Here is a 108111-nt window from a genome sequence, read left to right on the forward strand (position 1 = left end):
GCGGGCCGCCGCGATAATAGCCGCCGCGGCGGTAATACTGCGAATAATCGGTCTGCAGCTGACCGTTCTTCAGCGCCGAGACCACGTCGCTCACCGGAGCAGCCTGGGTCTGGGCGGAGGCGGGCGCGGCCATGAGGCCGACGGACCCGAACGCGGCGGACGCAACAACAGCCATCAACATCTTACGCATGAAATGCTCCTTTGACGTTGCGGGTCGAACGCGCCGGGGGCAGGGTCGTTCCCTCGATAGGATTATTCAGCCGTCAGCACTCACCGAAACGTGAGCCGCCTCAGGGGCGCACGGATGCGGCATTTTCGGAAGCGCCCTCGGCCTCTACGGCCTCGCCGCCGTGCAGGATCCCCTGCCCGGTCGGGCAGAGATCCAGGATCGCGCAGCGGCGGCAGGCGGGGCTCCGATAAAAGCAGCAGCGCTGGCCGTGCAGCATCATGACCTCGTGGTTGTCGTAGATCTGCTGCGCGTCCCAGTCGGCCGGCAGCTGGGCCGCGAGCGCCACGTGCGACGGGCCGACGCTCATGGAGCGCGGGATGAGCCCGGTGCGCTGCGCGACCCGGTGATGATGGCTGTCGACGGGCAGCGCCGCCTGCCGCAGGGTCGAGAAGGACAGGACCGCCGCGCTGGTCTTCGGCCCGACCCCTGGAATGCCCTCGAGCCAGGCTCGCGCCTCCGCCACGGGCATGCCGGCCAGGAAATCGAGGGTCAGGCTCCCGTGCCGCTCGGTGATCGCCGCGAGCACCGCCTTCAGGCGCGGCGCCTTCTGCTCCGGCCAGGTCACCCCCTGGATCGTCTCCTCCACCTCCGCGACCGGCGCGTCGCGCAACAGGGCCCAGTCGGCGTAGCGCGCCCGCAGGGCCTTGAAGGCGCGGCCCGAATCGGCGTTGCGGGTGCGATGGGACAGGAGCGACGAGATCAGCTCGCTCAACGGATCGAGGCTGTGGAAATAGGCAATCGGGCAGCCATAGACGGCGCAGAGCCGCTCGTGGATCGCGAGCGCCTTTCGCCTGAGATCGTCCTGGTCCGTCGCCATGGGCCGGGAATCCGCGAATCGGGTCCCGGGTTCCCGCATTTCGCGACGCGCACCCCCGATCGCGCTCCGGGACGCTTCCCTCGCGAAAAAATCTGTCGTAGCCCAGAGGCGTCCGGCCGAAGGGAACCTGCCCCGTGAATCTCACCATCTCCACCTGGAACATCAACTCCGTCCGCCTGCGCATCGAGCAGGTGCAGCGCTTCCTGAAGGAGCGGCGGCCGGACGTGCTGTGCCTGCAGGAGACCAAGTGCCCGAACGACAAGTTTCCGCTCAAAGAGCTGCAATCCTTCGGCTATCCGTTCGTGGTCCATATGGGCCAGAAGGGCTACAACGGCGTCGCGATCCTGTCCCGCTTCCCCTTCTCGGAGACGAGCGTGATGGAGATGTGCGGTCGTCAGGATGCCCGCCACATCACCGTGACCCTGGCGCCCCAGGCCAAGGCGGCCTCGGGCGTCGTGATCCATAACTTCTACGTGCCGGCCGGCGGCGACATCCCGGATCCGGACGTGAACGAGAAGTTCCGCCACAAGCTCCAGTTCATGGAGGAGCTGCGGGCCTGGGGCGGACGGGCGAAGCCTACGGCCACGCCGGCCATTCTGGTCGGCGACCTGAACGTCGCCCCGCTGGAGCACGACGTGTGGAGCCACAAGCAACTCCTCGACGTGGTGAGCCATACGCCCGTCGAGACGGCGGCGCTCGAGGAGCTGCGGCAGGAGGCGGGCTGGACCGACGCCATGCGCCACCTGCGGCCGGAGCCGGAAAAGATCTATTCCTGGTGGAGCTATCGCTCGCCCGATTGGGCCGCCGCCGACAAGGGCCGCCGCCTCGACCACATCTGGGTCTCCGACGACATCAAGAATGCCGTCCGCTCCATCGACGTGACCCGCGAGACCCGCGGTTGGGAGCGCCCCTCCGACCACGTGCCGGTGACGGCCGTGCTGGAGCTGTGAGCCCGCCGTTTCGGCTGGAGGCTCGGGACGCCCTAGTCAGGGTGCGGAGGCGTGGGTGACGGAGACCGGCTCGACCACCGGCAGGCGCAGGGGCGGCGGGTTGAAGCTCAGGCGCGCCAGGAGCTCGTGCGCGGAGGCGAGGCTGCATTCGACCTGGCCCCGGGTGCAGGCCTCGAAATAGCTCACGTACTCGTCGCAGCGCACGGTCCGCTCGAGCTTCGGCACTGCCGTGCAGCGCTCGTAGATGCTCCGCATGAGCTCGGCGGTCCGGGGGTCGTAGGGCCGGGAAGGCTCGAGATTCTTGGAGACCGCATGGACGCCGAGGATCAGGGCGGCGGGTCCTGCCAGGATGGCGATGGCTTTGAGGCCCGGATGTATCTTGAACATCGCCCTTCCTCGAATCGTTGCCATTGCGGCCAAGTTACCCGATCCGCGCCTCTCGTGAACCCTGAATTTCCGCAAGGTAATTACGTCTGAGCCAGCGGGCGAAGGGCGGGCCTGCGGCGGCTTCAGCCCTGGTCCTCGTCGGGCTTCGCGGGCGTCTCGCCGTCGATGGCGATGAGCTGCTGGCGGACCTTTTCGAGGCCTTCCGTCAGCCGGTCCAGCTCCTCGGCCATGGCGTCGTGCATGGCGGCGGCGGCGTCCGGAAACTCCTCCAGCACGCGGCGCATGAGGCTGGGCGTCACGCGGATTACTGTGGACGGTTCCTGCGCGATGGCGGTGGCCGGGCGCACCACCCGGGTGAACAGGGCCGCCTGGCCGATGAGGGAGCCGGGGCCGGCCACGAAGGCGGCGGGCGACCCGTCGTCATTGGCGTCGAGCCCGATGGCGCCGCGGCTCACCACGTAGCCCCCGTCCGAACGGTCGCCCTTGCGGAACAGCATGTCGCCCGCGCGCAGGATCCGGGTTTCGGACGCGAAGGCGACCAGCCGCAGGGCGTCCCGGTCGAGCAGGCTGAACAGGGGCGCCCTCGACAGGATCGCGATATCGTCTTCGAGCGCCATGACGGGTCAGGGGATCAGCTTGTAGCCGCCGGGCTCGGTGACCAGGATGCGGGCGTTCGACGGGTCGGCCTCAATCTTCTGCCGCAGCCGGTAGATATGCGTCTCGAGCGTATGGGTCGTGACGTTGGAGTTGTAGCCCCAGACCTCGGTCAGCAGGGTGTCGCGCCCCACCACGGCCTGGCCGGCCCGGTAGAGATAACGCAGGATCGCGGTCTCCTTCTCGGTGAGCTTGAGCTTGGAGCCCTTCTCGGTGGTCAGCAGCTTCGATCCCGGCCGGAACGTGTAGGGGCCGATCTGGAAGACCGCGTCCTCGCTGGCCTCGTATTGGCGCAGCTGCGCCCGGATGCGGGCGAGCAGCACCGCGAACTTGAACGGCTTGACCACGTAGTCGTTGGCGCCCGCCTCCAGGCCCATTACCGTGTCGGTGTCGGACCCTTGCGCCGTCAGCATGATGATGGGGCTGCGGAAGCCGCCCTGGCGCATGACCTTGACCGCGTCGCGCCCGTCCATGTCGGGGAGGCCCACATCCATAATGGCGAGGTCGATCCGGTCGCCCTTGACGGCCTCGATGGCGCCCGTTGCCGTTTCCGCGGTCGAGACGCGGAACTCGTCGTACAGGCCGAGCTGTTCGGCGAGAGTGTCGCGCAGGTCCTGATCGTCGTCGACGACAAGGAGGCGGCTGGCATTCGACATCGGAAACCCTTCAACGCAGTGGATCGGGCAGGCGGCGGAACGGCTTGGGACCGATTGATATCGGCAAGGCCGCCCCGTCGGTCAACAACGGCGCCCTTGCCGGACAACCGGATCTCGCCGGTGGCGGATACGAGACGTGCCGTTCAGGATCTTGCCTTAGAGTAGTCATTCCCAGCTTGACAACAAGGGGCGGGCCCTGGCCTTCCACTGCCATGAAACGTGCTTACGTCGCCGTCGTCCGAGTCCATCGCTCCCCGCTCGACCACCGCCGTGGGCGGCTGGAGGCCGGCAATCTCGTGCTGCCCTGCGCGCTCGGCCGCTCCGGAACGCGCCCGGGCAAGCGCGAGGGCGACGGCGCCTCGCCGGTCGGACGCTTCCGCCTGCTCCAGGCCTTCTACCGGGCCGATCACGGGCCCCGGCCCCGCACGGGCCTCGCGCTTCGCCGCATCCGGCCGCGGGACGGCTGGTCGGACGACCCCGCCGACCGGCGCTACAACCGCCTCGTCCCCCTGCCCTGCCCCACGAGCCACGAGAAGATGTGGCGCGACGATCACCTCTACGACGTGGTGCTCGACATCGGCTGGAACCGCGGTCCTATCGTGCGGGGCCGCGGCAGCGCCATCTTCCTCCACCTCGCCCGCTCAGGGTTCACGCCGACCGAGGGCTGCGTCGCCGTCGACCGGCGCATGATCCGCCGCCTGCTCGAGCGGATCGGCCCGAAGACCCGGATCGAGATCGTCGGGTGATGGCGTTTCCGCGACTTCACTGAGCGTGGGAACACCGCTCAACCGCGCATGGTCTCGTAAAACACCTCCGGCCCGTCGATCTCCCGGATCCGTCCCCGGTCGATGAGCAGGAAGCGGGTCCCGATGCTGTTCACGAAGCTCCTGTCGTGCGAGGCCACGATGCAGGTCGCGTCCGAATCCAGGATCTCCGCTTCGAGCTGCTCGCGGCCCGGAATGTCCACGTGGTTCGTGGGCTCGTCCAGGAGATAGACGTTCGGGTACGACAGCCGCAGGGCCAGGAGGCCGAGGCGGGCTTTCTGGCCCAGCGAGAGTTTGCCGATGGGAAGCCCCTGGCGCTCGATGGAGAATCCCGCCTCCGCCAGGACGGCGCGGCTGCGCTGATCGCCGAGGCGGAAGCGCGACAGGATGAAGTCGTGCGCCGTGGTCCGCTCGGGCAGTTGCGACATGTCCTGGTCCACGTAGCCCGGCGCGAGGCTCGGGCTGACCCGGATGCCGGGGACGCTGTCCGGCTCCGTCGCGGCCCGGTGCAGCAGGCGCACCAGCTGGGACTTGCCGGCGCCGTTCCGTCCGAGCACCACGATCCTGTCCTGCTGCGCCACCTCGAGCCTTGGGATCGTGAAGAGACCGCGCCCGTCGGGCGTCGCCACGACCACATTCTCGATCCGCACCAGCACCCGCGCATGCGTGCCCCGGCTGGCGAGCCTGATCTCGCCCGGCCTCTCCTGGTGAAGCGCGCGCGCGCCCTGCTCCAGGGCTTCGGCGCGCCGCTTCATCTGGGCGGACTTCACCTGGGCGGCGTCGCTGCCGCTGTTGATCCCTACGTTGCGCAGCTCCTGGGCGCTCTGGCGCAGGCGCTTCACCTCTTTCAGGGTCTTTTCCTGCTGTGCCTGCGCCGCCGCATCGTGCGCGTCCAGCAGCGCGCGGGCGCGGCGGTACGGATGCGCGAAGGACACGGATTCCCCCGGGCGCAGGAAGAGGGTTTTGGTGGTGCAGGCGTCGAGGAAGTCCCGGTCGTGGCTCGCGACCACGACGGGCGCCCGGTAGCCGGCATTCCCGATCCACGTCTCCAGCCAGAACAGCTTGGCGAGATCGAGATGGTTGGTGGGCTCGTCGAGCAGCAGCAGGTCCGGCTCGGCGATCCAGGCGCGGGCGATCAGCGCGAGCCGCTGCCACCCGCCGCTGAGCGCCCGCATCGGGCGCTCGCGCAGATCGGCCGGCGTCTCGAACTCGTCGAGCACCATGTCGATGCGCCAGTCCTGCCCGTCGCGATCCTCGGGATCGAGGGCCCGGTGCAGGACCTCGCGAAGGGAGAGATCGAGGAGGTGTACCGGCACCTCCTGCTCGACGAGGCCGATGCGCAAACCGCGCGAGCGGACGATCTCGCCCGAGGTCGGCTCGGCGAGCCCGGCGAGGCATTTGAGCAGCGTGGACTTGCCGGCGCCGTTGGCGGCCACGAGGCCGATGCGGTCGCCCTCGCCGATGACGAGGTTGAGGTTCTGGAACAGGGGATTCGCGGCGAGCACGCCGACATTGCGGAGGCTGATGGAGCCCATGGGTCATCTCATTGGTCTTGCGCGGAAAAACCATCGCGCGATAGCGGGAACGTCCGTCTTTCCGCCGGCCGCTTCGACGAAGCGCGGCGGACGAGCCGTTCAGAGCTGACCAGAATGGGATGAGGACCAGGGGAGCATTGTCAGCACCGGCGAAAGGCCGGTTGTGCGGCTGAAAATGCTGGGAGGAAACCCCTCGTCACATCCGATCGATGGCCGGCCCTGCAACAAGCTGCTGCAGGGCATGCCAGGGGCCGAACATGCGTAGATGCATCGCTTCACACATGCAGCCCTCCTGTGGTTCGAACGTGGATCGATGGGTTAAGCTTAGCGGCCGTCCATGCGGGAGGCAACTCCCGCCGCCTATTCGGCGGAAGCGGCCGTCGCGATGACGGACTTCATCCAGCGGAGCGCAGGCTCCTGCTGGCCCGCCTGCGACCAGAGCAAGGTGAGGTCGGAGCGCCGCACCGGAGTCATCCGCAGGAGCCTTAAGGTCGGATGGCTGCGCACCAGCACGGCCGCGGTGTGGTCGGGCAGCGACGCGATCAGGTCGGTCCCGGTCAGCACCTCGCCGAGGCCCGCATAGCTCGACAGGAGCAGGGAGAAGTTGCGGCGCTTGCCGCTGCGGGCCAGGACCACGTCGAGATAATTCTGCATCACCGGCCACGGGAGCGGATAGACCTGAGGCTGGGAGAGATACGCGGCTGTCTCGATGGCGTCGGGCCCGTCGTAGAGGGCCGATTTCGGCCCGACCAGCACCACGAGCTCGTCCTCGCGCACCACGGCGGATCCCACGTTGTCGCTGGCAAGGGTGTGCCCGCCGACCGACAACACGAAGTCCACCCGGCCGCTCGCGAGGTCGTTCTCGTAGCTGCGCCGCTCGAAGGGCTCGACCGCGAGCGTCATGCCGGGAGCCGCCTCCCGCATGGCCGCGACGATGCGCGGGACGAGGCTGAGGTCGAGGGCGCCCGGCGCCACGATCCGGATGTTGCGGGTCGAGCGGGCGGGGTCGAAGGCCGCGTCGCTTGCCCGGGACGGGTCGAGCTGGAGATCGAGGCTCGCGGTGAAGACCGCCAGCGACCGTTCGAGGGCCGCTGCGCGGGGCGTCGGCACCATGAGGGCGCCCGAGCGCACGAAGAGCGGGTCCCCGAAGGCGCGCCGCAGGCGGGCGAGCGCGTGGCTTACGGCCGAGGGCGTGATGAAGAGCCGCTCGGCCGTGCGGGCGACGCTGCGCTCCTCCAGCATGCATCCCAGAACCTTCAGCAGGTTCAGGTCGAGCCGTCGCCAATCCATGAACATTCCCCTGAATGCGGTTCAGCCGGAGCTGAAGACATGTCACTTCATTCAGCATTCCGGCCCGGCTATAGCCGAGTTGCTTTCGCAACGACAGGGCTCTTCGCCATGCCATCAGGAACGAAAATCTCCATCACGCGCCGGACGGCGCTCGCCGGCTCCTTTCTGGCGATTCCAGCCCTCGCCGGCCGGGCCGCCGCGCAGGACCCGAAGGCCCGGCTCGCAGACCTGGAGCGCCGGCACGGCGGCCGCCTCGGGGTCGCCATCCTCGACACGCAGACCGGTCGGCGGATCGAGCACCGGGCCGGGGAACGGTTTGCCATGTGCAGCACGTTCAAGGCCGTGGCGGCCGCCCTCGTGCTCGCCCGGGTCGATCGCGGCGAGGAGCGCCTCGACCGCCACATGACCTTCACGAAGGCCGATCTCGTGCGCTGGTCGCCCGTGACGGAAAAGCACGTCGGCACCGGCATGACCATGGCTCAGATCTGCGAAGCGGCGATCACTTCGAGCGACAACACCGCCGGCAACCTCATGCTCGAGAGCTTCGGCGGGCCTGCGGCCCTCACGGCTTATGCGCGCACGCTCGGGGATTCCATGACGCGCCTCGACCGGATCGAGACCGCCCTGAACGAGGCGACGCCCGGGGACCCGCGCGACACCACCACGCCGGCCGCGATGCTCGGCACGATGGAGAAGCTGCTTCTCGGAGAGGCCCTGTCGGGTCCTTCGCGCGAGCAGCTCACTGCCTGGCTCGTCGCCAATAAGACCGGCGACAGGCGCATCCGGGCGGCGTTGCCGCGGGACTGGCGCGTCGGCGACAAGACCGGCACCGGCGACAACGGCGCCGCCAACGACATCGCGATCCTCTGGCCGCCCGGCCGCGGCTCTATTCTGATCGCCGCCTACTATGCCGAGGCCAAGGCGACGGACGAGCAGCGCAACGCGGTGCTGGCGGACGTCGGACGGGTCGCCGCGACCCTGTAGGAGGCTGGGTCGGGATCAAGCGTTCCGCGGCCTAGTCCCGAAGATCGCGCTCCCCACCCGCACATGGGTGGCGCCGAGCTGGATCGCCTCGTCGAAATCGGCGCTCATGCCCATGGACAGGGTTTTCAGGCCCTGGCGCTTGGCGATCTGGTTGAGCAGGGCGAAATGCGGCGAGGGCGGGTCCTCGGCCGGCGGGATGCACATGAGCCCTTCGATCTCCAGGCCGTAGGTCGTGCGGCAGGCCTCCAGGAAGGCGTCGATGTCGCCGGGCGCCACGCCGCCCTTCTGCGGCTCCTCGCCGGTGTTCACCTGGACCAGCAGGCGGGGCTTCCTGCCCGACTTCCCGATCTCCTTGGCGAGCGCCTCGGCGAGCGAGGGCCGGTCGAGGGTGTGGATCGCGTCGAAGAGGGCCACCGCCTCCTTGGCCTTGTTCGACTGCAGCGGCCCGATGAGGTGGAGCTCGACGTCCGCGTAGCGCTCGCGTAAGCCGGGCCACTTGGTCTTGGCCTCCTGCACGTAGTTTTCGCCGAAGACCCGCTGGCCTGCCGCCAGCACGGGCTCGATGTCCTCCGCCGGAAAGGTCTTGGACACCGCCACCAGGGTGACGGAGGCCGGGTCGCGGTCGTAGTCGGACGCGGCGCGCCGGATGGCGGCGCGCACCTCGTTCAGGCCTTGGACCGGGTCGTGATCGCTCATATGCATCCTCTCGGGGGCCCTCACGCGCGCGAAGCCGTTGACCGCGCGGGAGAGCTGTGTCCTAGTCCGCCGCAACCCGGCGGCGCAAGCCGCTTCGACTTTTAGCTGACGGATAGTGACGAAAAATGAGGCCTGAGCGCTACAACGCCAAGGAAGCCGAGCCGAAATGGCGGAAGGTCTGGAACGAGCGCGACCTGTTCAAGACCCCCAACAACGACCCGCGGCCGAAATACTACGTGCTCGAGATGTTCCCGTATCCGTCCGGGCGCATCCACATGGGCCACGTCCGCAACTACACCATGGGCGACGTGGTGGCGCGCTACAAGCGCGCCAAGGGCTTCAACGTGCTGCACCCGATGGGCTGGGACGCCTTCGGCATGCCGGCCGAGAACGCCGCCATGCAGAACAAGGTCCACCCGAAGGAATGGACCTACGCCAACATCGCCACCATGCGGGCGCAGCTGCAGTCCATGGGCCTGGCCATCGACTGGAGCCGCGAGATCGCAACCTGCGATCCGTCCTACTACAAGCACCAGCAGCGCATGTTCCTGGACTTCCTGGAGGCCGGCCTCGTCGACCGCAAGACCGCGAAGGTGAACTGGGACCCGGTGGACCAGACCGTGCTGGCCAACGAGCAGGTGATCGACGGGCGCGGCTGGCGCTCGGGCGCCCTGGTGGAGAGCCGCGAGCTCACCCAGTGGTTCTTCAAGATCACCGACTATGCCGAGGACCTGAACGCGAAGCTCGAGGAGCTGGACCGCTGGCCCGAGAAGGTGCGCCTGATGCAGCGCAACTGGATCGGCCGCTCCGAGGGCCTGCTGGTCCGCTTCGCGCTGCAGCCCGACACGACCCCGAACGGCGAGAGCGAGCTCGAGATCTACACCACGCGCCCCGACACCCTGTTCGGCGCGAAGTTCATGGCGGTCGCGCCCGACCATCCGCTGGCCCGCGCCGCTGCCGAGAAGAACCCGGAGCTCGCCGCCTTCATCGAGGAGTGCAAGCGCATCGGCACCGCCCAGGAGGCGATCGAGAAGGCGGAAAAGCTCGGCTTCGACACCGGCATCCGGGCGCAGCACCCGTTCGACCCGAACTGGACGCTGCCTGTCTACGTCGCGAACTTCATCCTGATGGAATACGGCACCGGCGCCATCTTCGGCTGCCCGGCCCACGACCAGCGCGACCTGGACTTCGTGAACAAGTACGGCCTGGGCAACACCCCCGTGGTGTGCCCGCCGGACACGGATCCGGCCGCCTTCGTGATCACCGACGAGGCCTATGACGGCGAAGGCCGGATGATCAATTCCCGCTTCCTGGACGGCATGACGATCCAAGAGGCCAAGGAGGAGGTCGCCCGCCGCCTGGAATCCGAGACCCGCGCCAACCGCCCGGTGGGCGAGCGCAAGGTCAATTTCCGCCTGCGCGACTGGGGCATCTCGCGCCAGCGCTACTGGGGCTGCCCGATCCCGATCATCCACTGCGATGCCTGCGGCGTCGTGCCGGTGCCGAAGGACCAGCTGCCTGTGGTGCTGCCCGAGGACGTCTCCTTCGACGTGCCCGGCAACCCGCTCGACCGGCACCCGACCTGGAAGCACGTGGACTGCCCGCATTGCGGCGGGAAGGCCCGGCGCGAGACCGACACCATGGACACCTTCGTGGACTCGTCCTGGTACTTCGCGCGCTTCACCGATCCGGACCTCGCGGACCTGCCGGTGGAGCGGTCGGTGGTCGATTCCTGGCTGCCGGTGGACCAGTATATCGGCGGCATCGAGCACGCGATCCTGCACCTGCTCTATTCGCGCTTCTTCACCCGCGCGATGAAGAAGGCCGGCCACGTGAGCCTGGACGAGCCCTTCGCGGGCCTGTTCACGCAGGGCATGGTGGTGCACGAGACCTACAAGGACCAGAGCGGCGCCTGGGTGCTGCCCGGCGACGTGCGCATCGAGTCCGACGGCGCGAACCGCAAGGCGGTCCACGTGACGACCGGCGCGCCGATCGAGATCGGTTCGATCGAGAAGATGTCGAAGTCCAAGAAGAACACGGTCGATCCGGACGAGATCATCGCGTCCTACGGGGCCGACACGGCGCGCTGGTTCATGCTGTCCGACTCGCCGCCGGAGCGCGACGTGATCTGGACCGAGGAAGGCGTGCAGGGCGCGGGCCGCTTCGTGCAGCGCGTATGGCGCCTCGTGGGCGAGATCGCCGACCGCAGCGCCGCGGCCGGCGACGGCGCCGCAGCCGAGGGACCCATCGGCACCGCCGTCCGCAAGGCCGCCCACAAGGCCCTCGCGGCCGTCGAGGAGGACGTGGAGCGCCTGCGCTTCAACCGCTGCGTGGCGCAGATCTACGAGCTCGCCAACAGCCTGCAGGACCTGCTGGCCCGCTCCAAGAACGCCGACGAGCCGGGCCTGGCCGAGGCCTTCCGCGAGGCCGGCCGCATCTTTGTGCAGTTGCTCGCCCCGATGATGCCGCACCTCGCCGAGGAATGCTGGCAAAGCTTGAGCCAGCCGGGCCTGGCGGCCGAGGCCGCATGGCCGGCGGTGGAGCGCTCCCTGCTGGTGGAGGACACCATCACACTGCCGGTGCAGGTCAACGGCAAGAAGCGCGCCGACGTCACCGTCGCCCGCGACGCGGATCAGTCCGCCATCGAGGCGGCCGTGCTCTCGCTTGACGCCGTGCAAAAGGCTATGGAAGGCAAGCCTGCCCGCAAGATCATCGTCGTTCCCCAGAGGATCGTGAATGTCGTCGCTTAATTTCAGGGGCCTTGCCCGCGTCGCTCTCGTCGCGGGCCTCTCTCTCGGCCTGTCCGCCTGCTTCCGTCCCCTCCACGGGCCGACGGCCTCCGGCCAGTCGCTGCAAACCATGCTGGCCTCAATCGATGTGCCAGAGATTGACTGGCCGGAGGCCTATGCCCGCTTCGGCCATTACCTGCGCAGCGAGCTGATCTACGCCCTCAATGGATCGGGCCAGGACCTGCCAAAGCGCTACGTGCTGAACCTGTCATATACCCAGTCGATCAGCACGCCGGTGGTCGACAGCGTGTCCGGGCGCGCGCTTTCGGCGACGCTCACGGGCAGCCTCACCTACACCCTGAAGGAAGGCCCGACGGTGATCACCACCGGCGTCGCGACAGAGTCGGCCTCCTACGACCGCTTCGAGCAGCGCTTCGCCACCGTGCGCGCCGGCCGCGACGCGGAGATCCGCCTCGCCAAGGAGCTGGCCGAGCAGGTCAAGACCCGCCTGCAGGCGGAACTCTCGCGCCGGTAAGCCGCTATGGTGGCCGTGAAAGCCGGTGACGTGGAAGGGGCGCTGCGGCGCCCTGATCCGCGCATCGGCGTCTTCCTGTTCTACGGACCGGACATCGGCCTCATCAACGAGCGCGCCAAGGCCCTGGCCGAACGCTCGGTGACCGACCCGGCCGATCCGTTTCAGCTGATCCGCATCGACGGCGACGACATCGCGGCCGATCCCGGCCGCCTCGCAGACGAGGCCGGCACCATGGGGCTGTTCGGCGGCAAGCGTGCCCTGTGGATCAAGTCGACCTCGCGCAACATCGCGCCTGCCGTCGACGCCGTCCTCAAGGGCGAATTGCAGGACACGGTGATCGTGATCGAGGGCGGCGACCTCCAGAAGTCCTCGCCCCTGCGCACCCTCTGCGAGAAGTCCCAAAAGGCGCTCGCCCTCCCGTGCTACGCGGATTCAGGGAAAGACCTCGGGGCGGTCGTGGACGAGACCCTGAAGCAGAACGGCTTTTCCATCGGCCGCGAGGCGCGCACCGCGCTGCTGGCGAGCCTCGGCGGCGACCGCCTCGCCACCCGTGGCGAGCTCGCCAAGCTGATGCTCTATGCCCGCGGCCAGTCCGAGATCACCCTGGCGGACGTGGACGCGATCATGAGCGACGTGTCGAGCCTTGCCATGGATTCGGTGGTCGACGCCGCCTTCGGGGGCGACGGCACCGGCCTCGAGACCGGCTCCCGCCGGCTCGCGGCGGAAGGCGTGAACGCCTCCACCGTGCTCGGCGCCGCCCTCCGTCATGCCCTGATGCTGCTGCCGGCCCGTCTTTCGGTCGAGGAGGGCCGGCCGGTCGGCGCGGTGGTCGAGGGCATGCGCTCCCTGCATTTCCGCCGCAAGCCCCAGATCGAGCGCCATCTTCAGCGCTGGACCTCCGACAGCCTCCGGCATGCGATCCAGCTCCTGCAGACGAGCCTACTGGAAACCCGTCGCCTGTCCGACCTGGACGACACGATCGCGGCCAAGACCCTGCTCGACCTGGCACGGGCGGCCCGGCGGTAGATCGGCGCAGCGCCGCGGCACCCTCTCGGGGCTTTGCGCGTTGATCCGGCATGACCGAAACCCTCAGGCTCGGCTCCGTCCCGGTTCAGCGACCTCCCGGCGTCGTCGCTTCCGCGGTCTATGCGGGCGGACGACGGATCACCGAGATCCCGATCGAGCAGGCCGGCGAGTGGTCGCGCAAGCCCGACCACATGGTCTGGATCGGCCTCCACGAGCCGAGCCTCGACCTCCTGCGGCAGGTCCAGGCCGAGTTCGGCCTCCACGACCTCGCCATCGAGGACGCCCTCAAGGCGCACCAGCGGCCCAAGGTCGAGCAATATGGCGAGGCCCTGTTCGTGGTGGCCCGGACGGCACAGATGCTCGACGGGCGCATCGCCTTCGGGGAGACGCACCTGTTCGTCGGACGCGGCTACGTGGTGTCGGTCCGGCACGGCGCGTCCACATCCTACACCCCGGTGCGCGAGCGCTGCGAGGCGGCCCCGAAGGCCCTGTCGGCCGGCGAGGATTTCATCCTCTATGCGATCCTCGACTTCATCGTCGACAATTACATGCCGGTGATCGAGACCATCCAGGCCGAGGTCGAGGAGATCGAGGACGGGATCCTGGCGGTCCAGTTCTCGCAGGACCAGGTGACGCGCCTGTACCAGCTCCGCCGCGACCTGCTGCGCCTGCGCAACGCCGTCGTGCCGCTGGTGGAGGTATGCCGTCGGCTCGAGCATCCGGGCCTGCCGGGGATCGACGCCACGATGCATCCGCTCTTCCGGGACGTGTCCGACCATATCCGCCGGGTCCAGGAGGAGATCGAGTCCTTACGCGAGGTGCTGGCCTTCGCGTTCGAGACCAGCCTGATGACCGGTCAGGCCCAGCAGACCGAGATTACCCGCAAGCTCGCGGCCTGGGCGGCCATTCTGGCGGTTCCGACCGCCGTCGCCGGCATCTACGGCATGAACTTCGACGCCATGCCGGAGCTGCATTGGAAATACGGCTATGCGGTCGTGCTGGCGGCGATCATCCTGGTCTGCGCGTGGCTCTACCGGCGCTTCAGGCTCAATCACTGGCTATAAGACCGCCGATGAGTCTCACCCGAGCTCGAAGGTGGTGATGCCGTAGATCCGCGCCAGCGGCAGGCTGGGCGCGGGCCCGCGGTACATGCGGGCCGTCTCGAAGACCGGCGCGAGCCCGTGGCGAGTGGCGAGCCGGACGGCCGCCTCGTTCGGCTCCGGCAGGTCTAGGAAGACCGGTGCGCCGCCAGCCTTCGCCCCGAGAGCCCGGAACAGGAGGTCGGCCGCCTCCTCATGGTCGGCGAAGAGCGGCCCGATCTTGAAGCCGCTCCCGCATTCGCGCACGACGCCGTAGCCCCTCAGCGCCCCCTCCTCCACGAAGGCCAGGGCGGCACGGCGGTCCGGCCGGAGCCAGCAGCGCAGGAAGGATTCCCGCGGGGCCGGAAAGAGCGACCGGTCATAGGCGAGGACCGCTTCCGTGAGCGTCGGCCCGACCGCCTGGAGGCGGATGTCGGACGGGGCCTGGAGCGCCGGTGTCCCGCCGTAGCGCACGTTGCGGTGCGCCAGGACGAAACCGGATCTGGCGTAGTTCGGCTGCTGCGCCACGACCCCGTCGAGGCCGACGGTGCAGCCGTCGAGATGCGCCATGCCCTCCTGCCAGAGCCGGCGCCCGAAGCCGCGCCCGCGCTGGTCCGGCCGGACGATGTAGAGGCCCAGGAATCCGAAGCCCGCGGAGTAGCGCACGACCGAGATCGACGCCACCGGCTCATCGCCGAGATAGCCGACCAGGAACCCGTCCGGGTCGGCGGCCTGGAAGCACTCGGCATCCTTCAGACCGGGGTTCCAGCCCTCCGCCGCCGCCCGTTGGAGCGCAAGATCGAGGTCCGCCCGATCCATGACCCGGATGGTCAGTTCAGGGTCCATGGCGCCTCTCCCGTCCGGGCCGGCACGCCAGGGTCAATCGACCTTGGCGCCGGAGGCCTTCACCACCTTGGCCCATTTCTCGTGCTCCGCCTTTACGTAAGCCGCGAGCTCGTCCGGGCTCATCGGCTTGATCTCGCCGCCGAGATCCGCGAAGCGCTTCTGGAGCTCCGGGGTTTCCAGCGCCTTGCGGACCTCCTGGTTCAGCCTGGCGACGATCTCGGGCGGGGTGCCCTTCGGGGCGAAGAGCGCGAACCAGCTCGAGGCCTCGAAGCCGGGCAGGCCCGCTTCCGCCAGGGTCGGCCTGTCGGGGATGGCCGGCGAGCGCTGGGCCGAGGTGACGGCGAGGGCTCTGAGGTTGCCGGCGCGGACCTGCTCGATGGAGGACGGCAGGTTGTCGAACATCACGTCCACCTGGCCGCCGATGAGGTCGTTTACGGCCGGGCCGCTGCCGCGATAGGGCACGTGCGGCATCTCGATCCCGGTCATCTGCTTGAACAGCTCGCCCGAGAGATGGATCGAGGTGCCGTTGCCCGAGGACGCCATGGTGAACTTGCCGGGCGCGGCCTTCGCCTCGGCGATGAACTCCTGCACGCTTGTCGCCTTCACCTTCTTGGGGCTCACCACCATCAGGTTCGGAACGCCCGCCACATAGGCCACGGGCGCGAAGTCGGTGAGCGCATCGTAGGGCATCTTGGCGTAGAGGCTCGGATTGATCGCGTGGGTGCCGACCGTTCCCATGACGAGCGTGTAGCCGTCGGGCTCCGCCTTCGCGACCGCGTCGGTGCCGATGTTGCCCCCTGCCCCGCCGCGGTTGTCGATGATGAACTGCTGCCCCAGCGACCCGGACAGCTTCTCGCCCACGAGCCGGGCGAAGATGTCGGTGGTGCCGCCCGCCGTGAAGGGCACGATGAGGCGCACCGGACGCTGCGGATAGGCCGCTTGCGCGAAGGCGACGCCCGTCGTCAGGGTGGCGGTGAGGCCGAGGGCGAGGCCCAGCATGAGGCGGCGGGTCGGGCTTGAGGCGAAAGGCATGGCGGCTCCCTGGGTATTTGTGTCGTTGGGATGATGACGTTGGGTCACAACTCGCCATGAGAGCGCAGCCGCCAATGGAGGGCAACCCGGAAGGCTCCTGTTACGCGGCGTTCAGAAAGTCGCGGTATGGGTTGTACCCGATCGGCTCGCGCGCGGGAGGATGTGCCTTGGTGATTCGCTTGTTCGGAAGACCGGCTGCGGTGCTGCTTCTCGCCTGTTGGGCCCTTGGCCCGGCCGCGGCGCAGGACGTCGGCGACAAGCTGGAATTGTGCATGTCCTGTCACGGAGAGACCGGCAAGCCGCAGGTGCAGGGCGTGCCCGCGCTGGCCGGGCGTCCAGTTCATGACCTCTCAGCCCAGCTGCGTCTGTTCCGCAGCGGCGAGCGGCAGAACCCCCAGATGGTGATGGCGAAGCGTCTCACCGACGAGGAGATCGAGGCCCTGGCGGCCTATTTCGCCAAGCAGGACCCGAAGTCGGGATCGTAGCCCAGTCGGGCCGCAGCCGCCCCCGGACGACACAACGCCCGTCGGGTTAGAGCCGGACGGGCGTCTTGCTGTGGGCTTTTACGGATTGAGCCGCCGGCACAACCCGTCGAGCTGCTCCAGGGTCTTGTAGCGGATGCGCAGTTCGCCGCCCTGCCCCTTGTGGTCGATGGAGACCGTCAGTCCCAGCACGTCCTGGAGGGCCTTTTCGAGGGCGCGGGTGTCCGGATCCTTCACGGGCTTCACGGCCGACTTGGTCTCGAGCTTCGGCGGCTTGCCCTGGTCCCCTTGGGCGATCTCCTCGACCTGGCGGACGCTGAGGCCCTGGTCGAGAATCCGCTTGGCGGTGCCGACCGGGTCGCTCACGGCCAGGAGGGCGCGGCCGTGGCCGGCGCTGATCTGGCGGTCGATGAGCAGCTTCTTCACCGGCTGCGGCAGGTCCGTCAGACGCATCATGTTGGCGATGTGGCTGCGGCTCTTGCCGATGATCTTGGACAGGTTCTCCTGCGTGTAGGAAAACTCGGCCATAAGGCGCGAATAGCCCTCCGCCTCCTCGATCGGGTTGAGGTCGGCGCGCTGGACGTTCTCCAAGATTGCGTATTCCAGCGAGGTCTTGTCGTCGATCTCGACGATCACCACCGGCACCTCGTGCAGGCCCGCGGCCTGCGCGGCGCGCCAGCGGCGCTCGCCGGCGACGATCTCGTAGGCGTCGGGCGTGTTCGGCATCGGCCGGACCACGATCGGCTGGATGATGCCGCGGTCGCGGATCGACTGGGTGAGCTCCTTGAGCTCACCGTCCTCGAACACTTTCCGCGGGTTGCGCGGGTTCGGACGCAGGAACTCGACCGGGACCTTGCGCTGGCCGCGGCCACGCTCGACCACGGTCATCTCGTCCCCGACCTCGCCGATGAGCGCCGCCAGTCCCCGGCCCAAACGCGACTTGCCTTCGTCTGCCATACCTGTCTCTCGATTGTGTTGGGAACTTACGCGGCGCGCAGCGCACGCTCACGCTGGATGATTTCGGACGCGAGCCTCAGGTAGGCCTGCGACCCGGCGCATTTCAGATCGTAGAGCAGGACCGGCTTGCCGTGGGAGGGCGCCTCGGACACGCGCACGTTCCGCGGGATCATGGTCTCGTAGACCTTGCTGCCCATGAACTGGCGCACGTCCGCCACCACCTGGCCGGAGAGGTTGTTGCGCGGGTCGAACATGGTCAGCACCACGCCGTGGATGGTCAGCTTCGGGTTGAGGGCCGAACGGACCTGCTCGACCGTCTTGAGCAGCTGGCTGAGACCTTCCAGCGCGAAAAATTCGCATTGGAGGGGCACCAGAACGGCGTCAGCGGCGGTCAAGGCGTTGATGGTCAGGAGATTCAGCGAAGGCGGGCAATCGATCAAAATATAGGTAAAGGGATTCGTTACATCCCCGCCCATCAGAGCCTTGATCGCGTTGCGCAGGCGATGGGCACGGTCACGCTGGCTCGCGATCTCCAATTCGACGCCGAGCAGGTCGAGAGTCGACGGCGCGACGAATAAGCCTGGCACCACCGTCTCGGTGATGGCGCTCTCGAGCGACGCTTCCCCGGTCAGCACGTGATAGGTCGAGACCCTGCGGCTCTTGCGGTCGATACCGAGGCCGGTCGAGGCGTTGCCCTGCGGGTCCAGATCGAGGATCAGGACCTTCTCGCCGATGGCCGCGAGCGCGGTGCCGAGATTGATGGCCGTGGTGGTTTTTCCGACGCCACCCTTCTGGTTGGCGAGAACCAGAATGCGGGGCTGTGCCGGCGCTCCTGCGTCGGGTCCGGTGCGGTCGGTGGTCATGAACGACTCTCAATGGAAGTGATGCGGAGAATCCTGGCTTCGGAATCGGTCCGGCTTGGCAGGATCTCGATGTCGAATGTCCACGATTTGCGAGCCTCGGTCAATTCAATCTCGGCGTCCCGGCCCTTGGGGAAGAGGCCCATTGTCCCCGCTTTCAACAGCGGCGCGGTCCAGTCGAGAAGCTGCGACAGGGATGCCAACGCCCGGGCGGAGACCACATCGGCCTTGCCGACGAAGCCCGGAATAACGGCTTCGAGCCGCGCCTCGTGCACGGTGGCGTGCACGCCTGTGAGCCGGGCGATCTGGCGCAGGAAGGCGCATTTGCGGGAATTGCTCTCGACGAGGTCGACCTTCAGGCCACGCTCGAACCCGGCGATAGCGAGAACAAGGCCGGGGAAGCCGGCGCCGGATCCGAGGTCGAGCCAGGTCTTGGCATCGGGTGCGAGATCGAGGAGCTGGAGCGAGTCGACGATGTGCCGGTCCCAGATGTGGTCGAGTGTGCCGGGTCCAACGAGGTTCTTGATTGCCTGCCAGCGGCGAAGCTCCCGTTCGAGCAGAGCGAGCCTCTCCTTTGTTTCACGTGAAACATCGAAAGCGTCGAGGTGGCCGACACCGGCTGCAGGAGTAGAGCTGCTCATGCGGCGGTCTCGCTCGGCACCCTGGCGGAGAGCTTCCGGGCATGCGCCGCCAGCAGCGTGAGAGCCGCTGGCGTGATACCCTCGATGCGGGCAGCCTGACCAAGGGTCGCCGGGCGTACGAGATCCAGCTTGGCCTTGATCTCGTTCGACAGGCCGGCGAGGCTACGGAAGTCGAGCCCCTCTTCCAGCACGATGCCCTCGTCGCGGCGGTAGGCGGCGATATCAGCTTGCTGCCGGTCCATATAGACCGCATAGGTGGCGTCCGTCTCGAGACGCTCGCGCACGGTTCCAGAGACGGAGCCGAGCTCCGGCCACAGGCGGATGAGGTCGTCCCAGCCGATATGCGGGTAGGAGAGAAGCTGATAGGCGCTGCGACGGATCCCGTCCTGGTTCAGCTCGAGGCCCTGCCGCGCTGCCTCCTTCGGAGTGGCCGTGAGGCCGCGAAGCTGCCCGGCCACGCGCCGGATCTCCTCCTGGGACCGGCCGAAATGCTCCTGGCGGTCCCGGCCGACACAGCCGAGGTCGAGACCCTTCGGGGTCAGCCGCTCGTCGGCATTGTCGATGCGCAGGCTCAGCCGGTACTCGGAGCGCGAGGTGAACATGCGATAGGGTTCGCTGACGCCCCTGGTGATCAGGTCGTCGATCAGCACCCCGATATAGGACTCGGCCCGGTCGAACACCGCGCCGTCCTGTCCTGCGGCGCGCCGGGCAGCGTTAAGGCCGGCGACCAAGCCCTGGGCTGCGGCCTCCTCGTAACCCGTGGTGCCGTTGATCTGGCCCGCGAGGAACAGCCCGCTTACCGCCTTCGTCTCCAGGCTGGCCGTCAGGTTACGCGGATCGACGTAATCGTACTCGATGGCATAGCCCGGCTGGAGCATGCGGACCTTCTCGAGTCCCGGGATCTGGGGCAGCAGGGCGAGCTGCACATCCTCGGGGAGGGAGGTCGAAATCCCGTTCGGATAGACCGTGATGTCGTCGAGGCCCTCCGGCTCCAGAAAGATCTGATGGGTCTCGCGGTCGGCGAAGCGCACCACCTTGTCCTCGATGGATGGGCAATAGCGCGGCCCCCTGCCCTGGATGTCACCAGCATACATCGGCGCCCGGTGGAGATTGGCCCGGATCAGGTCGTGGATCCCTGCCGTCGTGCGGGTGATTCCGCATTCGATCTGAGGCGTGGTGATCTCGCCGGTGAGGTGGGAGAACGGCACCGGCTCGTCGTCGGCGGCCTGTTTTTCGACCCCGGCCCAGTCGATGGTGCGGCCGTCCAGGCGGGGCGGCGTGCCGGTCTTCAGGCGGCCGAGGCTGAAGCCGAGTCGGGCGAAGGTTTTGGGCAGTCCGAGCGAGGGGCGCTCGCCCATGCGGCCCGCCGGGATCTTGCGCTCGCCGATATGGATCAGCCCCGACAGGAAGGTCCCTGTGGTGATGACGACGGCGCCGCAGGCGAGGGTGCGCCCGTCGGTCAGGAGCAAGCCGGACACCCGGTCGCCCGTCGTGATCAGGTCGTCGGCCTCGCCTTCGATGATGGTCAGGTTCGGCGTCCGGGACAGCTCCGCCTGCATGGCGCGGGCATAGAGCTTGCGGTCGGCCTGGGTGCGGGGACCGCGAACGGCGGGTCCCTTGCGGCGATTGAGCAGGCGGAACTGAATGCCGGCCTTGTCGGCGATCCGACCCATCACGCCGTCGAGGGCGTCGATCTCGCGGACGAGGTGCCCCTTGCCGAGCCCGCCGATGGCCGGGTTGCAGGACATGGTACCGATCGTGCCGGCCTTGTGGGTGACGAGAGCGGTGCGCGCGCCCATGCGGGATGCGGCAGCCGCGGCCTCGGCGCCGGCATGTCCACCGCCGACAACGATCACGTCGAAATGTTGGGTCATTCTTGTCTCCAGGACAGGCGTCTACGGCCTGTTCGGATCCGGGTCAAAGGGCAAAATGTTTCACGTGAAACATCCGCTCCGACGAACCGGTCGTCCACAGTCTATGCACCGATTCTCAGACGCTTGTCAGGTCCCGATCCACACACCATTCCGTGCTTTAGCCACAGCTTCGCGGCCTCATAATGGCTCATTTCCCGATGCAGAAGCTGGAGAACAGCCGGTCGAGCACGTATTCCACATCGACGCGCCCAGTGATCTCCCCCACGGCACGAGCGGCGAGCCGGACCTCCTCGGCGATCAGCTCGAGCGGACCGCTCACGATCATCATCTCCAGGGCGCGCGACACCGACTCTCCGGCCCGCTCGAGCGCCTTGCGGTGCCGCTCCCGGGTGAGCACCGCATCGCCCTGGCCGAGCATCGCCTGCGCCTCGGCCTCAAGGGCGTGGATCAGCGCCGGCATCCCTTCCCCGGTGGCCGCCGACAGGGACAGATCGACATCGTCCCGGACCTGATTGAGGTCCGCCTTCGTGGCGACCCGGATCAAGCGCCGCGCCTGCGGAGGCTCCCCCTCCCCTCCCTCGGGCGGAACGAGCCAGAGCACCACGTCCGCGTCCCGGGCGCGCGCTCGGGCCCTGGCGACGCCCTCCTGCTCGATGAGGTCCTCGCTCTCGCGCAGCCCCGCCGTATCGACGATCGCCACCGGTAGGCCGCCGAGATCGCAATGAACCTCGATCAGGTCCCGGGTCGTCCCGGCGATCGGCGACACGATGGCAACGTCCCGTTGCGCCAGGGCATTGAGCAGGGTCGACTTGCCGGCATTGGGCGGACCGGCCAGAACCACGGTCAGGCCCTCGCGCAGGCGCTCGCCGCTGCGATTTTCCAGCACCCGGTGGAAGTCGTCCCGAAGGCGGGCGAGGCGGCCGGTGATCTCCGTCTCGAGATCCGCGGGCACGTCCCCCTCGTCCGAGAAGTCGAGGCAAGCCTCCAGCAGGGCCAGGACCCCGAGGATCTCCTCCCGCCAGGTCTCGGCGATGTTGCTGAGCCGGCCGCCGAGCTGGACCAGCGCCTGACGCCTCTGCGCTTCGGTCTCGGCATCGATCAGGTCCGCCAGGCCCTCGACCCGGCTCAGGTCCATGCGGCCGTTGAGAAAGGCCCGCCGGGTGAACTCCCCGGCCTCCGCAGCCCGGCATCGGTCGAGGGAGCCCAGCGCCCGCAGCACCGCCGTCCGCGTGGCGAGGCCGCCATGGATGTGGAGTTCGGCCTGGTCCTCACCGGTGAAGCTCTGCGGCCCCGGCATCCACAGCACGAGCGCCTGGTCGAGCGGCTCGCCGGAGGCAGGATCCTTCAGGGTCCGCACGACGGCCCGTCGCGCCGCCGGCACACCTCCCGCCATCGTTTCGAGAATGAATCGACTTTTCCCGCCGCTGATCCGGATCAGGCAGACCGCGGAGCGGCCGTGCCCGGAAGCCGTGGCGAAGATTGTGTCGTCCGAGTGCATGGGCATGAACCTTGAAGGCCGAAAGGATTTACACTGAAGGGATAGGAGATCCGTCTGGGATCCGACGGCCCGCGTCCCGCCGCGATCGCACAAACCCAGCAGGAGCCGGGACGATGAACCGCCTGAAGGACGCCTCCTCCCCTTACCTCCTGCAGCATCGGGACAATCCCGTCCACTGGTGGGAATGGGGCCCGGAGGCCTTCGCCGAGGCACGGGCTCGGGATAAGCCTGTCCTGATCTCCATCGGCTACGCCGCCTGCCACTGGTGCCACGTGATGGCCCATGAGAGCTTCGAGGACGAGGCCGTGGCGGCGGTGATGAACGAGCTCTTCGTCAATATCAAGGTCGACCGCGAGGAGCGGCCCGATGTCGACCATGTCTACATGAGCGCGCTTCAGGCCCTGGGAGAGCAGGGCGGCTGGCCGCTCACCATGTTCCTGACGCCGGATGGCGAACCGTTCTGGGGCGGCACCTACTTTCCGAAGGAGCCGAAATTCGGCCGTCCGGGCTTCGTCCAGATCCTGCACGAGATCTCCCGCATCTACAGGAGCGAACCGGAGCGCATCCGGCACAACGCGACGGCCCTGAAGGATCACCTCGCCAAGGCGACGGAGACCGACGGCGGGGCTTTCTCCCGGGCCGATCTCGACCAGCTCGGGTCCCGACTCGCCGGCATCATGGACACGGAGAACGGCGGCCTGCCCGGCGCTCCCAAATTCCCCAACCCGCCGATCCTCGAATTTGTCCTGCGCCACGCCCGCCGCACGGGCGACGGCGGCTCCCGCAGCCGGTTCCTCCTCACCCTGGAGCGCATGGCACTGGGCGGCATCCGCGACCATCTCGGCGGCGGCTTCGCCCGCTATTCCGTCGATGCGCAATGGCTCGTGCCGCATTTCGAAAAGATGCTCTACGACAATGCCCAGCTCCTCGAACTCTACGCCGTGGCCTACGCAGAGACGAAGCGCCCCCTTTTCCGCGACGCGGCAGAAGGGATCGTCACTTGGCTCGCCCGCGAGATGACCCTGCCGGACGGCGGCTTCGCGTCGAGCCTCGATGCGGATTCCGAGGGCGAGGAAGGGCGCTTCTACGTTTGGTCCGAACAGGAGGTTCGGGACGTCCTGGGCCAGGATGCGGACTTGTTCTGCAAGGTTTACGACGTCACCGCAGCGGGGAACTGGGAGGGCACGAACATCCCGAACCGGCTCATCGCCGGAGAGGCGCCGCCTGCCGTCGAGGAGCGCCTGCGGGACATGCGGGCGAGGCTGCTCGAACGGCGAGCCGCTCGCATCCGCCCCGGGCTCGACGACAAGGTGCTGGCCGACTGGAACGGCCTCATGATCGCGGCGCTGGTGCGTGCCGCCCCCCTGCTCGATCATCCGGAATGGGTAGAACTCGCCCGAAAGGCGTATCGTTTCATCCGCGAATCGATGACCCGCGACGGGCGGCTCGGCCATTCCTGGCGCGACGGGTCGCTCATCTTTCCCGGATTCGCCCTCGATCACGCGGCCATGATGCGTGCGGCCCTGGCGCTCCACGAAACGACGGCGGACGGTGCGTGTCTCCGGGATGCGCAGGCTTGGCGCGACGTCCTGCTGACGGTTTACCGGGTCCCGGAGACCGGCGTTCTCGCCATGACGGCCGCCGGCGCCGACCCGCTCGTGGTCCGGCCGCAGCCCACCCATGACGATGCGGTGCCGAACGCCAACGGGGTGTTCGCCGAGGCGCTGGTGCGGCTCGCCCAGATCACCGGATCGCAGGCCGATCACCGACAGGCCGAGGAAGTGCTGACCCGCCTTCTCGGGGTGGCGCGCTCCGCCCCTCTCGGCCATACCTCGATCCTCAACGCCCTCGACCTGCACCTGCGCGGCGTCGGCATCCTGGTCACGGGAAACGGCGCGGAGGAGCTGCGCGCGGCTGCCCTGCGGCTGCCCTATCTCGACCGCACTCTCCATGTCGTGTCCGAACCCGAGAAGCTCGATGCGGATCATCCGGCCAGGAGCCTTGCAGCCTCGACCACGGGCCCCCAGGCTCTGGTCTGCGCCGGGATGCGCTGCTCGCTCCCGGTGACCGATCCGGCGGCCCTGCGGGAGCGGGTGCGGGAGATGCTGTCCGGCTGACCGGGAACCGGCAATCGCCGGCAGGCTTTGTCCGATCTGACCGCCATCTCCCGGAGCCCCGATGTTCTTTTTCTTCTCCAACCGGCTGGGCTGCGCCGGCTCCCTGCTGATCTCCGCCGTCCTGACCGTGGTCGTCCTGGCCCTGATGGGCGTGTTCTGAGGATCGATCCGGCCCCACGTTTCATCCCGGCGGCTCGCAGAGCCGGGAAGGGGATCCAGTCTTCAGCTGGTCATGTCAATGGATCCCCTTCCCTCGCTGGGCTCGCCCGGGATGACACGAACCGGGCTCGGGACCTCCACCTTGACGCTGCCGTCCTAACGGCACCATCACCAGGCATGACACTCTTCCTGCGCGCTGCCACTCCCGCCGACGTTCGGACGCTGTTCGCGATCCGCACCGCCGTCCGCGAGAACCACATGTCCCTCGACGAACTCGTGGCTGCCGGCGTGACCCCGGACAGCGTCGCCGATCTGGTGCAAAGCCCGGATGCCGGAACATGGATCGGCTTGTGGGATGGAGAGCCTGCGGGCTTCGCCATGGCGCGGCAGGATCCCGGCGACGTGTTCGCACTGTTCGTGCTGCCGGAGATGGAGGAACGGGGCGTCGGACGGGCGCTCCTGACGCAGGCGGAAGCTTGGCTCGCCTCCCGCGGCCTCGCATGCGCCTGGCTCCTCACCGGCGGCGGACCAGGGCTGAGGGCCGCGGCCTTCTACGAGGCGCGCGGCTGGGTCGCTGCGGGCCGTGAGCACGACGGGCAGATCCGGTTCACGAAGCGGCTTGCGGCATCTTCAGTTGGGGAGGAAACACATTTCCGGACCCGGTGAATGATGCGATTGCTCATGCCTGGATCGAATGAGCACCGTGTCATCCCCGGCGACCGCGCAGCGGTCGGGAAGGGGATCCAATCTCTTGCCCGTGCAACCCCATGGTTTCCCTTCCCTCCGAGGGCTGCGTCCTCTTCGGCCAGGAATGAAAGGGGGAGAATCAACCCAACGAAAAACCCCACCCTCGCGGCCGAGGATGGGGTCTGGTCGTCTTGCAATTGACCTAACGTCAGGTGTTCATCGAATCGAAGAATTCCTGGTTCGACTTGGTCTGCCGCAGCTTGTCGAGCAGGAACTCGATCGCGTCCACGGTGCCCATCGGGTTGAGGATGCGGCGCAGCACGTACATCTTCTTGAGCGTGTCGCTCGGCACCAGCAGCTCCTCCTTGCGGGTTCCGGAGCGGGTGATGTCGATGGCCGGGAAGGTGCGCTTGTCGGCGACCTTGCGGTCCAGGATGATCTCGGAGTTGCCGGTGCCCTTGAACTCCTCGAAGATCACCTCGTCCATGCGCGAGCCGGTGTCGATCAGCGCGGTGGCGATGATGGTGAGCGAGCCGCCCTCCTCGATGTTGCGCGCCGCGCCGAAGAAGCGCTTCGGGCGCTGCAGGGCGTTGGCGTCGACGCCGCCGGTGAGCACCTTGCCGGAGGACGGCACCACCGTGTTGTAGGCGCGGCCCAGGCGCGTGATCGAGTCGAGCAGGATGACCACGTCGCGGCCGTGCTCCACGAGGCGCTTGGCCTTCTCGATCACCATCTCGGCGACCTGCACGTGGCGCGAGGCCGGCTCGTCGAAGGTGGAGGCCACGACCTCGCCCTTCACGGAGCGCTGCATGTCGGTCACCTCTTCCGGACGCTCGTCGATGAGCAGCACGATGAGGTAGCATTCCGGATGGTTGGTGGTGATCGACTGCGCCACGTTCTGCATCAGCACCGTCTTGCCGGTGCGCGGCGGCGCCACGATCAGGGCGCGCTGGCCCTTGCCGATCGGCGACACGATGTCGATGATGCGCGGCGAGAAGTCTTTTCTCGTCGGATCGTCGATTTCGAGCTTGAAGCGCTCGTGCGGGAAGAGCGGCGTCAGGTTGTCGAAGTGAACCTTGTGCCGGATCTTCTCCGGATCCTCGAAATTGATGGTGTTGACCTTGAGCAGCGCGAAGTAGCGCTCGCCCTCCTTCGGGCCGCGGATCGGGCCGTCCACCGTGTCGCCGGTGCGCAGGCCGAAGCGGCGGATCTGGGACGGCGACACGTAGATGTCGTCCGGACCCGGCAGGTAGTTCGAATCGGCCGAGCGCAGGAAGCCGAAGCCGTCCTGCAGCACCTCGACCACGCCTGCCCCGATGATCTCCACCTCGCGCGCCGCGAGCTGCTTCAGGATGGCGAACATGAGCTCCTGCTTGCGCATGGTGCTCGCGTTTTCCACCTCGAGCTCCTCGGCGAAGGCGATGAGTTCGGTCGGCGTTTTGGATTTCAGGTCTTGAAGCTTGATTTCCCTCATCGGGGAACACTCTCGGGTAGGGTTCGCGGGCAGAATGGAGGACTGAACGCGGGAGGAGTTTAGGGGAACGTTCGACAGGGCCGCCAGTTCACGGACCGTGACTTGAAGGACCTTACCGGCCCTGCGCAGCGCACCTGTCTTTAGGGAAGAGAATTCTCTTATAGCTGCGTTCGCGGATTTTCTCAAGCCCCGTTTGGATCACCCTTTCGGGAGGAGCCAGGCTGAGCATTGAAGGGAGATGGCATCGCGCGCTTAATTTTCAGCCGGAACTAAAAGGAACTGAAAATCAAAAGTACCCACTGGCGCAGCTCTCTCAAGAGCGGCGTCAGAACGAAAAGAAGGGGAATCACGATCTGCCAGAAGAGAGGAAGGCGGTGAGGAAGGCGGTTCATTCCATCGGCTCCTTGATTGAGTCCGACCCAGTATCGGTGCTCTTTTCCGAAGCGCACCGCACAGGCCGAACTCACTCATTTTGGCTTGAAAGAATCGCCGTTAAGCGCGCCTCCTCCCATCAGAACGGCTTCACGATCACGAGAATCACGATGCCGATCATCAGCACGGTCGGGACCTCGTTGAGGATGCGGTAGTACTTCGCCGGCCGGGTGTTCTTGTCGGCGGCGAAGTCCTTCAGGCGGCGGACATAGACGCCGTGCACGCCCGACAGGATCAGCACGAGAAGCACCTTCGCGTGCAGCCAGCCGTCCGTGTACCAGCCGCCCTGCCAGATCAGGATGAGGCCGAACACCCAGGTGGCGACCATGGCCGGGTTGATGATCGCCTTGAGCAGGCGACACTCCATGATCTTAAACGTGTCGGATTGGATCGAGCCCTTCGGGGCGTCGCAATGGTAGACGAAGAGCCGCGGCAGGTAGAGCATGCCGGCCATCCAGGCGATCACCGAGATGACGTGAAGCGCCTTGATCCACAGATACAGCATCGTCTCAGGCCCCCCTGACGCGCGCGATCAGCTGCGCCACGTGATCGACGGGGGTCTCCGGCAGGATGCCGTGCCCCAGGTTGAAGATGTGCGGCCGCCCCTTCGCGGCCGACAGGATGTGGTCGATCCCCTGCTCCATCGGCGTCCCGCCGGCGATGAGCGCGAGCGGGTCGAGATTTCCTTGAGTTGCCACGGAGGCGGGCAGCGTCGGCAGCACCAGCGCCGGATCCAGCGTCCAGTCGAGGGCGAGCCCGTCGCCGATCCCGACCTCCGCGAAGCGTCGGAGATGCGCGCCCCCGCCGCGCACGAACACGATCGCCTTGGCGTGCGGCCGTGCGCTCTTGAGCCCCTCCACCATCCGGCGGATCGGGTTCAGGGAGAGCTGGTCGAAGAGCGCCGGCGGCAGGGCGGAGCCGAAGCTCTCGAAGATCTGCACGGCCTCGGCGCCCGCATCGATCTGGCGGACGAGATAGGCCGTGGAGGCGACGACCAGCCGGTCGATGAGCGACGCCATGAAGGCGGGGTCGCGGTAGGCGGTGAGGCGGGCCGGCGCCTGATCCGGGGTGCCCTTGCCGGCGATCATATAGCTCGCCACCGTCCAGGGCGCGCCGCAGAAGCCGAGGAGCGTCGTCTCCTTCGGCAGAGAATGGCTCAGGCGGTCCAGGGTCTCGAAGACGGGATTCAGGCGCTCCAGCGGGAGCTCGTCGGCAAGCCTGGAGAAATCCTTCGCCGAGGTGATCGGATCGAGCTTCGGTCCCTCGTTCTCGACGAAGCGCACGTCCTGGCCGAGCGCATGCGGGATGACCAGGATGTCGGAGAACAGGATCGAGGCGTCGAAGCCGAAGCGGCGGATCGGTTGAAGCGTCACCTCCTCGGCAAGCCTCGAGGTGTAGCAGAGATCCAGGAAGGAGCCGGCCTGCTTCCGGGTCTCGCGGTATTCCGGCAGGTAGCGGCCGGCCTGACGCATGATCCAGATCGGCAGAGGCCAGACCGGCTCGCCGTTCAGCACGCGCAGGATCGCTTTGGTGGGACGCTCGCTCACAGGCCCTCTCTTAAAAGAATAATTCTTGAATCTTAGAATCTGTTTTTTCTCTTGGGCCGTGAATCGCGAAGCCGCAAGCCCGTCCACAGCCGTTCCACATGGGGGGCCGCGTTAACGCTTCGTTTACGGATGGGGCCGGGTCGCCACAATCCTTTCCGAATTCTTAAATCTTAACAAATCCCTAATCGGCCTTCACGAGATTCGAGTCGAGATTTCGCGACCGATTCGTGCCGGATTCTCCCATGAGTCCGATTCCGCGTTCACACATCGGAAACCATTGTTGATGACCCGAGGCACCTTCCCACAGGCCCCCGCCCTGGACCTGCCGGGCGAAGCGAACTATCCACACTCATCGACTCCTTGTCCGGGAGGATCTCTCGTGGGGCGCAGCTACTTCCACCTTCACCTCGTCTCCGACTCCACCGGCGAGACGCTGATCACCGTCGCCCGGGCGGCGGTGGCCCAGTACGAGGGCATCGCCGCGATCGAGCACGTCTATCCCCTCGTCCGCTCGCATACCCAGCTCCAGCGGGTGCTCTCCGAGATCGAGGCCGCGCCCGGGATCGTGCTCTACACCCTGGTGGAGCAGGACCTGGCCGAGCGCCTGGAGGAGGTCTGCCGCGCCACCGGCTCGCCGCATCTCTCCGTGCTGGCCCCGGTCCACTCCCTCCTGTCGTCCTATCTCGGCGCCCATTCGACCGCGCGGCCCGGCGCTCAGCACATGCTGAACGCCGAATATTTCAAGCGCATCGACGCCATGAACTTCACCCTCCTCCACGACGACGGGCACCTGCCGCACGATCTCGACGAGGCGGACGTGATCCTGGTGGGGGTGAGCCGCACCTCCAAGACGCCGACGGCGATCTACCTCGCCAACCGCGGCATGAAGACCGCCAACATCCCGCTGGTTCCGGGGGTGCCGCCGCCGGCGGTGCTGGAGACCGCCAGGAAGGCCCTGATCGTCGGCCTGGTGGCGACGCCCGAGCGCATCGTGCAGATCCGCCAGAACCGGCTCCTGAGCCTGAAGGCCGACGACGACACATCTTACGTGGACCGGGATGCGGTCGCGGAGGAGATCGCGGCGTCGCGCCGGCTCTTCGCCCGGCACAGCTGGCCGATGATCGACGTGACCCGCCGATCGATCGAGGAGACGGCGGCCGCCATCCTCGACCTCTACCGGGACCATCGCATGCGCTTCATCGCGGAGTGAGCCATGACGGCCCTGTGGACAGCCCCCGCTCCGCTCCTCCTCGCCTCGACCAGCGCGACCCGCCGCGGGCTCCTCGAAAGCGCCGGCCTGACGGTCGAGACCGAAGCGCCCGGGGTTGACGAGCGGGCGATCGAGGCTTCGGTCGAGGAACGGGCCCTGGGACCTGCGGATCTCGCCCTCCATCTCGCGGCCGAGAAGGCGCTTGCGGTCAGCCGCCGCCGCCCGGACCGTCTCGTGCTCGGGGCCGACCAGGTGCTCGATCTCGGAGGCGTGGTCGCCCACAAGCCGGGCGACCGGGAGACGGCGCGGGCGCAGCTGCGGGTGCTTTCGGACCGGCGGCACGCGCTCCATTCCGCCGGGGCCCTGGCCCGGGGCGGCGGCCTCGTGGACAGCTTCGTCGACACGGCGCATCTCGCCATGCGGCCGTTGAGCGACGAGGCCATCGAGGCCTATCTCGACCTTGCCGGGCCGGAGATCCTGAAGACCGTCGGGGTCTATCAGGTGGAAGGCCTCGGCATTCACCTCTTCGACCGGGTTGAAGGACAGCACTCGACCATTCTAGGACTGCCCCTGCTTCCGCTCCTCGCCTCCCTACGCCGCCTCGGCGTGCTCGCCTTCTAGGAACCTCGACACATGACGAAGGCCTTCGTCGTCGGCCATCCGATCAAGCATTCGCGCTCGCCGCTCATCCACGGCTACTGGCTGAAGGAATACGGCATCGCGGGAACCTACGAGCGTCTCGACGTCGCGCCGGCCGAGTTTCCCGACTTCCTGAAGGGCTTCCACCGACAGGGCTTCGCCGGCGGCAATGTCACGCTCCCGCACAAGGAGGCCGCCTGCCGCCTCGTCGACCGCCGGACCGAGCGCGCCGAGCGGCTCGGCGCCGTCAACACCCTCTGGGTCGAGGACGGCCTCGTCTGGGGCGACAACACCGACGTGCTCGGCTTCATGGCCCATCTAGACCGGAGCCTGGGGACAGGCTGGGAGCAGCCTGTGGGAACCGCGTTGATCATCGGTGCGGGCGGGGCGGCCCGGGCCGTGGTGGCGGGGCTCCAGGAGCGGGGCATCCCGCGCATCCTGGTGATCAACCGCACCCTGCCCAAGGCGCAGGAACTCGTCCGGGACCTGAGGGACGAGGGGCCGTCGTCGCTGGTCGCCCTCCCCTGGGCTGACATCGACCCGGCGGTGGCCGAGGCGGGCCTCGTGGTCAACACCACCTCCCTCGGAATGGCCGGACAGCCTCCGCTCGACATCGACCTGGGGATAAGTCCGGGGACGGCCGTGGTGGCGGACATCGTCTACGTGCCGCTCAGGACGCCTCTGCTCGCTGCCGCCGAAACGCGGGGCTTGAGGACCGTCGACGGGCTCGGCATGCTGCTGCACCAGGCCGTGCCGGGTTTCGCCCGCTGGTTCGGGGTCACGCCGCAGGTCACGCCGGAGCTGCGGGCCCTGATCGCGGCCGACATCGAGGGATGCTCATGACCTTCGTGCTGGGACTGACGGGCTCTATCGGCATGGGAAAATCGGCCACGGCCGACATCTTCCGCCGCCTCGGCGTCCCGGTCCACGATGCGGATGCGGCCGTCCATGCCCTCTATGCGGGCCGCGCGCCGCCGCTGATCGAGGAGGCGTTTCCAGGCACTGTGGCGAACGGCGCCGTCGACCGGGCGAAGCTCGGGGCGGCGGTTCTGGGCCACCCGGAGCGGATGAAGCGGCTCGAGGCCATCGTGCATCCGCTGGTGCGGGAGGAGGAGGAGGCCTTCCTCCGCCGGGTCGCCCGGCCGGCATCGCTCGCGGTGCTCGACATCCCGCTCCTGTTCGAGACCGGGGCCGAGGCGCGCTGCGACGCGGTGCTGGTGGTGTCAGCGCCCGCCGACGTGCAGCGCGAGCGGGTGCTGCGCCGTCCCGGCATGACGGAGGAGAAATTTAAGGCGATTCTGGCTAAACAGATGCCGGATGCGGAAAAGCGGGCGAGGGCGCATTTCATCCTGGACACGAGCCGGGACTTCGGCGCGGCCGGGGCCCAGGCGCGCTCGATCCTGGCCTGTCTCGCCGGGCGTCCGGGCCGCGTTCGACATCGGGGACAAGTGTGATGCGCGAAATCGTTCTGGATACGGAAACCACCGGCACCGAGCACGCCAACGGCGACCGGGTGATCGAAATCGGCTGCGTCGAGCTCTACAACCACATCCCGACGGGCCGCTCCTACCACGTCTACATCAATCCGCAGCGGCCGGTCTCGGCCGGGGCGCTCGCGGTTCACGGCCTATCGGACGAGTTCCTGTCCGACAAGCCGGTCTTCGCGCAGATCGTCGAGGAATTCGTGGCGTTCCTCGGCGACGGGCGGCTCGTGATCCACAACGCGGCCTTCGACGTGGGCTTCCTCAACGCTGAATTCGCCCGCACCGGCCACCCGGCCATCCCGCTCTCGGACGTGGTCGACACCCTGTCGATGGCCCGCCGCAAGCATCCCGGCGCGTCCAACAGCCTCGACGCCCTCTGCTCCCGCTACGGGATCGACAACTCCAAGCGCACCAAGCACGGGGCGCTCCTCGACGCCGAGATCCTGGCCGAGGTCTATATCGAGCTGATCGGCGGCAAGCAGGTCGGCTTCGACCTGACGCCGCGGCCCTCGTCCCGCTCGGGGATGGGAATCGCGGCCGGTGCCGCGGCGGCGCGCGAGGCGCGTCCCCGCCAGTTCATCTCGCGCCTGACCGATGCGGAGCGCGAGGCCCACGAGGCCTTCGTCCAGAGCCTGGGCGGAACGCCTCTCTGGCGCGAGTATGTCGGCGAGCCGACGCCCGAAGGGCAGGCCTGAAGCTGCCGCCCGCCTGAACCGGACGCATTCCGGCCTGAGCGGCCTGAACGGCATTCACTGAAAACCCCGGACAAAAAAATCGGGCGGAGCATCGGCTGCTCCGCCCGGAACACATTCGCGTGAGAAGGCGGCCCCGAAAAGCGCCCGCGATTCGCTTACGACAGGGTGGTCTGGCCGCCCTGCTGAGCCTGCATCTCGGCCGCGCGCTGACGGTAGAGAGCCACGAAGTCGATCGGGTCGATGTAGAGGGGCGGGAAGCCGCCGTTGCGGACCGCGTCGGCCACCATCTGGCGGGCGAACGGGAACAGCAGGCGCGGGCACTCGATCATGATGACCGGATGCAGCTGGTCCTGCGGGATGTTCTGGACCCGGAACACGCCCGAATAGGTGAGCTCGAAGGCGAAGAGGACTTCCTTGTCGCCGATCTTGGCGTTGCCCTCGAGGGTCAGGTCGACTTCGAAATCGGCCGCGTCGAGCTGCTTGGCGTTCACGTTGACCTGCAGGTTGATCTGCGGGCCCTGCGACTGCTGCTGCAGCGAGCGGGGGGCGTTCGGGTTCTCGAACGAGAAGTCCTTGCAGTACTGGGCGAGGGCGTTGAGCGCCGGCGCGCCGCCGTCCTGGGCTCCGTTGTTTGCCGGGTTGTCGGCCATGGGTGTTGCTCCGAAATGGATCGAGTGGGTGGGCCCGGTCGGAGCGCTTCGGGAAAGCGCCGGATGGGTAACGGGCTATCGTGCTCCGCGCTAGCATGCTTCCCTCCCGCGAACAAGATTCAGCTTTCTCCGTCGCTTGTCCCAGGGAGAGGTGGATGTTACGACCCTGGAACCCCATATGCGAGGGATCACCCTTTGCTTTGGCCGGGGAAAACCCTGGCGCGTCACCGCGTCAGAATCGGGCAAGCCGACAACGGATCGACGATGCAGGACTCCTTCGACATCACGACCCTTATTTTCATCGTTCTCGCCGTCTTCGTGATCTGGCGCCTCCGCTCGGTGCTGGGGCAGAAGACCGGCAACGAGCAGCCGCCATTCGATCCGCTTTCCCGCCGGGACGCCGGCCTGCGTCCGGGCAACCCGGCCGCCGAGCAGGACAACGTCGTCCGCCTGCCCTCCTCTGCCAACGGGTCCCGTCCCGCCGAGGCTCCGGTGGCGGAACGCTGGAAGGGCATCGCCGAGCCCGGCACGCCGATGTCGCAGGCCCTCACGGACATCGCCCGCGCCGAGCCCGCCTTCGATGCGGCGGGCTTCCTCGAAGGCGCCAAGGCCGCCTACGAGATGATCGTGACGGCCTTCGCGCAGGGCGACCGACGCACCCTCAAGGACTTGCTCAGCAAGGAAGTCTATGAGGGCTTCGAGCGGGCGATCACCGAGCGCGAGCGCCGGGGCGAGAAGGTCGAAACCACCTTCGTGTCGATCGACAAGGCCGAGATGGCCGGGGCCGAGGTGAACGGCAAGCAGGCCCAGATCGTGGTGCGCTTCCTGTCCAAGCTCATCACTGCGACCCGCGACGCCGCCGGCCAGGTGGTGGACGGCAGCCCTGACACCGTGGCCGACGTCACGGACGTGTGGACCTTCGCCCGGACGCTCGGCAACCGCGATCCCAACTGGCAGCTCGTCGCGACCGAAGCGGGACAATGAGGCATGCCGGCCGGGTCGCCCTCGCGTGTCTCGCCTGCCTCCTGCCGCGGATCCTGACCATGCCGGCTGAAGCCGCCTCCCCGCTCGACGGCAAGGCCCGCCTCGAGGCCCTGTCCTTCGCCGATCTCCCCGGCTGGCCCGACGACGACCACGCCGACGCCTATCGGGCCTTCCTGCGCTCCTGCCGGGCGCTGGACGCCCAGGCCGCCGAGCTTCGGCCGGCGCGGACGCCCGACCCCGATCTCCTGGCGGTCTGCCGCGAGGCCCTGAAGTCCCCGGACCTGTCCGGGGCCGAAGCCCGCGCCTTCTTCGAGGCCCGTTTCCAGCTCTTCGCAGTGGTACCCGTCGCCGGCGAGGGCTTTCTCACCGGCTATTACGAGCCCGAATTCGAGGGCTCCCGGGAGCCGACGGCCGGCTTCCGGGTTCCCCTCCTCGACCGGCCCGACGATCTCGTGACGATCCCGCAGGGCGAGACCCTGCCGGGCCTCGATCCGTCCCTCCAGGCCGCCCGCCGGACGGCATCGGGCTACGAGCCGTACCCGGACCGGGCCGCCATCGAGGACGGGGCGCTGGGCGAGCGGGCGAAGCCCATCGTCTATCTGCGCGAGCCGGGCGAGGCCTTCATCCTCCACGTCCAGGGCTCGGCCCGGATCCGGCTCACCGACGGCTCGGTGATGCGCATCTCCTATGCGGGCCGCAACGGCCGACCCTACACCTCCATCGGGCGCCTGCTGGTGCAGCGGGGCGAGATGGACCTCGAATCCATGACGCTCGAAAAGCTCATGGGCTGGCTGAAGGATCACCCTGAGCCCGCCCGCGATCTCATGCGGCAGAACCTGTCCTACATCTTCTTCCGCGAGGCCACGGAGCTGGCGCCGGAGGACGGCCCGGTCGGCGGGGCGGGAACGCCGCTCGTGCCCCATCGCAGCCTCGCGGTCGACCGGACGCTCTGGCCCTACGGCCTGCCGTTCTGGCTCGAAGGCGCGCTTCCCCGCACCCTGACCGAGGCGGAGCCCCTGCGGCGGCTCATGATCGCCCAGGACACCGGCTCCGCCATCGTGGGGCCGGCCCGGGGCGACTATTTCTTCGGCAGCGGGCCGCAGGCCGGCACCCGCGCCGGCCTTCTCCGGCACCGGACCCGCTTCGTGGTGCTCAAGCCGCGCATCCCATGAGCAAGCACCGCCGCTTCCGACCACTCAGCCCCGAGGAGCGGCGGCTCTGGGGGCAGGTCGCCCGCAGCGTCAAGCCCCTGAAGGGCAAGGCGCCGCCACCGGAGCCGGAGCCGGAGGAGCGTCCCGCCACCAAGCCGCCGCCGGAGATCGTGCTGCCGCCCTCCCCGGCCCCGGCGGCTCCCAAGAAGCCGGCGCTTCCGCCGCTCGCGCCCCTAGAGCGCAGGACTATGAAGGCCCTGCGCCGCGGCACGCGGCCCGTGGACGGCGTCATCGACCTCCACGGCATGCGCCAGGACGAGGCGCATTTCTCCCTCCTGAACTTCCTCTACCGGTCGCAAGGGTCCGGCCACGGGCTCGTCCTCGTCATCACCGGCAAGGGCGGCGCGGCGGGTGCGGGCGGCCTGTTCGAGGAGCGCGGCGTCCTGCGCCGGATGGTGCCGCACTGGCTGCGCCTGCCGGAGCTGCGATCTCTTGTGGTCGGCTTCGAAGAAGCCTCTCCCCAGCACGGCGGATCCGGTGCACTCTATGTCAGGCTCCGCCGCAGGCGGGGCGCAGGATGAACGGATGACTCCTTTCGGTGAACGGGTGCGGCAGCTGCGCCGCGAGCGCGGCCTCCTCCTCAAGGACATGGCCGCGCACCTCGGCGTATCGAGCGCCTATCTGTCGGCCCTGGAACGGGGCGAGCGCGGCAAACCCACCTGGACGCTGATTCAGGGCGTCCTGCAATATTTCAACATCATCTGGGACGAGGCCGACGAGCTGGCGCGCCTCGCGGACGTGTCGGACCCGCGGGTGAAGATCGACACCGCGAGCTGCGACCCGCGCGCGACGCTTCTCGCCAACCGGCTCGCCCGGGAGATCCGCAGCCTGTCGCCGGGCGAGCTCGACGCGATCCTGAAGGTGCTCGACCGCGCCCAGGAGCGCGGCCGCCGGATGATGCCGCTCGCCGACGCGGCGCAGGATTCCGTGCAGTCCTCCTCGGCGCCCGGATAGGCCGTCCTGTCATCCCGGCGGTCCGAAAGGACCGGGAAGGAGATCCGATCATCGATGGGTGCGAGCCCATGGGTTCCCTTCCCCTCCGCTTCGCTCTGGCCGGGAATGACACGCAGGGCCGTCCACCCTCCCGTCCCCCGCAAAACTTGACCCGCAGCGCCGGGAATGCGAAAGCGCGCCGTCTTCCCTCCATTCTCCGGTTATCCATGTCCCAGAAACGCATCGACGTGCTCACGCTCGGCAACGCCATCGTTGACGTGCTCGCCCATACGGACGAGGCCTTCCTCCTCAAGAAGAACGTCCACAAGGGCGCCATGCAGCTCATCGACGAGGCGCGGGCGGAGGAGCTCTACGGCGACATGGGCCCGGCCATCATCGTGTCGGGCGGGTCCGCCGCCAATACGGCCGCGGGCGTCGCCTCGCTCGGCGTGAAGGCCGGCTTCATCGGCAAGGTCAAGGACGACGAGACCGGACGCCTCTTCGCCCACGACCTCAAGGCGATCGACGTCCACTACGACGTCTCCCCGGCCGAGGACGGCCCGGCCACGGCGCGCAGCTTCATCCTGGTGACGCCGGACGGCGAGCGCACCATGAACACCTATCTCGGCGCCTGCCAGAACCTCACGCCCGACGACGTGAACCCGGAGACCGTGAAGGCCTCGTCGATCGTCTACCTTGAAGGTTATCTCTGGGATCCGCCGGCCGCGAAGGAAGCCTTCCGCAAGGCCGTGAAGATCGCCCACGAGGCCGGCAACAAGGTCGCCCTCACCCTGTCGGACGCGTTCTGCGTCGACCGCTACCGGGATGAATTCCTCGGGCTGATGCGCGACGGCAGCCTCGACATCCTGTTCGCCAACATCCACGAGCTGCAGAGCCTCTACGGCACGGCCGACGCCGACACGGCGCTCGCGGCGCTGCGCGAGGAGAAGCTGCTGGGCGTCGTCACCCGCTCGGCGGATGGCGCCCTCGTGGTCACCCGCGGCGAGACCAGGGCCGTGCCGGCCTTCCCCGTCGAGCGCGTCGTCGACACCACCGGGGCGGGCGACCTGTTCGCCGCCGGCTTCATGGCGGGCCTGACCCAGGAGCTCGACCTCGTCGACTGCGCCCGCCTCGGCGGCCTCGCGGCGGCCGAGATCATCAGCCATCTCGGCGCCCGCCCGCAGGCCGACCTGCGCGACCTGGCGCGGCAGGAAGGGCTGCTGGGGTAAGCTTTCCCACCGTCATTCCGGGCCCGCACCTGCGGTGCGCCCGGGATGACGGAAGGATCCTCACCCGCCCGTCCGGCCGAACCAGAGGCTGAACAGGGCCGCGAGGGCCACCAGCGCCAGGAAGCCGTTGAACGCCACCATCAGGAAGGGCGGGATCCGCTGCACGTCCGGCTGGGGCGGCTGCGAGCCGGTGAAGAGCTGCCGCCACACGGCGGCAGCGAAGCAGAAGGCGCTGAAGAGCACCAGGATCGAGCCGGTCGAGACGATCATCCAGTCCGGCACCACGCCCTCGAGCAGCTTCTTGGCGCCGATGCCGGAGGCGAGCGCCGCGAGGCCCGTCCGCACCCAGGCCGCGTAGGTGCGCTCCGCCGCGAAGACCGTGCGGTTGGCGGCGAGCTCCGTGCGCCGGTCGGCGCTGTCCTTCATCTGGACGCTGGCCTTGGCCGTGGTGCGCGCGGCCGCCTGCGTGTGCTCGGCCGCTTCCTGGGTGTTTTCGGCGGCTTCCTGGGTCTGGGCGGCCGCCTCCTTCGCGTGCTCGGCGCTGCGCTTGAGCTTGTCCTCGACGGGCTGCGTGGCCATACGTCCTCCGATCATCCGAGGGCACAACGCTCAAGATTGAGGAAGGTTGGCGTCCAGCCGTCCAGCCGGAAAATTCGGTGCCGTCAGCGCACCAGTTCGACCAGCAGCCACGACATTGCCAGCCACAGCAAGCCGCCTACGACGAACAGGGCTCCGGTCGAGATGCCCGCGGCACGGTCTCCCCACAGCGCCTCCATCAACCGGCTCGGCTGATCCGCCGCGCTGGCGGCCAGACCCGTGGACGCACCCGTACCGGATGCCGACCCGAAAAACATGAGCGCCCCGATCGCGCCCATCCCCAGGCCCACATAGGTGGCAGCGTCGCGCAGCTCAGTGGCCGATCTCAGGTCGAGGAACCAGGCTGCCGCCCCTGTCGCCGCAAGAGCCAGAAGGTTGAGAACGACCAGTCCCCCGACGAGGCGCCTCACGTCGGGTCAGAGCCGTCTCAGCGCCACCGTCTCGATGCGGTGGCTCGCGCCCTTCTTCAGGATCAGGCTCGCGCGCTGGCGGGTCGGCACGATGTTCTCGCGCAGGTTCAGCAGGTTGATCCGGTTCCACAGGCCGTCGGCGGTGGCCATGGCCTCGTCCTCGGGCAGCTCGGCATAGCGCCGGAAATAGGACAGCGGATCGCGGAAGGCGGTGTGGCGCAGGCGTAAGAACCGGTTCACGTACCAGCGGTGCAGGTCCGCCTCGTCGGCGTCGATATAGACCGAGAAGTCGAAGAAGTCGGACACGAACGGGATCGCCGTGCCGTCCTTGGGCATGCGCGCCGGCTGGAGCACGTTGAGGCCTTCAACGATGAGGATGTCCGGCCGGTCGACCACCGTCTCCTCGCCCGGCACCACGTCGTAGACCAGGTGCGAGTAGAGCGGCGCGTGCACGTTGCGCTTTCCGGCCTTGATGTCGGCCAGGAAGTGCAGAAGCTTGCCGGTGTCGTAGCTCTCGGGAAACCCTTTGCGCTCCATGAGGCCGAGCCGCGTCAGCTCGGCGTTCGGCAGCAGGAAGCCGTCCGTGGTCACGAGATCGACCTTCGGGGTGTTGGGCCAGCGCGCCAGCAGCGCCTTGAGCACGCGGGCCGTGGTGGATTTTCCGACCGCCACCGAGCCCGCCACCCCGATGATGTAGGGCACCTTCTCCTCCTTCTCGGCGAGAAGGAAGCGCTGGGTCGCCTTGAACAGCCCCTGCGTGGCCGCGACATAGAGCGAGAGAAGGCGCGACAGGGGCAGGTAGATCGCCGCCACCTCGTCGAGCGAGATCGGGTCGTTGAGGGATTGCAGCTGCACCACCTCGTCGGCGGTCAGCGTCATCGGCGCGTCGGCACGTAGCCTCGCCCACTCGTCCCGCTGGAAGATCCGGTAGGGCGAAAGCCCGTCGTCGTCCTCGGTCTCGTAGGCCGGCACCGCGTTGCGTTGGTCCATCAGACCCACCTTCATTTACGGCTTGCGCGCGGCCTTCTCGGCGAGCCCCGATTGCGCGGTGCGGCGCTCCAATTCGGCCATCACCTCATTTAAGGGAATATGAGCCCCCTGCAACACGACCAAAAGGTGATAGAGCACGTCCGCCGCCTCGGCCGTGAGGTTCTGCCGGTCCCCCTGCACGGCAGCGATCGCCGCCTCCACGGCCTCCTCGCCGAGCTTCTTGGCGGCCTTGGCGGGCCCGTCGGCCAGAAGCTTGGCCGTATAGGACTCGGTCGCGGGCGCCGCGGCGCGCGTGGCGACGATGCGGGCGAGGTCGTCGAGGGTGAAGGTGGTCATGGGAAAGATGCTTTCAGATGGGTAAGCAAGTCGCTAGGCAATGTCTTCAGGTAGCCATGCCAATCGATCGGCAAGACCGTGTTGTAGGTACCGCGCCACGACTTAATCCGCAGCTCATGATCTCCGGCGGCGATTTGGCGATAGCGGTCCAAATCGCTTGAATATGTGGTGGAACCCAGCTTGCAGCGGCCCTCATGCCAAACGGAAAGCGTCACGAGCTTCTCGTTCAGAAAGGCACCGATGAGACCGGAAACCCTATCCCGGCTCTCGGCGCCATCATGATCTTGCGGCCAGGGGAAGTGAGTATGGTAGTCTCCAAACGAGACGGTCACCTCCTCGCCCCAAGTGGAGATTTCGAGCGGGTGCTCATGGGTGATGCCTGCAGGGTCGGGTATGGTAAGCTCCAAGTAGTCCCCGCCTGAATCCTCATCCTTGAGCCGCCGCACGCACTGAAGCCATTGCGGAAAACACGTTTCCACATAATGCAGGAAATCCGCATTGATCGCTTGTGCACTGTCGTCGGCAAGAGGCATGGCTGTCCCGTTAACCCTTGTCATCCCCTTCCCGGCCCTCTCGGACCGCCGGGGATGACAAGGAAACCGCCTCAGGCCGTCTTGTCCAGGGCCGGCTTGTCCAGCCGCATCTTCAGACCCGCCTTCGCCATGTACTCCTTCGCCTCGGGGACCGAATGGGTGCCGAAGTGGAAGATCGAAGCGGCGAGCACGGCGCTGGCGTGGCCGTCGCGCACCCCGTCGACCAGATGGTCGAGATTGCCCACGCCGCCGGACGCGATGACCGGCACCGGGACCGCGTCCGCGATGGCGCGCACGAGCGCCAGATCGTAGCCGCCCTTGGTGCCGTCCTGGTCCATGGAGGTGACGAGGAGTTCCCCTGCCCCCAGTTCCGCCACCTGACGCGCGAACGCGACGGCGTCGATCCCGGTCGGGTTACGGCCGCCGTGAGTAAAAATCTCCCAGCGCGGTTCCTCGCTCCCGCCTGACACCTTCTTGGCGTCGATGGCGACCACGATGCATTGCGCGCCGAACTTTTCCGCGGCCTCGCGTACGAAGTCCGGGTTCTTCACGGCGGCGGTGTTGATCGACACCTTGTCGGCCCCGGCGAGCAGCAGCCGGCGGATGTCCTCGACCGTGCGCACACCGCCGCCGACGGTCAGAGGCATGAAGCAGGCCTCGGCCGTGCGCTGCACCACGTCGAGCAGAATGCCGCGGGCCTCGTGGCTCGCGGTGATGTCGAGAAAGCACAATTCGTCGGCGCCCGCGGCGTCATAGGCCTTGGCGGCCTCGACCGGGTCGCCCGCATCGACCAGGTCGACGAACTGGACACCCTTGACGACGCGGCCGTCCTTCACGTCGAGGCACGGAATGACACGAACTTTGAGCATCACGCAGGCTCCTTGCGCACGGAGCGGAGCAGCGCCAGCGCCTGGTCCGGGTCGATGCGGCCGTCATAGAGGGCGCGGCCCGAGATGGCGCCGCCGAGCACGGCGCAGTCGGGATGGGTCAGGCGCTCGATATCGGCCATGGAGGCGAGGCCGCCGGACGCGATGACCGGGATCGACACGGCGCGGGCGAGCGCCAGCGTCATCGGGATGTTGAGGCCCTTGAGGATGCCGTCGCGGGCGATGTCCGTGTAGATGATGGCGGCGACGCCCGCATCCTCGAAGCGGCGGCCGAGCTCCTCGGCCGTGAGGGTCGAGGTCTGGGCCCAGCCCTCCACGGCCACGAGCCCGTCCTTGGCGTCGATGCCGACCGCGACCTTGCCCGGATGGCGGCGCGCCGCCTCGCGGACGAAGTCGGGATCGCGCACGGCCGCCGTGCCGATGATCACCCGGGCGACGCCCTTGGCGAGCCAGCCCTCGACGGTCTTCATGTCGCGGATGCCGCCCCCGAGCTGCACCGGGATGCGGATGCGCCCGAGGATGGCCTCCACGGCGGCGGCGTTCATGGGCTTGCCGGCGAAGGCCCCGTCGAGGTCGACCACGTGCAGCCACTCGAAGCCCTGCGCTTCGAAAGCAGCGGCTTGCGCGGCCGGATCGTCGTTGAACACGGTCGCCTGGTCCATGTCGCCCTGGACGAGGCGGACGCAGCGGCCTTCTTTGAGATCGATGGCGGGAAAGAGGATCACGGGCGCCACCTCAGGAAGTTGGCAATGAGCCTGAGGCCGAGGGCCTGGCTCTTTTCGGGGTGAAACTGGGTTCCGACGATATTGTCCCGGCCCACGACGGCCGTGACCGGCCCACCGTAATCGGTGACGGCGACCACCTCGTCCGGGTCGGCCGGCTGGAGCGCGTAGGAATGCACGAAATAGGCGTGCAGCCCGTCCGGTCCGGTCGGAATGCCGTCGAGCAGCGGATGGTTCTTCCGCACCTCCAGGGTATTCCAGCCCATATGCGGGATCTTGAGCGAGGGATCGACAGGATCGATCGCCTTCACGTCGCCGCGGATCCAGTCGAGGCCGTAGCTCGTGGTGTGCTCCAGGCCGCGGGTCGCCGTGAGCTGCATGCCGACGCAGATGCCCAAGAAAGGCCTGCCCTGCCGGCGCACGGTCTCCTCAAGCGCGTCGACCATGCCGGCCACGGAATCGAGGCCGCGGCGGCAATCCGCGAAGGCGCCGACGCCCGGCAGCACGATGCGGCCCGCAGTGCGGACCTTTTGCGGATCCGACGTGACGAGGATCTCCTCGTCGAGCCCCGCCTCGCGGGCGGCGCGCTCGAAGGCCTTGGCGGCGGAGTGCAGGTTGCCCGAGCCGTAATCAATGATGGCGACGCTCACCGGGGACGCTCCGCATCGGGAAAGAGGCCGATCACGGGTTCGGACCTCAGGGGTGAGAAGACCGGCGCGGGCGCCGGCGATGGAGCCGGGCTGCGCACGGGCGCGGGTCCGGCGCTGCGGTCGAGCCAGCGGGCGAAGGCCTTGGTCTCGGCCTCGTCCCGGTCGGAGGCCGAGACCACGTCGACGACGGGGCGGCCGCGGCGGCCAAGCGTCCAGCGCCGCAGGCTGTTGGCCTCGAGCCCGATCAGGCACGAGAGCAGCAGATGCGCGGCGACGCCGGCCGCGGGCGTCACATTCAGCAGGTTCAGGGCCAGGTCGAACGCGACGAGGACCAGCAGCACGCCGAGGCCGGCGAGCCAGAGCCGGTGCGCGAAGAACCACAGGAAGGTGAAGATGAAGGCGCCCCAGGAGAAGGCGTCCTTCACCAGATCGGCTTGCTCCAATGCCGCCGGGTCACCCGGCCGCGCATCGGCCGGGAGGTGCAGGGTAAAGGTCGTCATGGCGTTTCCGTCCTTAAAGCGTGCCCTTGGTGGAGGGAACGCGCCCCTCCTCCCTTGGGTCCACAGCCACCGCCTGACGCAAGGCCCGTGCCAATCCCTTGAAGCAGCTCTCGGCGATGTGGTGGCTGTTCGCGCCGTAGAGCGTCTCCACGTGCAGGGTCAGGCCCGCATTGATGGCGAAGGCCTGGAAGAACTCGCGCACCAGCTCCGTGTCGAAGGCGCCGATCTTTTCGGTCGGGAAGGTCGTGCGGAACACCAGGAACGGCCGGCCCGAAATGTCGACCGCGAGCCGCGTCAGGGTTTCGTCCATCGGCAGGTGGATATCGGCGTAGCGGGTGATGCCCTTCTTGTCGCCAAGTGCCTGCAGAAGCGCCTGCCCGAGCGCGATGCCGGTGTCCTCGGTCGTATGATGCTGGTCCACGTGCAGGTCGCCGGTCACCTTCACGGCCAGGTCGAACAGGCCGTGCCGGGCGAAGAGCTCGAGCATATGGTCGAGGAAGCCGACCCCGGTGGAGATCTCGGCCTTGCCGGTGCCATCGAGGGCGATCGACAGGGACACATCGGTCTCGGCGGTGCGACGGCTGACGCTCGCGGAGCGCATCATCAAGGATCCTTCGAGGAATGAGAAACGCAGGCCTTCTATCAAGCCGCGGCGAGAAACACCACCTTCAACACGGCGCGCGTTGCTTTTGAGCGACGGATGCTTAAGTCAGGGCCTTGAGGCGGCAACGGAGCCCTGCCCCGGCCGCGTCCCGCCGATTGCCAGGCCGTTTCATTTTCCGGAGTATTTTCCTCGTGTCACAGGACGCCCTCCCCAGCATGCACGCCACCACGATACTGATGGTCCGCAAAGGCGGCCGCGTGGTCATCGGCGGCGACGGACAGGTCAGCCTCGGCCAGACCATCGTGAAGGGCAACGCCCGGAAGGTGCGCCGCCTCGCCAAGGGCGGGGTGATCGGCGGCTTCGCGGGCTCGACCGCGGACGCCTTCACGCTGTTCGAGCGCCTGGAGGCGAAGCTGGAGCAGTATCCGGGCCAGCTCACCCGCGCCTGCGTCGAGCTCACCAAGGACTGGCGCACCGACCGTTACTTACGCCGCCTGGAGGCGATGATGCTCGTGGCCGACAAGGATGTGGGCCTGCTGCTGTCCGGTTCGGGCGACGTGCTGGAGCCGGAGGGCGGCATCATGGCGATCGGCTCCGGCGGCAACTACGCGCTGGCGGCCGCCCGGGCGCTGGCGGATTACGAGACCGATGCCGAGGCGATGGTGCGCCGCTCGCTCCAGATTGCCGCCGACATCTGCGTCTATACCAACGCGAACATCGTCATCGAAACGCTGGAAACGGAATAATCCGACTGCGTGTCATCCCCGGCGGTCCGAAGGACCGGGAAGGGGATCCGGACACGAGGCATCTTGATTGTGGATTCCCTTCCCCTTCGATGGCCATCGCTATCGAAGGCCGGGGATGACAACGGAAAACATGAATGACCATCTTCTCTCCCCGTGAAATCGTCTCCGAACTCGACCGCTACATCGTCGGCCAGAACGACGCCAAGCGCGCGGTCGCCATCGCGCTGCGCAACCGCTGGCGCCGCCAGCAGCTCGAAGGCTCGCTGCGCGAGGAGGTCGCGCCCAAGAACATCCTGATGATCGGCCCGACGGGCTGCGGCAAGACCGAGATCTCCCGCCGCCTCGCGCGGCTCGCCAATGCGCCCTTCCTGAAGGTCGAGGCCACCAAGTTCACGGAGGTCGGTTATGTGGGCCGCGACGTGGAGCAGATCGTGCGCGACCTCGTGGAGGTCGGCATCGGTCTCGTGAAGGAGGAGCGCCGCAAGCAGGTCCAGGCCAAGGCCCACATCGCGGCGGAAGAGCGCGTGCTCGACGCCCTCGTGGGGGCCACGTCGAGCGCCGCCACCCGCGACTCCTTCCGGCGCAAGCTGCGCGCCAACGAGCTCGACGACAAGGAGATCGAGATCGAGCTGCAAGCGTCGGGCTCGGGCGGCATGCCCATGTTCGAGATCCCCGGCATGCCGGGCGCGTCGGTGGGCGCCATCAACCTGTCCGACATGTTCGGCAAGGCCTTCGGCGGGCAGCGCAAGACCCGCCGCACCACGGTGCGCGAGGCCTACGAGCCGCTCATCGCCGAGGAGGCCGACAAGCTCATCGACCAGGACGCCATCGTGCAGGAGGCGATCCGCCAGGTGGAGGACAACGGCATCGTGTTCCTCGACGAGATCGACAAGATCTGCGTCCGCGAGGGCCGCACCGGCGGCGGCGACGTCTCTCGCGAGGGCGTGCAGCGCGACCTGCTGCCGCTGATCGAGGGCACCACCGTGTCGACCAAGCACGGCCCAGTGAAGACCGACCACATCCTGTTCATCGCGTCGGGCGCGTTCCACGTGTCGAAGCCGTCGGACCTGCTGCCGGAGCTGCAGGGCCGCCTTCCGATCCGCGTCGAGCTCTCGCCCCTCACGGTCGAGGATTTCAAGCGCATCCTCACCGAGACGGAGGCGAGCCTCATCAAGCAGACCATCGCGCTCATGCGCACGGAGGGCGTGGAGGTCACCTTCACGGACGACGCCATCGACGCGCTCGCGAAGGTCGCCGTCGAGGTGAACGACTCGGTGGAGAACATCGGCGCCCGCCGCCTCCAGACCGTGCTGGAGCGCGTCCTCGACGACATCTCCTTCACGGCGCCCGACCGCTCGGGCGAGACGGTCACCATCGACGCCGCCTATGTGCGCGGCGAGGTGGAGAGCCTGGCCCGGAACACGGACCTGAGCCGCTTCATCCTCTGACGACAACTCCCCGAGCCTCGTCCCGGCGCGACCGCCTGGGCGAGGCGAGGGGAGGCGTCACTTGTTGCTGCCGACGATGGCCTCGTACTGGATCTTGAACAGGCTCGGGTCCATCCGGCGGCCCTTCTCGGCCTTGTTCAGCACCACGATGGTCTGGAAACCCTGCGGGTCGACGATGCGCCACTGGGTCAGGGTCTCGATCGCCGGGTCGAAATAGAGCGTGATGCGCGAGGTGCCGCCGAGCGTCGAGCGGTCCTCGAGCGAGATGCGGACCGAATCGCCGTCGTTGGTGATGCCCCGGATGGCGATGTCCTGGCCGAGGCTGACCTGCTCGCGCAGCAGGAACTTCAGGGGCGTCTGCGAGATCGAATAGAGGTCCTGGGTGGCGAGCTTGCGGTCACGCACCGCCACCGACGAGCCGTCGGCGACCACCTCAAGGGTGGCGGGCGGATCGTATTCGAAGCGCAGCTTGCTCGGGCGCTGGAGATAGAGCGTTCCGCCGAGCTTGCGCCCGTCGCCGCCGACTTGCGTGAAATCCGCCAGCAGAGTGCCGAGATTGGTGAAATAGGCGTTCGCCCGCTCGACGATCTCCCGGTTCGACAGGGTTTCGATCCGAGCGGCGGCGACCGGCTTCGGGGCGATCTCGATGGGCCCGGCCGAGGCCACTTGGGCGGGAGCCTGCGGCGCGTTCGGGGGAGCTGCTGCCGGCCGGACCGCCCGAGGAGGTAGGGGCGGGGGCTGCATGTCGGGCCGTGCGCGCACGACGATCGGATCCGGTTCCGGAGCCTCCAAGGCGGCTTCCTCGACCACGGCCTCGGGCTCCTGGTCAGGGGAGGGCGCCGGGTGCTGGAACGTCGTGGTGGGCAGGGGCGCGGCCGAGAGGGTGAAGCCCTGGGCCATCGACGCGATGCTGGGGCCCTCCACCGGATGGGACGGCGGCCGGAACAGATGGGCGACCGGGTCCTCGGCCATGGCCGGCAACGCTCCCGCGCCGAAAGAGGCGGCGAGGATCGTCACGAGACTGGCAAGGCCGGAACGGCGCATTCGGATCATCTCCCTTCAGGCACCCGTCTTAGCGGCTGCGCTTGTCGCCCGATATGGCAACAGAATGACGCATCCGCAAAGCCAAGGTTCCCGGCGGGGGCTTTTAATCCTCATCGACCCCGTTTGTCTCCAGCAGGATCTCCCGCTTGCCGGCGTGGTTCGCCGGTCCGACGATCCCTTCCTTCTCCATCCGCTCCATGAGCGAGGCGGCGCGGTTGTAGCCGATCTGCAGGCGGCGCTGGATGTAGGAGGTCGAGGCCTTCTTGTCCCGTAGCACCACGGCGACCGCCTGGTCGTAGAGGTCGCCGGAGCCTGAGCCGAACTCGCCCTGGTCGAAGACCGGCGAATCGCCGCCGCCTTCGCCGCTGTCCTCGTCGGCCGTGACGGCTTCGAGATATTGCGGCCGGCCCTGGCGCTTGAGGTGGGCGACGACCTTCTCGACCTCCTCGTCGGAGCAGAACGGCCCGTGCACACGGGTGATGCGCCCGCCGCCGGCCATGTACAGCATGTCGCCTTGCCCTAAGAGCTGCTCCGCGCCCATCTCGCCCAGGATCGTGCGGCTGTCGATCTTCGACGTCACCTGGAAGGAGATGCGGGTCGGGAAGTTCGCCTTGATCGTGCCGGTGATCACGTCCACCGACGGGCGCTGCGTCGCCAGGATCACGTGGATGCCGGCGGCTCTGGCCATCTGGGCCAGGCGCTGGATCGCACCCTCGATGTCCTTGCCGGCCACCATCATCAGGTCGGCCATCTCGTCGACGATCACCACGATGTAGGGCAGGGGCTCGAGATCCATGACCTCGTCCTCGTAGATCGCCTCGCCGGTCTCCTTGTCGAAGCCGGTCTGCACCGTGCGGGTGATCACCTCGCCGCGCGCCTTGGCTTCCGAGACGCGGGCGTTGAAGCCGTCGATGTTGCGCACCCCCAGCTTCGACATCTTCTTGTAGCGGTCCTCCATCTCCCGAACCGCCCATTTGAGCGCCACCACGGCCTTCTTGGGATCGGTGACGACCGGGGTGAGCAGGTGCGGGATGCCGTCATAGACCGACAGCTCCAGCATCTTCGGGTCGACCATGATCAGGCGGCATTCGTCGGGCCGCATGCGATACACGAGGGACAGGATCATGGTGTTGATGGCGACCGACTTGCCCGAGCCGGTGGTGCCGGCGACCAGCAGGTGAGGCATGCGGGCGAGATCCGCGATCACCGGCTCGCCGCCAATGGTCTTGCCGAGGCAGAGGGCCAGCTTCTGCTTCGAAGTCTCGAAATCCTGCGAGGCGAGGAGCTCGCGTAAGAAAACGGTTTCGCGCTTGTGGTTCGGCAGCTCGATGCCGATGGCGTTGCGGCCCTGCACCACCGCCACGCGGGCCGAGACCGCGCTCATGGAGCGGGCGATGTCGTCCGCGAGCGAGATCACGCGCGACGACTTGGTGCCGGGCGCCGGCTCGAGTTCGTAGAGGGTCACGACCGGGCCGGGGCGGACGTTGATGATCTCGCCCTTCACGCCGAAATCCTCCAGCGTGCCCTCCAGCAGGGTGGCGTTCTGCTCCAGGGCGTCCGCCGACACGATGGGGCCGGCGGGCTTCTTGGGCTCGGCCAGGAGAGTGAGGGCGGGGAGCTGGTAGTTGCCCTCGTCGAGGAGCGACGGCTGGGCCTCGCGGGCGATGCGGCGTCCGGGCTTCGGGGCGGCCGCCACCGGCGCGACGCGGCTCGGGGCCACCTCGGGCATCGCCCGGGAGCCGGGGAGGGGAGCCCCGTCGTCGGCCCACTCGTCGTCCTCGTCGTGCATCGGCGACGCGGCGGGCGCAGCGCGCGGCCGCGGCGGGCCATCCAGCACGGGCTCGCGGCGCGCCTGGCCTGCCTCACCCGAAGCGCGGCGGGACCGGCCGGCAGGCGCCGGGATCTCGTCCTCGTCCCCGTGGACGCGGCGCTCGCTCCAGCGCCGGGCGGCGCTGCGCAGGCTCATGACGCCGTGCGCCAGGGCCCCCAGGGACACGATGCCCCAGCCGGGCTCGTCGGAACCGCCGTCCTCGCCGTCGTCCCACTCGGCTGCCTTGCGGGTGCGCTTCGGGGCAGGGGCCTCGTCGAGATCGTCCAGGTCGTCCGAATGCCGGTCCTCGGCCGGGCCGAGGCCGCAGGCGGCCGTGAGGCACAGGATCGTCACACCCGCGAAGACGAGGCCGAGGATCGCGTGCGCCGGGCCGCCCGACAGGCCGGTCACGGCCTTGGCGGCAGTCAGCACCGCGTCGCCCACCACGCCGCCGAGGCCGGTCGGCAGGGGCCAGCGGTCGGTCGCCGGCAGGGCGCTGGCGAAGGCCGTGGCGGTGGCGGACGCAATCACCCACAGGGCGAGGCGCAGCTGCCAGCGCCCGAGATCGCCGGTCTTCATCAGGCGCCAGCCCCAGAGCGCCAAGGGCAGGAGGGCCGCGATGGCCCCGAGGCCGAGAAGCTGCATCAGCAGGTCGGCCACGATGGCGCCGGGCCAGCCGAGCATGTTGTGGACCGGGGCGTCCGTGGCGTTGTTGAGGCTCGGATCGTCCACCGACCAGGTGGCGAGCGCCACCGCGACCGCACCGGCCGTCACGATCAGGCACAGGCCCGTCAGCTCCTGGGCGCGGCGGGCAAGGGCCGCCCGAAGGGCGCTGAAGAGGCCGTCATAGGCGGAGGAGGGGCGGCGGACCGTGCGCATGGAAAGACTGGAAACCCGAGCGTGAGTGACGGATTCCCACTGTAGGAAAGCCAGGTTAAGCGTCCTTTAACCCTACCGGACCCTTTCGCCTGTTGACGGAACGGCTCCGGCGCACCAGTGTCCGGCCCATGACGGGCAAGGCATCCATGACGGGCTGGAAGCGCACCGCACTGACGGTGATGCTGGCCTATGTGCTGGCCCTTCAGGCCCTGCTGCTCTCCATGAGCGGCGCCGTCCAGGCCACCTCGGGCCATTCGCCGCAGGGGGTGCTGTGCATCTCCGATCCCGGTGCCGGCCCGGACCACCAGGGCCCGGCCAAGGCTCATGACGGCTTGTGCTGCATCCTCGGCTGCCACGGAGCCGGACACGGCGGCGGGTTGCCGCCCGCCCTGGCGTCGACCGACGGCCGACTGCCGCCGGTCGCGGCCGCCCCCGTCGTGCCGGAGGCGCCCACGCTCCGCCTGTCCTCGAACGTCCTTCCTGTCGGCTCGCGCGCCCCGCCGCGCCTCGGGTGATCTCCCCGCGAAGACCCCAACCAAGCCAACAGGATTGTTTCGATCATGACCACGTCATCTCCCGCCGGCGCGCTCGTCGCGGCCGCGCTTCTCGCCATATCCACGCCCGCCCTCGCGCATGTGTCGTTCGAAACCGCGCAGGCCGCGCCCGACAGCACGTACAAGGGCGTGCTGGGCATCCCCCACGGCTGCGACGGCCAGCCGACTCTGAAGGTGCGCATCCGCATCCCGGAGGGCGTCATCGACGCCAGGCCGATGCCGAAGGCGGGCTGGACGCTCGAAACCGTAAGGGCGCCTTACGCCAGGACCTACCGGCTTCACGGCAAGCCGGTCTCCGAGGGCGTGACCGAGATCGTCTGGTCGGGCTCGCTGGAGGACGGCCACTACGACGAGTTCACGTTCCAAGCCCGGATCACCGACGCCTTCCGGGGCGGCACGACCGTGTACTTCCCGGTCGAGCAGACCTGTGCCAACGGCACCGAGGCATGGACCGAAATCCCGGCCGACGGCCAGGACCCGCACAGCCTCAAGTCGCCCGCGCCGGGCGTGCGGCTCGTGGGAGCGGCCAGCGCGGTCCGGTCCGACACGGCGGGCCCGCTCAAGGTCGAGGAGGCCTGGTCGCGGGCGACGCCGCCCGGCGCCAAGGTCGGTGGCGGCTACCTCAAGGTGACCAACACCGGATCGCAGTCGGACCGGCTCACGGGCGGCACCCTCCCGCAGGCCGGCCGCGTCGAGGTGCATTCCATGGCGCTCGACGGCACGGTCATGCGCATGGCGCCGGTCGAGGGCGGGCTCGAGATCAAGCCGGGCGAGACGGTCGAGTTGAAGCCGGGAGGCTACCACCTCATGTTCATGGACCTGAAGGAGCCGCTGACCCCCGGACAGGTGCTCAAGGGCACGCTGGTGTTCGAGAAGGCGGGAGCCGTGGACGTGCAATACCCGGTGCAGCCTCTCGGGGCGCAGGGCGCGCCGCCGGCCGGGCACTCGCACCACTGACGCGGACCGGTTGATCCCAGGAGACGACACATGATCCTCAAGCGATCGCTCATCCTGCCGCTCAGCGTCTTCCTCGTGGCGGCCCTCACGCTCCTCGCCACGATCCTGGTGCTGGTGCCCGAGCCGCAGCAGAACGGGTCCCGCGTGCCGATCGGCGGCCCGTTCCGGCTCACCTCGCAGGAGGGCAAGCCGTTCACCGACCAGGACCTGAAGGGCAAGCCCTTCGTGGTGTTCTTCGGCTTCACCCATTGCCCGGAGGTCTGCCCCACCACCCTCTACGACCTGACCCAGGACCTGGAGGCGCTCGGCAAGGACGCGGACAAGCTGAGGGTGGCGTTCATCACGGTCGATCCGGCCCAGGACACGCCGGAGCTGATGAAGACCTACCTATCCTCCTTCGACCCGCGCATCGTGGGCCTCACCGGCACCGAGGAGGAGATCGCCGCCGCGGCCCGCGCCTACAAGGTCTTCTACCGCAAGGTGCCGCTGGATTCCGGCGGCTACACCATGGACCACACCGCCTCGATCTTCCTGATGGACTCCAAGGGCGACTTCTACGGCACGTCCAACTTCCAGGAGGCCCAGGACGTGCGCCGCGCCAAGCTGCGGCAGCTTGTGAAGAACGGGTGAGGATGCCTTCCTCCCCGTCATTCCGGGCTCAGCCCTGCGGGCTGCCCCGGAATGACATTGCAGGAACAAGAAAAGCCCCGGCCGCAAGGCCGGGGCTTTCCATTGCCGAGCCCTCTGGAGGCTTTGAAGGGCTCAGTAGTTGTAGGCGCGCTCGCCGTGGTCGGCGAGGTCGAGGCCCTCGCGCTCCTCGTCGGGGCTGACGCGCAGGCCCACCACCAGGTCGACGATCTTGTAGAGGATGAGCGAGCCGCCCGCGGTCCAGATCAGGGTGATGACCACTGCGACGAACTGGGTCCAGAGCTGGCCGCCGATGGAGTACTCGCCGACCCCATAGCCGCCGAGGACCGGGGCCGCCACGATGCCGGTGCCGAGCGCACCCACGATCCCGCCGACCCCGTGGATGCCGAACACGTCCAGCGCGTCGTCATAGCCGAGCGCGTTCTTCACGCCCGTGACCGCGTAGTAGCAGACCGCGCCCGCCACGAGGCCGAGCACGATGGCGCCCATCGGACCCGAGAGGCCGGCCGCCGGGGTAATCGCCACGAGGCCCGCGACCGCGCCGGACGCGATGCCCAGCAGCGAGGCCTTGCCCTTCGCCAGGGCCTCCACGGTCATCCAGGCCAAGCCCGCCGCGGCCGGCGCCAGGATGGTGTTGACGAGGGCGAGCGCCGCGCCGCCGGTGGCCTCCAGGTTCGAGCCGGCATTGAAGCCGAACCAGCCGACCCAGAGCATGCAGGCGCCCACGAAGGTCAGCGTCAGCGAGTGCGGGGCGAGCAGGTCGCGGCCGTAGCCGATGCGCTTGCCGATCAGCAGCGCGCCCACGAGGCCGGCGACGCCCGAGTTGATGTGCACCACCGTGCCGCCCGCGAAGTCGAGGGCCCCGAGGCCGAAGAGATAGCCCTCCGAGAACCACACCATGTGGGCGATCGGCAGGTAGATCACCGTGACCCACAGGCCCGTGAACAGCATGACGGCGGAGAACTTCATGCGCTCTGCGAAGGCCCCGACGATGAGGGAGGGCGTGATCGCCGCGAAGGTGAGCTGGAAGGCGATGAAGGCGAATTCCGGGATCGCAACGCCCTTCGTGAAGGTGTCGGCAGTGGAATCGGTCGTCACGCCGGCCAGGAACGCCTTCGAGAAGCCGCCGATGAAGGCCCCGAGCCCGCCGGGTCCCGACGTGAACGCGAGCGAGTAGCCGTAGAGCACCCACAGGATCGCCACGAGGCTGAAGACGGAGAAGACCTGCATCAGCAGCGACAGCATGTTCTTGGTGCGGACGAGGCCGCCGTAGAACAGGGCGAGGCCCGGGATCGTCATGAGGATCACCAGGATCGTCGAAACGAGCATCCAGGCGGTGTCGCCCTTGTTGACGGTCGGGGCGGCGGCAGCCGCCGCATCGGCGGCCGCTGCGTTGGCGTCCTGCGCGAGGGCGGGGTCGAGAGCGAGCAGACCCAGGGCCGCTCCTCCGAGGGCTGACATGAGCAGGGGACGGATTTTCATCGGATTCGAACTCCGGGTGATCGGGCTGAAGGAGAGGAGGTCAGAGGGCGTCGGCATCGGTCTCGCCGGTGCGGATGCGCACCGCCTTCTCGAGCGACGTGACGAAGATCTTGCCGTCGCCGATCTGGCCGGTGCGGGCCGCACTGGTGATCGCCTCGATCACCGGCCCGACGAGGTCGGACGCGACCGCCACCTCGATCTTCAGTTTCGGCAGGAAGCTCACGGCGTATTCGGCGCCGCGATAGATCTCCGTATGGCCCTTCTGCCGGCCGTACCCCTTCACTTCCGTCACGGTGAGGCCGTGCACGCCGAGAGCGGTGAGCGCGTCACGCACCTCCTCCAGCTTGAACGGCTTGATGACCGCCATCACGATTTTCATGGGTTGAGCCCCCTTTCAGAGGCCGCCCCGGCCAAAGGCCCGGGCAGCCGTGGTGTCCACAAGAACCCGGCCTGTCGGTGCGGGTGTCGCGGTCACAGGAAGCAAGAAGCGTGCCAGCCGTTGGCGGCCAGGGCCGCGGGACCGCTGCCTCCGAAAGAGGCACCAGGGCGGTGACGCCTGCGCGGCTCGAATGCACAAAAAAGAGGCAGCCGCAGGGGCTGCCTGGCAGGGAGGAGCGCTTCCGGCTGGAAAATTCCCTGAGCCCGGGCAGGTTCCGCCCGACCGCTCAGGTCAGCTCCGGTCGCGGATCAGGCCTTCCTGGGCCACGGAGGCCACCAGGGTCCCGTCCTGAGCGAAGATCAGGCCGCGGGAGAAGCCGCGGGCCCCGGAGGCGCTCGGGGTGTCCTGGGCGTAGAGCAGCCACTCGTCGGCCCGGAACGGCCGGTGGAACCAGAGGGCGTGGTCGAGGCTCGCGGCCTGGACCGACGGCTCGAACACGGTGCGGCCGTGGGGCACGAGGGACGTGTCGAGGAGCGTCATGTCCGACGCATAGGCCAGGACGCATTGGTGGATCGCCGGATCGTCCGGCAGGCGCCCGGTGGTGCGGATCCAGACGTGGAACTGCGGCGCCATGGGATCGCGCGTCATGTAGCGATTGATCTCCACGGGGCGCATCTCGATCGGGCGCTCGCGCTCGTAATAGGTGCGCATGGGCTCGGGCATGCGCGGCATGAGGTCGGCCTTCACCTCCTCCTCGCTCGGCAGCTCGTCCGGCCCCGGCACGTCGGGCATCGGCGCCTGATGGTCGAAGCCGCTCTCCTCCACCTGGAAGGAGGCCGACATGGAGAAGATCGCCTGCCCGTGCTGGATCGCCACCACGCGCCGGGTGGTGAAGCTGCGCCCGTCGCGGATGCGGTCGACCTCGTAGATGATCGGCACCTTCGGGTCGCCGGGCAGCATGAAGTAGCCGTGGAGCGAATGGGGGTGGCGCCCGTCGACCGTCCGGCTGGCGGCGACGAGCGCCTGGCCGATCACCTGCCCGCCGAACACGCGCTGCCAGCCGCTCTTCGGGCTCTGCCCCCGGAAGAGGTTATGCTCGAGCGGCTCGAGATCGAGGATCGACAGGAGATCGGCAACGGCTCTGGACATGGGCGCAGGTCCTCGTGGAAAGAACCATCCATCGGAGAGTGCGCTCCGGACGTCAAGCTTGACGCTGGCCGAATGATCGCTGACATCCCTCCTGCGCCCTACATGCCTCAGGAATCGCAGAGGCGGCCAGGAGACGGACCCATGAGCACCACGAGCCCTCGCATCGTCATCGCCGGAGGCGGGCTGGCCGGGCTGTCGCTGGCGCTCGCCCTCAAGCAGGCCATGGGAGACAGCCTCGACGTGGTCATGTGCGACCCGGCCCTGCGGCGCGATCCGCACGGGGACAAGCGCGCCTATGCGATCGCGGCGGCGGCCCGGCGCATGCTGGAGGCGCTCCACGTCTGGGACAAGGTCGCGCCCGGCGCGCAGCCCATGCTCGACATGGTGATCACCGACAGCCGCCTGCAGGATCCGGTACGCCCAACCTTCCTGACCTTCTCGGGCGACGTGGGCGAGGGCGAGCCCTTCGCCCACATGGTGACGGCCGGCGACCTGACCGCCGCCCTGATCGAGGCCTGCACGGCCGCGGGCGTCTCCCTGAAGGCGCAGGGCGTGCGGGGCTTTACGGCCGCGGCCGGCCATGTGGACGTGCTGCTCGCGGACGGGGAGGCGGCGCTCCCGGCGGCGCTCCTGGTGGCGGCGGACGGGGCGCGCTCGAAGCTGCGGGAGCAGGCCGGCATCGGCTGGATCTCGTGGCCCTACCGGCAGTCCGGCATCGTGGCGACGATCGCGCACGAGCGCGATCACGAGGGCAGGGCCGTGGAGCACTTCTTGCCCTCGGGTCCCTTCGCGATCCTGCCGCTCAAATCCGAGACCTTGCCCGACGGCACCGTGAAGCACCGCTCCTCGATCGTCTGGTCCGAGCGCAGCGAGAACGTGCCGGCGCTGCTCGAGTCCGACCCGGAGCACCTCCTCGTCGAGCTGGAAAGGCGCTTCGGCCTCCAGCTCGGCAAAGTCGCGTTCGAGACGACGCCGCAAGCCTTTCCCCTGTCCTTCGGGGTCGCCCGCACCTTCGTGGGCGACCGGATCGCGCTCCTGGGCGACGCCGCCCACGTGATCCACCCCATCGCCGGACAGGGCCTCAATCTCGGCCTGCACGACGCGGCGTCCCTGGCCCAGGTGATCGCGGACGCCATGCGCCTCGGGCAGGATCCGGGTGGGGCCGACGTGCTGGAGGCCTACGAGCGCGCGCGCCGGGCCGACATCACCGCCATGGGGCTGATGACCGACGGCCTCAACCGGCTCTTCTCCAACGACCTCTTGCCCGTGCGCCTGATCCGCGATCTCGGGCTCGGCCTCGTCGACCGGATGCCCGGCCTCAAGCGCTTCTTCATCCGGGAGGCGGCGGGCCTGACCAACCGGGACGCGCCGCGGCTCCTGAAGGGAGAAGCGCTCTGAGTCACGGTGGAAACCAGCGATTGGGACCTTGCTGGGCCGGGGCCGGAAACCAGATAAGACGTCCGAAGGTTGTTCCTCATCCCGCCGCAACCGAACGAGTCCCGTGACCCTGCATCAGCCCACCGACGTACAGGCTTCCGGCCCGGAGGACGTTCCCTCCGGGCCGAAGGATCTTTTGCCGATCCGGATCTCCAATCCCGAGGTGGCGTGTGCGTTCTGATCATGTGCTGCCCGCCGCCGGGCCGACGCGCGACTTCCTGGCCGAAGGCGGCGAGATGGGCGGGCGCATGCGTGCCCACGACTGGTCGACCTCGCCGCTCGGACAACCGGAGACTTGGCCGCAATCCCTGCGCAGCCTCGTGCGTCTGATGCTGAACGCCAAGCAGGCGATGTTCGTCGCCTGGGGGCCCCATCTCGGCTTTCTCTACAACGACGGCTACGCGCCGATCTTCGGCGCCAAGCATCCGCACGCGCTGGGTCGTCCCTTCGCGGAGGTGTGGTCGGACATCTGGGACCAGATTTCACCGCTGGTGGAGAGCACGCTTTCGGGCGAGGCGGTCGGCTTCGAGGACCTGCTGATCCCGATGGAGCGCAACGGCTACCGGGAGGAGGCTTACTTCACCTTCTCGTACACGCCGGTTCACGACGAGGCCGACCGGGTCGCCGGCATGTTCTGCGCCGTCATCGAGACCACCGGCAAGGTGCTGGCCGAGCGCCGCATCGCGACCGAGCGCGAGCGCCTGCGCGAGCTCTTCCATCAGGCCCCCGGCTTCATCGCCGTGCTGCGCGGCCCCGACCATGTCTTCGAGATCGCCAACGCCTCGTACGATCAGCTCGTCGGCCACCGGAACATCATCGGCAGGCCGGCGCTGGAGGCGCTGCCCGAGCTCGCCGGCCAGGGATTCCAGGAGCTTCTCGACAGGGTCTACGAGAGCGGAGAGCCCTTCGTCGGGCGCGGCCTGCGGGTCCTTCTCCGCCGCGAGCCCAACAGCGAGCCCGAAGAGCGCTTCGTCGACTTCGTCTACCAGCCGATCCGCGATGCGGCCGGGCGCGTCTCCGGAATCTTTGCCGAGGGGAGCGACGTCACAGAGGCCAAGCGCGCCGAGGCGGCCCTGCGCGAGAGCGAGACGCGGCTCAAGCTCGCCCTCGACGCCGGTCGCCTCGCGGTCTGGGAGAGCAACACCGCTGAGGACCGCATCACGACCTCGCCGGAGTTGAACCGGCTTCTCGGCTTCCCGCCCGATTCCACTCCCGGCACCGAGGAGATCCGCGCCCGCTACCACCCGGGCGACCGGGAGAAGATCGCCGCCGTCGCCCGGGAGGCCATCGCCCGCGGCGAGCGCTACGCCGAAGGCGAGATGCGCGTCGTCCGGCCGGACGGCACGATCCGCTGGCTTCTGCTGCGCGCGGAACTCCAGCCGAGTCCGCAGGGGCGGGTCGGCCAGACGGTCGGTGTCGCCCTCGACATCACCGAGCGCAAGCGGGCCGAGGAGCACCAGCGGCTCCTGATCAACGAGCTGAACCACCGGGTCAAGAACACGCTCGCGACCGTCCAGTCCATCGCGGCCCAGACCCTGCGCAATGCCGGCACCACGGAGGAAGCGCGCTCGGCTCTCGAATCCCGCCTCTTCGCCTTGTCCCGCGCCCACGACGTGCTCACCCGGGAAAATTGGGAGGGCGCGGGGCTGCGGGCGATCGTGACCGAGGCGCTGGCGCCCTTTCGCGGCGCCTGGGACGAGCGCTTCCACATTCGCGGACCCGACGTCTGGCTCTCACCCCGGATGGCCCTGGCGCTCGCCATGGCGTTGCAGGAGCTCTCCACCAATGCGGTGAAGTATGGCGCCCTCTCCAGGGAGACGGGCCGGATCGCGATCGAATGGCAGTTGGCGCAGGAGACGGGCCACGACCGCCTGCACCTCGCCTGGACCGAGAGCGGCGGACCTCCCGTCTCACCCCCGAAACGCCGCGGCTTCGGCACCCGCCTGATCGAACGCAGCCTCGCCCAGGACCTGAACGGCGAGGTGCGGATCGCGTTCACGGAGACCGGGGTCGTCTGCACGGTGGATGCGCCGGTGGGGTAGGGACGAGAAGCCGGACGGCCGGTCCATCTTCGCTTCCGGGATACTTCCCTTTCTATACGTAATAACATAAAGATGGCGGCATACCTTTGGCCGAGAACCTGGATATTGCCATGACGATCACCGTTATCGACGAGCAGGCTGACCTCAATACCGGCTCGCAAGCCCTTCACGAGATCGCCGATACCATCACGGGAAGCACCTTTCTGGCCATTGCTCTGACCAGCACGACGCTGGGCGGGATCAAGGCCGGCGGAATGCAGAGCATCACTGTGTCGGATGTTGTTCCAACTAACGGCACCGACTTCGACATCGAGACACACCTCACTGCCATCGCGCTTGCCGGTACGAATAGCGAGGTCATCAATAACGGCCGCATCAAGTCTACTGCAGCAGCCGCGATCCTATTCTCAGGCGGCGGCACGAGCATCGTCACGAACGCGGCCAACAAAACCATTCAGGGGACGCGAGCGATCGAGATCGCTTCCACGAGCACGGGGTTCACGGCGGCCAAGCTGGATCTGCAAAATGCCGGTACCATCACGGCCAGCGGCGAAGCCATCATGGGCGGCGGAGGAGCCGACCAGATTCGGAATTCCGGCACGCTGACCACGACTTCAACCGCAGTGGGCGCCGTCCTCATGGACCTCGGCGGCGGCAACGACTTCTACGAAGGTATGCTCGGCACCGCGACCGGCATGATCAAGCTCGGTGCAGGAGATGATAAGGCCTTTGGAGGCGCCGGCGACGAGACGTTCCAGGGTGGGGCCGGGCAGAACACCATCGACGGAGGCGGAGGCATCGACACCGTCGACTATTCCGACGCGACGGTGGGCGTCGCAGTCGACCTCAGATTGACAGGGCTTCAGGGCACGGCCCATTCCTCCGATCAGCTCGAGAACATCGAGAACATCACGGGCAGCAACCAGAACGATACGCTCGTGGGCAGCTCCGGAAACAACGTGCTCAGGGGCGGTAACGGGAACGACACGCTCGAAGGCGGATCGGGAGACGACGTTCTCGACGGCGGAAGCGGAAACAACACGGTCCGGTTCTCGGGCTCCACCATCGTGACTCTCGATCTCTCGCTTTCGGCCCCACAGAACACCGGCTACGGCTCGGATACCCTGATCGGATTCCGCAACGTGGAGAGCGGCTCCGGCGCCGACAAGATCAAGGGCAGTGCCGAGGACAATCGTCTCAGCGGCAATTCCGGCGCCGACACGATTGAGGGAATGGACGGGCACGACCAGCTGATTGGCGGCAACGGCAACGATTCGCTTGAAGGCGGCGTCGGCAACGATACCTTGGAGGGCGGCAATGACAACGACACCCTCGTAGGGGGCGTCGGCAACGACACTCTTCAGGGCGGCACGGGCCGGAACACGGCCGTGTTCTCCGGCAACAAGGCCAACTACAGCATCGTCACCAATCAGGACGGCACCATCACCGTCACCGACAATGCCGGTCAGGACGGCACGGATACCCTCAAGGACGTCCGTATCCTGAAATTCGCCGATCAGGCGATTGCGCTCACCAATGGTGCGGCCTCAGACATCTCCCCGTCGATCTCGCCGATCAATTTCTCGGAGAGCAAGGCCGTCGGCTCGCAGGTCACGACCCTCTTCAGCTCCGACCCGGACGGGGACACGCTCACCTTCAGCCTCGTCACCAATGCGGGCGGGCTGTTTCGCCTGGATGGGAGCAAGCTCATCCTGGCGGGCGCGCTCGACTACGAGACCGCCACGAAGCACACCATCACGGTCAAGGTGTCGGACGGCTTCGGCGGCGAGTTCTCCAAGGAGCTCACCATCAACGTCACCAACGACATGACCGAGACCAAGCCGCTCGTGAAGCGGGGCACCAATGCGTCCGAGCAGGTGGTGGGCGAGAACGGCAACGACCAGCTCCACGGCCTCTCCGGCAACGACCAAGTTTTCGGCCAGGGCGGCAACGACAGGCTCTGGGGCGACAAGGGCAACGACACCCTCATCGGCGGCGCGGGCAACGACGTGTTCGTGTTCGACGTGAGGCCCAACGTGAAGTCCAACCTCGATTACGTCTACGACTTCAACGTCAAGGACGACACAATACACCTGTCCAAGAAGATCTTTTCCGGCCTCGCCAAGAAGGGCACGCTATCGAAGAACGCCTTCGTGATCGGCGACCATTTCAAGGATGCGGACGACCGCATCCTCTATCACAAGAAGGGCGGCGCCCTGTTCTACGATCCCGACGGCACGGGCGACGCGAAGGCCATCCAGTTCGCCACCATCGGCAAGAACCTGAAGATCACCCACAAGGACTTCTACGTGATCTAGCTCACAGGACCCGAATGCGCGGAGCCGCCGGAGCAGGCTCCGCCCCGGGCTGCTCTGTCGGCGGTTCGGGCGACAGGCCGAACGTGCCGTTGAACGCTTCGAGCCCGTCCGGCGTGAAGACGAGGGCGCGGCTCTCGTCGCGCCGGCCCCAGCGGCGCTCGACGATGCCGGACAGGATCGCGGCGCCGAGCGCGCCGCCGAGGTGGAGGCGCCGCTCGCTCCAGTCGAGGCAGCCGCGGCAGACGGGGCGGCGGCCCTTCTCCAGCCGGGCCAGGTCCACGCCGAATCGGGTGAAGAAATCCCGCCCCTGATCGGTCAGGGCGAGGTCGTCCCCGCCCGCGACCAGCCCCTGGCGCTCGAGGCCATCGAGAAGCGCCACCCCGCGCTCACCGGCGAGATGATCGTAGCAGACCCGGGCCGAGCGCAGGGCCGCGTCCTTGGGACCGGTGCGGACGCGGACCGCGCCCGTGCGTTGGGCGAGGCCCATCAGGGCCTCGAGGACCTGCGCCACGTCCGGGCCCGACAGGCGGAAATAGCGGTGGCGCCCCTGCTTCTCGGCCGCCACCAGCCGGGCGGCCTCGAGCTTCGCCAAGTGTCCGCTCGCGGTCGGCAGGGTCACGCCGGCGGCCTGCGCCAGCTCGCTCACGGTGAGCGCCCTTCCGTCCATGAGGGCCGCCAGCATGTTGGCGCGGGCGGGGTCGCCGAGCAGCGCGGCGACGGGTGCGATGGCAGGTCCTTCCTTCATGGTTCGATGCTAGCCGAACCATCGCGGTCGCGCAATCGGCTAGGGTCCGGTCCGTTCCCGCTCACAGAGGACCAATCCGATGATCACCTGCTTCATCCGCTACGAGATCGATCCGTTCAACCGCGAAGCCTTCGACGAGTACGCCCGCAACTGGGGCCGGGCGATTCCGCGTTGCGGGGCCGATCTCGTGGGCTATTTTTCACCCCACGAGGGGTCGAGCACGACCGCCTACGGGGTCTATCATGTGGAGAGCCTCGCGGCTTACGAGGCCTACCGGGCGCGGCTCAGGGACGATCCGCTCGGCCGCGCCAACTACGACTTCGCCAGGCGCGAGAAATTCATCCGCCGGGAGGACAGGATTTTCCTGCGCCTCGCCTCGGCGCCGCACGGGGAGCTGATCCGCCCATGATCGCCGTCATCTTCGAAGTCTGGCCCGCCGAAGGGCGCAAGGGCCGCTATCTCGACCTCGCGGCCGCCCTGAAGGAGGAACTCGTCGGCATGGACGGCTTCCTGTCGATCGAACGCTTCCAGAGCCTGAGCGAGCCGCAAAAACTCCTGTCCCTGTCGTTCTGGCGCGACGAGGAGGCGGTGCGGGCCTGGCGCAACCGTCCGGCCCACCGGGCGACCCAAGGGGAGGGACGCGACGGGGTCTTTCGCGACTACCGCCTGCGGGTCGCGGCGGTGCTGCGCGACTACGGCATGACCGAGCGCGACGAGGCGCCGGCGGACAGCCGCGCGGCGCACGAGCCGGCCGCATAGAAAAAGGCCGGAGCGTTGCTCCGGCCTCTCAATTCATCGGCGGGATCGGACCTCAGCCCTTCTTGGCGCGCTCGATCGCCTCGATGATCAGGCGCTTGGCTTCCGTAGCGTCGCCCCAGCGGATGATCTTGGCCCACTTGCCGGGCTCGAGGTCCTTGTAGTGCTCGAAGAAGTGCTCGATCTGCTTGATGGTGATCTCCGGCAGGTCGGTGTAGCTCTCGACCCGGTCGTAGCGCTGGGTCAGCTTGTGGGACGGCACCGCGATGATCTTCTCGTCCTGGCCGCCGTCGTCCTCCATCACCAGCACGCCCACGGGGCGCACGTTCATGACCGCGCCCGGCGCGATCGCCCGGGTGTTGGCGACCAGCACGTCGCAGGGATCCCCGTCGCCCGAGAGGGTGTGGGGAATGAAGCCGTAATTCCCCGGATAGCGCATGGCCGTGTAGAGGAAGCGGTCGACGAACAGGGTGCCGGATTCCTTGTCCATCTCGTATTTGATCGGTTCGCCGCCCAGCGGCACCTCGATGATGACGTTCACGTCCTCCGGCGGGTTGTTTCCGATCTTGATCGCGTCGATGCGCATGGCGAGAGTGTCTCCGTCGATACGGGCTGATGGTTTGGACGCCTCACTAGCGCATCATCCGCCGAAGTGTAAGCGGCTCGGCCGCAGGTTCGTGCGCCGCCTCGAGAAAATCCCGTGGGAGCCAGGACTATTCCGACCGTCCGGAGGCTTTTCTTCCTGAGACAGGCCCGAAGGCCGCTCAGGGCGTCAACGAAACAGGTACGCCACCTTGGCGAGCGTCGCGCCGCCGATGCGCTCCTCGACCCGGGCGACGCTCTTCCCGCCCTGGCCCTCGTAGAAGGCGCAGGCCCGCTCGTTGTCGGCGAGCGCCCAGACCACGATCTTGTCCATCTCGCGGGCGCGCAGATCGTTGGACACGGCCCGGAACAGGCGCCGGCCGAGGCCCACGCCCTGGTATTCGGGCAGGAGGTACAGCTCGTCGATCTCCCCGTCGGCCGGCAGCGACCGGTCGCGGCAGCGGCCGTAGGACGCGTAACCCGCCACCCCCTGGCCGATGTCGAGCACCGCGAGCGGGCGCCCCCGCGTCACCGTGGAGCGCCACCAGCGCAGGCCCCGGCGCGACAGCATCTTTTCGAGCGCGAGCCCCGGAATGATGCCGAGATACGCTTCGCGCCACGCGGCGTCGAACACTTTTGCGAGCCCCTGGGCGTCGCCTGGCTTGGCCTGACGGATACTGACGAGAAGATCGCTCATGGTCTTGGCTTCGGGAGAAGAGAAGCAGTGTCGGTGAGCATCCGCGCAAGGTGGTTAACGCGGCCTTAAACGCGCGAGGCTCCACCCCCGTGAAAGCGTGGCCATTCAAGCAGAATGGGGCCGGGGAGGGGAATGGGTCGGAACGACGCGGGACGGGGTGACACCCCCCTGAACGGGGAGTTGTTGGTCCATTGTAATGAGCTTATGGGTTTACGTAACGTTGTACCAACATATGGCTGAAAATCCGACACTGTCCAGGCGTTCACGGACCGTTTTTAATCGGGGTAAGCAATGGCAATTTACAAATCGGGCTTGGAAACACGGGTCAATATGAGGACGGCCGACATCCAATCGGAGCCGACTGTGGCAACATTGGCAGACGGCGGCTGGATCGTCACTTGGCAGTCCAACGGACAGGACACAGACGGCTACGGTATTTATCAGAAGCGTTTCGACCACAACGGCAATGCAGTCTCCACAGCCGACCGACTCGTCAACGTCACCACGGCTGACAGTCAATATGATCCGAATGTGACGGCTCTGGCGGACGGCGGTTGGGTCGTAACCTGGGAATCCCTGGGGCAAGATGGTTCTAGCTATGGCATCTATCAGCAGCGCTTCGACCAGAACGGGGATGCACTTTATCAAGCTGACCGCATCGTCAACGTCACCACAACAGGTTCTCAAACGAACCCGAGTGTGACGGCTCTGACGGATGGCGGCTGGGTCGTAACCTGGGAATCAAATGGGCAGGACGGCAGCGGCACCGGCATTTATCAGCAGCGCTTCGATCGTGACGGCAATGCTGCTTCCGCTGCCGATCGGCTCGTCAACGTCACCACGACAGGATCTCAACTAAATACAAGCGTGACGGGACTGGCAGGTGGCGGTTGGGCAGTGACCTGGAAATCCAGTGATGATCAGATCTATATGCAGGCATTCGACCGCAACGGTGTGGCATCTTCAACTATCGATGTCCTCATCAACACAACATTAGGCGGGAGCAAGGATTTCCCCCGCGTAACGGCACTGCCCGACGGGAGCTGGATCGTAACTTGGTCGTCGAACCAGGACGGCGACTTCAACATTTATCAGCAGCGTTTTCTGCCGGAAAAGGCGCCGCACGATCTCACGCTCAGCGGCAGCACGGTGCAGGAGGGGGCCACGTCCGGCACCCCGGTGGGAACGGTCGTCGGGCAGGACGCCAACCTGAATTACGGCGATCAGCTTACCTACACACTCCTCGATGATGCCGACGGACGTTTCAAGCTGATGGGAGACAAAATCCTGGTCGAGAATGGCCTGCGGCTCGACTACGAACAGGCGGCCATACATACCATCAAGGTGCAGGTGGCCGATCGCGCTGGCAACACCTTGGTGAAAGACTTCGCCATCACTGTCACCGACATACCAGACACCAGTCCGCCTCCGCCGCCCAATCTCGTACTGCGCGGCACGTCGGGCGCGAACACGCTTACGGGGCAGGCCGGTCACGACACGCTCTATGGCGGAGCCGGCAAGGACGTGCTCACGGGCGGGTCCGGCCAGGACGTGTTCGTGTTCGACACGCGGCCGAACAAGCGCACCAACCTGGACACGATCACCGACTTCAACGCGACCGACGACACGATCTGGCTCGACAACAAGTACCTGAAGAAGCTGGGCTCCGGCTCGGCCTCGAAGCCGGCCAAGCTGAAGGCGGCGTTCTTCAAGGTGGCCGACAAGGCCAAGGACGGCAACGACTACCTGGTCTACAACAAGAAGACCGGGGTCTTGTACTACGACGAGGACGGCTCGGGCGCGAAGGCGGCCGTCGCCATCGCCAAGCTCGCCAACAAGGCGAGCCTCACCAAGAACGACTTCTTCGTCATCTGACGCGCCTTCCATCGCATCCTCGGCAAGCAAGCCCCGCCCTCCGGCGGGGCTTTTTGCGTCGACGGGGTGCTTGCGCCGCCCTGTGCCGAATCGCACATGCAACAGGGTTGCCCGGAAGCAGGGCCGGCCTAATTCGCCGAATGCAACAATGATGCATCGGCCGCAGCCACCGGGTGAAGGCGCCACCAGGCGCAGCTTCGCCCGACGGGATGCTGAGCGCCACGAAAGGTAAGCCCCCATGCCGACCCTCAGCCTGACCTCCTTCACCCGCCCCCAAGCCACAGACCTCATCAGCCGCATCTCCACCGGCCCGCGCGACGCGCTGGGCCGGGAGCTGGAAGCTGATGGCAGCAGCAGCATTGGCAGCGTCACCACGGACGGCCGCTACGCAGTGTTCCTCACCGAAGCCCCGAATCTTGGCGCAGATCCGGGATCCTGGGGCGGAGCCGTTATCTGGAAAGATCTCGGGACCGGAACGGTGCGGATCGTCTCCGCGCTCGCGCCGGAAGCCGGCGGAGCCATCCTGACCGCCTGTGAAAATCCCGCTGTCAGTTCGGATGGACGGCATGTCATTTTCGAGTCCGACTTGGAAGACGTTCCGGGCTACGGTGCCATGTACTCCGGCATCTTTCTCAAGGATCTCCAGACGGGCGCCCTGACACGAATCGATACGGCGACGCCGGACGGGCAGGGTCACCAGGCTCCCGCCGAAGGCTTCAGCCGGGATGCGAGCTTCACCGGCAACGGGCGCTACGTGATCTTTCAGACCGAAGCGGACAATCTTGTTCCCGGTACCATCGGCGGATCCGACAACGTCTATCGCAAGGACCTACAGACGGGTGCCCTGGTGCTGGTCTCCGCCAGGGCTGATGGCGGGGCCGCCAACAAATCGGATGATGCCGATGCCAGCTACGATGGGCGCTACGTGGTCTTCACCAGCTCCGCGAGCGATCTCGTCGCCGGCGACACGAACGATCGTCCAGACATCTTCCGCAAGGATCTCGTGACCGGCGAGGTGGTGCGGGTCTCGACCGGCAGCAGGACTGCGCAGGGGCAAGAGGCGGAGGCGAACGGCCCCTCGCGGGAGGCGTCGATCAGCGCCGACGGGCGCTACGTGGTGTTCCAAAGCAGCGCCGGCAACCTCGTGGCCGGCGACACCAACGGCCACACGGACATCTTCCGCAAGGATCTCGTGACGGGCGAGACCATCCGGGTCTCGACCGGCTCCGGGGGCGTTCAGGCCAATGGCGAATGCCTCTATGCGGATATCAGCCCTGATGGACGTTATGTGTTGTTCGAAAGCGATGCGACCAATCTCGACGGCGGCGACGGCAGAGACAGACAGGTCTTCCGCAAGGATCTTCAGACCGGAGAGATCGTGCGCATCGGCTCCGCTACCGGCGCTGTTGCCAACGATATTAGCTTTCATGCCAAATTTGGTGCCGATGGGCATTCGATCCTGTTCACCAGCTGGGCCGGCAACCTCGTTCCCGGCGACGGCAACGATGTGCGCGACGTGTTCCGGGTCGACAACGATCTTCTCCCGCATAGGCAGGCCATCGTGGATGGCCGCTACGTGAAGGCGAGCTTCGACGTAGGCCACGCATCTGGCGCCAGCATCAGCTGGGGCGACGGCACGAGCGAGTCGGTCACGCCGACGGGCGGCAAGGTCAGCTTCGGCCATGCCTATGCGACCGCCGGCGTGAAGGCCGCCACCGTCACCGTGAAGGAAGGCGCGCAGACCTGGATCGTTCCCTATCAGGTCGATATCGCGGCCGGAAAGATGGGTCGCGACACGGGCCTGCACGATACGCTCTCGGGCGGCGCAGGCGGCGACAGCCTGGCGGGAGATGGATTCGGAAACATCCTGGCCGGCCATGCGGGCAACGACATCCTCAAGGGCGAGGCCGGCAACGACGTGCTCGGCGGCGGCGAGGGGCGCGACAGGCTCTATGGCGGCAAGGGTGCGGCGAGCCAGGATGCGTTCCTGTTCGACGTAAGGCTCACCAGCAAGGGCGTCGCCAGCCGGCACAAGGACACGATCGAGGATTTCGGCGCCAGGTACGACGCGATCTGGCTCGACGACGCGGCGTTCTCGAACCGCACCATCGCCAAGGCGCTGAAGAACAAGGGTGCCTCCCTCGACAACCCGGTGAAGATGAAGGCCGGCTTCTTCAAGAAGGGCGCAAAGGCCGCCGACCGGGACGATTTCTTCATCTACAACGACAAGACCAAGAAGCTCTACTTCGATGCGGACGGCTCCGGCTCCAAGGCGATGGTCGAGATCGCCACCATCAAGCTCGAAGCGGGCGCGGGCAAGCTCTCCGCCAACGACTTCTTCTTCGTCTGACGCGACCAGGGCTACGCATGAAAAAGGCCGGGAATGAGGTCCATCCCCGGCCTTTGAACTTCGAAGAGCCGCGAAGCCTTACGCCGCGCGCTGCTTGGCCTTGAGCAGGCCGCGGTTCACCAGGGCCTCGGCGATCTGCACCGCGTTGAGGGCCGCGCCCTTGCGCAGGTTGTCGGACACGCACCAGAAGGCGAGGCCGTTCTCGACCGTGATGTCCTCGCGGATGCGGGAGATGTAGGTGGCGTCCTCGCCCGCCGCCTCGTGCGGGGTGATGTAGCCGCCGGGCTCGCGCTTGTCGATCACTACGACGCCCGGCGCGGAGCGCAGGATGTCGCGCGCCTCGTCGGCGCTGAGCGGCTGCTCGAACTCCACGTTCACGGCCTCGGAATGGCCGATGAAGACCGGCACGCGCACGCAGGTGGCGGTGAGCTTGATCTTGGGATCGAGAATCTTCTTGGTCTCCGCCATCATCTTCCACTCTTCCTTCGTGAACCCGTCCTCCATGAACACGTCGATGTGCGGGATCAGGTTGAAGGCGATGCGCTTGGGGAACTTCTTCTCCTGCACGTCCTGCAGCGAGTAGAGCGCCTTGGTCTGGCGGTCGAGCTCGTCCATGCCGTCCTTGCCGGCGCCGGAGACCGACTGGTAGGTCGACACGACGACGCGCTTGATGGTGGCGCGGTCATGGAGCGGCTTGAGGGCGACCACGAGCTGCGCCGTGGAGCAGTTCGGGTTGGCGATGATGCCCTTCTTCATCTCGCGCACGGCCTCGGCGTTCACCTCCGGGACCACGAGCGGCACGTCGGCGTCGTAGCGCCAGGCCGAGGAGTTGTCGATCACGACCGCGCCCTGGGCTGCGATCTTCGGCGACCACTCCTTCGAGATCTCGCCGCCAGCCGACATGAGGCAGAGGTCGACGTCCGAGAAGTCGTAGGTGTCGAGGGTCTTGGCCTTCAGCGTCTTGTCGCCGAAGGAAATCTCCGTGCCCTGGCTGCGGCGGGAGGCCAGCGCCACCACCTCGTCGGCCGGAAAGGCCCGCTCTGCGAGGATGTCGAGCATCTCGCGGCCCACATTGCCCGTCGCGCCGACCACGGCGACCTTGTAACCCATTGGACTTCTCCTGTGTTCGCTCTCCCCGGGAGATATTTAGAACCCTTTTCGGGTGTCGCCTCTCGCCCCGACGGGAGAGAGGACCGGGGACGACGAGGCTACTCGGCCGTTTTCACGGCCGTCGTGACGGTTTTCGTTTTGCTCGTCGTGGTGAGCAGCGTCATTGCCATCGTCCATCCAGGGCCCGATTCCAGGGGCCCGGTCTGGCCTTCAGCAACACACCAAAGACAGGCTTTCGTCAAGCGATCTCTCGAGGTTGCGGCATCCGGGCAGCCCTGCGGCGCGCCGTGGACAAGCCGGGGATGACCTGTGGGCGCTTAACCCTTGATTCACGGTGCCGGGCGAAAGCCTTCGAAGCGTCGGCAGCGCTACTGTAGAACATGGGGACGAGACACGACCCGCAGGTTCACCAGCAGCGCCATGCCGAAGGCCATCACCCAGGACTGGGACGAGGAGGACGCGTTCGACGGCGAGGACGAGCGCCCGTCCCGCCGCGCGCGCCGGCCCCTGCCCTGGCTGCGGATGATCCTGTTCTCGTCGCTGTGCATTGCTGCGCTGGTCTATTTCGCCAAGCAGGATGCCGGGCAGGCCCCTTCGGGCCAGCCGAAGGGGGTGCCGTCCGCCGTACTGGTTGCACCGCCGCCGCTGTGGCGGCCGCTTCCGTCCGCTCCCGCACTCTACGGCATCGAGGGCCGCGTCGCGCCCGTCGGGATCGAGGCCCGCGAGCACATGAGCGGCGGGCGCGAGGACACCCTGACCTTCGGGTCCTTCGGGGATATCGGCTACGGGCGGATCAGCCTGGTCCAGGGCTTCACCGAGCCGGCGCGCAGCTTCTTCGTCGACATCGTCCGCCGGGCCGCGGAGGCGGGGCTGTCCGTAACGCGCGACACGCCGGGCCGGCCGGTGCCGACCAAGTTCGGCCCGATGGAAGCCGGAGCCGTGACGCTCGCGGGAGCCTCCGAGCAGACCTGCCAGGCCTTCCGCTTCGCCGACCCGGGGGCGAGCTTCGCGTTCCAGGGCTGGCTCTGCGGCAGCGAAGCCCAGCCCGTCGAGCCGGGCCATATCGCCTGCCTGGTCGACCGGATCACGTTGCGGGCGACGGACAACCCGTCCGTGAAGGCGATCTTCGCCAAGGCCGAGGGCCAGCGGCTGCCGGCCTGCGGGACCGACGAGCGGACCTCCTCGATCAGAGGTCCGGGCCGACCGTGACCGCCACCCGGTGCATCACGTTGCAGCCGTAGCCGTTCGGGTTCCAGCCCGCCGCCCGGAACGGCTGGGCCCGGCCCTTGTCGTCCGTCGCGCGGGAAAAGATCTCGTAATGGCCGTCGCCCGGGAGGGAGAGGCGCGCCCGCCAGCGCACCCAGTCGTAGCGGTTGCGGGGCGGCGCGAGCACGGCCGGCACCCAGGTGGCGCCGCCGTCGATCGTGACCTCCACCCGCGCCACCGCATCGTCGCCGGCCCAGGCGGCGCCGCGAACCTCGATCTCGCGGGTGCCGGACGGCAGGCGGCTCTCGTCCGCCGGGAACGACACGATGCTGCGCACCGGCATGGATTCGAGCACGCGCGTCTCATGCCGCTCGACCTTGGCGCCGGGCGCGATCGGGTTCACCGGCACCCGGTAGGAGATGCCGGTCATGCCGGGGCCGTCGTGCTCCCGGTCGCGGATCCAGATCCGGGTCAGCCATTTCTGGCTCAAGGAACCGGGCCAGCCCGGCACCACGAGGCGTAAAGGTCCCCCGTGCAGGAAGGGCAGCGGCTCGCCGTTCATGGCCCAGGCCAGGAGCGTGTGCTCCTCCAGCGCCTTGGCGACCGGCATGCCGCGGGACATGGCCTGCACGTCCCGGCGCCCGGTCTTGTCCGGGTCGGCGCCGAAATGGGCCGTGAACAGGGCGCTCTCCTTCAGGCCAGCGGTCCACAGGACGTCGGCGAGCGCCACGCCGGTCCATTCCGCACAGCCCGCGCCGCCATGGGTCCAGGGATTGCCCTCCGCGGGCGGCTCGAAGAAGGAGCGGCCGTTGCCGCCGCATTCGAGCACCATGCGGAACGTCTTATGCGGGAACGTGGCCTTTAACTCGGCGACCGTGAGGGAGAGCGGGGTCTCGACCTCCCCATCGATTGTGAAGGTCCAGGATTCCGGGTCCGTCGCGGGCTCCGGCAGCAGGCCGTTGTTGCGCACGAAGAACTTCTGGACCGGCGTCGTTTCGTCGTCGAGAAGCTCCTCGGGCGTCTCGGCCACGAGCGGCGTCTCGCCCAGCACGGTCAGGCGGTCCTTGCCGGGAAGCCGGAGGTCGCGTCGCGGGGAATCCATCATCGGCACGGGTCCTGCTTGGTGGTGACGTATGGTTAGGTTGGGAACAAATTAATCGAAGGCGCCTTGTTCTGACAGCCCGCTGGTCCGGCCAGGCTTATCCGGCCGGTGACGACAGCGGCTCAAATTTGGAGACATGAACATGCGCCGCCTTGCCGTCATCGGTCTGGTCTCGCTGGCTGCGGCTTCGGCCTTCTCGGTCGCGGCCGAAGCGCAGACCACTCGGGAACGCCCCCAGGTCCTCCGGGTCCAGCCCCGCAGCTTCCTCGATCCGGGCAACGTGGTGGCCCCGAACTCGATCAATCCGGGCTATACCGGCTATGGACAGGTGCAATCCTACCTGAACAGCCCGCCGTACATGCAGAACAACGAGCGCTTCAGCGGCGGCGGCAATCTGCCCGATCCGGTCACCAACGGGCCCTTCGTCGGATCGCGCAACCCCTTCCTGGACATCGACGCGACCGGCTCGATCCGTTAGCAAAAAGCCCCGGAACGACCGGGGCTTTTCTTTCTCAGGAGCGCGCGTCCAGCTCCTTGATGATGGCGTCGCCGAGCTCCTTCGTGCCGACCGCGTTCATGCCGGGGCCGGCGATGTCCTTGGTGCGGGTGCCGGACGCGAGAACACGTGCGATGGCGTCGTCGAGGCGGTCCGCCTCCTCCAGCAGGCCGAAGGAGTAGCGCAGGGCCATGCCGAAGGAGCCGATCATGGCGATCGGGTTGGCGAGGCCCTTGCCGGCGATGTCGGGCGCGGAGCCGTGTACCGGCTCGTAGAGCGCCTTGCGGCTGCCGGTCTTCGGGTCCTCGGCACCGAGGGATGCGGACGGCAGCATGCCGAGCGAGCCGGTGAGCATCGCGGCGATGTCCGACAGGATGTCGCCGAAGAGGTTGTCGGTGACGATCACGTCGAACTGCTTCGGGTTGCGCACGAGCTGCATGGCGCAGTTGTCGGCGAGCACGTGCTCGAGCTCCACGTCCGAGAACTCGGCCTTGTGGATGCGCGTCACGACCTGGCGCCAGAACACGCCGGTCTTCATGACGTTGCTCTTCTCGGCCGACGAGACCTTGTTCCGGCGCTTCTTGGCGAGGTCGAAGGCCACGCGGGTGATGCGCTCCACTTCCTTCGTGGTGTAGAGCTGCGTGTCGACCGCGCGCTGGGAGCCGTCCTCCAGAGTCACGATCTCTTTCGGCTCGCCGAAATAGACGCCGCCCGTGAGCTCGCGCACGATCATGATGTCGAGGCCCTCGACCACCTCGCGCTTGAGCGAGGAGGCGTCGGCGAGCGCCGGGTAGCAGATGGCCGGACGCAGGTTGGCGAAGAGGCCCAGGTCCTTGCGCAGGCGCAGCAGGCCCGCCTCGGGACGCACCGCATAGGGCACGCCGTCCCATTTCGGCCCGCCGACCGCGCCGAACAGCACTGCGTCCGCGTCCTGCGCGCGCTCCATGGCCTGCTCGGAGATGGCCGCGCCATGCGCGTCGTAGGCCGTGCCGCCGACGAGATCGGTCTCGGTCTCGAAGCCGACGCCGCGCTTGCGGAACCACTCCACGATCTTCTCGACCTCGTGCATGACCTCGGGGCCGATGCCGTCGCCGGGGAGAAGGAGAAGCTTGTGCGTTGCCATGGTGGGGTGTCCTCGCTCGAAATGGCTTCGTGGGGCCCGGACCGCGCCGGGACGACCATGCCGGGGTTTAGGCGCGGGAACCCAGCCTTGGCAAGCGTTTGTCGCCTTGGCCGTTAGGCGGAGGACGCATGGTCATGCCGGGAGCGCATGGCAGTGTGCATGCTGCCCCCGGAATGACGGTTGAGAGGATTTACCCCCGCAGCGCCTGCAGCACCTTGGCGCCGGGGCGGCCGCGCTGCTCCATGCCGAGCTGGCGCTCCACGTCCTTGATGGCTTCGCGGGTCTTGGCCCCGACCTTGCCGTCCGGCTCGCCCACGTCGTAGCCGCGGGAGAGGAGGAGGCTTTGGAGCTCCTTGCGCTGGGCGCGCGACAGGGGCGGATCGTCGGTCGGCCAGGCGGTGCGGATGCTGGGCTGGCCCTTCAGCCGGTCGCCGAGGAGCGCGATGGCGAGGCCGTAGGATTCGGCCGCGTTGTAGGAATAGACCGCGTCGAAGTTCTTGGTGACCACGAAGGCCGGGCCGTTCACCCCGGCCGGGATCAGGATGCCGGCCTGGTAATTGCCCGAAAGCGGGCGCCCGTCGATGCGGGTCACGCCCATGGCGGCCCAGGAGGAGAGCGGACGCTTGGCCTTGCGGCCGGCGAGCTTCGCGTTGAAGTTTTCCGGCAGGCGCACCTCGTAGCCCCAGGGCAGGCCGTTGTCCCAGCCGGCCTTTTTCAGGAAGTTCGCCGTCGAGGCGACCGCATCCGGCACCGAGTTCACCACGTCGCGCCGCCCGTCCCCGTCGCCGTCCACCGCGAGGCGCTGGAAGGTGGAAGGCATGAACTGCGTGTGCCCGAAGGCGCCGGCCCAGGAGCCCCGGAGCGAGCCTGGATCGATGTCGCCGTCCTGCACGATCTTCAGGGTCGCCATCAGCTCGCCCGTGAAATACTCGCGCCGGCGAGGTGCGTAGCAGGACAAAGTCGCGAGGGACTGCACGAGCGGCCGGTCACCGAAATTCTTGCCGAAATCGGATTCGACGCCCCAGACGCCGGCGATCACGTGCCGGTCGACGCCGAAGCGCGCCTCGGCGCTGGCGAGCGCCCGGCCCCATTGGCGCATCGCCGCCATGCCGTCCTCGACCCGCTGCTCGTCGACGAGCGCCGCCAGATAGTCCCAGATCTCGGTCTTGAACTCGGGCTGGCTCTGCATGAGCTCGAGGATTTTAAGGTCCGGGGCGATGCCGCGGGTCGCGGCATCGAAGGCCTGGGACGAGATGCCCTTGGCGGCGGCCTGGGAGCGCAGGCCCGACAGGCAGGAGCTGAAATCGGCCTGGGCGGATGCCGGCGTCGCGGCGGCCAGCCCGGCGAGAGCGAAGATAGCGGAAGCAAGGAATCGAGTCATGCCCCGCAATGTGCAGGCAATTTGGTTAATATAAGGAAACTGGGCTGGATGTGCGTCGCTTCGTCATTCCGGGGCCGCGCAGCGGAGCCCGGAATCCAGAAACGCCAGCGCTGTAAGAAGAGGCGATAAGCGCCCCGCTCGACCTGAACCGTCAGCGGTTATGGGTTCCGGGCCCGGCCTCCGGCCGTCCCGGAATGACGGCGGAACCTCACGCCCAGGGACGTTCCTCGAGCTTCTTCTCGAAAGAGTCGATCTTCGGGGCCTTCTCCATGGTCAGGCCGATTCCGTCGAGGCCGTTGAGCAGGCAGTGCTTGCGGAACGGGTCGATGTCGAAGGTCACCGTGCCGCCGTCGGGGCCGCGGATCTCCTGGTTCTCCAGGTCGACCGTGAGGGTCGCGTTCGCGCCGCGCTCGGCGTCGTCGAAGAGCTTCTCCAGGTCCTCAGGCGAGACCTTGATCGGCAGGATGCCGTTCTGGAAGCAGTTGTTGTAGAAGATGTCCGCAAAGCTGGTGGAGATCACGCAGCGGATGCCGAAATCGAGCAGGGCCCACGGAGCGTGCTCGCGGGAGGAGCCGCAGCCGAAATTGTCGCCCGCCACCAGGATCTGGGCCTTGCGGTAGGCCGGCTGGTTGAGGACGAAGTCCGGGTTCTCCGAGCCGTCGTCGCGGTAGCGCATCTCCGAGAAGAGACCCTTGCCGAGCCCGGTGCGCTTGATCGTCTTCAGGTACTGCTTGGGGATGATCATATCGGTGTCGATATTGATGATCCGCAGCGGCGCCGCGACGCTCTCCAGCACGGTGAACTTGTCCATGGTCTCTTCATCCCTCAGCGGCGTCCGGATAGCCGCGAAGAGCCTCTTAGCAAAGCCGAAAGGACGCGACTAGACCAATCGTGGTCGCGGTTCCGAGGCGGCGGAAATCTGACGCCATCGGCGCCGGCAGCGGCCTCGCATACGACTAATGGATAGGCATTCCTCTACGGAATGACAGGACAATGATCTTGGCCTTTTCTTCCGGGCGTCTCACAATCCCGTGATCGTGTGCCCGGAGGCTTGCGTCTTTCATGTTCCCGAATTCCGTCCCGATGGGCCGCGTCGCCCGCATCTGCGCCCTCGCCCTGGCCCTCGTGCTCCCGTTTGCGCCCTCGGCCGGATCCGCCCAGGAAGCCCTGGCCCGGGCGCCGGAGCAGAGCACAGCCGCCGAAGAGGCGACGTCGGCCCGGATCGTGCTGGTGGAATGGCGCATCAAGAAGGGCCGGGAGGAGGAGTTCCTCGAATACTGGTCGACCCGGGCGACGATCGCGGACCGCTCCGGCCTCATCGGCGAGTTCCTCAGCCGGGTCGCGGACCGCAAGCAGTATCCCTGGATGGTGTGGGACCTCGACCGGCGCTGGACCACCTTCGTGAACGTGGGCTTCTGGCGCGACGGGGCCGACTTCCAGGAGCAGATCGGCCGCTTCATCGACAATTCGAAGCCGCCCCAGGCTTTCGAGGCCGCCAAGCGCCGCCGCGTCTTCATCGCGCCCGAGCGCTGGCGCATCGGTTCCACGCCGTTCCTCGCGGCGGATCACCCGAGCGTGCGCTGAGCCGGAGGACGGTCAGAAGACCCGATCCGCGAAACCGTGGCCGAGGATATCGCCGAGGCGCGTAGGCCGCTACGACGGAAGCCGGGATGGTGACGTCCGCAATGAAGCCCTTGCCCCTGGGACCATAGCCGGACGCGTCGTTCCGCAGACGCGGGATTTCACCCATGAGGAGCGACAGGAACCGCTCCATCGTCCAGAGGCCCGCGATCGGCGCCGTAGGGAAGCGAAGCTCGCCCTCGACGAGCGCCACACGCGGCGCGAAGGTCGGCCAGTTGCGGAACCGGACATGCGGCCGGTCGCGCCAGACATGCCGGAAGGTGGCGTCGGTGCGCCGCTGCATGGTGGGGTCCTGAACCAGCAGGATCGTGTCGGCCGCGACGCCAGTCCCGTCGAGCATCCGGCGGGAGAAGACGGCATTCTCACCGCTGTTGCTGGATGCGTCGTCGACGAGAATGCGGGCCGGATCCAGATCCCAGAACCGCGTCGCGATGTCCTTCAGGATTCGCGCCTCGGGCCGCCCCTCCGTCGGGACGCCGCGATAGGTCTCATGTTCCTCCACGGTCTGCCACAGCAGGCGCGTCGAGTGGCCGATGCCGCCGGAGAGCAGGATCCGCGGGACGAGGCCGTCCCGCACCAGCCTGAACGCCTGCTCGGCCGTGTGCAGCACGGCGTTGCCGGCCCAGACAATGCAGTCGATGTCCGGTGCGGTCACGAAGCCGTCTGCGGTGGAGACGTCGTCGAGTGCCAGGAAGGCGGCGATCTCGTTGATCGCGTCGATATCGGACGGGCTGACGGTCACGGGCGGTCCCCTACCCCGCCGCCGCCTCGATGGCTTCCATGTCCTCGTCCGAGAGGCCGAAATGGTGGCCGATCTCGTGGACGAGAACGTGGGTGACGAGGGAGCCCAGGCTCTCCTCGTGCTCGGCCCAGTAGTCGAGGATGGGGCGGCGGTAGAGCCAGACCATGTTGGGGAACTGGCCCGTCTGCATCATGGCGCCGCCCTGCGCCAGGCCGATGCCGCGGAAGAGGCCGAGCAGGTCGAACGGGGTCTCGCATTCCATCTCCCGCATGGTGTCGTCGTCGGGAAAGTCGTCGACCTTGATGACGACGCCCTCGCTGAGCTGGCGGAATTCCTCGGGCAGGCGCTCGTAGGCCTCGTGCGCGAGGGCCTCGAGGTCCGCGAGCGAAGGCGCCTGGAGATGGGCCCAGTCGGTGGCGTTGGTGTCGGTCATCGGTTCACAGGAGCCGCAGTTGCACCAGAAGCCATAGGGCAAGGATCACCACGCCGACAAGCGACAGGGCCCGGCCGATGCGTCGTCCCCACAGCTCGACCGGGTCGGTGCCGCCGCCCTCGGCGGCGCCTTCGGCGTCCCTGGCGCCGAAATGGTCGCGGGCGCGGTTGCCCATGCGGGCCAGTGCCGAGGATCCGACGGTCTCGGAATCGCGCCGGACGCGCTCCAGCGCCTCCCTGGCCTCCCGTTCCTGATCGTTCATCCGTGGCCCTCCCCGCTCCTGTTTACTCCGGCTCAACCATGAACCGCAAACCGCCACGTCGTTCGGAACGGGTTCAGGTGGCTCGCGTTAGGCTCCCGACATTCATTCTCATGACGAGGCAACAATGCGTAAAGTTCTGATGATCCTGGCGACAGCCGGGCTGGTGACCGTCGGCTCCGGCGTGGCGAACGCGCAGGAGTTCCGGGTGCAGATCGGCGATCATGGTCCCGGGCATCACCGCGTGGTGCGCGAGCGTTGGGACCGCCCGGTCGTCGAGCGCCGCGTGATCGAGCGCCGCGTCGAGCGTCCGCGCACCCGCACGGTCTGCCGCACCGTGGTCCGCGAGCATGTGCGCGGCAACGGCGTCGTGGTCCGCCGTCCGACCGAGGTCTGCCGTCAGGTGGTGGCCGGCGGCCGCCGCGTTTACGTCGACTGAGGCAGGGCCTCAACCCCAAACGAAAGGCGGCGCCCCATCCGGGACGCCGCCTTTTTCATGCGCATCTCGAAAGCGCGCTTACTTCCAGTCGCGGATGTCCACGAACCGCCCTGCGACCGCGGCCGCCGCCGCCATGGCGGGCGACACGAGATGGGTGCGGCCCTTGAAGCCCTGACGCCCCTCGAAGTTGCGGTTCGAGGTCGAGGCGCAGCGCTCGCCCGGGGCGAGGCGGTCCGCGTTCATGGCCAGGCACATGGAGCAGCCGGGCTCGCGCCAGTCGAAGCCGGCTTCCTTGAAGATCCGGTCGAGGCCTTCCGCCTCGGCCTGCATCTTCACGATGCCGGAGCCGGGCACGATCATGGCGTTGACCGCCTCGTGAACCTTTTTGCCCTCGACGACCTTGGCGACCGCCCGCAGGTCCTCGATGCGGCCGTTGGTGCAGGAGCCGATGAAGACGCGATCCAGCGTGATGTCGGTGATCTTCGTGCCGGGCTGAAGGCCCATGTATTCGAGCGCGCGCCACTTGGAGCGGCGCTTGTTCTCGTCCTGGATGTCGTCCGGGTTCGGCACGGCTCCGGCCACCGAGATCACGTCCTCGGGGGACGTGCCCCAGGTGACGATCGGCGGCAGGTTGGCGGCGTCGAGGCGGATCTCGGTGTCGAAATGCGCGCCCTCGTCCGTGCGCAGGGAATCCCAGTAGCGCACCGCCGCGTCCCAGGCCTCGCCCTTCGGCGACTTGGGACGGTCCTTCAGATACGCGTAGGTCTTCTCGTCCGGCGCCACCATGCCGGCGCGGGCACCGCCCTCGATCGTCATGTTGCAGACGGTCATGCGGCCTTCCATCGACAGGGACCGGATCGCCTCGCCGGCGAACTCGATCACGTGGCCGGTGCCGCCGGCGGTGCCGATCTCGCCGATGATCGCCAGGATGATGTCCTTGGCGGTGACGCCGGCGGGCAGCTGCCCGTCCACCGTCACGCGCATGTTCTTGGCCTTCTTCTGGATCAGCGTCTGGGTGGCGAGCACGTGCTCGACCTCCGAGGTGCCGATGCCGTGGGCCAGCGCCCCGAAGGCGCCGTGGGTCGAGGTGTGGCTGTCGCCGCACACGATGGTCATGCCCGGAAGCGTGAAGCCCTGCTCGGGACCGACCACGTGGACGATGCCCTGGCGGGTGTCGAGCTCGTCGTAGTACTCGACGCCGAAATCGCGGGCGTTCTGGGCGAGCGTCTCGACCTGGGTCGCGGACTCGGGATCCTCGATGCCGTGCGAGCGGTCCGTGGTGGGAACGTTATGGTCGACCACCGCGAGCGTCTTCTGCGGGGCGCGCACCTGACGGCCGGCCACCCGCAGACCCTCGAAGGCCTGGGGGCTCGTCACCTCGTGCACGAGATGGCGGTCGATGTAGAGGAGGCACGTCCCGTCATCCTGCTGATCGACGACGTGGTCGTCCCAGATCTTGTCGTAGAGGGTGCGGGGATTGGCCATGGTTTTGCGTTCCAGCGAGAAAGAGAGTGTTTTGCGTCTTTAGCCGCACTTGGGCGTCGAGAAAAGATGTCTCAAGGCCGCCGGGCTTTGAAAGCATCGCATAGCTTGCGGTCAGAATGACGCAACAAAATTTGCCGGGCCGCGTGCCCGCATATGCAAAAAGCGCGGCCATGCGACCGCGCTTTTCCAGAATGCCGGTGAGGCTAAAAGGCTTACTCGGCCGCGGCCGGGGCCTTGTCCTTGTCCTGGCGGTCGGTGCGCTCGGCGATACGGGCCGACTTGCCGCGACGGTCGCGCAGGTAGTACAGCTTGGCGCGGCGGACGGCGCCGCGGCGCACGACCTTGATGGAATCGATCATGGGCGAGTAGATCGGGAACACGCGCTCGACGCCCTCGCCGTAGGAGATCTTGCGGACCGTGAAGCTCTCCTGGAGGCCGCCGCCGGAACGGGCGATGCAGACGCCTTCATAGGCCTGAACGCGGGAGCGCTCGCCTTCCTTGACCTTCACGTTGACGATGACGGTGTCGCCGGCCTGGAAGTCCGGGATCGTCTTGGCGAGCTTGGCGATCTGCTCCTGCTCGAGCTGCTGAATGATGTTCATGGTCTAAACTCCTGCCGTTACGTGGCCCTGAGCGAACTCAAAACCCGCGGGATTTCGGCGTCCTGTTTTAAGTTGAGGCCGCGCCTATACAGGAGTTTCGGGCGATTGTCGATGGTCAAAAGCGGCCTCAGGCCTCCGGCAGGGGCGGGAGCCGGCGCTTGACCGGCGTCGCCTTGACGATGGAGGTGCTGGTCTGGGCCCGCTGGGCGATCTTGTCCAGGATCGGGTCGAGCTCGTCGATGCTGCGCAGGACGTAGCGGGCGATGTAGCAGTCGTCCCCGGTGACCTTGTCGCACTCGATCACCTCCGGGCTCTCGACCAGGAGCTTCTCGACCATGTGGAGCTGGCCCGGCAGGGGCTTGATGCGCACGATGGCGGTGAGGCCGTAGCCCAGCGCCCGGTGGTCGAGATCGACCGAGTAGCCGGTCACCGGCCCGGCCTCCTCCAGGCGGCGCAGCCGCTCGGCCACGCTCGGACCGGAGAGCCCGACCGTGCGGGCGAGATCGGCGAGCGACTGGCGGGCGTTCGCGGCGAGCGCCGCGATCAGGGCGCGGTCGGTCTCGTCCAGCGCATGGTTTTCGTTTCGAAGCTTCTTGGCTGCCGTGGCCATCGGATCGAAGCTCCTTTCCCGTAAGATGCCTTTCAACGTCACGGTACTGCGCGGGGCTGCACCCGTAAAGTGTCGCCTCTTCATGGGAGGTGCGCATGAGCGACGGAACGGAACGGGGCGGCGGGCTGGAGATGGCGGCCGCCATGGCGATCTCGGGCACCATCGGGTACTTCGTGATCGAGTCGGGCCAGTCGATCTGGAACGTGGTGTTCTTCCGCTGCCTGTTCGGCGCGGTCTGCCTCACGGCCTATTGCGGCTGGCGCGGCCTTCTCTTTCCCTGGCGCTTCACGATGGGGTCCTTCCTCCTGTGCCTCGTGGGCGGGGTCGCCATCGTGCTGAACTGGGTGCTCCTGTTCTCCGCCTACGACCTCGTGTCGATCTCGATCGCCACGACCGTCTACAACATGCAGCCCTTCTTCCTGATCCTGCTCGGCGTGGTGCTGTTCGGCGAGCGCCCCACGGCCGACGCTCTGGCCTTCATCGCCGTCGCCTTCGCGGGTCTGCTGCTGGTGGTGAAGATCGATCCGGCCGGCTTCTCGCTCACGGGCGGCTATCTCGCGGGGATCGGCCTGGCGCTGGGAGCTGCCGCCCTTTACGCGGTCGCGTCCATCGTGACCAAGAGGCTCAAGGGCATCCCGCCCCACCTCATCGCCCTGGTCCAGGTGGCGCTCGGCACGGCGATGCTGGCGCCGCTCGCGGATTTCTCCGCCCTGCCGGCGCACGGCCTCCAGTGGGGCTACCTCGTCACCGTGGGCGTGGTGCACACGAGCCTCATGTACATCCTGCTCTATTCGGCCCTGCAGAAGCTGCCGACCACGCGGGTGGCGGTCCTGTCCTTCGTCTATCCGGCCGTGGCGATCCTGGTCGATTACGTCGCCTACGGCCGCGACCTCTCGCCGGCCCAGTGGGGCGGCATCGCGCTTATCCTGCTGGGAAGCGCGGGCGTGAACCTCAAGTGGCGGCTGGGTCTTACCCGGCCTTTGGATCGGGCGACTCGGGGCGATCGGGCCAGCCCCCAGCCTAGCGAGGCAGCCTGAGCCCAAGGAGGCATGGGAACAGCCCGACCCCATCAAAATGGCGGATCAGAAGATGCCGAGGGAAAGCCCCGCGATCAATATCACGGCCAAGGGAAAGAGCGGCATCGTGGCCGCGATCTGCCAACCGGCGCGCGCCCGCAGAAGCGACAGGCCGGCGAAGCCCAGAGACACGGAAAGCAACCAGCTCGCAATGATCAGCAGATACGCCAGAAAGACTCCCGGAGGCTCCGCTGTCGCCGGCGCTGCGAGAACCATCATGCTGAACAGGGCGAAAGGAATGGACAGCAGGCACAGGAGGCCAAAGATAACGGCTCCAACCATCCGCATGCGGCCCCCTCCTGACGAGACCCACAGAGGCAAGCCTCGCCCCCGAGAGGAAACCATAAAGCGAACTCTGTTGCAAATCGAGCTTGTGGCCGTTAGCGGAGCAGATCCGGCCTTCTCTCCCGTGTGATTTTCTCCGACTGCTCCCGCCGCCATTTCTCAATGGCCGCGTGGTTGCCGTTGAGCAGCACCTCCGGGATCGTGCGCCCTTCCCATTCGCGGGGACGGGTGTAGTGCGGGTATTCGAGGCGGTTGGTCTCGAAGCTCTCCTCGGTGCCGGAGGCCTCCTTGCCCATCACGCCGGGGAGCAGCCGCACGCAGGCGTCGAGCAGCACGAAGGCCGCCATCTCGCCGCCGGAGAGCACGTAGTCACCGATGGAGACCTCCTCCAGGCCCCGGCCCTCGATCACCCGCTCGTCCACGCCCTCGAACCGGCCGCACACGATGACGACGCCCGGCCCGGCCGCCAGCTCGCGCACGCGGTCCTGGCGGAGCGGCTTGCCGCGCGGGCTCATGAGGAGTTTGGGACGCGGGTCGCCTTCGGGCACGTTGGCGTCGATGGCGCTGGCCAGCACGTCGCAGCGCAGCACCATGCCGGGGCCGCCGCCGGCCGGCGTGTCGTCCACCGTGCGGTGGCGTCCGAGCCCGTGGTCGCGGATGTTTTTCGCCGTCAGTGTCCAGACCCCGCGCGCGAGGGCATCGCCCGACAGCGACATGCCGAGCGGGCCGGGGAACATGTCGGGATAGAGGGTCAGGATGGTGGCGTTGAAGCTCACGCCTCGTCCTCGTCGTCGGGCCGCGCCCGGGCGGGCGCGAAGAAATCGTCCGGCAGCGCCGCGACGATCCGCTCTTCCGCGATCTCGACCACCGGCACGAACGCCTTCGTGAACGGCAGGAGCGCGGTCGCGCCGCCCTTGGCGGGCCTGATCTCGAGCAGGTCGCCGCCGCCATAGTTCGGCACGTCCACGACGGTGCCGACGATCGTGCCGGCCTCGTCCTGCACGGGGAGGCCGATCAGGTCGGCGAGCAGGAACTCGTCTTCGTCGTCCGGCGGCGGGAGCCTGTCGCGTTCGAGATAGAGCTCGGTGCGGTTGAGGGCTTCCGCGGCCTCGCGGGTGGTCACGCCCTCGACCTGCACGATCAGCATGTCGGGCGCGCCGCCGGGGGCCTGACGGGCATTTTTCTTCAGGGAAATCTTTTGGCCGTTCGCCGTGGTGAGCGGGCCGTAGGCGGCGATCGCCACGGGATCGCCGGTGTAGGATTTCAGCCGCACCTCGCCCTTGAGGCCATGGGCGCGGCCGAACTCGCCGACGAGGACGAGGTCGTCCCGTCGATGCGCCGGCAACCCTCCTGTCCCTTGTGGGGAGGAGTTGGAGGTGGGGGTGTCGGCGCCACGATCTGAGATATTGGCGCTCGCACCCCCACCCCTGCCCCTCCCCACAGGGGGGAGGGGGGAGGTGGAGCGTTTTTGGAAACGCTCCTTCGTCATGGTGCTTACGCAGCCTCGCCCGAAGTAGCCGCGGCGGCCTTGGCGTCGGCGCGCTCCTGGGCCTTCTTGCCCGGGACGGCCTTCTGCGGGTTGTTGCGCGGCGAACGCTTCAGGAGGCCGGCGGCGTCGAGGAAGCGCAGGACGCGATCGGTCGGCTGGGCGCCCTTGGCGAGCCAAGCTTGGATCTTGTCGGTCTCGAGGGTGACGCGGGCCGCATCGTCTTTCGGCTTCATCGGGTCGTAGGTGCCGACCTTCTCGATGAAGCGGCCGTCGCGCGGGGAGCGGGAGTCGGCGACGACGATGCGGTAGTACGGGCGCTTCTTGGCGCCGGCACGGGTCAGACGGATCTTCAGGGACATTCGGTTTCTCCTTGTGGTGTCCTTGTGATCAAACTCTTCGTGTCATCCCCGGCGGGCCGGGGACGACGAAACTCACTTCTTCTTGCCCCCGAACGGGAAGCCGCCGAGCCCCGGAAGGCCCGGAATCTTGTTGCCGCCGAGACCGGGCAGGCCCGGGACGCCCTTGGGCATCTGCGGGAGACCGCCGCCGCCGGGAAAATCGGGCAGCTTGCCGCCCATCTGCTTCTGCAGCGCCTCGATCTGCTCCGGGGTCGGCTGGGGCATGCCGCCCATCCCGCCGCCCCCGAGGCCGAACATCTTGCCGAGCTGGCCGGCCATGCCCTTGCCCTTGCCGCCGCCCATCATCTTCATGACGTCGGCCATCTGGCGGTGCATCTTGAGGAGCTTGTTGACCTCCTCGACCTTGGCGCCCGCACCCGCCGCGATGCGCTTCTTGCGCGACGCCTTGAGGATGTCCGGGTTGCGGCGCTCGGCCGGGGTCATCGAGTCGATGATGGCGCGCTGGCGCTTGATGATCTTGTCGTCGAGATTGGCGTTCTCAAGCTGGGCCTTCATCTTGGCCACGCCCGGCAGCATGCCGAGCATCCCGCCGATGCCGCCGATCTTCTCCATCTGGGAGAGCTGGTCGCGCAGGTCCTCCAGGTCGAACTTGCCCTTGCGCATCTTGTCGGCCATGCGCTGGGCTTTTTCGGCGTCGAAGTTCTCGGCCGCCTTCTCGACGAGCGACACGATATCGCCCATGCCGAGGATGCGGTTGGCGACGCGGGAGGGGTGGAACTCCTCCAGCGCGTCGACCTTCTCGCCCGTACCGATGAGCTTGATCGGCTTGCCGGTGACGGCGCGCATGGACAGGGCCGCGCCGCCGCGGGCGTCGCCATCCATGCGGGTCAGCACGATGCCGGTGACGCCGAGACGCTGGTCGAAGGCGCGGGCCGTGTTGACCGCGTCCTGGCCGGTGAGCGCGTCGGCGACGAGCAGCACCTCGTGCGGATTGGTGGCCGCCCGGACCTCGGCCGCCTCGGCCATCAGGGCCTCGTCCACCGTGACGCGGCCGGCGGTATCGAGCATGACCACGTCGTAGCCGCCGAGGCGCGCGGCCTCCATGGCCCGGCGGGCGATCTGCACCGCCGACTGGCCGGCCACGATCGGCAGCGTGTCGACGCCGACCTGCTTGCCCAGCACGGCGAGCTGTTCCATCGCGGCCGGACGGCGGGTGTCGAGGGAGGCCATCAGCACGCGGCGCTTGTCGCGGTCGCTCAGGCGCCGGGCGATCTTGGCCGTGGTCGTGGTTTTACCGGAGCCCTGGAGGCCGACCATGAGGATCGGCACCGGCGGGGCGGCGTTGAGGTCGATGACCTCGGCGTCCGCGCCCAGCATCTCCACGAGCTGGTCGTGGACGATCTTGACCACCTGCTGGCCGGGCGAGACCGACTTCACGACCTCGGCGCCGACCGCGCGCGAGCGCACCTTGTCGGTGAAGGAGCGCACGACCTCGAGGGCGACGTCCGCCTCGAGCAGGGCGCGTCGCACCTCGCGGAGCGCCGCGTTGACGTCCTCTTCGGTCAGCGCGCCGCGGCGGGTGAGGCCGCTGAGAATATTGGAGAGTTTGTCGGAAAGGCCCTCGAACATGGTTATTCAAATCCTTTCGCGAGAAGCGGCGCATCGCGTTCCGCGAGAGCCTTTTCGAAATGGTCGATCGCCGCCTTGAACTTGTCGCGGCAGCCCGGATTGCAGAAGCCCACGACCGCGTCGCGGTAGAGGGTGAGCGAGTCCGCCGCGATCGGCTTTCCCGACCACGGGCAGGTCTCGTTGACCGCATCCTCGATCCGCAATGTGTCGTCCGACATCGCTCTTCCTTCGTCCGTCGGCGTCTTCCCTGGTGGAGCCTCATCCTGAGGAGGACCATCGGTCCGTCTCGAAGGACGAGGCGTCTCCGGAGAGCGCCGGATCATCCTTCGAGACGCCGCTTCGCGGCTCCTCAGGATGAGGGTTGGGTGCAGGTCGGTCCCAAATGGAAGCGCGCCCGAGGGCGCATCGCGCTGTCGGGCGTTGACCTCCAGCCTCTCGGGCTGGTCGGCGGCTCACATGGGCTCGCTCTACAGATTTGCGGTCAGCACGTAAGGGTGAAACAGGGCAAAGTCAAGGAAAGGGAGCTGCATCGCAACTTCGGTGTAGGCCCGACGTCGTCCTGAGATGAGGGCGTTAACGTCCCACCATCACCTCGAAGCTCTGCTCGATGGCGGGCTTGCCGTCGCGCATCACCCGGTAGCTGGCCCGGTAGGTTCCCGGATCGAAGGCTCCCTTCGAATTCCTGACCCCCGCGAACATCATCCACTGGGCCTTGTCCCGGTCGAGGGGCGGGGCCTTGTTCTCGGCCAGCACCTTTCCGTCGGGCGCGACGACGGTGAGGACCTGCTCGTCGCCGCCTTTCAGCCCGATGGCCCGCACGAAGGCCACGAGGGCAGGCGAATCCGTCGTCGGCTTCTCGCGACCGGCCTCGCCCGATTCGATCGCCTCCATCTTCACCGGACCCGTGGCGAAGCCCTTGTTCAGCACGCTGCCGGCCCGGTAGGCGAGCGCCTGCCGGGTCGACGGGTCCCAGAGCGAGGTGCCCCCGCCGCAGGATGCCTCGGGCGCCCCATAGGCGAAGGGATCGACCACCTTGCCGTCCTTGCGGACGGTCAGATGGAGATGCGGGAACTCGGTCATGCCCGACAGGCCGATCCGCCCGAGGCGCTGGCCCGCCGTCACCATGTCGCCGGGCTTCACCGCGAGGCTGCCCTTGGCCATGTGGCAGTACTGGGTTTCCCAGCCCTGGCCGTGGTCGATGACCAGGCCGTTGCCGCACTCCACGTTCTGGACGCTCTCGCGTCCGCGGCCCGTCAGGGACACGTCCTCCACGCCGTCGCGGGCCCGCAGCACCTTCCCGCTAGCCGCCGCGAGCACGTCGACTCCCGCCTTCTGGGCCGCCATGGTCGGGACCCGGATGTCGGTCCCGGTATGGCCCGCATAGGTGAGGCTGCCGCACTGGTAGTCCCGGGCTGCCGGCGACGGGTCGCGGTCCACGTAGTGCTGGACGAAGCAGGTCGAGCCGATCTCGCAGGCGACCGGCAGGCGAAGGGTCACGGTCTGGGCGGCGGCGGAGCCGGCCCAGAGCAGCGCCGCCGGGGCGAGAAGGACGGGAAATCGAAGACGCATGATCGCTCCCTCACGATGGCGCACCATCATAGGACGTCCCGACAGGATGGCGAGCGACGGGCCCGGCGCAATGCCGAAACGAAGCGGGGCGGCCGGAAATCGGCTTAGGCCTACGCACAATCCCGTATTGCCCCGCGCCGTCCGGGATGAGAAAGAGGCGCGATCTTAGCGAAAACGTTATGAGACGTGCGGCGACCGATGCGTTGCAGGCGCCGCCCAGGACCGCTACATCGATCCCATGATCCGAGACCTCGCCAACCCGACCCGTTTCATGAGCCTCAGCGGCCGCCTGCTGCCGTGGGTGTCGGGCCTGGCGGCGATTCTGGCAGGGATCGGCCTCTACATGGTCTGGTTCCAGGCGCCCGCGGACTACCAGCAGGGCGAAACGGTCAAGATCATGTACCTGCACGTCCCGGCCGCGTGGCTGTCCCTGTTCTTCTACATGATCATGACGAGCTCCGCGCTCGGCACCCTGGTCTGGCGCCATCCGCTCGCGGACGTGTCGCAGAAGGCCGCCGCCCCCATCGGGGCCGCCTTCACGCTGATCTGCCTCGTGACCGGCTCGCTCTGGGGCAAGCCCATGTGGGGCACCTACTGGCAGTGGGACGCGCGCCTCACCTCGATGCTGGTGATGCTCCTGATCTATCTCGGCATCCTGGCCCTCTGGCGCGCCATCGAGGAGCCCAACCGGGCCGCCCGGGCCGTGTCGATCCTGACCCTGGTGGGCGCCGTCAACGTGCCGATCGTGAAGTTCTCCGTCGACTGGTGGAACACCCTGCACCAGCCGGCCTCCGTGTTCCGCCTCGGCGGGCCGACGATCCATTCCTCCATGCTGGTCCCGCTCCTGGTGATGGCCGTCGCCTTCACGCTGGTCGGCGTGGCCCTGCACCTCTCCGGCATGCGCACCGAGATCCTGCGCCGCCGGGTCCGCACGCTCACCATCCTCGAGGCGGAGCGCCTCGACGCACAGGCCGCCTGATGAGCCAGCACGCCTTCTTCATCCTCTCCTCCTACGCGGTCACGGCCCTGGTGGTCTTAGGGCTCATCCTGCGCGCCGTCGTCGATCACCGCGCCCAGGCCAAGGCGCTGGCCGAGCTCGAGGCCCGCGGCATCGGCCGGAGGTCGCGCCGTGGCTGAGGGCACGACCGAGGCGCCGGCGGCGCGCAGCCGCCTCATCTTCCTCCTGCCGGTCATCGTCTTCGTGGTGCTGGCGGGGTTCTTCCTCGTGCGCCTCGGGGGCGACGACCCGTCGAAGCTGCCCTCGGCGCTGATCAACAAGCCCGCGCCCGCCTTTACCTTGCCGCCGCTGGAGGGCCTCGTGGCCAACGGCCAGCCGGTGCCGGGCCTCTCGGGCGAGGACCTGAAGGGCAAGGTCACGGTGGTGAACGTCTGGGCCTCCTGGTGCGCTCCCTGCCGCCAGGAGCACCCGCTGCTGGTGGACCTCGCCAAGGACCCGTCGATTCGGGTGGTGGGCATCAACCAGAAGGACGATCCCGACAACGCCCGCCGCTTCCTCGGCAGCCTCGGCAATCCTTACGCGGCCGTCGGCACCGACCGGAACGGCCGCGTCTCCATCGACTGGGGCGTCTACGGAGTCCCTGAGACCTTCATCGTCGGCCCGGACGGCATGATCCGCTACAAGCATATCGGGCCGCTGACGCCCGAGAACATCAAGGCGTTCAGGGAGCGCCTGAAGGAAATCCCGCGCGCTTGAGGCGCACGACCGCCAGGTCCAGGGCCGACAGGAACGCCGAGCGGTCCCGGGCCGAGAACGGCTTCGGCCCGCCCGTGACATCGCCCATGGCGCGCAGGTCCTCCATCAGGTTGCGGGTGGCGAGCGCCATGCCGATGGAGGCCTCCGTGAAGGGTTTTCCGGTCGGACCGATCACGTCCGCGCCCGCGCTCACGCAGCGATGGGCGAGGGGCACGTCGGCCGTGATGACGACGGCGCCGCGCCGGGCCCGCTCGGCGATCCAGTCATCCGCCGCATCGAAGCCGGAGCCGACGATCACCCGCTCGATCAGGGGATCGTTCGGCACCATGAGGAAGCTGTTGGTGACGACGAAAACCTTGATTCCGTGGCGCTCCGCCACTCGGTAGATCTCGGCCTTCACCGGGCAGGCATCGGCGTCCACGAAGATTTCAATGGCTTGAGGCGTCCCGGTCATCGATAATAAAGATCCTTGAGGCGCGTTGTCGTCCGCCTTCCTTAAACGGCCTAAGACCCGAAAAGAACCCGTGATCGTCCGCCCTCGCCTGTCCTCCGCCCTGACGTCGATTCGCCAGCTGCGGTCGAAATACCTCATCAGCGACGCCACCGAGCGCCTGATCCGCGAAGCCGACGTGGCGGCGCTCAAGCGCGCCGGTCAGGCGCGGATCGCCATCGCGGCGATCCTGTTCATGGGTCTCGTGACAGTGCAGCTGAGCGACACCATCACCAGCCCCTTCGCCCTGAAGCAGATTCACGGCGCCGAGGTGGCCCTCTTCGTGTTCGGCGCCGTCGGCTGGGTCATGGTCTGGATGGCCTCCCGGCGCATCCTGGTCGACGCGCTCCCCACGGTCATCGCAGTGCTCGACGCGCTGCTGATCTTAGGCAACCTGGCCTTCAACCACTGGAGCTTAGGGATTCCGGGCAGCCTCTTCGCCATGTATCCGGCGGTCTGGGTCATGCCGGTCATCATGGCGGCGACGGCGATCTACTACCAGCCGCGCCTCCAGGCCTTCGTGGGCCTGGTTTACGTGGTCGGCCTCTCGATCATCGCCTTCTCGGACCCGCAGCCCAGCCCCGAGGAGTTCAGCCGCATCATCGGCGGCATGTGGAGCGCCTTCACCTGGCAGTCCAACATGATGCGCATCGTCACGGTGCTGACCGCGTCGCTGGTCCTGTTCCTGGTGGTGCGCCAGGGCCGGCTCATCCTGGAGCGGGCCGTGCGCGAGACGACACTGCGCCTCAACCTCACCCGCTACCTGCCGCGGGAGCTCGCCCCGATCCTGTCCGAGCGCTCCTTCGAGTCCTTGCGCACGGGACGGCGTATCCCGGTCACGCTCATGTTCGTCGACATCCGGGCCTCGTCGAGCTTCGGCGAGACCATGGACCCGACCCGGCTCGCGATCTTCATCACGTCCTTCCGGCGCCGCGTCCTCCAGGCGGCCGCCCAGCACGGCGGCCTGATCGACAAGTTCACCGGCGACGGCGCCCTGATCCTGTTCGGCGTGCCGACCGAAAAGCCCGACGACACGGCCCGGGCCCTCGCCTGCGGCCGCCGGCTGCTCGCCCTCATCGAGCGCTGGAACGCCAAGCGCGGCTTCAACCCGCCGGTGCGGATCGGCATCGGCATCCATCGCGGCGAGGTGTTCTGCGGCGTGGTGGGCGACGAGGACCGGCTCGAATTCACGGTTCTGGGCGAGACGGTGAACACGGCGGCGCGGATCGAGCAGGCGACGAAATCCGCCGATTGCGACCTGCTCGCCTCCTGGGATGCGATCGAGGCCGCCGGCGAGGACGGGCTCTGGGCCCCGGCGGAGCACGAGCCCCTGCGGGGCGTCACTCGCAAGATCGTGCTGATGCGGCCGCAGCCCCAGAAGGCGGCCTGACCGGAAAGAGGCCGGGCCTTTCGACCGGTTCAGTCCGGCAGGCCCAGGATCCGATAGGTGTTCCGGCCCGCGGCCTTCGCGGCGTAGAGGGCGGCATCCGCCTCGGCGAACAGGTCCGCGGAGGTCCTGCCCTCGGCCCCCGCCACGCCGACCGAGGCCCCGAGGGCGAGGGACTGTCCGTCGAGCACGACCGGCCGGCTCATGGCGGCGACGACCTCCCGGGCCAGATGCTCCACGGCGTCCCGGTCGAAGCGGCGCCCGAGCAGGACGGCGAATTCGTCGCCGCCGATCCGGGCCACGAGCTCGGCCCCGCGGCAGGCTTCCGCCAGGCGGCGGGCGGCCTCCTTCAGGCATTCGTCCCCGAGGACATGGCCGTGGCCGTCGTTCACCTGCTTGAAGCCGTCGAGGTCCACCAGCATCAGGGCCGCGATGGCGCCGCCCGCATCGGGGCGGTCGTCCAGCTCCGCGAGGCGTGTCTGGAACCGGCTGCGGTTGGCGAGCCCGGTCATCACGTCGAACTCGGCCAGATACCGCATGCGCTCCCAGAGGGCCTTCTCGTCGGTGATGTCCTGCTTCATCCCGAAGATGCGCATCGGGACGTCGTTCTCGCACTCGACCGTGGCGGTGATGCGCAGCCAGCGGCGGCGCCCCTTGGGGGTGACGATCTCCGTGTCGAGGCTGAAGCTGCCCCGCTCGTCGATCGCACGGCTACGGACCCGTTCGAGCTCCTTGCGGGCGTCCTCCGGGTAGCAGCGCAGGATCTCCCGGCGGTCGAGCGCCGAGCCGCGCGGCAGGTCGAAGATGTCGTAGACCACGTCGGTCCAGCGCAGGGTCTCGCTCGGAAGGTCGCATTCCCACACGCCGATCCGGGCGGCGGCGGAGGCGCGCTCGAAGATCTTCCGGCTGTGCGCCAGGGCGGCCTCCTGCTCGCGGATCACAACCGCCTGGGCCTCCACCTTGGCGTGGAGCTGCTCGATCAGGGCGCCGTCGCCCTGCCGCAGCAGCGGCGATGTCGCAGATGCCTCCGAACGCGTCAGGACGGTCTGGGTTCGCAGCGCATTCGACATCGTGAACCCCTACCGCCTTCCCGCTCGCCGAATCGGACGGGCCCGGCCGTCGGCCGATACCCTTTTCGGCCAGGAGGGGAGCACGGAAGGCCTTAACATCCGCTTGCCGCCGGGAATAGGGGCGAACCGTCAGGCCTCGCTGCCGGCCGCGTCCTTCTTGACCTCGTGGCGCAGCAGCAGGGGTGTCTGGGCCAGGGCGAACAGGATCGTGAGCGGCATGATGCCGAAGACCTTGAAGCTGACCCAGAAATCCGTGGTCTGGGTGCGCCAGACGATCTCGTTGAGGGCCGCGAGCGCGAAGAAGAACAGGGCCCAGCGAAGGGTGAGCTTGCGCCAGCCCTCCTCGTCGAGCTCGAACATGCTGTCGAGCACGATCTGGAGCAGGGGCTTCCTGAAATAGAGGCCGCCGAGCAGGACGAGCCCGAACATCGTGTTCACGATGGTGGGCTTGAGCTTGATGAAGACGTCGTTCTGTAGGAAGAGCGTCAGCCCGCCGAACACCAGCACCACCACGCCCGACACCATCGGCATGATCGGCAGCTTGCGGATCAGCGCATAGTTCACCGTGAGCGCCACGACGGTGGCGACGACGAAGACCGCGGTCGCCGCATAGATCCGCTGGTTGTCCGCATAGCCGAACCGGTCCGCATAGGCGTTGGCCAGGAAGAACAGGACCAGAGGGCCGAGTTCGAGGACGAGCTTCAGGAGGGGCGGGAGGCGCTTTTGGTCTGACATGACGTCTCTTCTAGAGCATTTTTCCGGTGAGTGGCAGCGCCTGCGCGGATCCGTCCCGTGTCATTCCCGGCCGGAGCGTAGCGGAGGGGAAGGAATTCCATGGCGCCACCCAGGAGAGTGGATCCCCTTCCCGGCTCTTCGAGCCGCCGGGGACGACACGGCCCTTCATCACTCGATTCCCGCGATGGCGCGGGCGAAGTCCCGGGCCGCGAAGGGCTCCAGGTCCTCGACGCCTTCGCCGACGCCGATGAAGTGGACCGGCAGGCCGAACTTGGCCGCGAGCGCCACCAGGATGCCGCCCCGCGCCGTGCCGTCGAGCTTGGTCATGACGAGGCCCGTCACGCCGGCGGCTTTCTGAAACAGCTCGACCTGGCTCACGGCGTTCTGGCCGACGGTGGCGTCGAGCACCAGGAGCGTGGCGTGCGGCGCGCTCTCGTCCTGCTTCTTCATCACGCGCACGATCTTTTCGAGCTCCGCCATGAGCCCGGCCTTGTTCTGGAGCCGGCCGGCGGTGTCGATGAGGAGCACGTCCGTGCCGTTGGCCTTCGCCTCCTGGAGCGCGTCGAAGGCGAGGCCCGCCGCGTCCGACCCTTGCGCCCGCGCCAGCACCGGCGCGCCGACCCGCTCGCCCCAGACCTTGAGCTGCTCGATGGCGGCGGCTCGGAAGGTGTCCCCGGCGGCCAGCATCACCTTGAGGCCTTGCTGACGGAATTTCTGCGACAGCTTGCCGATGGTCGTGGTCTTGCCGGCCCCGTTCACCCCGACCATGAGGATCACGAAGGGTTTTTTCGCGCGGTCGATCGCCAGGGGATGCGCGACCGGAACCAGCGTCTTCTCGACCTCGCCGGCCAGGATCGCCTTCACCTCCTCGGGCGAGATCTCCTTGTTGTAGCGCCCGGCCGAGATCGCCTCGGTGATGCGCATGGCGGTCGGCACGCCGAGATCGGCCTGGACGAGCGCATCCTCCAGCTCCTCCAGCGTCGCGCTGTCGAGCTTGCGCTTGGTGAAGAGGCCCGTGACGCTTTCCGACAGGTTCGAGGAGGTGCGGCGCATGCCCTCGGTGAGCCGCTGCCACCAGCCGCGCTTTTCCGCCTCGGGCGCAGCCTGGGCAGGCGGAGCGGTCTCGACGGGAGCCGCGACGGCTTCGGCAACGGGCGGCGCAGGCTCCGGAGCCGGGCGCGGGATCGGCTCCTTGGGTCCGCCGCCTTCCGGCTCGACGGTTTCGACCGGCTGGAGATCGGCGCCGGCGAGTTCCGGCGCGGGCTTGGCGGCCTCGGCGGTGTCGGGCGACGCGCTGGTGACGGTGGGCGGCGCGGCCACGAGGTCGTCGGCCGCCGTGGTGGGCGGCGACGGCATGGCCTGAGGCTCGCCGCCGGCCCGCGGGGCTACGGGAGCCGGGCTCGCAGCGGGTTCCGCCGGCTCGGTCGGCGCGGAGGGCTCCGCCTGCGGGGCAGGCTCTGCCTGCGGGACGGGCTCCGTCTTGCGGCCGAAGAGGCGGGACAGGAATCCGGGCTTGTCGGGCTTCGTCTCGGCCATGGGGTTCGTCTCGCCTCGTGGTGTTTGCTGCTTGCTTTAACGCGTGGGCCTCGATAGCCGAGGCATCATGAATGCGGAAGAGATAGTGTCGAAGCTGCTGTATCGCGATGCCCTGATGCTCGTGATCGACAAGCCGGCCGGCCTGCCGGTCCATCCGGGGCCGAAGGGCGGCGAGACCCTGACCCATCACCTCGACGCCCTGCGCTTCGGCCTGCCGCGCAGGCCCGAGGCGGCGCACCGGCTCGACAAGGACACCTCGGGCTGCCTGATCCTCGGCCGGCACCCGAAGGCCATCGCGCGCCTCAATGAGCTCTTCAAGAAAAACGAGGTCGACAAGGTCTACTGGGCCGTGGTCGAGGGCGGGCCGCCCGAGGACGAGGGCGAGATCGACCTAGCGCTGGCGCCGAAATCGCCGGATCGCGGCTGGTGGATGAAGGCCGATCCCAAGGGCCTGCCGTCGCTGACGAAATGGCGCGTGCTGGGGCGATGGGAAGGCATGACCCTGCTCGAGCTGCGCCCCGTCACCGGCCGCACGCACCAGCTGCGCGTTCATTGTCAGGCCTCAGGCTGGCCGATCCTGGGCGACCCGATCTACGGCTCCGCGCCCCGCTTCGGCGGCCCGGGCCTGCATCTCCATGCCCGCAGCGTGAGCGTGCCGCTCTATCCGAAGAAGCCGCCGATCGCCGTGGAGGCTCCGGTACCGGCGCATATGCAAGCAGCAATTGTTACGTTATACAGGGAGGGGCATTGAGCCGACCGAATGTGACGAATGCCGCTAAGATTTCCTGTTCCGCCGGGAGTTATTCTGCTTTGCGACTACTCGACCGGGTTCCATCCCCCGGAGATGATCAAGCGTAGACCAGCGATCGTTGTTTCTCCGCGTCTTCCCCATCGCGATCATCTCTGTACTGTTGTGCCTTTAAGCGGAACTCCACCCTCCCGGCCTGTCAGGTATCAACTCCGCATTGAATTGCCCGAGGCTCTTCCAACGCCTTTCGCTGAAACTGTCTGGTGGGCGAAGGCCGACATGTTGTCGACGGTAGGCTTCAACCGCCTTGATCTGTTCCGCACCGAACGTGATCACGAGGGAAAGCGAAAGTATCTACATCCGAAAGTGCCACCCGCCGTCCTTCAGGAAGTCTATGGGGCCATCCTCTGGAGCCTCGGTCTCGGACGCTTGCAAAACCCGGTTCGCTGATACATATATCATGAGATTGCTCGCGGCTTTCAGCTGTTGAGCCTCAAGACCGGTAGAGATATCGGCAGACCCCGCGATGGCGATAACAAGCTGTGCGGGGTTTTTTATTGATCACGCTGCCAGCAGTTCCCGCCCGTTATGGCCCGTGATGGTGACGGGCCGCAGGTCGCCGCGCGCGACGGGCGAGGAAAACCGCACCGGCGTGAAGGCCTCCGTGCGGCCGATCCTGTTGAGCTCGATCAGCACGCGGCGCGTCGCTCCCACCTCCGCATCGAGGTGCCGCAGCAGCGCCGCCTCGCCGGCCTCGCGCAGGCGCCGGGCGCGGTCCTTCACGACGTCGCGGGACAGTTGAGGCATGCGGGCCGCCGGCGTGCCGGGGCGGGGCGAGAACGGGAAGACGTGGAGATGGGTCAGGCCGCATTCCTCGACGATGTCGAGGGAGCGGGCGAACATCTCCTCGGTCTCGGTCGGGAAACCCGCGATGATGTCGGCCCCGAACACCATGTCGGGGCGAAGCCTGCGCACCGTGTCGCAGAACCGGATCGCGTCGTCGCGCGAATGACGCCGCTTCATGCGCTTGAGGATCATGTCGTCGCCGGCCTGCAGGGAGAGATGCAGGTGCGGCATGAGACGCGCCTCGTTGGCGATGGCGTCGAGCAGATCGTCGTCGGCCTCGACCGAGTCGATGGACGAGATGCGCAGCCGCTCCAGCTCGGGCACGTGGCGCAGCACGTTCTTCACCAAGGTGCCGAGCTTCGGCGCGCCCGGAAGGTCGGCGCCGTAGCTCGTGATGTCGACGCCGGTCAGCACCACCTCGCGCGAGCCGTGCTCCACCAGGAGGCGCACCTGATCGACCACCGCCCCCATGGGGACGGAGCGCGAATTGCCGCGCCCGTAGGGAATGATGCAGAAGGTGCAGCGGTGGTCGCAGCCGTTCTGCACCTGCACGAAGGCGCGGGTATGGCCGCGCAGGCCCTCGATCAGGTGGAGCGCGGTCTCGCGCACGGCCATGATGTCGTTGACGAGGACCTTTTCGGTCCCGGCCGCGCCGAGACCCACCCAGGTCGCGGCCTTCATCTTCTCCTCGTTGCCGAGAACCGTCGCGACCTCGGGCATGGCCGCGAAGGTGTCGGGCTCGACCTGCGCCGCGCAGCCGGTCACGACGATGCGGGCCTCCGGCTTCTCGCGCGCGATGCGGCGGATCGACTGGCGCGCCTGCCGGGACGCTTCCGCCGTCACCGCACAGGTGTTGACGATGACGACGTCGCCTAAGCCTGCCTCTTCCGCGTGGCGGCGCATGGTCTCCGACTCGGTGATGTTGAGCCGGCAGCCGAAGGTGACGACCTCGACGGTCATGTCAGGCGGCACCGGCAAAGAGCGCAGGCGGGAAGGTGCCTTCGTGCTCCAGCTCCACCGGACCGGTCATGAGCACGTGGTCGTCGCTCTCGCGCCATTCGATGAGGAGATCGCCGCCGGGAAGCGAGATCGTCGCCTTGCGCCCGGTGAGGCCCTTGCGGGCGCCCGCCACCAGGGTGGCACAGGCGGCGGAGCCGCAGGCGCGGGTGGCGCCGGCGCCGCGCTCCCACACGCGCAGCAGCACGTGCTCAGGGTCGAGGACCTGCGCGAAGGAGATGTTGGCGCGCTCGGGAAAGACCGGGTCATGCTCGAGTGTCGGCCCGACGGCCGCGAGATCGTAGGCCGTCGCGTCCGCGACCCAGAAGATCGCATGCGGGTTGCCCATGCCGACGGCGGACGGGTTCTGCAATTCGGGTGCGTCCGGCAGGCGCGTGTCGACCGCGATGCTGCGGGTGTCCGGGTAAGGGTCGCGCAGGGGGATCTCGTTCCAGGCGAGGCGCGGCGGGCCCATGTCGACGGTGAAGACCGTGTCGGAGACGCGCTCGACCGGCAGAAGCCCAGCCTTCGTCTCCAGCACGAGACCATCGGTGACCGGGCGGCTCATGACCGGATCCGCCGCCATGGCCCAGGCGACGCAGCGGGTGCCGTTGCCGCAGGCGCCGGATTCCGACCCGTCCGTGTTGTAGATGCGCATGTAGGCGTCGGTGCCCGGCGTCACCGGATCGTGCAGCACCATGAGCTGGTCGAAGCGCGAGCGCGGGTCGGCCGCGATGGCGCGGGCTTCCGCCGGCGTGACGCGGGTGGACGTGCCGCGCAGGTCGAGCACGGTGATCTCGTTGCCGAGACCGTTCATCTTCAGAAATCGGCTGTTCGCAAGGGCGCTCATGGGGCCGTATATGGCGTAAAAACCGCCGGACCGCGAGAGGGTACGCGGCGGAAGGTTCGCGGACCGGTCGACGGGCGGCGGCCGCTTGCCGGGCGAGGCGTCGAGCGCCCGTGCACGCGACGTCGCACGTGCCGAAAACGGTGCAGGACGACCTCGCAGCCCCCAAAAAAGCCTCCTATGCTGTTACACCAACGTTCCTTTCCTGATTCGCGGGTGAGACCCTTCCTCATGCGGCTTCGTTCGACTTTCCTGGTTGCCCTCCTGGCCCTGGGACCGGTTTCGGTCCTGGCCCAAACGCCGCCCGCGCCGGCCGCGTCGACGCCTGCCCCTGCGGAAGCGGCTCCCGCAACGCCTGCTCCGGCCGCCCCCGCGACGCCGGCGGCTCCGGCCGCGCCCACGAACGATCAGGCCGCGCAGCCGGCCCCGTCGAGCCCGCCGGCGGCTCCCGCTCCGGCCCCCGCCCAGCCGCAGGCTCCCGCGACCGCGCAGCCCGCGCCGCAGCCGGCCGCGCCCGCAACCCCGAGCCCGGCGCCCGTCACGGCAGGCCGTTCGACCCTCTTCCCCAATCCGGGCGATCCGACCAACGTGGACGAAGGCGTGCTGGTGTCGAAGCCGACCGTGATGATCGAGGGCAAGAGCACCTGGGACGACGGCTTCGCGAATCTCAAGAGCGCCTTCGTCAGGATCGAGGACGAGCTGAAGAAGGCCGGCATCGCCCCGACCGGCCGGCCGCTTACGGTCTTCCTGCACACGGACGACGACGGCTTCCGCTACCAGGCCATGGTTCCGATCGCGCAGGTGCCCGAGGGCAGGAGCGAGCTCACCCCCGAGATCAAGTTCGCCAAGACCCCGGAGGGCAAGACCTTCCGGTTCGTGCACGAGGACGCCTACGACGAGATCGACGGCACCTACGAGACGATCACGGCCTATCTCGACGCCAAGGACATCGTGTCGAAGGACGTGTTCGTGGAGGAGTACGTGACCGACCTCACGGAATCCTCCGACGCGAACCTGAAGGTGAACATCTACGTTCAGCCGAAGGACTAGAACGCCTCAGGCCTGGGACCCGGCCTCCCAGGCCTGTCCCGGCCGCAACGCCCGGAAGCGCTCGGGCGAGACGTCGGCGGCGCGAAGCGCCGTCTCCAGTTCGTGCACCGGCTCCTCGACGCCCTCGTTGGTGAGCCGGAACGTGCCCCAGTGGTGGCCCAACGCTTGCTCGGCCATGAGGATGGACAACGCCCGCACCGCATCGTCCGGATTCATGTGCTGCGGCTGCATGAACCAGCGCGGCTCGTAGGCGCCGATCGGCAGATGCGCGAGCCGTGGGCGGCCGAAGCGCTCCTTCACCCGGTGGAAGATTTTTCCGTCGCCGAAGCCCGTGTCGCCCACGTGGTAGATCACGCCGGCCGGCGTCGTGAGCACATAGGCGCACCACAGCGCCATGCGCCGGTCGTTCATGCCCCTGGCCGACCAGTGATAGGCGGGCTCCAGATGGGCCGTGACGCCGTTGCTCAAATCCACCGCGTCGCCCCAGTCGCCCGTCTCGACCGGGATGTCCGGGTGCTCGGCCCGGATGACGGCGTCGTTGCCCAGCGGCGCGACGACCTTCGGGCGGTGGCGCCGCCAGACGGCTCCCAGGGTGTCGAGATCGAGATGGTCGTAATGGTTGTGGGTGATGAGCACCACGTGGATCGGCGGCAGGTCGTCGAACCCGATGCCGGGCGCGTTGACCCGCTTCGGCCCCGCGAAGGAGACCGGGCTCGCCCGCTCCGAGAAGACCGGATCGGTCAGGATGTTGAGCCCCGCCACCTGGATCAGGAAGGAAGCGTGGCCGATCAGGGTCACCCGCAGGCCATCCACGGAAGCGGGCGGCCTATCGCGAAAGGGGCTCGGGAAGCTGTCCGGCCACTCCTTTCGCCCGCCGCCCATCTGCCAGCGGACGAGCTCCACCAGCCCTTTGTCCTGCGGCTGGCCGGGCGAGAAGAACCGCGTCCCGTCGAAATGATCCGTGACCGGCCCGTCGTAATACGGATTCCTCGCCCGCGCGGCCGTGGCCCAGCCGACCAACCCGGTTACGGCGAGGGCAGGGACGCTCAAGGCCTTGAGGAGGGTGCGTCGGTTCATGGGCGGCTCGTCTCCTGGAAAGAGGCTTAAGCGTGGGGTGTCGGCGCCGGATCGGCAAGGGTCGGAGCCGGAGGCCGTCATCACACCCCGTCATTCCGGGTCGGCTTGGATCTGAGGCCCGAAGTGACGGCTACTCCCCCGACCGCAAAGCCGCCGCCGCCCCCACGATGCCGACCACGGCGGCGAAGAGCGACAGGGCTGCAAGGATCAGGAACGGGGTCATGAACGGCACCGTGCCGCCGACCGCGGCGTTGGCGGCCGAGACCCCGAAGATCAGGGTCGGGATCATGAACGGCAGAACGAGAATCGCCAGGATCAGGCCGCCGCGGCGCAGCGACGCCGTGAGCGCCGCCCCGACCGCCCCGATGAAGGTGAGCGCCGGGGTGCCGACGAGGAGCGTCGCCACCATGGCCAGCATGGCGTCGGGTGACAGGGCCACCAGAAGCCCCAGGAACGGCGCCGCGAGGGCGAGGGGCAGGCCCGTCACCAGCCAGTGGGCCGCCACCTTGGCCAGCACCGCCACCTCCAGGGGAATCGGCGCGAGGCGCAGGAGGTCGAGGGAGCCGTCCTCCTGGTCGGCCTGAAAGAGCCGGTCGAGGCCGATCAGAGTCGCCAGCAGGGCCGCGATCCACAGGATGGCGGGCCCGATCCGCGACAGCAGGTTGAGGTCGGGCCCGAGCGCGAAGGGGATCAGGGTCACGATCGCCAGGAAGAAGATGAGGCCCATCATCCCTGACCCACCGACCCGGGCGGCGAGCTTCAAGTCGCGGACCAGGAGGGCCCGGAAGGAGCGAATCATGGGGCGTCCTCCGCCAGGACCGTGCGGGCCCGTTCGATCCGGACCTCCTTCGCGTCGCGCAGCGCCAGCGGCGCGTGGGTCGTGGCGATGACCAGGCCGCCCCGGTCGCGGTGCTCCTCCATCAGCCGGAGCAGGGTCGCTTGCGAGGCCGTGTCGAGGGCGGAGGTCGGCTCGTCGAGGAGCCAGAGGGGGCGATTGGCCACCAGCAGGCGGGCGAGCGCGATGCGCCGGCGCTGGCCGGCCGACAGATAGGCCACGGGCAGCCCGGCCGCATGGGCGAGGCCGACGACCTCCAGGGCCTCCTGCGCTTTGAGGACGGGATCTCCAAGGAAATTGCGGGCGAAGTCGAGGTTCTCCCGGGCGGTCAGCGCGCTTTTCAGGGCGTCCCGGTGGCCGACATAGTGCAGGCATTCGGGCAGGGTCCTGTCCCCGGCCCCGGAGAGCGCGATTCGTCCCCCGGCGGGATGCAGCCGCCCGGCCAGGAGGTCGAGGAGCGTCGACTTGCCGGCTCCGTTGCGCCCGGTGACGATCAGGGCCCCCCCGGCCGCCAGGGAGAAGGAAACCCCGCTGAAGATGCGGCGCTCCCCCCGATTGCAGGCCAAATCCTCGACGTCCAGACGCAACCCCACGACCCCTGCCTTCATTGCACCCCGGAATGGTTCTAAACCGTGTAGCGGGGTCGATCGAAATGATCTATAGCACCCCCTGGCTGCGCCGCGCGCCAAGGCGTCCAATCCGTCTCGCGCGCTTCTACCCTGTCCGGGCGCCCCCGGAGCGGCGCGCGCTTATCGCGCTTTCGGCCGAACACATGTTCGTAACCCAAATGCACGCGAGGATTCGCCGTGACGCTCACCAACAGCTTCAATGCCCGCCAGACCCTCAAGGTCGGCGACAAGACCTACACCTATTACTCCCTCGTCGAGGCCGAGAAGAACGGCCTTCAGGGCGTCTCGAAGCTGCCCTTCTCCATGAAGGTGCTGCTCGAGAACCTGCTCCGCTACGAGGACGGCCGCACGGTCACCAAGGCCGACATCGAGGCCATGGCGGCCTGGCTCGCCAACAAGGGCAAGGACGAGAAGGAAATCGCCTATCGTCCCGCCCGCGTCTTGATGCAGGACTTCACCGGCGTTCCGGCCGTGGTCGATCTGGCGGCCATGCGCGACGCCATGAAGAACCTCGGCGGCGACCCGCGCCGGATCAACCCGCTCGTGCCCGTCGACCTCGTCATCGACCACTCGGTGATCGTGGACGAGTTCGGCACGCCCAAAGCCTTCGACCGCAACGTTGAGCTCGAGTACCAGCGCAACGGCGAGCGCTACCGCTTCCTCAAGTGGGGCCAGACTGCGTTCGAGAACTTCTCCGTGGTGCCCCCGGGCACCGGCATCTGCCATCAGGTGAACCTCGAGTTCCTGTCGCAGACCGTCTGGACCCGCAAGGACACGGCCTCGGGCGAGGAGACCGCCTATCCGGACACCCTGGTGGGCACCGATTCGCACACCACCATGGTCAACGGCCTTGCGGTCCTCGGCTGGGGCGTGGGCGGCATCGAGGCGGAGGCCGCCATGCTCGGCCAGCCGGTCTCCATGCTCATCCCCGAGGTGATCGGCTTCAAGCTCACCGGCAAGCTGCGTGAGGGCGTGACGGCCACCGACCTGGTGCTCACGGTCACCCAGATGCTGCGCAAGAAGGGCGTGGTCGGCAAGTTCGTGGAGTTCTTCGGCCCCGGCCTCACCGACATGACCGTGGCGGACCGCTCCACCATCGGCAACATGGCCCCCGAATACGGCGCCACCTGCGGCTTCTTCCCGATCGACCAGCGCACGATCGACTACCTCCGGACCACGAGCCGCACGGACGAGCGCATCGCCCTCGTCGAGGCTTACGCCAAGGCGCAAGGCATGTGGCGCACGGCCGAGACCCCGGACCCGGTCTTCACCGACACCCTCGAGCTCGACCTCGCCGACGTGGTGCCCTCGCTCGCCGGACCGAAGCGCCCGCAGGACCGGGTGACGCTCGACACCGCCAAGCCCGAATTCGTCGGCGCCATGGAGAAGGAGTTCCGCAAGGCCGCCGAGATCGGCAAGCGCGTGAAGGTGGAGGGCGCCAATTTCGACCTCGGCCACGGCGACGTGGTGATCGCGGCGATCACCTCCTGCACCAACACCTCGAACCCGAGCGTGATGATCGGCGCAGGGCTCCTTGCCCGCAACGCGGTCAGGAAGGGCCTGACCTCCAAGCCGTGGGTGAAGACCTCGCTTGCGCCCGGATCGCAGATCGTCGAGGAGTACTTCAAGAAGGCCGGCCTGCAGGGCGACCTCGACGCGCTCGGCTTCAACCTGGTCGGCTTCGGCTGCACCACCTGCATCGGCAACTCGGGCCCGCTGCCGGAGAACATCTCGAAGGCGATCAACGACAACGACCTCGTGGCCGTGTCGGTGCTGTCGGGCAACCGCAACTTCGAGGGCCGCGTGAACCCGGACGTGCGCGCGAACTACCTCGCCTCGCCGCCCCTCGTGGTAGCCTATGCGCTCGCCGGCTCCATGCTGATCGACCTCGCCACGGAGCCGCTGGGCACCGGCTCCGACGGCCAGCCGGTCTACCTCAAGGACATCTGGCCCTCCTCGACCGAGGTGCAGGAGTTCATCGACCGCACGATCACGAGCGAGCTGTTCAAGACCCGCTACGCGGACGTGTTCACGGGCGACCAGAACTGGCGCAAGGTCACGTTCGAGCCGGGCCTCACCTACGAGTGGCCTCCCGGTTCGACCTACGTGCAGAACCCGCCCTATTTCGAGAACATGAGCAAGGAGCCGAAGCCCGTCACGGACATCGTGAACGCGCGCATCCTGGGCCTCTTCGGCGACTCGATCACCACCGACCACATCTCACCCGCGGGCAACATCCGTGCGGCCTCGCCGGCCGGCAAGTACCTGCAGGAGCACCAGGTCGCGGTGGCCGACTTCAACCAGTACGGCACGCGGCGCGGCAACCACGAGGTCATGATGCGCGGCACCTTCGCCAACATCCGCATCAAGAACCAGATGGTGAAGGACGAGAGCGGCCACGTGGTGGAAGGCGGCTACACCATCCACCAGCCGAGCGGAGAGCGGATGTTCATCTACGACGCCGCCATGCGCTACCAGGAAGAGGGCGTGCCGCTCGTGGTGCTCGCCGGCAAGGAATACGGCACCGGCTCGTCCCGCGACTGGGCCGCGAAGGGCACGAACCTCCTCGGCGTGCGCGCCGTGGTGGCCGAGAGCTTCGAGCGCATCCACCGCTCGAACCTGGTCGGCATGGGCGTGGCCCCGTTCGTGTTCGAGGGCGACACCTCCTGGGCGTCGCTGGGCCTGAAGGGCGACGAGACGGTGACGATCCGCGGCCTCGCGGGCGACCTCAAGCCGCGCCAGCGCCTGCAGCTCGAGATCACCTCGGCCGACGGCCAGGTGAAGAACGTGCCGGTGATCTGCCGCATCGATACGCTCGACGAGCTCGAGTACTTCCGCAACGGCGGCATCCTCCACTACGTCCTGCGCCAGCTCGCGGCGTAAGCATCGACAACACGACGCCCGCTTCTCCAGCGAGGAGCGGGCGTCGCGATCATCAGGAAGCCGGAGCGGCGCTGTCGCTCCGGCTTTTCTTTTGGCGGCCTCCGTCCGGGTCCTTCGAGTCCTCAGATGAAGAAGAAGTCGGATGCGGAGAGGGTCGTGCCCTCACCCTTCTGGAGCTTGAGGGAGGCGATCTCCACCATGGCCTTGGAGCCCGACCCGTCCTCGTCGAAGTAGAGCTTCTTGGTCCGGGCGTTGTAGATGAAGAAGTCGTCCTTGTCGGCGGCCTTGTCGCCCACCTTGAAGAAGCTCGCCTTCATCTTCACCGGCTTGTCGAGCGAGGCGCCCTTGTTCTTCAGGGACTTGGCGATGGTCTTGTTGGTGAACGCCGCATCGTCGAAGAAGATGCTGTCGTACTTGGGCCCGAAGTCGAGGATCTGGTCCTTGCTCTTGTTGGCCAGCGACTTGTTCGGCTTGCCCTTGGCATCGATCAGCTTGGTGTCGAACACGAACGCGTCTTTGCTCGCCGCACCCTTGCCGCCGGTGAGCTTGTCCTTGCCCTCACCACCCCCGAGCGTGTCGTTGCCGGCCTCGCCCCTGAGCGTGTCGTTGCCGCCCTGGCCGAACAGCCGGTCGTTGCCGAGCCCGCCCGAGAGGGTGTCGCCCAGCGCCCCGCCCCAGAACACGTCGTGATCGGCGGATCCTGCGGTGAACTCCGGGTTGATGTCGGCGACGGTGATGACGAGGTCCTTGGTCAGGCTCTCGCCGGTCTGGTCGGTGACCTTGACCTTGATGGTGTGGCGGGCCGCCTGCTCGAAGTCGAGCCGGAACCCGTTCTCGACCAGGATCTGGTTGCCGACCAGCTTGAACCGCCCGCCGGCCCCGTCGAGGAGTTCGTAGGTGTGCGTGTCCCCGGCTGTGTCCATGGCCGAGAGCGTGCCCACCAGCTTACCGGAGGCTGCATACTCCTCCGCCGTGCTGGCGCTCAGGACGACATCTGTCGGAGGAGCGTTCACGGGCGGCGGCTGGTCCGTGTTCTTGGCCGTGATGGTGACGCTGCCGGTGGTGGTCGCCACGCCGTCGGACGCGACGATCTGATAGGCCACGGGATCGTTTTCCGTCACCTCGAACGACTGGTTCACCAGGATCTGATTGCCATCGATCTTGAACCGGTTGTCCGCGCTCACCGTGCCGCCGCCCGCGAAGGTGTAGGTCACGGTCTGGCCGTCCGCATCCTTCTCGGCCAGGGTCGTCACGACCGAGTTCGGCGGCGTGCGCTCATCCACCGTGAAGCTGCCGGACGGCGCGGCCGGGGCCCGGTTCACATTGTTGACGGTGATCGTCACCGTGCCGGGCGTGGTCGCCTCTCCGTCGGAGGCGACGAGGGCGTATGCGACTGGGGCGCTCTCCGTCACCTCGAAGACCTTGTTGACCTGGATCTGGTTGCGGTCGATCTTGAACCGCTCGTCTGCGCTGATCAGGCCGTTCGAGCCTTCCTTCGCATTGGCGAAGGTGTAGGCTACCGGATCCCCGTCATCGTCGTTGGCGCGCAGGGTCGTCACGCCCACACCCACGTCCGAGCGTTCGTTGATGCTGAAATTACCCGATGGTGCCGGCGGCGGGGTGTTGCTGCCGGGCGCAACGTTCCGGACCGTGATGGTGACCGGGCCGTCGGTGATCAGCTTTCCGTCGGAGGCGTGCACCGTATACGTGACGGTATCGTCCTCCTCCACGACGAGGGGCTGGTTCACCAGGATCTGATTGCCGACGATCTTGAAACGGCTGTCGGCGCTGACCGTGCCGCCATTCGCGAATGTGTAGGTGATCGTGTCGCCGTCCTGGTCTTTCTGCGGCAGCGTCGTCACAAGGGTGTTGACGCTTGCACGCTCCCCCACCGTGAAGCTGCCCGACGGCGCGGCCGGAGCCCTGTTCTCCAGCGCCAGCGTGCCGTCGCTGAACTGCACGATCTCGATGTTGCGCAGGAGGTCCATCCCATCCCTCCCGGCGATCTTGTCGACGACCGTGACGGTGCCGTCCTGGTTGCGGATGACGGTGTAGTCCGAGATCGCGCCGGAGAACAGCGCCGTATCCTGGCCCTCGCCACCGTCCAGCGTGTCGTCGCCCTTGCCGCCCTGGAGCGCATTGCGGCCGGAATTGCCCGTGAGCGTGTTGGCGAGGTCGTTGCCGGTGCCGTCGAGGTTATCGGTGCCGGCGAACTGCAGGTGCTCCACATGGGCCGTGAGCGTGTAGCTCACCGAGGCGCGGACGGTGTCGATGCCTGCGTCGGCGTGCTCGATCACCCTGTCGCCGGCATCGTCGACCACATAGGTGTCATTGCCGAAGGAGCCGGCGAGGAAGTCCGCTCCCTCCTTGCCGTTGAGAACATTGTCACCGTTATTGCCGATGATCGAATTGGCAAGTTCGTTGCCGGTGCCGTCGAGATCGTCCGTGCCGGTCAGTACCAAGTTTTCTACATTCTGCCAGAGGGCGATGAAGACGGAAGCGAAGACAGTATCGATTCCGCCATCGGCGCCGGCTTGATCCTCCTGGGTCGAGTCGTTGAGGTCGTCGACGATATAGGTGTCGTCGCCCGCGCCACCCTGCATGAAGTCGCGGCCTTCGCCCCCGTCCAGGGTGTCGTCCCCGGCATCTCCGATGAGGGCGTCATCGTCGCCGAAGCCGAGAAGATAATCGTCCCCTTCTCCTGCGACGATGAAATCCGCCGTTTCGCCTCCATAGGCTCGGTCATCTCCGTCGCCGAGGTCGATGGTTCCCGTCGCGACGCCGTCGCGACCGTCGTAGAAGTCATTCCCGTCGTAGAAGTTCAAATCGCCTTCCATGCGCCCGGTATTGGTGACGGTCTCTCGGCCCGATCCGCCCTCGAAGGCGAGAGTTCCGGTGACGGTTCCGGAATTCGTGAAGGTCGCGTGGAAACCATCTTCCGTGTAGAGATAGACGGCCTTGTCGCCCCCCTGGATAAAGCCGGTATTCACCAGCCGCACCGGCCCCTTGCCGTAAACGCCGGTGGAGCCGCCGATGATCTCGCCGTGGTTGAAGACACCATGGCGAGAAGGATCCAAGGCGGCTGTCCCTGCTCCGGAGCCCGTGAACCCTGCGGAGAAGTTGAGGTTGATGCCCGTAAAGGAGCCATAGACCGTGCCTGAATTGACGATCTGATTCAGATGCCCATTCGTTTCGGCACGAATTCCGTAATAGCCCGAAATCAGCCCTGAGTTGAGAATGTAGTTGCTGTCCGACGCAAGAAGGACGCCAGAATTGGTGTTCTGGTTCTGGGGGTTTACCGATTCGGACGCCCGGATTTGGCCGGAATTGACCAGCGAATTGTCCGTGTTGCTTAGGCTGACTCCGACAAATTCCGCCTCTACGATACCGGAGGCTGAGATTCGGACGGTGCTGTTCCCGAAGAACAAGACACCTGTTTCTTTGGCATAAACGGATCCATCGACGCTGAGGCGAGCGGCAAAGAAGTCTTCGGTCGTTACTCCAATGCTACCATCAGCGATGAGCGAGCCGGTCGTCGTCACCACGAGCGCGGGATCCTGATCAACAAGTTCGACCGGAACCGTCTCGATCGTAGAAATGTAGCGCGTCATTTGAAATGCCCCTTAACCCTGAGTAAGGAGCATCATGTAACATTATATAATATCAATGCAATGGGTGAAATGGCGTGCTCTCGACGCACGACACGAATCAAGCTCGGCAAAACGGACACCTAGACCATTCGTCCTAGGCCATACGACAGAGGCGAACCCGGCCAAGCAGCCCACATTCTACCAGACGTGGTCTGTTCGAGAACGAGCTCTCACCCGCACCGGATCGTCGATATCCGCTCCGGCATGTCGGCAACCGCCGGCTCGAACTCGCCCGTCTCCGGGTTGCGCACCATCAGGACGCCCGAGGCCACGCCGAAGAAGGCGCCGTGGAGCTGGAGCTTGCCGCGCTCCACCAGGATGCGCACGCACGGGAAGGTCATGAGGTTGCGCAGGCTGTGCTCGATGGCCGCGAGCTCGAGCTTTCCCACGTATTCGTCGAGGCTGCCCTGGCGCGGGCCGAGGCGCTCGGCCGCCGGGGCGATCAGGGTCATCCAGCGGCCGATGAAGTCGCCGGGCGACAGG

Annotated in this window: 111 protein-coding genes (2 of these 111 only partly in view); 45 read left to right on the top strand and 66 right to left on the bottom strand. The window is 67.6% G+C overall.

Translation table 11 applies throughout. From position 1 onward, the window contains the following. Both DES45_RS02400 and DES45_RS02405 read right to left on the bottom strand, forming a co-directional pair. Positions 1–190 carry the 5' end (the start) of a BA14K family protein gene (locus tag DES45_RS02400; RefSeq protein WP_425374250.1) on the bottom strand. The gene continues 281 nt to the left of window position 1, outside the view, so only the first 190 of its 471 coding nucleotides appear in the window; it begins with the start codon at positions 188–190; its stop codon lies off the left edge, out of view. A gap of 100 nt (positions 191–290) precedes the next feature. After that, positions 291–1046, bottom strand: a complete 756-nt coding sequence (locus DES45_RS02405; protein WP_114768361.1) for an endonuclease III domain-containing protein — start codon at positions 1044–1046, stop codon at positions 291–293. Between the two features lie 134 nt (positions 1047–1180). On the opposite strand from DES45_RS02405, the gene xth reads away from it, so the two are divergent. Next, the gene (gene xth / locus DES45_RS02410; RefSeq protein ID WP_114768362.1) at positions 1181–1996 is read left to right on the top strand and encodes an exodeoxyribonuclease III; all 816 of its coding nucleotides are present in this window, start codon (positions 1181–1183) and stop codon (positions 1994–1996) included. Between the two features lie 36 nt (positions 1997–2032). Here the strand turns inward: xth and DES45_RS02415 are convergent, their stop codons facing one another. The 3 genes from DES45_RS02415 to DES45_RS02425 form a co-directional block, all read right to left on the bottom strand. After that, the gene (locus DES45_RS02415) at positions 2033–2383 is read right to left on the bottom strand and encodes a hypothetical protein (protein WP_114768363.1); all 351 of its coding nucleotides are present in this window, start codon (positions 2381–2383) and stop codon (positions 2033–2035) included. Between the two features lie 122 nt (positions 2384–2505). Next, positions 2506–3000, bottom strand: coding sequence for a cyclic nucleotide-binding domain-containing protein (locus tag DES45_RS02420; RefSeq protein WP_114768364.1), 495 nt, complete (start codon positions 2998–3000; stop codon positions 2506–2508). 6 nt (positions 3001–3006) lie between these two features. After that, positions 3007–3693, bottom strand: coding sequence for a response regulator transcription factor (locus DES45_RS02425; RefSeq protein WP_114768365.1), 687 nt, complete (start codon positions 3691–3693; stop codon positions 3007–3009). A gap of 212 nt (positions 3694–3905) precedes the next feature. On the opposite strand from DES45_RS02425, the gene DES45_RS02430 reads away from it, so the two are divergent. Next, positions 3906–4439, top strand: coding sequence for a L,D-transpeptidase family protein (locus tag DES45_RS02430; RefSeq protein WP_114768366.1), 534 nt, complete (start codon positions 3906–3908; stop codon positions 4437–4439). Between the two features lie 38 nt (positions 4440–4477). Here DES45_RS02430 and DES45_RS02435 read toward each other — a convergent pair whose 3' ends face one another. Next, entirely contained in the window at positions 4478–5992 is a 1515-nt protein-coding gene (locus DES45_RS02435; RefSeq protein ID WP_114768367.1) for an ABC-F family ATP-binding cassette domain-containing protein, read from the bottom strand. A gap of 360 nt (positions 5993–6352) precedes the next feature. After that, entirely contained in the window at positions 6353–7282 is a 930-nt protein-coding gene (locus DES45_RS02440) for a LysR family transcriptional regulator (protein ID WP_114768814.1), read from the bottom strand. 108 nt (positions 7283–7390) lie between these two features. Between DES45_RS02440 and bla the strand changes: the two genes are divergently transcribed. Beyond that, positions 7391–8266, top strand: coding sequence for a class A beta-lactamase (gene bla, locus DES45_RS02445; RefSeq protein WP_114768368.1), 876 nt, complete (start codon positions 7391–7393; stop codon positions 8264–8266). 15 nt (positions 8267–8281) lie between these two features. Here the strand turns inward: bla and DES45_RS02450 are convergent, their stop codons facing one another. Further along, positions 8282–8962 (bottom strand): YggS family pyridoxal phosphate-dependent enzyme, encoded by a 681-nt coding sequence (locus DES45_RS02450; RefSeq protein WP_114768815.1) that lies wholly within the window; start codon positions 8960–8962, stop codon positions 8282–8284. Positions 8963–9087: 125 nt separating this feature from the next. Between DES45_RS02450 and leuS the strand changes: the two genes are divergently transcribed. The 4 genes from leuS to DES45_RS02470 are packed head-to-tail and all read left to right on the top strand — an operon-like array spanning position 9088 to position 14316. Next, positions 9088–11712 carry a leucine--tRNA ligase gene (gene leuS / locus DES45_RS02455; protein ID WP_114768369.1) on the top strand — a complete coding sequence of 875 codons (2625 nt, stop codon included), beginning with the start codon at positions 9088–9090 and terminating at the stop codon, positions 11710–11712. Then, a complete protein-coding gene (gene lptE, locus DES45_RS02460; RefSeq protein WP_114768370.1) occupies positions 11699–12226 on the top strand; it encodes an LPS assembly lipoprotein LptE in 528 nt (175 codons plus the stop codon). The genes leuS and lptE overlap by 14 nt, the downstream gene beginning before the upstream one ends. A 6-nt stretch (positions 12227–12232) precedes the next feature. Continuing rightward, entirely contained in the window at positions 12233–13252 is a 1020-nt protein-coding gene (gene holA, locus DES45_RS02465; protein WP_114768371.1) for a DNA polymerase III subunit delta, read from the top strand. A gap of 50 nt (positions 13253–13302) precedes the next feature. Continuing rightward, positions 13303–14316, top strand: coding sequence for a magnesium and cobalt transport protein CorA (locus tag DES45_RS02470; RefSeq protein ID WP_114768372.1), 1014 nt, complete (start codon positions 13303–13305; stop codon positions 14314–14316). A 15-nt stretch (positions 14317–14331) separates the two neighbouring features. Here the strand turns inward: DES45_RS02470 and DES45_RS02475 are convergent, their stop codons facing one another. Continuing rightward, positions 14332–15177, bottom strand: coding sequence for a GNAT family N-acetyltransferase (locus tag DES45_RS02475; RefSeq protein ID WP_114768373.1), 846 nt, complete (start codon positions 15175–15177; stop codon positions 14332–14334). 33 nt (positions 15178–15210) lie between these two features. After that, entirely contained in the window at positions 15211–16209 is a 999-nt protein-coding gene (locus tag DES45_RS02480) for a Bug family tripartite tricarboxylate transporter substrate binding protein (protein ID WP_114768374.1), read from the bottom strand. Positions 16210–16388: 179 nt separating this feature from the next. Here DES45_RS02480 and DES45_RS02485 point away from each other — a divergent pair, with 179 nt between their 5' ends. Further along, positions 16389–16694 (top strand): c-type cytochrome, encoded by a 306-nt coding sequence (locus DES45_RS02485; protein WP_210210171.1) that lies wholly within the window; start codon positions 16389–16391, stop codon positions 16692–16694. Positions 16695–16772: 78 nt separating this feature from the next. On the opposite strand, the gene DES45_RS02490 is transcribed toward DES45_RS02485, so the two are convergent. From DES45_RS02490 to mnmE, 5 genes are all read right to left on the bottom strand, one after another. After that, positions 16773–17648 (bottom strand): ParB/RepB/Spo0J family partition protein, encoded by an 876-nt coding sequence (locus tag DES45_RS02490; protein ID WP_114768376.1) that lies wholly within the window; start codon positions 17646–17648, stop codon positions 16773–16775. Between the two features lie 26 nt (positions 17649–17674). Beyond that, positions 17675–18511: a ParA family protein gene (locus DES45_RS02495; protein WP_114768377.1), complete on the bottom strand. Its 837-nt coding sequence runs from the start codon at positions 18509–18511 to the stop codon at positions 17675–17677. Next, entirely contained in the window at positions 18508–19149 is a 642-nt protein-coding gene (gene rsmG, locus DES45_RS02500) for a 16S rRNA (guanine(527)-N(7))-methyltransferase RsmG (protein WP_114768378.1), read from the bottom strand. The genes DES45_RS02495 and rsmG overlap by 4 nt, the downstream gene beginning before the upstream one ends. Continuing rightward, complete coding sequence (gene mnmG, locus DES45_RS02505; RefSeq protein ID WP_114768379.1) at positions 19146–21023, bottom strand: tRNA uridine-5-carboxymethylaminomethyl(34) synthesis enzyme MnmG; 1878 nt, start codon at positions 21021–21023, stop codon at positions 19146–19148. Before mnmG ends, rsmG begins: the two co-directional genes overlap by 4 nt. A gap of 187 nt (positions 21024–21210) precedes the next feature. After that, complete coding sequence (gene mnmE, locus DES45_RS02510; protein ID WP_114768380.1) at positions 21211–22521, bottom strand: tRNA uridine-5-carboxymethylaminomethyl(34) synthesis GTPase MnmE; 1311 nt, start codon at positions 22519–22521, stop codon at positions 21211–21213. A 113-nt stretch (positions 22522–22634) separates the two neighbouring features. Between mnmE and DES45_RS02515 the strand changes: the two genes are divergently transcribed. Together DES45_RS02515 and DES45_RS02520 are read left to right on the top strand one after the other, a co-directional pair. Continuing rightward, on the top strand, positions 22635–24638 hold the full coding sequence (locus DES45_RS02515) for a thioredoxin domain-containing protein (protein WP_114768381.1): 2004 nt from the start codon (positions 22635–22637) through the stop codon (positions 24636–24638). A gap of 336 nt (positions 24639–24974) precedes the next feature. Next, positions 24975–25463: a GNAT family N-acetyltransferase gene (locus DES45_RS02520; RefSeq protein ID WP_114768382.1), complete on the top strand. Its 489-nt coding sequence runs from the start codon at positions 24975–24977 to the stop codon at positions 25461–25463. A gap of 229 nt (positions 25464–25692) precedes the next feature. Here the strand turns inward: DES45_RS02520 and rho are convergent, their stop codons facing one another. The 3 genes from rho to hemE form a co-directional block, all read right to left on the bottom strand. After that, entirely contained in the window at positions 25693–26958 is a 1266-nt protein-coding gene (gene rho / locus DES45_RS02525; RefSeq protein WP_114768383.1) for a transcription termination factor Rho, read from the bottom strand. Between the two features lie 511 nt (positions 26959–27469). Then, a complete protein-coding gene (hemJ, locus tag DES45_RS02530) occupies positions 27470–27892 on the bottom strand; it encodes a protoporphyrinogen oxidase HemJ (RefSeq protein WP_170151385.1) in 423 nt (140 codons plus the stop codon). A gap of 7 nt (positions 27893–27899) precedes the next feature. Then, positions 27900–28937, bottom strand: a complete 1038-nt coding sequence (gene hemE, locus DES45_RS02535; protein ID WP_114768385.1) for a uroporphyrinogen decarboxylase — start codon at positions 28935–28937, stop codon at positions 27900–27902. A gap of 379 nt (positions 28938–29316) precedes the next feature. Between hemE and DES45_RS02540 the strand changes: the two genes are divergently transcribed. The 5 genes from DES45_RS02540 to dnaQ are packed head-to-tail and all read left to right on the top strand — an operon-like array spanning position 29317 to position 32965. After that, complete coding sequence (locus tag DES45_RS02540) at positions 29317–30147, top strand: pyruvate, water dikinase regulatory protein (protein ID WP_114768386.1); 831 nt, start codon at positions 29317–29319, stop codon at positions 30145–30147. Between the two features lie 3 nt (positions 30148–30150). After that, positions 30151–30768 (top strand): Maf family protein, encoded by a 618-nt coding sequence (locus tag DES45_RS02545; RefSeq protein WP_114768387.1) that lies wholly within the window; start codon positions 30151–30153, stop codon positions 30766–30768. Between the two features lie 12 nt (positions 30769–30780). After that, complete coding sequence (locus DES45_RS02550; RefSeq protein ID WP_114768388.1) at positions 30781–31629, top strand: shikimate dehydrogenase; 849 nt, start codon at positions 30781–30783, stop codon at positions 31627–31629. Beyond that, positions 31626–32240: a dephospho-CoA kinase gene (gene coaE / locus DES45_RS02555; protein WP_114768389.1), complete on the top strand. Its 615-nt coding sequence runs from the start codon at positions 31626–31628 to the stop codon at positions 32238–32240. Before DES45_RS02550 ends, coaE begins: the two co-directional genes overlap by 4 nt. Then, on the top strand, positions 32237–32965 hold the full coding sequence (gene dnaQ, locus DES45_RS02560; protein ID WP_114768390.1) for a DNA polymerase III subunit epsilon: 729 nt from the start codon (positions 32237–32239) through the stop codon (positions 32963–32965). The genes coaE and dnaQ overlap by 4 nt, the downstream gene beginning before the upstream one ends. Positions 32966–33120: 155 nt before the next feature. Here dnaQ and secB read toward each other — a convergent pair whose 3' ends face one another. Next, complete coding sequence (gene secB / locus DES45_RS02565; RefSeq protein ID WP_114768391.1) at positions 33121–33615, bottom strand: protein-export chaperone SecB; 495 nt, start codon at positions 33613–33615, stop codon at positions 33121–33123. 264 nt (positions 33616–33879) lie between these two features. On the opposite strand from secB, the gene DES45_RS02570 reads away from it, so the two are divergent. The 5 genes from DES45_RS02570 to DES45_RS02590 all read left to right on the top strand — a co-directional run bounded on the left by DES45_RS02570 (position 33880) and on the right by DES45_RS02590 (position 37972). Continuing rightward, positions 33880–34599, top strand: a complete 720-nt coding sequence (locus DES45_RS02570) for a Tim44/TimA family putative adaptor protein (RefSeq protein WP_114768392.1) — start codon at positions 33880–33882, stop codon at positions 34597–34599. Then, positions 34596–35771 carry a murein transglycosylase A gene (mltA, locus tag DES45_RS02575; RefSeq protein ID WP_114768393.1) on the top strand — a complete coding sequence of 392 codons (1176 nt, stop codon included), beginning with the start codon at positions 34596–34598 and terminating at the stop codon, positions 35769–35771. The genes DES45_RS02570 and mltA overlap by 4 nt, the downstream gene beginning before the upstream one ends. Beyond that, entirely contained in the window at positions 35768–36331 is a 564-nt protein-coding gene (locus DES45_RS02580; RefSeq protein ID WP_114768394.1) for a Smr/MutS family protein, read from the top strand. The genes mltA and DES45_RS02580 overlap by 4 nt, the downstream gene beginning before the upstream one ends. 4 nt (positions 36332–36335) lie before the next feature. Then, on the top strand, positions 36336–36764 hold the full coding sequence (locus tag DES45_RS02585) for a helix-turn-helix domain-containing protein (RefSeq protein ID WP_114768395.1): 429 nt from the start codon (positions 36336–36338) through the stop codon (positions 36762–36764). 206 nt (positions 36765–36970) lie between these two features. After that, the gene (locus DES45_RS02590) at positions 36971–37972 is read left to right on the top strand and encodes an adenosine kinase (RefSeq protein WP_114768396.1); all 1002 of its coding nucleotides are present in this window, start codon (positions 36971–36973) and stop codon (positions 37970–37972) included. 60 nt (positions 37973–38032) lie between these two features. On the opposite strand, the gene DES45_RS02595 is transcribed toward DES45_RS02590, so the two are convergent. The 10 genes from DES45_RS02595 to hisB form a co-directional block, all read right to left on the bottom strand. Then, positions 38033–38551, bottom strand: coding sequence for a YidH family protein (locus tag DES45_RS02595; RefSeq protein WP_114768397.1), 519 nt, complete (start codon positions 38549–38551; stop codon positions 38033–38035). Positions 38552–38634: 83 nt separating this feature from the next. Continuing rightward, positions 38635–38979 (bottom strand): hypothetical protein, encoded by a 345-nt coding sequence (locus tag DES45_RS02600; protein ID WP_114768398.1) that lies wholly within the window; start codon positions 38977–38979, stop codon positions 38635–38637. A 6-nt stretch (positions 38980–38985) separates the two neighbouring features. After that, the gene (gene coaA / locus DES45_RS02605) at positions 38986–39969 is read right to left on the bottom strand and encodes a type I pantothenate kinase (RefSeq protein ID WP_114768816.1); all 984 of its coding nucleotides are present in this window, start codon (positions 39967–39969) and stop codon (positions 38986–38988) included. Positions 39970–39984: 15 nt separating this feature from the next. Further along, a complete protein-coding gene (locus tag DES45_RS02610; RefSeq protein ID WP_114768399.1) occupies positions 39985–40305 on the bottom strand; it encodes a phosphoribosyl-ATP diphosphatase in 321 nt (106 codons plus the stop codon). Beyond that, positions 40302–40838 (bottom strand): hypothetical protein, encoded by a 537-nt coding sequence (locus DES45_RS02615; RefSeq protein ID WP_114768400.1) that lies wholly within the window; start codon positions 40836–40838, stop codon positions 40302–40304. Before DES45_RS02615 ends, DES45_RS02610 begins: the two co-directional genes overlap by 4 nt. 71 nt (positions 40839–40909) lie before the next feature. Then, a complete protein-coding gene (gene hisF, locus DES45_RS02620) occupies positions 40910–41707 on the bottom strand; it encodes an imidazole glycerol phosphate synthase subunit HisF (RefSeq protein ID WP_114768401.1) in 798 nt (265 codons plus the stop codon). Further along, positions 41707–42459, bottom strand: a complete 753-nt coding sequence (hisA, locus tag DES45_RS02625) for a 1-(5-phosphoribosyl)-5-[(5-phosphoribosylamino)methylideneamino]imidazole-4-carboxamide isomerase (RefSeq protein ID WP_173949857.1) — start codon at positions 42457–42459, stop codon at positions 41707–41709. Before hisA ends, hisF begins: the two co-directional genes overlap by 1 nt. After that, entirely contained in the window at positions 42447–43097 is a 651-nt protein-coding gene (hisH, locus tag DES45_RS02630) for an imidazole glycerol phosphate synthase subunit HisH (RefSeq protein WP_114768403.1), read from the bottom strand. The genes hisA and hisH overlap by 13 nt, the downstream gene beginning before the upstream one ends. Continuing rightward, on the bottom strand, positions 43094–43597 hold the full coding sequence (locus tag DES45_RS02635; RefSeq protein ID WP_114768404.1) for a DUF2628 domain-containing protein: 504 nt from the start codon (positions 43595–43597) through the stop codon (positions 43094–43096). The genes hisH and DES45_RS02635 overlap by 4 nt, the downstream gene beginning before the upstream one ends. Before the next feature lie 13 nt (positions 43598–43610). Continuing rightward, positions 43611–44198, bottom strand: a complete 588-nt coding sequence (hisB, locus tag DES45_RS02640; RefSeq protein ID WP_114768817.1) for an imidazoleglycerol-phosphate dehydratase HisB — start codon at positions 44196–44198, stop codon at positions 43611–43613. A gap of 218 nt (positions 44199–44416) precedes the next feature. On the opposite strand from hisB, the gene hslV reads away from it, so the two are divergent. Both hslV and hslU read left to right on the top strand, forming a co-directional pair. Then, positions 44417–44947, top strand: coding sequence for an ATP-dependent protease subunit HslV (gene hslV, locus DES45_RS02645; RefSeq protein WP_114768405.1), 531 nt, complete (start codon positions 44417–44419; stop codon positions 44945–44947). 134 nt (positions 44948–45081) lie between these two features. Next, positions 45082–46395, top strand: a complete 1314-nt coding sequence (hslU, locus tag DES45_RS02650; protein ID WP_114768406.1) for an ATP-dependent protease ATPase subunit HslU — start codon at positions 45082–45084, stop codon at positions 46393–46395. A 57-nt stretch (positions 46396–46452) separates the two neighbouring features. Here hslU and DES45_RS02655 read toward each other — a convergent pair whose 3' ends face one another. Further along, positions 46453–47439: an outer-membrane lipoprotein carrier protein LolA gene (locus DES45_RS02655; protein ID WP_245429702.1), complete on the bottom strand. Its 987-nt coding sequence runs from the start codon at positions 47437–47439 to the stop codon at positions 46453–46455. 103 nt (positions 47440–47542) lie between these two features. After that, a complete protein-coding gene (locus DES45_RS02660; RefSeq protein WP_114768407.1) occupies positions 47543–50128 on the bottom strand; it encodes an FtsK/SpoIIIE family DNA translocase in 2586 nt (861 codons plus the stop codon). Positions 50129–50274: 146 nt separating this feature from the next. Between DES45_RS02660 and DES45_RS02665 the strand changes: the two genes are divergently transcribed. From DES45_RS02665 to DES45_RS02675, 3 genes are read left to right on the top strand one after another with little or no spacing between them, the layout of a single operon-like run. Next, positions 50275–50643, top strand: a complete 369-nt coding sequence (locus tag DES45_RS02665; protein WP_210210172.1) for a DUF2946 family protein — start codon at positions 50275–50277, stop codon at positions 50641–50643. A 45-nt stretch (positions 50644–50688) separates the two neighbouring features. Then, complete coding sequence (locus DES45_RS02670; protein ID WP_114768409.1) at positions 50689–51639, top strand: DUF1775 domain-containing protein; 951 nt, start codon at positions 50689–50691, stop codon at positions 51637–51639. 30 nt (positions 51640–51669) lie between these two features. After that, positions 51670–52269, top strand: a complete 600-nt coding sequence (locus DES45_RS02675; protein ID WP_114768410.1) for an SCO family protein — start codon at positions 51670–51672, stop codon at positions 52267–52269. Between the two features lie 132 nt (positions 52270–52401). Here the strand turns inward: DES45_RS02675 and DES45_RS02680 are convergent, their stop codons facing one another. The 3 genes from DES45_RS02680 to tesB all read right to left on the bottom strand — a co-directional run bounded on the left by DES45_RS02680 (position 52402) and on the right by tesB (position 55297). After that, positions 52402–53769, bottom strand: a complete 1368-nt coding sequence (locus DES45_RS02680) for an ammonium transporter (protein ID WP_114768819.1) — start codon at positions 53767–53769, stop codon at positions 52402–52404. A gap of 40 nt (positions 53770–53809) precedes the next feature. Then, complete coding sequence (locus DES45_RS02685) at positions 53810–54148, bottom strand: P-II family nitrogen regulator (protein WP_114768411.1); 339 nt, start codon at positions 54146–54148, stop codon at positions 53810–53812. Positions 54149–54439: 291 nt separating this feature from the next. Beyond that, a complete protein-coding gene (gene tesB, locus DES45_RS02690; RefSeq protein ID WP_114768412.1) occupies positions 54440–55297 on the bottom strand; it encodes an acyl-CoA thioesterase II in 858 nt (285 codons plus the stop codon). A 141-nt stretch (positions 55298–55438) separates the two neighbouring features. Here tesB and DES45_RS02695 point away from each other — a divergent pair, with 141 nt between their 5' ends. From DES45_RS02695 to DES45_RS25960, 3 genes are all read left to right on the top strand, one after another. Then, positions 55439–56695: a ubiquinone biosynthesis hydroxylase gene (locus DES45_RS02695; RefSeq protein WP_114768413.1), complete on the top strand. Its 1257-nt coding sequence runs from the start codon at positions 55439–55441 to the stop codon at positions 56693–56695. Positions 56696–56904: 209 nt separating this feature from the next. Beyond that, a complete protein-coding gene (locus tag DES45_RS02700; protein WP_147282331.1) occupies positions 56905–58776 on the top strand; it encodes a PAS domain-containing sensor histidine kinase in 1872 nt (623 codons plus the stop codon). 110 nt (positions 58777–58886) lie between these two features. After that, complete coding sequence (locus DES45_RS25960) at positions 58887–61094, top strand: calcium-binding protein (protein WP_147282332.1); 2208 nt, start codon at positions 58887–58889, stop codon at positions 61092–61094. A 1-nt stretch (position 61095) separates the two neighbouring features. On the opposite strand, the gene DES45_RS02710 is transcribed toward DES45_RS25960, so the two are convergent. Continuing rightward, complete coding sequence (locus tag DES45_RS02710) at positions 61096–61839, bottom strand: ArsR/SmtB family transcription factor (protein WP_114768416.1); 744 nt, start codon at positions 61837–61839, stop codon at positions 61096–61098. 79 nt (positions 61840–61918) lie between these two features. Between DES45_RS02710 and DES45_RS02715 the strand changes: the two genes are divergently transcribed. Continuing rightward, the gene (locus DES45_RS02715; protein WP_114768417.1) at positions 61919–62248 is read left to right on the top strand and encodes an NIPSNAP family protein; all 330 of its coding nucleotides are present in this window, start codon (positions 61919–61921) and stop codon (positions 62246–62248) included. Further along, positions 62245–62598, top strand: a complete 354-nt coding sequence (locus DES45_RS02720) for an antibiotic biosynthesis monooxygenase family protein (protein ID WP_114768418.1) — start codon at positions 62245–62247, stop codon at positions 62596–62598. The genes DES45_RS02715 and DES45_RS02720 overlap by 4 nt, the downstream gene beginning before the upstream one ends. Before the next feature lie 52 nt (positions 62599–62650). Here the strand turns inward: DES45_RS02720 and ppa are convergent, their stop codons facing one another. Both ppa and DES45_RS02730 read right to left on the bottom strand, forming a co-directional pair. Then, a complete protein-coding gene (ppa, locus tag DES45_RS02725; RefSeq protein ID WP_114768419.1) occupies positions 62651–63181 on the bottom strand; it encodes an inorganic diphosphatase in 531 nt (176 codons plus the stop codon). Positions 63182–63367: 186 nt separating this feature from the next. Further along, complete coding sequence (locus tag DES45_RS02730; RefSeq protein ID WP_114768420.1) at positions 63368–63874, bottom strand: GNAT family N-acetyltransferase; 507 nt, start codon at positions 63872–63874, stop codon at positions 63368–63370. Positions 63875–64165: 291 nt separating this feature from the next. Between DES45_RS02730 and DES45_RS25965 the strand changes: the two genes are divergently transcribed. Together DES45_RS25965 and DES45_RS25970 are read left to right on the top strand one after the other, a co-directional pair. Beyond that, entirely contained in the window at positions 64166–65749 is a 1584-nt protein-coding gene (locus DES45_RS25965) for a M10 family metallopeptidase C-terminal domain-containing protein (protein ID WP_147282333.1), read from the top strand. A gap of 238 nt (positions 65750–65987) precedes the next feature. Next, positions 65988–68099 carry a PD40 domain-containing protein gene (locus DES45_RS25970; protein WP_210210173.1) on the top strand — a complete coding sequence of 704 codons (2112 nt, stop codon included), beginning with the start codon at positions 65988–65990 and terminating at the stop codon, positions 68097–68099. Positions 68100–68177: 78 nt separating this feature from the next. On the opposite strand, the gene DES45_RS02750 is transcribed toward DES45_RS25970, so the two are convergent. Further along, a complete protein-coding gene (locus DES45_RS02750) occupies positions 68178–69209 on the bottom strand; it encodes an aspartate-semialdehyde dehydrogenase (protein ID WP_114768422.1) in 1032 nt (343 codons plus the stop codon). A 420-nt stretch (positions 69210–69629) separates the two neighbouring features. Between DES45_RS02750 and DES45_RS02755 the strand changes: the two genes are divergently transcribed. Further along, positions 69630–70418, top strand: coding sequence for a hypothetical protein (locus tag DES45_RS02755; protein ID WP_114768423.1), 789 nt, complete (start codon positions 69630–69632; stop codon positions 70416–70418). On the opposite strand, the gene DES45_RS02760 is transcribed toward DES45_RS02755, so the two are convergent. Then, the gene (locus tag DES45_RS02760) at positions 70396–71520 is read right to left on the bottom strand and encodes a sulfite oxidase (protein WP_114768424.1); all 1125 of its coding nucleotides are present in this window, start codon (positions 71518–71520) and stop codon (positions 70396–70398) included. The two genes, DES45_RS02755 and DES45_RS02760, sit on opposite strands and share 23 nt — an antisense overlap. Positions 71521–71659: 139 nt before the next feature. Here DES45_RS02760 and DES45_RS02765 point away from each other — a divergent pair, with 139 nt between their 5' ends. Then, positions 71660–71995: a hypothetical protein gene (locus DES45_RS02765; protein WP_245429704.1), complete on the top strand. Its 336-nt coding sequence runs from the start codon at positions 71660–71662 to the stop codon at positions 71993–71995. 34 nt (positions 71996–72029) lie between these two features. Here the strand turns inward: DES45_RS02765 and leuB are convergent, their stop codons facing one another. The 3 genes from leuB to leuD all read right to left on the bottom strand — a co-directional run bounded on the left by leuB (position 72030) and on the right by leuD (position 75328). After that, positions 72030–73136, bottom strand: a complete 1107-nt coding sequence (gene leuB / locus DES45_RS02770) for a 3-isopropylmalate dehydrogenase (RefSeq protein ID WP_114768426.1) — start codon at positions 73134–73136, stop codon at positions 72030–72032. Positions 73137–73326: 190 nt separating this feature from the next. Continuing rightward, the gene (locus DES45_RS02775; protein WP_114768427.1) at positions 73327–74517 is read right to left on the bottom strand and encodes a lytic murein transglycosylase; all 1191 of its coding nucleotides are present in this window, start codon (positions 74515–74517) and stop codon (positions 73327–73329) included. 208 nt (positions 74518–74725) lie between these two features. Continuing rightward, positions 74726–75328, bottom strand: coding sequence for a 3-isopropylmalate dehydratase small subunit (gene leuD, locus DES45_RS02780; RefSeq protein ID WP_114768428.1), 603 nt, complete (start codon positions 75326–75328; stop codon positions 74726–74728). Between the two features lie 251 nt (positions 75329–75579). Here leuD and DES45_RS02785 point away from each other — a divergent pair, with 251 nt between their 5' ends. Further along, entirely contained in the window at positions 75580–76101 is a 522-nt protein-coding gene (locus DES45_RS02785; RefSeq protein ID WP_114768429.1) for a hypothetical protein, read from the top strand. Here the strand turns inward: DES45_RS02785 and DES45_RS02790 are convergent. Genes DES45_RS02790 through DES45_RS02800 form a run of 3 tightly spaced genes read right to left on the bottom strand, consistent with a single transcriptional unit; the run spans position 76031 to position 77595 of the window. Beyond that, entirely contained in the window at positions 76031–76900 is an 870-nt protein-coding gene (locus tag DES45_RS02790) for a YdcF family protein (RefSeq protein WP_210210174.1), read from the bottom strand. The two genes, DES45_RS02785 and DES45_RS02790, sit on opposite strands and share 71 nt — an antisense overlap. 10 nt (positions 76901–76910) lie before the next feature. Further along, a complete protein-coding gene (locus DES45_RS02795; protein WP_114768430.1) occupies positions 76911–77333 on the bottom strand; it encodes a metallopeptidase family protein in 423 nt (140 codons plus the stop codon). A gap of 4 nt (positions 77334–77337) precedes the next feature. Then, positions 77338–77595, bottom strand: a complete 258-nt coding sequence (locus DES45_RS02800) for a hypothetical protein (RefSeq protein ID WP_114768431.1) — start codon at positions 77593–77595, stop codon at positions 77338–77340. Positions 77596–77719: 124 nt separating this feature from the next. On the opposite strand from DES45_RS02800, the gene DES45_RS02805 reads away from it, so the two are divergent. Continuing rightward, positions 77720–78031: a hypothetical protein gene (locus tag DES45_RS02805; protein ID WP_147282334.1), complete on the top strand. Its 312-nt coding sequence runs from the start codon at positions 77720–77722 to the stop codon at positions 78029–78031. Positions 78032–78109: 78 nt separating this feature from the next. Here the strand turns inward: DES45_RS02805 and leuC are convergent, their stop codons facing one another. The 3 genes from leuC to DES45_RS02820 form a co-directional block, all read right to left on the bottom strand. Next, positions 78110–79516 carry a 3-isopropylmalate dehydratase large subunit gene (leuC, locus tag DES45_RS02810; protein ID WP_114768433.1) on the bottom strand — a complete coding sequence of 469 codons (1407 nt, stop codon included), beginning with the start codon at positions 79514–79516 and terminating at the stop codon, positions 78110–78112. A gap of 212 nt (positions 79517–79728) precedes the next feature. After that, the gene (gene rplS, locus DES45_RS02815) at positions 79729–80118 is read right to left on the bottom strand and encodes a 50S ribosomal protein L19 (RefSeq protein WP_114768434.1); all 390 of its coding nucleotides are present in this window, start codon (positions 80116–80118) and stop codon (positions 79729–79731) included. A 127-nt stretch (positions 80119–80245) separates the two neighbouring features. Beyond that, the gene (locus tag DES45_RS02820) at positions 80246–80728 is read right to left on the bottom strand and encodes an Lrp/AsnC family transcriptional regulator (protein ID WP_114768435.1); all 483 of its coding nucleotides are present in this window, start codon (positions 80726–80728) and stop codon (positions 80246–80248) included. Between the two features lie 95 nt (positions 80729–80823). On the opposite strand from DES45_RS02820, the gene DES45_RS02825 reads away from it, so the two are divergent. Further along, entirely contained in the window at positions 80824–81765 is a 942-nt protein-coding gene (locus DES45_RS02825; RefSeq protein ID WP_114768436.1) for a DMT family transporter, read from the top strand. A 45-nt stretch (positions 81766–81810) separates the two neighbouring features. Here DES45_RS02825 and DES45_RS02830 read toward each other — a convergent pair whose 3' ends face one another. The 7 genes from DES45_RS02830 to DES45_RS02860 all read right to left on the bottom strand — a co-directional run bounded on the left by DES45_RS02830 (position 81811) and on the right by DES45_RS02860 (position 87135). Beyond that, on the bottom strand, positions 81811–82092 hold the full coding sequence (locus DES45_RS02830) for a hypothetical protein (RefSeq protein WP_114768437.1): 282 nt from the start codon (positions 82090–82092) through the stop codon (positions 81811–81813). 92 nt (positions 82093–82184) lie between these two features. Then, a complete protein-coding gene (gene trmD / locus DES45_RS02835) occupies positions 82185–82865 on the bottom strand; it encodes a tRNA (guanosine(37)-N1)-methyltransferase TrmD (protein ID WP_114768438.1) in 681 nt (226 codons plus the stop codon). After that, positions 82862–83578, bottom strand: coding sequence for a ribosome maturation factor RimM (gene rimM / locus DES45_RS02840; RefSeq protein ID WP_114768439.1), 717 nt, complete (start codon positions 83576–83578; stop codon positions 82862–82864). Before rimM ends, trmD begins: the two co-directional genes overlap by 4 nt. Positions 83579–83583: 5 nt before the next feature. After that, positions 83584–83937: a 30S ribosomal protein S16 gene (gene rpsP, locus DES45_RS02845; RefSeq protein WP_114768440.1), complete on the bottom strand. Its 354-nt coding sequence runs from the start codon at positions 83935–83937 to the stop codon at positions 83584–83586. Positions 83938–84009: 72 nt separating this feature from the next. Next, positions 84010–85566 (bottom strand): signal recognition particle protein, encoded by a 1557-nt coding sequence (gene ffh, locus DES45_RS02850; protein WP_114768441.1) that lies wholly within the window; start codon positions 85564–85566, stop codon positions 84010–84012. Between the two features lie 2 nt (positions 85567–85568). After that, positions 85569–85784, bottom strand: a complete 216-nt coding sequence (locus DES45_RS02855; RefSeq protein WP_114768442.1) for an eL24 family ribosomal protein — start codon at positions 85782–85784, stop codon at positions 85569–85571. Positions 85785–86139: 355 nt separating this feature from the next. Continuing rightward, positions 86140–87135, bottom strand: coding sequence for a M23 family metallopeptidase (locus tag DES45_RS02860; protein ID WP_114768443.1), 996 nt, complete (start codon positions 87133–87135; stop codon positions 86140–86142). 238 nt (positions 87136–87373) lie between these two features. Here DES45_RS02860 and DES45_RS02865 point away from each other — a divergent pair, with 238 nt between their 5' ends. From DES45_RS02865 to DES45_RS02875, 3 genes are read left to right on the top strand one after another with little or no spacing between them, the layout of a single operon-like run. Beyond that, on the top strand, positions 87374–88114 hold the full coding sequence (locus DES45_RS02865) for a heme ABC transporter permease (protein WP_114768444.1): 741 nt from the start codon (positions 87374–87376) through the stop codon (positions 88112–88114). Further along, on the top strand, positions 88114–88272 hold the full coding sequence (gene ccmD / locus DES45_RS02870) for a heme exporter protein CcmD (protein WP_114768445.1): 159 nt from the start codon (positions 88114–88116) through the stop codon (positions 88270–88272). The genes DES45_RS02865 and ccmD overlap by 1 nt, the downstream gene beginning before the upstream one ends. Beyond that, positions 88265–88849 carry a DsbE family thiol:disulfide interchange protein gene (locus DES45_RS02875; protein WP_114768446.1) on the top strand — a complete coding sequence of 195 codons (585 nt, stop codon included), beginning with the start codon at positions 88265–88267 and terminating at the stop codon, positions 88847–88849. Before ccmD ends, DES45_RS02875 begins: the two co-directional genes overlap by 8 nt. Here DES45_RS02875 and DES45_RS02880 read toward each other — a convergent pair. Continuing rightward, a complete protein-coding gene (locus DES45_RS02880; RefSeq protein WP_114768447.1) occupies positions 88815–89303 on the bottom strand; it encodes a YaiI/YqxD family protein in 489 nt (162 codons plus the stop codon). The two genes, DES45_RS02875 and DES45_RS02880, sit on opposite strands and share 35 nt — an antisense overlap. 70 nt (positions 89304–89373) lie before the next feature. Here DES45_RS02880 and DES45_RS02885 point away from each other — a divergent pair, with 70 nt between their 5' ends. Further along, the gene (locus tag DES45_RS02885; RefSeq protein ID WP_114768448.1) at positions 89374–90729 is read left to right on the top strand and encodes an adenylate/guanylate cyclase domain-containing protein; all 1356 of its coding nucleotides are present in this window, start codon (positions 89374–89376) and stop codon (positions 90727–90729) included. Between the two features lie 29 nt (positions 90730–90758). On the opposite strand, the gene DES45_RS02890 is transcribed toward DES45_RS02885, so the two are convergent. The 3 genes from DES45_RS02890 to ftsY all read right to left on the bottom strand — a co-directional run bounded on the left by DES45_RS02890 (position 90759) and on the right by ftsY (position 94067). Beyond that, on the bottom strand, positions 90759–91796 hold the full coding sequence (locus DES45_RS02890) for a sensor domain-containing diguanylate cyclase (RefSeq protein WP_114768449.1): 1038 nt from the start codon (positions 91794–91796) through the stop codon (positions 90759–90761). Between the two features lie 129 nt (positions 91797–91925). Then, positions 91926–92531, bottom strand: a complete 606-nt coding sequence (locus DES45_RS02895; protein WP_114768450.1) for a septation protein A — start codon at positions 92529–92531, stop codon at positions 91926–91928. A 168-nt stretch (positions 92532–92699) separates the two neighbouring features. Further along, positions 92700–94067, bottom strand: a complete 1368-nt coding sequence (ftsY, locus tag DES45_RS02900; protein ID WP_114768451.1) for a signal recognition particle-docking protein FtsY — start codon at positions 94065–94067, stop codon at positions 92700–92702. A 67-nt stretch (positions 94068–94134) separates the two neighbouring features. Between ftsY and DES45_RS02905 the strand changes: the two genes are divergently transcribed. Together DES45_RS02905 and DES45_RS26275 are read left to right on the top strand one after the other, a co-directional pair. Next, complete coding sequence (locus tag DES45_RS02905; protein WP_114768452.1) at positions 94135–94818, top strand: RluA family pseudouridine synthase; 684 nt, start codon at positions 94135–94137, stop codon at positions 94816–94818. A gap of 18 nt (positions 94819–94836) precedes the next feature. Continuing rightward, a complete protein-coding gene (locus tag DES45_RS26275) occupies positions 94837–95265 on the top strand; it encodes a type II toxin-antitoxin system PemK/MazF family toxin (RefSeq protein ID WP_114768453.1) in 429 nt (142 codons plus the stop codon). Positions 95266–95376: 111 nt separating this feature from the next. Here the strand turns inward: DES45_RS26275 and mtaB are convergent, their stop codons facing one another. Then, complete coding sequence (mtaB, locus tag DES45_RS02915; protein ID WP_114768821.1) at positions 95377–96621, bottom strand: tRNA (N(6)-L-threonylcarbamoyladenosine(37)-C(2))-methylthiotransferase MtaB; 1245 nt, start codon at positions 96619–96621, stop codon at positions 95377–95379. Between the two features lies 1 nt (position 96622). Continuing rightward, complete coding sequence (dapF, locus tag DES45_RS02920) at positions 96623–97507, bottom strand: diaminopimelate epimerase (protein ID WP_114768454.1); 885 nt, start codon at positions 97505–97507, stop codon at positions 96623–96625. A gap of 228 nt (positions 97508–97735) precedes the next feature. Here dapF and DES45_RS02925 point away from each other — a divergent pair, with 228 nt between their 5' ends. After that, positions 97736–98554, top strand: a complete 819-nt coding sequence (locus tag DES45_RS02925; RefSeq protein ID WP_114768455.1) for a GyrI-like domain-containing protein — start codon at positions 97736–97738, stop codon at positions 98552–98554. A 6-nt stretch (positions 98555–98560) separates the two neighbouring features. Here the strand turns inward: DES45_RS02925 and DES45_RS02930 are convergent, their stop codons facing one another. The 3 genes from DES45_RS02930 to ccmA form a co-directional block, all read right to left on the bottom strand. Then, on the bottom strand, positions 98561–99631 hold the full coding sequence (locus DES45_RS02930; RefSeq protein ID WP_114768456.1) for an MBL fold metallo-hydrolase: 1071 nt from the start codon (positions 99629–99631) through the stop codon (positions 98561–98563). Between the two features lie 130 nt (positions 99632–99761). Next, the gene (gene ccmB / locus DES45_RS02935; RefSeq protein WP_114768457.1) at positions 99762–100430 is read right to left on the bottom strand and encodes a heme exporter protein CcmB; all 669 of its coding nucleotides are present in this window, start codon (positions 100428–100430) and stop codon (positions 99762–99764) included. Next, complete coding sequence (gene ccmA, locus DES45_RS02940) at positions 100427–101053, bottom strand: heme ABC exporter ATP-binding protein CcmA (RefSeq protein WP_114768458.1); 627 nt, start codon at positions 101051–101053, stop codon at positions 100427–100429. The genes ccmB and ccmA overlap by 4 nt, the downstream gene beginning before the upstream one ends. Positions 101054–101272: 219 nt before the next feature. Between ccmA and acnA the strand changes: the two genes are divergently transcribed. Then, complete coding sequence (gene acnA / locus DES45_RS02945; protein ID WP_114768459.1) at positions 101273–103978, top strand: aconitate hydratase AcnA; 2706 nt, start codon at positions 101273–101275, stop codon at positions 103976–103978. 122 nt (positions 103979–104100) lie between these two features. Here the strand turns inward: acnA and DES45_RS25975 are convergent, their stop codons facing one another. Both DES45_RS25975 and DES45_RS02955 read right to left on the bottom strand, forming a co-directional pair. Further along, complete coding sequence (locus DES45_RS25975) at positions 104101–107589, bottom strand: hypothetical protein (protein ID WP_114768460.1); 3489 nt, start codon at positions 107587–107589, stop codon at positions 104101–104103. 209 nt (positions 107590–107798) lie between these two features. Then, on the bottom strand, positions 107799–108111 hold the end of the coding sequence (locus DES45_RS02955) for a carbonic anhydrase (protein ID WP_114768461.1). It continues 368 nt past the right edge of the window; 313 of the gene's 681 nt are visible here — the last part of the coding sequence; the start codon falls outside the window, past its right edge; its stop codon occupies positions 107799–107801.

The organism is Microvirga subterranea, from assembly GCF_003350535.1.
Taxonomy (GTDB): Bacteria; Pseudomonadota; Alphaproteobacteria; order Rhizobiales; family Beijerinckiaceae; genus Microvirga; species Microvirga subterranea.

Excerpts from the sequence above, each read along its gene's own strand:
- DES45_RS02405 (WP_114768361.1), bottom strand. The coding sequence starts at position 1,046 with ATGGCGACGGACCAGGACGATCTCAGGCGAAAGGCGCTCGCGATCCAC.
- DES45_RS02415 (WP_114768363.1), bottom strand. The coding sequence starts at position 2,383 with ATGTTCAAGATACATCCGGGCCTCAAAGCCATCGCCATCCTGGCAGGA.
- DES45_RS02420 (WP_114768364.1), bottom strand. The coding sequence starts at position 3,000 with ATGGCGCTCGAAGACGATATCGCGATCCTGTCGAGGGCGCCCCTGTTC.
- DES45_RS02425 (WP_114768365.1), bottom strand. The coding sequence starts at position 3,693 with ATGTCGAATGCCAGCCGCCTCCTTGTCGTCGACGACGATCAGGACCTG.
- DES45_RS02430 (WP_114768366.1), top strand. The coding sequence starts at position 3,906 with ATGAAACGTGCTTACGTCGCCGTCGTCCGAGTCCATCGCTCCCCGCTC.
- DES45_RS02435 (WP_114768367.1), bottom strand. The coding sequence starts at position 5,992 with ATGGGCTCCATCAGCCTCCGCAATGTCGGCGTGCTCGCCGCGAATCCC.
- DES45_RS02440 (WP_114768814.1), bottom strand. The coding sequence starts at position 7,282 with ATGGATTGGCGACGGCTCGACCTGAACCTGCTGAAGGTTCTGGGATGC.
- bla (WP_114768368.1), top strand. The coding sequence starts at position 7,391 with ATGCCATCAGGAACGAAAATCTCCATCACGCGCCGGACGGCGCTCGCC.
- DES45_RS02450 (WP_114768815.1), bottom strand. The coding sequence starts at position 8,962 with ATGAGCGATCACGACCCGGTCCAAGGCCTGAACGAGGTGCGCGCCGCC.
- leuS (WP_114768369.1), top strand. The coding sequence starts at position 9,088 with ATGAGGCCTGAGCGCTACAACGCCAAGGAAGCCGAGCCGAAATGGCGG.
- lptE (WP_114768370.1), top strand. The coding sequence starts at position 11,699 with ATGTCGTCGCTTAATTTCAGGGGCCTTGCCCGCGTCGCTCTCGTCGCG.
- holA (WP_114768371.1), top strand. The coding sequence starts at position 12,233 with ATGGTGGCCGTGAAAGCCGGTGACGTGGAAGGGGCGCTGCGGCGCCCT.
- DES45_RS02470 (WP_114768372.1), top strand. The coding sequence starts at position 13,303 with ATGACCGAAACCCTCAGGCTCGGCTCCGTCCCGGTTCAGCGACCTCCC.
- DES45_RS02475 (WP_114768373.1), bottom strand. The coding sequence starts at position 15,177 with ATGGACCCTGAACTGACCATCCGGGTCATGGATCGGGCGGACCTCGAT.
- DES45_RS02480 (WP_114768374.1), bottom strand. The coding sequence starts at position 16,209 with ATGCCTTTCGCCTCAAGCCCGACCCGCCGCCTCATGCTGGGCCTCGCC.
- DES45_RS02490 (WP_114768376.1), bottom strand. The coding sequence starts at position 17,648 with ATGGCAGACGAAGGCAAGTCGCGTTTGGGCCGGGGACTGGCGGCGCTC.
- DES45_RS02495 (WP_114768377.1), bottom strand. The coding sequence starts at position 18,511 with ATGACCACCGACCGCACCGGACCCGACGCAGGAGCGCCGGCACAGCCC.
- rsmG (WP_114768378.1), bottom strand. The coding sequence starts at position 19,149 with ATGAGCAGCTCTACTCCTGCAGCCGGTGTCGGCCACCTCGACGCTTTC.
- mnmG (WP_114768379.1), bottom strand. The coding sequence starts at position 21,023 with ATGACCCAACATTTCGACGTGATCGTTGTCGGCGGTGGACATGCCGGC.
- mnmE (WP_114768380.1), bottom strand. The coding sequence starts at position 22,521 with ATGCACTCGGACGACACAATCTTCGCCACGGCTTCCGGGCACGGCCGC.
- DES45_RS02515 (WP_114768381.1), top strand. The coding sequence starts at position 22,635 with ATGAACCGCCTGAAGGACGCCTCCTCCCCTTACCTCCTGCAGCATCGG.
- DES45_RS02520 (WP_114768382.1), top strand. The coding sequence starts at position 24,975 with ATGACACTCTTCCTGCGCGCTGCCACTCCCGCCGACGTTCGGACGCTG.
- rho (WP_114768383.1), bottom strand. The coding sequence starts at position 26,958 with ATGAGGGAAATCAAGCTTCAAGACCTGAAATCCAAAACGCCGACCGAA.
- DES45_RS02545 (WP_114768387.1), top strand. The coding sequence starts at position 30,151 with ATGACGGCCCTGTGGACAGCCCCCGCTCCGCTCCTCCTCGCCTCGACC.
- DES45_RS02550 (WP_114768388.1), top strand. The coding sequence starts at position 30,781 with ATGACGAAGGCCTTCGTCGTCGGCCATCCGATCAAGCATTCGCGCTCG.
- coaE (WP_114768389.1), top strand. The coding sequence starts at position 31,626 with ATGACCTTCGTGCTGGGACTGACGGGCTCTATCGGCATGGGAAAATCG.
- secB (WP_114768391.1), bottom strand. The coding sequence starts at position 33,615 with ATGGCCGACAACCCGGCAAACAACGGAGCCCAGGACGGCGGCGCGCCG.
- DES45_RS02570 (WP_114768392.1), top strand. The coding sequence starts at position 33,880 with ATGCAGGACTCCTTCGACATCACGACCCTTATTTTCATCGTTCTCGCC.
- mltA (WP_114768393.1), top strand. The coding sequence starts at position 34,596 with ATGAGGCATGCCGGCCGGGTCGCCCTCGCGTGTCTCGCCTGCCTCCTG.
- DES45_RS02580 (WP_114768394.1), top strand. The coding sequence starts at position 35,768 with ATGAGCAAGCACCGCCGCTTCCGACCACTCAGCCCCGAGGAGCGGCGG.
- DES45_RS02585 (WP_114768395.1), top strand. The coding sequence starts at position 36,336 with ATGACTCCTTTCGGTGAACGGGTGCGGCAGCTGCGCCGCGAGCGCGGC.
- DES45_RS02590 (WP_114768396.1), top strand. The coding sequence starts at position 36,971 with ATGTCCCAGAAACGCATCGACGTGCTCACGCTCGGCAACGCCATCGTT.
- DES45_RS02595 (WP_114768397.1), bottom strand. The coding sequence starts at position 38,551 with ATGGCCACGCAGCCCGTCGAGGACAAGCTCAAGCGCAGCGCCGAGCAC.
- coaA (WP_114768816.1), bottom strand. The coding sequence starts at position 39,969 with ATGGACCAACGCAACGCGGTGCCGGCCTACGAGACCGAGGACGACGAC.
- DES45_RS02610 (WP_114768399.1), bottom strand. The coding sequence starts at position 40,305 with ATGACCACCTTCACCCTCGACGACCTCGCCCGCATCGTCGCCACGCGC.
- DES45_RS02615 (WP_114768400.1), bottom strand. The coding sequence starts at position 40,838 with ATGCCTCTTGCCGACGACAGTGCACAAGCGATCAATGCGGATTTCCTG.
- hisF (WP_114768401.1), bottom strand. The coding sequence starts at position 41,707 with ATGCTCAAAGTTCGTGTCATTCCGTGCCTCGACGTGAAGGACGGCCGC.
- DES45_RS02635 (WP_114768404.1), bottom strand. The coding sequence starts at position 43,597 with ATGACGACCTTTACCCTGCACCTCCCGGCCGATGCGCGGCCGGGTGAC.
- hisB (WP_114768817.1), bottom strand. The coding sequence starts at position 44,198 with ATGCGCTCCGCGAGCGTCAGCCGTCGCACCGCCGAGACCGATGTGTCC.
- hslV (WP_114768405.1), top strand. The coding sequence starts at position 44,417 with ATGCACGCCACCACGATACTGATGGTCCGCAAAGGCGGCCGCGTGGTC.
- hslU (WP_114768406.1), top strand. The coding sequence starts at position 45,082 with ATGACCATCTTCTCTCCCCGTGAAATCGTCTCCGAACTCGACCGCTAC.
- DES45_RS02655 (WP_245429702.1), bottom strand. The coding sequence starts at position 47,439 with ATGCGCCGTTCCGGCCTTGCCAGTCTCGTGACGATCCTCGCCGCCTCT.
- DES45_RS02660 (WP_114768407.1), bottom strand. The coding sequence starts at position 50,128 with ATGCGCACGGTCCGCCGCCCCTCCTCCGCCTATGACGGCCTCTTCAGC.
- DES45_RS02665 (WP_210210172.1), top strand. The coding sequence starts at position 50,275 with ATGACGGGCTGGAAGCGCACCGCACTGACGGTGATGCTGGCCTATGTG.
- DES45_RS02670 (WP_114768409.1), top strand. The coding sequence starts at position 50,689 with ATGACCACGTCATCTCCCGCCGGCGCGCTCGTCGCGGCCGCGCTTCTC.
- DES45_RS02675 (WP_114768410.1), top strand. The coding sequence starts at position 51,670 with ATGATCCTCAAGCGATCGCTCATCCTGCCGCTCAGCGTCTTCCTCGTG.
- DES45_RS02680 (WP_114768819.1), bottom strand. The coding sequence starts at position 53,769 with ATGAAAATCCGTCCCCTGCTCATGTCAGCCCTCGGAGGAGCGGCCCTG.
- DES45_RS02685 (WP_114768411.1), bottom strand. The coding sequence starts at position 54,148 with ATGAAAATCGTGATGGCGGTCATCAAGCCGTTCAAGCTGGAGGAGGTG.
- tesB (WP_114768412.1), bottom strand. The coding sequence starts at position 55,297 with ATGTCCAGAGCCGTTGCCGATCTCCTGTCGATCCTCGATCTCGAGCCG.
- DES45_RS02695 (WP_114768413.1), top strand. The coding sequence starts at position 55,439 with ATGAGCACCACGAGCCCTCGCATCGTCATCGCCGGAGGCGGGCTGGCC.
- DES45_RS25960 (WP_147282332.1), top strand. The coding sequence starts at position 58,887 with ATGACGATCACCGTTATCGACGAGCAGGCTGACCTCAATACCGGCTCG.
- DES45_RS02710 (WP_114768416.1), bottom strand. The coding sequence starts at position 61,839 with ATGAAGGAAGGACCTGCCATCGCACCCGTCGCCGCGCTGCTCGGCGAC.
- DES45_RS02715 (WP_114768417.1), top strand. The coding sequence starts at position 61,919 with ATGATCACCTGCTTCATCCGCTACGAGATCGATCCGTTCAACCGCGAA.
- DES45_RS02720 (WP_114768418.1), top strand. The coding sequence starts at position 62,245 with ATGATCGCCGTCATCTTCGAAGTCTGGCCCGCCGAAGGGCGCAAGGGC.
- ppa (WP_114768419.1), bottom strand. The coding sequence starts at position 63,181 with ATGCGCATCGACGCGATCAAGATCGGAAACAACCCGCCGGAGGACGTG.
- DES45_RS02730 (WP_114768420.1), bottom strand. The coding sequence starts at position 63,874 with ATGAGCGATCTTCTCGTCAGTATCCGTCAGGCCAAGCCAGGCGACGCC.
- DES45_RS25965 (WP_147282333.1), top strand. The coding sequence starts at position 64,166 with ATGGCAATTTACAAATCGGGCTTGGAAACACGGGTCAATATGAGGACG.
- DES45_RS25970 (WP_210210173.1), top strand. The coding sequence starts at position 65,988 with ATGCCGACCCTCAGCCTGACCTCCTTCACCCGCCCCCAAGCCACAGAC.
- DES45_RS02750 (WP_114768422.1), bottom strand. The coding sequence starts at position 69,209 with ATGGGTTACAAGGTCGCCGTGGTCGGCGCGACGGGCAATGTGGGCCGC.
- DES45_RS02755 (WP_114768423.1), top strand. The coding sequence starts at position 69,630 with ATGCCGAAGGCCATCACCCAGGACTGGGACGAGGAGGACGCGTTCGAC.
- DES45_RS02760 (WP_114768424.1), bottom strand. The coding sequence starts at position 71,520 with ATGATGGATTCCCCGCGACGCGACCTCCGGCTTCCCGGCAAGGACCGC.
- DES45_RS02765 (WP_245429704.1), top strand. The coding sequence starts at position 71,660 with ATGCGCCGCCTTGCCGTCATCGGTCTGGTCTCGCTGGCTGCGGCTTCG.
- leuB (WP_114768426.1), bottom strand. The coding sequence starts at position 73,136 with ATGGCAACGCACAAGCTTCTCCTTCTCCCCGGCGACGGCATCGGCCCC.
- DES45_RS02775 (WP_114768427.1), bottom strand. The coding sequence starts at position 74,517 with ATGACTCGATTCCTTGCTTCCGCTATCTTCGCTCTCGCCGGGCTGGCC.
- leuD (WP_114768428.1), bottom strand. The coding sequence starts at position 75,328 with ATGGACAAGTTCACCGTGCTGGAGAGCGTCGCGGCGCCGCTGCGGATC.
- DES45_RS02785 (WP_114768429.1), top strand. The coding sequence starts at position 75,580 with ATGTTCCCGAATTCCGTCCCGATGGGCCGCGTCGCCCGCATCTGCGCC.
- DES45_RS02795 (WP_114768430.1), bottom strand. The coding sequence starts at position 77,333 with ATGACCGACACCAACGCCACCGACTGGGCCCATCTCCAGGCGCCTTCG.
- DES45_RS02800 (WP_114768431.1), bottom strand. The coding sequence starts at position 77,595 with ATGAACGATCAGGAACGGGAGGCCAGGGAGGCGCTGGAGCGCGTCCGG.
- DES45_RS02805 (WP_147282334.1), top strand. The coding sequence starts at position 77,720 with ATGCGTAAAGTTCTGATGATCCTGGCGACAGCCGGGCTGGTGACCGTC.
- leuC (WP_114768433.1), bottom strand. The coding sequence starts at position 79,516 with ATGGCCAATCCCCGCACCCTCTACGACAAGATCTGGGACGACCACGTC.
- rplS (WP_114768434.1), bottom strand. The coding sequence starts at position 80,118 with ATGAACATCATTCAGCAGCTCGAGCAGGAGCAGATCGCCAAGCTCGCC.
- DES45_RS02820 (WP_114768435.1), bottom strand. The coding sequence starts at position 80,728 with ATGGCCACGGCAGCCAAGAAGCTTCGAAACGAAAACCATGCGCTGGAC.
- DES45_RS02825 (WP_114768436.1), top strand. The coding sequence starts at position 80,824 with ATGAGCGACGGAACGGAACGGGGCGGCGGGCTGGAGATGGCGGCCGCC.
- DES45_RS02830 (WP_114768437.1), bottom strand. The coding sequence starts at position 82,092 with ATGCGGATGGTTGGAGCCGTTATCTTTGGCCTCCTGTGCCTGCTGTCC.
- rimM (WP_114768439.1), bottom strand. The coding sequence starts at position 83,578 with ATGACGAAGGAGCGTTTCCAAAAACGCTCCACCTCCCCCCTCCCCCCT.
- rpsP (WP_114768440.1), bottom strand. The coding sequence starts at position 83,937 with ATGTCCCTGAAGATCCGTCTGACCCGTGCCGGCGCCAAGAAGCGCCCG.
- ffh (WP_114768441.1), bottom strand. The coding sequence starts at position 85,566 with ATGTTCGAGGGCCTTTCCGACAAACTCTCCAATATTCTCAGCGGCCTC.
- DES45_RS02855 (WP_114768442.1), bottom strand. The coding sequence starts at position 85,784 with ATGTCGGACGACACATTGCGGATCGAGGATGCGGTCAACGAGACCTGC.
- DES45_RS02860 (WP_114768443.1), bottom strand. The coding sequence starts at position 87,135 with ATGCGTCTTCGATTTCCCGTCCTTCTCGCCCCGGCGGCGCTGCTCTGG.
- DES45_RS02865 (WP_114768444.1), top strand. The coding sequence starts at position 87,374 with ATGATCCGAGACCTCGCCAACCCGACCCGTTTCATGAGCCTCAGCGGC.
- ccmD (WP_114768445.1), top strand. The coding sequence starts at position 88,114 with ATGAGCCAGCACGCCTTCTTCATCCTCTCCTCCTACGCGGTCACGGCC.
- DES45_RS02880 (WP_114768447.1), bottom strand. The coding sequence starts at position 89,303 with ATGACCGGGACGCCTCAAGCCATTGAAATCTTCGTGGACGCCGATGCC.
- DES45_RS02890 (WP_114768449.1), bottom strand. The coding sequence starts at position 91,796 with ATGTCGAATGCGCTGCGAACCCAGACCGTCCTGACGCGTTCGGAGGCA.
- DES45_RS02895 (WP_114768450.1), bottom strand. The coding sequence starts at position 92,531 with ATGTCAGACCAAAAGCGCCTCCCGCCCCTCCTGAAGCTCGTCCTCGAA.
- ftsY (WP_114768451.1), bottom strand. The coding sequence starts at position 94,067 with ATGGCCGAGACGAAGCCCGACAAGCCCGGATTCCTGTCCCGCCTCTTC.
- DES45_RS02905 (WP_114768452.1), top strand. The coding sequence starts at position 94,135 with ATGAATGCGGAAGAGATAGTGTCGAAGCTGCTGTATCGCGATGCCCTG.
- DES45_RS26275 (WP_114768453.1), top strand. The coding sequence starts at position 94,837 with ATGCCGCTAAGATTTCCTGTTCCGCCGGGAGTTATTCTGCTTTGCGAC.
- mtaB (WP_114768821.1), bottom strand. The coding sequence starts at position 96,621 with ATGACCGTCGAGGTCGTCACCTTCGGCTGCCGGCTCAACATCACCGAG.
- dapF (WP_114768454.1), bottom strand. The coding sequence starts at position 97,507 with ATGAGCGCCCTTGCGAACAGCCGATTTCTGAAGATGAACGGTCTCGGC.
- DES45_RS02925 (WP_114768455.1), top strand. The coding sequence starts at position 97,736 with ATGCGGCTTCGTTCGACTTTCCTGGTTGCCCTCCTGGCCCTGGGACCG.
- DES45_RS02930 (WP_114768456.1), bottom strand. The coding sequence starts at position 99,631 with ATGAACCGACGCACCCTCCTCAAGGCCTTGAGCGTCCCTGCCCTCGCC.
- ccmB (WP_114768457.1), bottom strand. The coding sequence starts at position 100,430 with ATGATTCGCTCCTTCCGGGCCCTCCTGGTCCGCGACTTGAAGCTCGCC.
- DES45_RS25975 (WP_114768460.1), bottom strand. The coding sequence starts at position 107,589 with ATGACGCGCTACATTTCTACGATCGAGACGGTTCCGGTCGAACTTGTT.